This window comes from Burkholderia sp. BCC1999, assembly GCF_905339975.1.
Classification (GTDB): Bacteria; Pseudomonadota; Gammaproteobacteria; order Burkholderiales; family Burkholderiaceae; genus Burkholderia.
This window is the reverse complement of sequence record NZ_CAJPHP010000005.1, coordinates 112481-225464: the sequence shown is the minus strand read 5'-3', so window position 1 is coordinate 225464 and position 112984 is coordinate 112481. Positions and strand designations below refer to the sequence as shown.

At 65.5% G+C, this 112984-nt stretch carries 109 protein-coding genes and 1 tRNA gene (1 of these 110 only partly in view); 55 read left to right on the top strand and 55 right to left on the bottom strand.

From position 1 onward, the window contains the following. From U5809_RS09265 to U5809_RS09250, 4 genes are all read right to left on the bottom strand, one after another. Nucleotides 1–689, bottom strand: the 5' portion of a protein-coding gene (locus tag U5809_RS09265) for an iron ABC transporter substrate-binding protein (RefSeq protein ID WP_176049427.1). The gene continues 346 nt to the left of window position 1, outside the view; 689 of the gene's 1035 nt are visible here — the first part of the coding sequence; it begins with the start codon at nt 687–689; its stop codon lies off the left edge, out of view. Nucleotides 690–762: 73 nt separating this feature from the next. Next, nucleotides 763–2070 carry an iron uptake transporter deferrochelatase/peroxidase subunit gene (efeB, locus tag U5809_RS09260; protein ID WP_322086246.1) on the bottom strand — a complete coding sequence of 436 codons (1308 nt, stop codon included), beginning with the start codon at nt 2068–2070 and terminating at the stop codon, nt 763–765. Nucleotides 2071–2081: 11 nt separating this feature from the next. Then, a complete protein-coding gene (locus U5809_RS09255; protein ID WP_176049425.1) occupies nt 2082–3215 on the bottom strand; it encodes a hypothetical protein in 1134 nt (377 codons plus the stop codon). Between the two features lie 77 nt (nt 3216–3292). Beyond that, a complete protein-coding gene (locus U5809_RS09250; RefSeq protein ID WP_322086245.1) occupies nt 3293–4759 on the bottom strand; it encodes a carbohydrate porin in 1467 nt (488 codons plus the stop codon). Between the two features lie 680 nt (nt 4760–5439). Between U5809_RS09250 and U5809_RS09245 the strand changes: the two genes are divergently transcribed. Together U5809_RS09245 and groL are read left to right on the top strand one after the other, a co-directional pair. After that, the gene (locus tag U5809_RS09245; protein ID WP_026044985.1) at nt 5440–5733 is read left to right on the top strand and encodes a co-chaperone GroES; all 294 of its coding nucleotides are present in this window, start codon (nt 5440–5442) and stop codon (nt 5731–5733) included. A gap of 46 nt (nt 5734–5779) precedes the next feature. Then, the gene (gene groL / locus U5809_RS09240) at nt 5780–7420 is read left to right on the top strand and encodes a chaperonin GroEL (RefSeq protein WP_043181578.1); all 1641 of its coding nucleotides are present in this window, start codon (nt 5780–5782) and stop codon (nt 7418–7420) included. 186 nt (nt 7421–7606) lie between these two features. Here groL and U5809_RS09235 read toward each other — a convergent pair whose 3' ends face one another. Continuing rightward, on the bottom strand, nt 7607–8473 hold the full coding sequence (locus U5809_RS09235) for a hydroxymethylpyrimidine/phosphomethylpyrimidine kinase (protein WP_176049423.1): 867 nt from the start codon (nt 8471–8473) through the stop codon (nt 7607–7609). A gap of 253 nt (nt 8474–8726) precedes the next feature. On the opposite strand from U5809_RS09235, the gene U5809_RS09230 reads away from it, so the two are divergent. The 8 genes from U5809_RS09230 to U5809_RS09195 all read left to right on the top strand — a co-directional run bounded on the left by U5809_RS09230 (nt 8727) and on the right by U5809_RS09195 (nt 15321). Beyond that, nucleotides 8727–8897 carry a rubredoxin gene (locus U5809_RS09230; RefSeq protein WP_004186709.1) on the top strand — a complete coding sequence of 57 codons (171 nt, stop codon included), beginning with the start codon at nt 8727–8729 and terminating at the stop codon, nt 8895–8897. A 104-nt stretch (nt 8898–9001) separates the two neighbouring features. Then, entirely contained in the window at nt 9002–10303 is a 1302-nt protein-coding gene (locus U5809_RS09225) for a hypothetical protein (protein ID WP_322086244.1), read from the top strand. Between the two features lie 182 nt (nt 10304–10485). Next, nucleotides 10486–11064, top strand: a complete 579-nt coding sequence (locus U5809_RS09220; protein WP_175919008.1) for a YqgE/AlgH family protein — start codon at nt 10486–10488, stop codon at nt 11062–11064. Beyond that, nucleotides 11061–11510 carry a Holliday junction resolvase RuvX gene (gene ruvX, locus U5809_RS09215; RefSeq protein ID WP_322086243.1) on the top strand — a complete coding sequence of 150 codons (450 nt, stop codon included), beginning with the start codon at nt 11061–11063 and terminating at the stop codon, nt 11508–11510. Before U5809_RS09220 ends, ruvX begins: the two co-directional genes overlap by 4 nt. Continuing rightward, nucleotides 11497–12009 carry a bifunctional pyr operon transcriptional regulator/uracil phosphoribosyltransferase PyrR gene (gene pyrR, locus U5809_RS09210; protein ID WP_322086242.1) on the top strand — a complete coding sequence of 171 codons (513 nt, stop codon included), beginning with the start codon at nt 11497–11499 and terminating at the stop codon, nt 12007–12009. Before ruvX ends, pyrR begins: the two co-directional genes overlap by 14 nt. Nucleotides 12010–12082: 73 nt before the next feature. Then, complete coding sequence (locus U5809_RS09205; protein WP_282506852.1) at nt 12083–13114, top strand: aspartate carbamoyltransferase catalytic subunit; 1032 nt, start codon at nt 12083–12085, stop codon at nt 13112–13114. 52 nt (nt 13115–13166) lie between these two features. After that, nucleotides 13167–14444, top strand: coding sequence for a dihydroorotase (locus U5809_RS09200; protein WP_322086241.1), 1278 nt, complete (start codon nt 13167–13169; stop codon nt 14442–14444). 19 nt (nt 14445–14463) lie between these two features. Next, a complete protein-coding gene (locus U5809_RS09195; protein ID WP_322086240.1) occupies nt 14464–15321 on the top strand; it encodes a lysophospholipid acyltransferase family protein in 858 nt (285 codons plus the stop codon). A gap of 32 nt (nt 15322–15353) precedes the next feature. Here the strand turns inward: U5809_RS09195 and U5809_RS09190 are convergent, their stop codons facing one another. Next, on the bottom strand, nt 15354–16193 hold the full coding sequence (locus U5809_RS09190) for a symmetrical bis(5'-nucleosyl)-tetraphosphatase (RefSeq protein WP_322086239.1): 840 nt from the start codon (nt 16191–16193) through the stop codon (nt 15354–15356). Nucleotides 16194–16543: 350 nt separating this feature from the next. Between U5809_RS09190 and rfbB the strand changes: the two genes are divergently transcribed. The 7 genes from rfbB to U5809_RS09155 all read left to right on the top strand — a co-directional run bounded on the left by rfbB (nt 16544) and on the right by U5809_RS09155 (nt 23618). Further along, nucleotides 16544–17605, top strand: a complete 1062-nt coding sequence (gene rfbB / locus U5809_RS09185; protein WP_322086238.1) for a dTDP-glucose 4,6-dehydratase — start codon at nt 16544–16546, stop codon at nt 17603–17605. An 11-nt stretch (nt 17606–17616) separates the two neighbouring features. Continuing rightward, nucleotides 17617–18510 carry a glucose-1-phosphate thymidylyltransferase RfbA gene (rfbA, locus tag U5809_RS09180; RefSeq protein ID WP_322086237.1) on the top strand — a complete coding sequence of 298 codons (894 nt, stop codon included), beginning with the start codon at nt 17617–17619 and terminating at the stop codon, nt 18508–18510. Next, the gene (gene rfbC, locus U5809_RS09175) at nt 18495–19046 is read left to right on the top strand and encodes a dTDP-4-dehydrorhamnose 3,5-epimerase (RefSeq protein ID WP_011544743.1); all 552 of its coding nucleotides are present in this window, start codon (nt 18495–18497) and stop codon (nt 19044–19046) included. Before rfbA ends, rfbC begins: the two co-directional genes overlap by 16 nt. Beyond that, nucleotides 19039–19953 carry a dTDP-4-dehydrorhamnose reductase gene (gene rfbD / locus U5809_RS09170; protein ID WP_322086236.1) on the top strand — a complete coding sequence of 305 codons (915 nt, stop codon included), beginning with the start codon at nt 19039–19041 and terminating at the stop codon, nt 19951–19953. Before rfbC ends, rfbD begins: the two co-directional genes overlap by 8 nt. Before the next feature lie 131 nt (nt 19954–20084). Beyond that, entirely contained in the window at nt 20085–21503 is a 1419-nt protein-coding gene (locus U5809_RS09165; RefSeq protein WP_322086324.1) for a mannose-1-phosphate guanylyltransferase/mannose-6-phosphate isomerase, read from the top strand. 153 nt (nt 21504–21656) lie between these two features. After that, a complete protein-coding gene (locus U5809_RS09160) occupies nt 21657–22568 on the top strand; it encodes a glycosyltransferase family 2 protein (protein ID WP_322086235.1) in 912 nt (303 codons plus the stop codon). A gap of 234 nt (nt 22569–22802) precedes the next feature. Beyond that, nucleotides 22803–23618, top strand: a complete 816-nt coding sequence (locus U5809_RS09155) for a class I SAM-dependent methyltransferase (RefSeq protein WP_322086234.1) — start codon at nt 22803–22805, stop codon at nt 23616–23618. Between the two features lie 191 nt (nt 23619–23809). Here U5809_RS09155 and U5809_RS09150 read toward each other — a convergent pair whose 3' ends face one another. The 3 genes from U5809_RS09150 to U5809_RS09140 form a co-directional block, all read right to left on the bottom strand. Then, the gene (locus tag U5809_RS09150) at nt 23810–25708 is read right to left on the bottom strand and encodes a glycosyltransferase family 2 protein (RefSeq protein ID WP_322086323.1); all 1899 of its coding nucleotides are present in this window, start codon (nt 25706–25708) and stop codon (nt 23810–23812) included. 319 nt (nt 25709–26027) lie between these two features. Then, nucleotides 26028–27428: an ABC transporter ATP-binding protein gene (locus tag U5809_RS09145; protein WP_322086233.1), complete on the bottom strand. Its 1401-nt coding sequence runs from the start codon at nt 27426–27428 to the stop codon at nt 26028–26030. After that, nucleotides 27418–28242 carry an ABC transporter permease gene (locus U5809_RS09140; RefSeq protein ID WP_322086322.1) on the bottom strand — a complete coding sequence of 275 codons (825 nt, stop codon included), beginning with the start codon at nt 28240–28242 and terminating at the stop codon, nt 27418–27420. Before U5809_RS09140 ends, U5809_RS09145 begins: the two co-directional genes overlap by 11 nt. Before the next feature lie 501 nt (nt 28243–28743). Between U5809_RS09140 and U5809_RS09135 the strand changes: the two genes are divergently transcribed. The 5 genes from U5809_RS09135 (at nt 28744) to U5809_RS09115 (ending at nt 36513) form a co-directional block, all read left to right on the top strand. Next, the gene (locus tag U5809_RS09135; protein WP_322086232.1) at nt 28744–30117 is read left to right on the top strand and encodes an ABC transporter ATP-binding protein; all 1374 of its coding nucleotides are present in this window, start codon (nt 28744–28746) and stop codon (nt 30115–30117) included. A gap of 116 nt (nt 30118–30233) precedes the next feature. Next, the gene (locus tag U5809_RS09130; protein ID WP_322086231.1) at nt 30234–33629 is read left to right on the top strand and encodes a methyltransferase domain-containing protein; all 3396 of its coding nucleotides are present in this window, start codon (nt 30234–30236) and stop codon (nt 33627–33629) included. Between the two features lie 47 nt (nt 33630–33676). Then, nucleotides 33677–34894 (top strand): glycosyltransferase family 4 protein, encoded by a 1218-nt coding sequence (locus U5809_RS09125; protein WP_415877936.1) that lies wholly within the window; start codon nt 33677–33679, stop codon nt 34892–34894. Between the two features lie 14 nt (nt 34895–34908). Beyond that, nucleotides 34909–35487: an acyltransferase gene (locus tag U5809_RS09120; protein ID WP_322086229.1), complete on the top strand. Its 579-nt coding sequence runs from the start codon at nt 34909–34911 to the stop codon at nt 35485–35487. Between the two features lie 48 nt (nt 35488–35535). Further along, nucleotides 35536–36513: a glycosyltransferase gene (locus tag U5809_RS09115; protein ID WP_322086228.1), complete on the top strand. Its 978-nt coding sequence runs from the start codon at nt 35536–35538 to the stop codon at nt 36511–36513. A gap of 93 nt (nt 36514–36606) precedes the next feature. Here the strand turns inward: U5809_RS09115 and U5809_RS09110 are convergent, their stop codons facing one another. Then, nucleotides 36607–37422, bottom strand: coding sequence for a sulfotransferase (locus U5809_RS09110; protein WP_322086227.1), 816 nt, complete (start codon nt 37420–37422; stop codon nt 36607–36609). 176 nt (nt 37423–37598) lie between these two features. Here U5809_RS09110 and U5809_RS09105 point away from each other — a divergent pair, with 176 nt between their 5' ends. Genes U5809_RS09105 through U5809_RS09090 form a run of 4 tightly spaced genes read left to right on the top strand, consistent with a single transcriptional unit; the run spans nt 37599 to nt 42306 of the window. After that, nucleotides 37599–38426, top strand: a complete 828-nt coding sequence (locus U5809_RS09105) for a glycosyltransferase family 2 protein (RefSeq protein ID WP_322086226.1) — start codon at nt 37599–37601, stop codon at nt 38424–38426. After that, nucleotides 38423–39388 (top strand): SDR family oxidoreductase, encoded by a 966-nt coding sequence (locus tag U5809_RS09100; protein ID WP_322086225.1) that lies wholly within the window; start codon nt 38423–38425, stop codon nt 39386–39388. The genes U5809_RS09105 and U5809_RS09100 overlap by 4 nt, the downstream gene beginning before the upstream one ends. 5 nt (nt 39389–39393) lie before the next feature. Further along, nucleotides 39394–40410: a glycosyltransferase family 4 protein gene (locus tag U5809_RS09095; protein WP_322086224.1), complete on the top strand. Its 1017-nt coding sequence runs from the start codon at nt 39394–39396 to the stop codon at nt 40408–40410. A 12-nt stretch (nt 40411–40422) separates the two neighbouring features. After that, on the top strand, nt 40423–42306 hold the full coding sequence (locus U5809_RS09090; RefSeq protein WP_322086223.1) for a nucleoside-diphosphate sugar epimerase/dehydratase: 1884 nt from the start codon (nt 40423–40425) through the stop codon (nt 42304–42306). 91 nt (nt 42307–42397) lie between these two features. Here U5809_RS09090 and U5809_RS09085 read toward each other — a convergent pair whose 3' ends face one another. From U5809_RS09085 to U5809_RS09065, 5 genes are read right to left on the bottom strand one after another with little or no spacing between them, the layout of a single operon-like run. Then, entirely contained in the window at nt 42398–43504 is a 1107-nt protein-coding gene (locus U5809_RS09085) for a glycosyltransferase (protein WP_322086222.1), read from the bottom strand. 27 nt (nt 43505–43531) lie between these two features. Further along, on the bottom strand, nt 43532–44554 hold the full coding sequence (galE, locus tag U5809_RS09080; RefSeq protein ID WP_322086221.1) for a UDP-glucose 4-epimerase GalE: 1023 nt from the start codon (nt 44552–44554) through the stop codon (nt 43532–43534). 15 nt (nt 44555–44569) lie between these two features. Further along, nucleotides 44570–45706 carry a glycosyltransferase family 4 protein gene (locus U5809_RS09075; protein ID WP_322086220.1) on the bottom strand — a complete coding sequence of 379 codons (1137 nt, stop codon included), beginning with the start codon at nt 45704–45706 and terminating at the stop codon, nt 44570–44572. Between the two features lie 42 nt (nt 45707–45748). Beyond that, complete coding sequence (locus U5809_RS09070) at nt 45749–46573, bottom strand: glycosyltransferase (RefSeq protein ID WP_322086219.1); 825 nt, start codon at nt 46571–46573, stop codon at nt 45749–45751. Further along, the gene (locus U5809_RS09065) at nt 46570–47826 is read right to left on the bottom strand and encodes a lipopolysaccharide biosynthesis protein (RefSeq protein ID WP_322086218.1); all 1257 of its coding nucleotides are present in this window, start codon (nt 47824–47826) and stop codon (nt 46570–46572) included. The genes U5809_RS09070 and U5809_RS09065 overlap by 4 nt, the downstream gene beginning before the upstream one ends. A 255-nt stretch (nt 47827–48081) precedes the next feature. Here U5809_RS09065 and U5809_RS09060 point away from each other — a divergent pair, with 255 nt between their 5' ends. From U5809_RS09060 to waaA, 4 genes are all read left to right on the top strand, one after another. Beyond that, nucleotides 48082–49476, top strand: a complete 1395-nt coding sequence (locus U5809_RS09060; protein ID WP_176049396.1) for a phosphomannomutase/phosphoglucomutase — start codon at nt 48082–48084, stop codon at nt 49474–49476. A 175-nt stretch (nt 49477–49651) separates the two neighbouring features. Then, nucleotides 49652–50647, top strand: a complete 996-nt coding sequence (gene waaC, locus U5809_RS09055; RefSeq protein WP_322086217.1) for a lipopolysaccharide heptosyltransferase I — start codon at nt 49652–49654, stop codon at nt 50645–50647. 24 nt (nt 50648–50671) lie between these two features. Continuing rightward, complete coding sequence (locus U5809_RS09050; RefSeq protein WP_321787674.1) at nt 50672–51556, top strand: Kdo hydroxylase family protein; 885 nt, start codon at nt 50672–50674, stop codon at nt 51554–51556. A gap of 37 nt (nt 51557–51593) precedes the next feature. Continuing rightward, the gene (waaA, locus tag U5809_RS09045; RefSeq protein WP_322086216.1) at nt 51594–52955 is read left to right on the top strand and encodes a lipid IV(A) 3-deoxy-D-manno-octulosonic acid transferase; all 1362 of its coding nucleotides are present in this window, start codon (nt 51594–51596) and stop codon (nt 52953–52955) included. Between the two features lie 63 nt (nt 52956–53018). Here waaA and ureG read toward each other — a convergent pair whose 3' ends face one another. From ureG to hemN, 16 genes are all read right to left on the bottom strand, one after another. Beyond that, the gene (gene ureG, locus U5809_RS09040) at nt 53019–53666 is read right to left on the bottom strand and encodes an urease accessory protein UreG (RefSeq protein WP_124449119.1); all 648 of its coding nucleotides are present in this window, start codon (nt 53664–53666) and stop codon (nt 53019–53021) included. A gap of 17 nt (nt 53667–53683) precedes the next feature. Further along, entirely contained in the window at nt 53684–54364 is a 681-nt protein-coding gene (locus tag U5809_RS09035; RefSeq protein WP_322086215.1) for an urease accessory protein UreF, read from the bottom strand. Beyond that, nucleotides 54351–54956, bottom strand: coding sequence for an urease accessory protein UreE (gene ureE, locus U5809_RS09030; protein WP_322086214.1), 606 nt, complete (start codon nt 54954–54956; stop codon nt 54351–54353). The genes U5809_RS09035 and ureE overlap by 14 nt, the downstream gene beginning before the upstream one ends. Before the next feature lie 18 nt (nt 54957–54974). Next, nucleotides 54975–56681, bottom strand: a complete 1707-nt coding sequence (gene ureC / locus U5809_RS09025; RefSeq protein ID WP_322086213.1) for an urease subunit alpha — start codon at nt 56679–56681, stop codon at nt 54975–54977. A gap of 31 nt (nt 56682–56712) precedes the next feature. Further along, nucleotides 56713–57018, bottom strand: coding sequence for an urease subunit beta (locus U5809_RS09020; RefSeq protein WP_176049388.1), 306 nt, complete (start codon nt 57016–57018; stop codon nt 56713–56715). 8 nt (nt 57019–57026) lie between these two features. Continuing rightward, nucleotides 57027–57329 (bottom strand): urease subunit gamma, encoded by a 303-nt coding sequence (gene ureA / locus U5809_RS09015; protein ID WP_006406310.1) that lies wholly within the window; start codon nt 57327–57329, stop codon nt 57027–57029. Nucleotides 57330–57565: 236 nt separating this feature from the next. After that, on the bottom strand, nt 57566–58441 hold the full coding sequence (locus U5809_RS09010; RefSeq protein WP_322086212.1) for an urease accessory protein UreD: 876 nt from the start codon (nt 58439–58441) through the stop codon (nt 57566–57568). Between the two features lie 178 nt (nt 58442–58619). Next, on the bottom strand, nt 58620–59312 hold the full coding sequence (urtE, locus tag U5809_RS09005; protein ID WP_322086211.1) for an urea ABC transporter ATP-binding subunit UrtE: 693 nt from the start codon (nt 59310–59312) through the stop codon (nt 58620–58622). Nucleotides 59313–59316: 4 nt separating this feature from the next. Next, nucleotides 59317–60174 carry an urea ABC transporter ATP-binding protein UrtD gene (gene urtD, locus U5809_RS09000; RefSeq protein WP_282506887.1) on the bottom strand — a complete coding sequence of 286 codons (858 nt, stop codon included), beginning with the start codon at nt 60172–60174 and terminating at the stop codon, nt 59317–59319. Next, nucleotides 60171–61358: an urea ABC transporter permease subunit UrtC gene (gene urtC / locus U5809_RS08995; RefSeq protein ID WP_282506888.1), complete on the bottom strand. Its 1188-nt coding sequence runs from the start codon at nt 61356–61358 to the stop codon at nt 60171–60173. The genes urtD and urtC overlap by 4 nt, the downstream gene beginning before the upstream one ends. Nucleotide 61359: 1 nt before the next feature. After that, a complete protein-coding gene (gene urtB, locus U5809_RS08990; RefSeq protein ID WP_322086210.1) occupies nt 61360–62979 on the bottom strand; it encodes an urea ABC transporter permease subunit UrtB in 1620 nt (539 codons plus the stop codon). A gap of 113 nt (nt 62980–63092) precedes the next feature. Then, complete coding sequence (urtA, locus tag U5809_RS08985) at nt 63093–64400, bottom strand: urea ABC transporter substrate-binding protein (RefSeq protein WP_322086209.1); 1308 nt, start codon at nt 64398–64400, stop codon at nt 63093–63095. A 365-nt stretch (nt 64401–64765) separates the two neighbouring features. Continuing rightward, a complete protein-coding gene (locus U5809_RS08980) occupies nt 64766–65089 on the bottom strand; it encodes a rhodanese-like domain-containing protein (RefSeq protein WP_322086208.1) in 324 nt (107 codons plus the stop codon). 14 nt (nt 65090–65103) lie between these two features. Further along, nucleotides 65104–65760: a protein-L-isoaspartate O-methyltransferase gene (locus U5809_RS08975; protein ID WP_322086207.1), complete on the bottom strand. Its 657-nt coding sequence runs from the start codon at nt 65758–65760 to the stop codon at nt 65104–65106. A gap of 104 nt (nt 65761–65864) precedes the next feature. Continuing rightward, nucleotides 65865–66122 (bottom strand): hypothetical protein, encoded by a 258-nt coding sequence (locus U5809_RS08970; RefSeq protein ID WP_034182921.1) that lies wholly within the window; start codon nt 66120–66122, stop codon nt 65865–65867. Nucleotides 66123–66199: 77 nt separating this feature from the next. After that, nucleotides 66200–67591: an oxygen-independent coproporphyrinogen III oxidase gene (gene hemN / locus U5809_RS08965; protein WP_322086206.1), complete on the bottom strand. Its 1392-nt coding sequence runs from the start codon at nt 67589–67591 to the stop codon at nt 66200–66202. 159 nt (nt 67592–67750) lie between these two features. On the opposite strand from hemN, the gene U5809_RS08960 reads away from it, so the two are divergent. The 3 genes from U5809_RS08960 to U5809_RS08950 all read left to right on the top strand — a co-directional run bounded on the left by U5809_RS08960 (nt 67751) and on the right by U5809_RS08950 (nt 69571). Further along, complete coding sequence (locus tag U5809_RS08960) at nt 67751–68083, top strand: YkgJ family cysteine cluster protein (protein ID WP_282506894.1); 333 nt, start codon at nt 67751–67753, stop codon at nt 68081–68083. Beyond that, nucleotides 68080–68661, top strand: coding sequence for a DUF1439 domain-containing protein (locus U5809_RS08955; protein WP_322086205.1), 582 nt, complete (start codon nt 68080–68082; stop codon nt 68659–68661). The genes U5809_RS08960 and U5809_RS08955 overlap by 4 nt, the downstream gene beginning before the upstream one ends. Before the next feature lie 79 nt (nt 68662–68740). After that, nucleotides 68741–69571 (top strand): undecaprenyl-diphosphate phosphatase, encoded by an 831-nt coding sequence (locus U5809_RS08950; protein WP_282506896.1) that lies wholly within the window; start codon nt 68741–68743, stop codon nt 69569–69571. A gap of 93 nt (nt 69572–69664) precedes the next feature. Here the strand turns inward: U5809_RS08950 and trmB are convergent, their stop codons facing one another. From trmB to U5809_RS08935, 3 genes are all read right to left on the bottom strand, one after another. Beyond that, nucleotides 69665–70432 (bottom strand): tRNA (guanosine(46)-N7)-methyltransferase TrmB, encoded by a 768-nt coding sequence (trmB, locus tag U5809_RS08945; protein WP_322086204.1) that lies wholly within the window; start codon nt 70430–70432, stop codon nt 69665–69667. Between the two features lie 345 nt (nt 70433–70777). Then, nucleotides 70778–71305, bottom strand: a complete 528-nt coding sequence (gene uraD, locus U5809_RS08940) for a 2-oxo-4-hydroxy-4-carboxy-5-ureidoimidazoline decarboxylase (protein WP_176049374.1) — start codon at nt 71303–71305, stop codon at nt 70778–70780. 149 nt (nt 71306–71454) lie between these two features. Continuing rightward, nucleotides 71455–72393, bottom strand: coding sequence for a LysR substrate-binding domain-containing protein (locus U5809_RS08935; protein ID WP_282506898.1), 939 nt, complete (start codon nt 72391–72393; stop codon nt 71455–71457). A 378-nt stretch (nt 72394–72771) separates the two neighbouring features. On the opposite strand from U5809_RS08935, the gene U5809_RS08930 reads away from it, so the two are divergent. The 5 genes from U5809_RS08930 to U5809_RS08910 all read left to right on the top strand — a co-directional run bounded on the left by U5809_RS08930 (nt 72772) and on the right by U5809_RS08910 (nt 76229). Further along, entirely contained in the window at nt 72772–74112 is a 1341-nt protein-coding gene (locus U5809_RS08930) for an MFS transporter (protein ID WP_322086203.1), read from the top strand. Between the two features lie 2 nt (nt 74113–74114). Continuing rightward, nucleotides 74115–74636: a hydroxyisourate hydrolase gene (gene uraH / locus U5809_RS08925; RefSeq protein WP_322086202.1), complete on the top strand. Its 522-nt coding sequence runs from the start codon at nt 74115–74117 to the stop codon at nt 74634–74636. A 46-nt stretch (nt 74637–74682) separates the two neighbouring features. After that, a complete protein-coding gene (uraH, locus tag U5809_RS08920) occupies nt 74683–75018 on the top strand; it encodes a hydroxyisourate hydrolase (RefSeq protein WP_322086201.1) in 336 nt (111 codons plus the stop codon). A 23-nt stretch (nt 75019–75041) separates the two neighbouring features. Beyond that, a complete protein-coding gene (locus U5809_RS08915; RefSeq protein ID WP_322086200.1) occupies nt 75042–75509 on the top strand; it encodes a nucleoside deaminase in 468 nt (155 codons plus the stop codon). A 387-nt stretch (nt 75510–75896) separates the two neighbouring features. After that, nucleotides 75897–76229 carry a hypothetical protein gene (locus tag U5809_RS08910; protein WP_322086199.1) on the top strand — a complete coding sequence of 111 codons (333 nt, stop codon included), beginning with the start codon at nt 75897–75899 and terminating at the stop codon, nt 76227–76229. A 239-nt stretch (nt 76230–76468) separates the two neighbouring features. Here U5809_RS08910 and U5809_RS08905 read toward each other — a convergent pair. Further along, nucleotides 76469–76543, bottom strand: a tRNA-Gly gene (locus U5809_RS08905). 398 nt (nt 76544–76941) lie between these two features. Here U5809_RS08905 and U5809_RS08900 point away from each other — a divergent pair. From U5809_RS08900 to U5809_RS08880, 5 genes are all read left to right on the top strand, one after another. Further along, complete coding sequence (locus tag U5809_RS08900) at nt 76942–79713, top strand: type VI secretion system Vgr family protein (protein WP_322086198.1); 2772 nt, start codon at nt 76942–76944, stop codon at nt 79711–79713. Further along, nucleotides 79710–81182 (top strand): hypothetical protein, encoded by a 1473-nt coding sequence (locus U5809_RS08895; RefSeq protein ID WP_322086197.1) that lies wholly within the window; start codon nt 79710–79712, stop codon nt 81180–81182. Before U5809_RS08900 ends, U5809_RS08895 begins: the two co-directional genes overlap by 4 nt. Then, nucleotides 81179–82255 carry an Imm72 family immunity protein gene (locus U5809_RS08890; RefSeq protein WP_322086196.1) on the top strand — a complete coding sequence of 359 codons (1077 nt, stop codon included), beginning with the start codon at nt 81179–81181 and terminating at the stop codon, nt 82253–82255. Before U5809_RS08895 ends, U5809_RS08890 begins: the two co-directional genes overlap by 4 nt. 378 nt (nt 82256–82633) lie before the next feature. After that, complete coding sequence (locus U5809_RS08885; protein ID WP_176049364.1) at nt 82634–82978, top strand: cupin domain-containing protein; 345 nt, start codon at nt 82634–82636, stop codon at nt 82976–82978. Nucleotides 82979–83263: 285 nt separating this feature from the next. Then, nucleotides 83264–84430 (top strand): mandelate racemase/muconate lactonizing enzyme family protein, encoded by a 1167-nt coding sequence (locus U5809_RS08880; RefSeq protein ID WP_322086195.1) that lies wholly within the window; start codon nt 83264–83266, stop codon nt 84428–84430. A gap of 3 nt (nt 84431–84433) precedes the next feature. Here the strand turns inward: U5809_RS08880 and U5809_RS08875 are convergent, their stop codons facing one another. From U5809_RS08875 to U5809_RS08865, 3 genes are all read right to left on the bottom strand, one after another. After that, the gene (locus U5809_RS08875; protein ID WP_322086194.1) at nt 84434–85060 is read right to left on the bottom strand and encodes a LysE/ArgO family amino acid transporter; all 627 of its coding nucleotides are present in this window, start codon (nt 85058–85060) and stop codon (nt 84434–84436) included. Nucleotides 85061–85168: 108 nt separating this feature from the next. Then, nucleotides 85169–85510 carry a DMT family transporter gene (locus U5809_RS08870; RefSeq protein ID WP_322086193.1) on the bottom strand — a complete coding sequence of 114 codons (342 nt, stop codon included), beginning with the start codon at nt 85508–85510 and terminating at the stop codon, nt 85169–85171. Nucleotides 85511–85631: 121 nt separating this feature from the next. Continuing rightward, nucleotides 85632–86561: a LysR substrate-binding domain-containing protein gene (locus tag U5809_RS08865; RefSeq protein ID WP_322086192.1), complete on the bottom strand. Its 930-nt coding sequence runs from the start codon at nt 86559–86561 to the stop codon at nt 85632–85634. A gap of 170 nt (nt 86562–86731) precedes the next feature. On the opposite strand from U5809_RS08865, the gene U5809_RS08860 reads away from it, so the two are divergent. The 3 genes from U5809_RS08860 to scpB all read left to right on the top strand — a co-directional run bounded on the left by U5809_RS08860 (nt 86732) and on the right by scpB (nt 90145). Continuing rightward, entirely contained in the window at nt 86732–88054 is a 1323-nt protein-coding gene (locus U5809_RS08860; protein WP_176049359.1) for an MFS transporter, read from the top strand. Between the two features lie 61 nt (nt 88055–88115). Further along, nucleotides 88116–89339, top strand: a complete 1224-nt coding sequence (locus U5809_RS08855) for a CaiB/BaiF CoA-transferase family protein (RefSeq protein WP_322086191.1) — start codon at nt 88116–88118, stop codon at nt 89337–89339. Next, entirely contained in the window at nt 89336–90145 is an 810-nt protein-coding gene (gene scpB / locus U5809_RS08850) for a methylmalonyl-CoA decarboxylase (protein ID WP_322086190.1), read from the top strand. Before U5809_RS08855 ends, scpB begins: the two co-directional genes overlap by 4 nt. A 32-nt stretch (nt 90146–90177) precedes the next feature. On the opposite strand, the gene U5809_RS08845 is transcribed toward scpB, so the two are convergent. From U5809_RS08845 to U5809_RS08835, 3 genes are all read right to left on the bottom strand, one after another. Continuing rightward, entirely contained in the window at nt 90178–90720 is a 543-nt protein-coding gene (locus tag U5809_RS08845; protein ID WP_282506910.1) for a chromate transporter, read from the bottom strand. Beyond that, a complete protein-coding gene (locus tag U5809_RS08840) occupies nt 90717–91328 on the bottom strand; it encodes a chromate transporter (protein WP_322086189.1) in 612 nt (203 codons plus the stop codon). The genes U5809_RS08845 and U5809_RS08840 overlap by 4 nt, the downstream gene beginning before the upstream one ends. Before the next feature lie 114 nt (nt 91329–91442). Further along, a complete protein-coding gene (locus U5809_RS08835; RefSeq protein WP_322086188.1) occupies nt 91443–92198 on the bottom strand; it encodes a DeoR/GlpR family DNA-binding transcription regulator in 756 nt (251 codons plus the stop codon). Between the two features lie 90 nt (nt 92199–92288). Between U5809_RS08835 and U5809_RS08830 the strand changes: the two genes are divergently transcribed. The 3 genes from U5809_RS08830 to U5809_RS08820 all read left to right on the top strand — a co-directional run bounded on the left by U5809_RS08830 (nt 92289) and on the right by U5809_RS08820 (nt 94319). Then, entirely contained in the window at nt 92289–92888 is a 600-nt protein-coding gene (locus tag U5809_RS08830; RefSeq protein ID WP_322086321.1) for an NUDIX domain-containing protein, read from the top strand. Continuing rightward, a complete protein-coding gene (locus U5809_RS08825; RefSeq protein WP_322086187.1) occupies nt 92885–93265 on the top strand; it encodes a DUF4406 domain-containing protein in 381 nt (126 codons plus the stop codon). Before U5809_RS08830 ends, U5809_RS08825 begins: the two co-directional genes overlap by 4 nt. Nucleotides 93266–93449: 184 nt before the next feature. After that, the gene (locus U5809_RS08820) at nt 93450–94319 is read left to right on the top strand and encodes an SIR2 family NAD-dependent protein deacylase (RefSeq protein WP_322086186.1); all 870 of its coding nucleotides are present in this window, start codon (nt 93450–93452) and stop codon (nt 94317–94319) included. 37 nt (nt 94320–94356) lie between these two features. Here U5809_RS08820 and U5809_RS08815 read toward each other — a convergent pair whose 3' ends face one another. Then, on the bottom strand, nt 94357–95568 hold the full coding sequence (locus U5809_RS08815; RefSeq protein WP_322086185.1) for a S53 family peptidase: 1212 nt from the start codon (nt 95566–95568) through the stop codon (nt 94357–94359). Between the two features lie 414 nt (nt 95569–95982). Between U5809_RS08815 and crcB the strand changes: the two genes are divergently transcribed. Both crcB and U5809_RS08805 read left to right on the top strand, forming a co-directional pair. Then, nucleotides 95983–96369 (top strand): fluoride efflux transporter CrcB, encoded by a 387-nt coding sequence (crcB, locus tag U5809_RS08810; RefSeq protein WP_282506916.1) that lies wholly within the window; start codon nt 95983–95985, stop codon nt 96367–96369. 23 nt (nt 96370–96392) lie between these two features. After that, nucleotides 96393–96743, top strand: a complete 351-nt coding sequence (locus tag U5809_RS08805; RefSeq protein WP_322086184.1) for a DUF190 domain-containing protein — start codon at nt 96393–96395, stop codon at nt 96741–96743. A 14-nt stretch (nt 96744–96757) separates the two neighbouring features. Here U5809_RS08805 and U5809_RS08800 read toward each other — a convergent pair whose 3' ends face one another. Further along, nucleotides 96758–97321 (bottom strand): YggT family protein, encoded by a 564-nt coding sequence (locus tag U5809_RS08800; protein WP_282506918.1) that lies wholly within the window; start codon nt 97319–97321, stop codon nt 96758–96760. Between the two features lie 75 nt (nt 97322–97396). Continuing rightward, on the bottom strand, nt 97397–98326 hold the full coding sequence (locus U5809_RS08795) for a Rossmann-like and DUF2520 domain-containing protein (protein WP_322086183.1): 930 nt from the start codon (nt 98324–98326) through the stop codon (nt 97397–97399). 515 nt (nt 98327–98841) lie between these two features. Here U5809_RS08795 and U5809_RS08790 point away from each other — a divergent pair. Beyond that, nucleotides 98842–99147: a hypothetical protein gene (locus U5809_RS08790; RefSeq protein ID WP_027783774.1), complete on the top strand. Its 306-nt coding sequence runs from the start codon at nt 98842–98844 to the stop codon at nt 99145–99147. Nucleotides 99148–99264: 117 nt separating this feature from the next. Here the strand turns inward: U5809_RS08790 and U5809_RS08785 are convergent, their stop codons facing one another. Both U5809_RS08785 and U5809_RS08780 read right to left on the bottom strand, forming a co-directional pair. Next, the gene (locus U5809_RS08785; RefSeq protein WP_322086182.1) at nt 99265–99933 is read right to left on the bottom strand and encodes a LysE family translocator; all 669 of its coding nucleotides are present in this window, start codon (nt 99931–99933) and stop codon (nt 99265–99267) included. A gap of 58 nt (nt 99934–99991) precedes the next feature. Then, nucleotides 99992–101548, bottom strand: a complete 1557-nt coding sequence (locus tag U5809_RS08780) for a UbiD family decarboxylase (RefSeq protein WP_322086181.1) — start codon at nt 101546–101548, stop codon at nt 99992–99994. A gap of 596 nt (nt 101549–102144) precedes the next feature. Between U5809_RS08780 and U5809_RS08775 the strand changes: the two genes are divergently transcribed. Next, nucleotides 102145–103272 carry a transglycosylase SLT domain-containing protein gene (locus U5809_RS08775; protein ID WP_322086180.1) on the top strand — a complete coding sequence of 376 codons (1128 nt, stop codon included), beginning with the start codon at nt 102145–102147 and terminating at the stop codon, nt 103270–103272. Nucleotides 103273–103381: 109 nt separating this feature from the next. On the opposite strand, the gene U5809_RS08770 is transcribed toward U5809_RS08775, so the two are convergent. The 5 genes from U5809_RS08770 to U5809_RS08750 form a co-directional block, all read right to left on the bottom strand. Then, the gene (locus U5809_RS08770; RefSeq protein WP_322086179.1) at nt 103382–104578 is read right to left on the bottom strand and encodes a pyridoxal phosphate-dependent aminotransferase; all 1197 of its coding nucleotides are present in this window, start codon (nt 104576–104578) and stop codon (nt 103382–103384) included. Between the two features lie 70 nt (nt 104579–104648). After that, the gene (gene nusB, locus U5809_RS08765) at nt 104649–105086 is read right to left on the bottom strand and encodes a transcription antitermination factor NusB (protein ID WP_322086178.1); all 438 of its coding nucleotides are present in this window, start codon (nt 105084–105086) and stop codon (nt 104649–104651) included. Then, nucleotides 105083–105601: a 6,7-dimethyl-8-ribityllumazine synthase gene (gene ribH, locus U5809_RS08760; RefSeq protein ID WP_011351235.1), complete on the bottom strand. Its 519-nt coding sequence runs from the start codon at nt 105599–105601 to the stop codon at nt 105083–105085. Before ribH ends, nusB begins: the two co-directional genes overlap by 4 nt. A gap of 53 nt (nt 105602–105654) precedes the next feature. Continuing rightward, entirely contained in the window at nt 105655–106797 is a 1143-nt protein-coding gene (ribBA, locus tag U5809_RS08755; protein WP_282506924.1) for a bifunctional 3,4-dihydroxy-2-butanone-4-phosphate synthase/GTP cyclohydrolase II, read from the bottom strand. Between the two features lie 193 nt (nt 106798–106990). Next, entirely contained in the window at nt 106991–107509 is a 519-nt protein-coding gene (locus U5809_RS08750) for a DUF1993 domain-containing protein (RefSeq protein ID WP_322086177.1), read from the bottom strand. Nucleotides 107510–107774: 265 nt separating this feature from the next. Here U5809_RS08750 and U5809_RS08745 point away from each other — a divergent pair, with 265 nt between their 5' ends. Continuing rightward, a complete protein-coding gene (locus tag U5809_RS08745) occupies nt 107775–108377 on the top strand; it encodes an O-methyltransferase (RefSeq protein ID WP_322086176.1) in 603 nt (200 codons plus the stop codon). Continuing rightward, entirely contained in the window at nt 108374–109057 is a 684-nt protein-coding gene (locus tag U5809_RS08740) for a GntR family transcriptional regulator (RefSeq protein ID WP_322086175.1), read from the top strand. The genes U5809_RS08745 and U5809_RS08740 overlap by 4 nt, the downstream gene beginning before the upstream one ends. 109 nt (nt 109058–109166) lie before the next feature. On the opposite strand, the gene U5809_RS08735 is transcribed toward U5809_RS08740, so the two are convergent. The 4 genes from U5809_RS08735 to U5809_RS08720 form a co-directional block, all read right to left on the bottom strand. Further along, nucleotides 109167–109796 carry a riboflavin synthase gene (locus U5809_RS08735; protein WP_322086174.1) on the bottom strand — a complete coding sequence of 210 codons (630 nt, stop codon included), beginning with the start codon at nt 109794–109796 and terminating at the stop codon, nt 109167–109169. A 14-nt stretch (nt 109797–109810) separates the two neighbouring features. Then, nucleotides 109811–110932 carry a bifunctional diaminohydroxyphosphoribosylaminopyrimidine deaminase/5-amino-6-(5-phosphoribosylamino)uracil reductase RibD gene (gene ribD / locus U5809_RS08730; protein WP_322086173.1) on the bottom strand — a complete coding sequence of 374 codons (1122 nt, stop codon included), beginning with the start codon at nt 110930–110932 and terminating at the stop codon, nt 109811–109813. A 15-nt stretch (nt 110933–110947) separates the two neighbouring features. Continuing rightward, nucleotides 110948–112231, bottom strand: a complete 1284-nt coding sequence (gene hemL / locus U5809_RS08725) for a glutamate-1-semialdehyde 2,1-aminomutase (RefSeq protein WP_014897811.1) — start codon at nt 112229–112231, stop codon at nt 110948–110950. Between the two features lie 185 nt (nt 112232–112416). Next, entirely contained in the window at nt 112417–112869 is a 453-nt protein-coding gene (locus tag U5809_RS08720; RefSeq protein ID WP_282506929.1) for a hypothetical protein, read from the bottom strand. Between the last annotated feature and the right edge of the window lie 115 nt (nt 112870–112984).

Here is a 112984-nt window from a genome sequence, read left to right as displayed (position 1 = left end):
CAGTAGTAGTTGTTGATGATGCCGGTCAGCACGCCGCCGCGGTTGACGGCCGCGGTCACGCCTTCGTCGTCGTCGAAGATCTGCGCGTTGGCCTTCAGGCCCTTCAGCCATTGCAGCGTCGCGGCCTCGCCGTGCAGCGCGAGCACCGCGCTCACGAGCGGCAGGAAGTCCGCATCGCTCGGCGCGACGCCGACCTTGCCTTTCCATTCCGGCTTCGCGAGATCGAGCAGCGACGCGGGCAGTTGCTGCGGCTGGAGCTTCGCGGTGTTGTAGACGAGCACGTTCTCGCGCGCGAGCACGCCGACCCAGTTGCCGTCGGCCGGGTTGAAGCGCGCGGGCACCGCCTGCAGTGCGGCGCCGTCGGTCTTCGCGAGCAGGCCCTTGCGGTCGAGCAGCACGAGCTCCGGAGAGTTCTCGGTGAAGTACACGTCGGCCGGCGTGCGGTCGCCTTCCGCGACGATCTGCGCGGCGAGCGCGGGGCCTTCGCCCGAGCGCACCTTCACGGTGATGCCGCTCTGTGCTTCGAAGTCTTTGACGAGCTGGTTGACGACCTGCTCGTGCTGCGCGTTGTACAGCGTGAGCGTCGCGGCATGCGCGTGCGAGACGTGCAGCGCGCCGGTCAGCATGAGCGCGGCGGCAGCCGCGGAGATCAGGTGCCGCAGCGGGCGGCTAACGGGTGAAGTGTTCATGTCGTCGTCGTGAGTTTCATCCGGACGGGCCGGGGAAAAGGGGGGCGTTGCGTGTCGTTACGTCGTCGTGCCGTTACGCTTCGAACAGCGCAGCGCCGATGTACGAACCGGGTTGCGCGCCCGGCGGACACGCGAAGATCGCGCTGCCGACGTGCGTGGTGAACTGGTTCATGATGTCCAGCTTCGCGAGCTTCTCGTTGATAGGAATGAAGCCACGGCGCGGGTCGCGCTGGTGCGCGACGAACATCAGCCCCGCGTCGTACTCGGTCTGCTGGCGCCACGGCGGCCAGCGCTCGATGTAGAAGTTCGCGCTGTCGTTGTACGAGTACGCGCGTCGCAGGATCTGCGCGCCGTTGTTCACCTGCGGCGAGGCGAGACGCGCATGCGCGTTGTCGGGGATCACCGAATTGCCGTCCTTGTCGACCGCGTCGAGGTCGAGCGCCTCGAACTCCTGCTTGCCGCCGATCGGCGCGCCGCTGTACTTCTTGCGGCCGAACACCTGCTCCTGGAAACCGAGCTCGGTGTTGTCCCAGTGTTCGAGCGTGATGCGGATGCGGCGCACGACCGTGTAGGTGCCGCCGTTCATCCATGCCGGGCCTTCGTTGCCGGCCCACACGAATTCGTTCATCGCGGCCGGATCGTCGCGCGACGGGTTCATCGTGCCGTCCTTGAAGCCCATCAGGTTGCGCGGCGTCTCGCCCGGCTTGCCGGACGTGAAGCCGGCCTGGCCCCAGCGCATCTGCACGGCGTTGCCGCCGAGGCGCACGAGCTGACGCACCGCGTGGAACGCAACCTGTGCGTCGTTCGCGCACGCCTGGATGAACAGGTCGCCGCCGGTCTTCTCCGGAATCAGCTGGTCGCCGTTGAAGCGCGGCAGGTCGACGAGTGCGGCGGGGCGCTGCTTCGCGAGGCCGTAGCGGTCCTTGCCCGCAACCGCGAACAGGCCGGGCCCGAAGCCGAACGTGATCGTCAGCCGCGACGCACCGATGCCGAGCGCGTCGCCCGAGTCGGCCGGCGCGATGTCGTCACCGCCGGTCGCCGGCAATGGCTGCGCGGTGTCGCCGCGCGTGAGGCGCGCGGCCGCGTCGGTCCAGGTCTTCAGCAGCGCGATCACGTCCGCGCGTTTGGTCGTGGCGAGGTCGAGCGCCGCGAAATACGCGTTGCGCTGCTGCGGCGTCGTGATGCCGCCCTGGTGCTTGCCGTAGAACGGCTCGATGTCGTCGTCGTGTGCGTGCGCGCCGGGTGCGGCCGCGGGCGCCGCATCGGCCGCGCGGGCGGCCGGCATCGTGCCCGCTGCGAGGCCCGCGGCCACCGCGGCGCCGCCGGCCTTCAGAAAGCCGCGGCGCGCGGGGCGCGACGGCGGGTTCAGATCGTCTGCCATGGTCGGCTCCGTTACTTCGCGAGCATCAGCGTGTTGACGTCGTCCTGGACGTAATAGAAGCCGTCGCCGGCCGGCGTCATCGCGATCCCGAACAGGTCGCCGTTGCCGGGCGGCGATTGCGCCTTGTCGGTGTCGATCCAGCGCGCATAGAGCTGCTTGCCGGCGACCGGATCGATCTCGACGACCTGGCCGTTCAGTGCGTTGGTCGCGAGCAGATGGCCGTTCGGCGCGGTCGCGAGCGCGAGCGGGCGGCGCAGGAAGCCGTCGGCCGTGACCTGGCGGCCGACGCCCGCGCTCGTGTCGCGCGTGAGCGGATCGTCGATCTCGACGACGCGGTTGCCGATCGCATCCGATACGTACAGCTTCTTCTGGTCGCCCGACAGCGCGAGGCCGGTCGGGCCGACCAGGAACACGCCCTTGTCGGCCTGCGCGCCGAGGCCGCTCGCGACGACCGTTTCCTGCTTGATGACGGGCGGCTTGCCGGCCGGCACGTCGAGGTCGAGACGCAGCACGGTCGCCTGCTTGTAGACGGGCGGATTGCCGTCCGCGCCGCCGACACCGAAGCCGGCCATGCTGACGAACAGCGTCGCGCTGTCGCCGCGGTCGACTACGGCCATGTTGCCCCACGGGTCGTTGATGTTCGCGCTCGACCACGTCGATGCGATCTTGCCTTGCGGATCGAGCACGATCAGGCAGCCGGCGCCCTTGGTCGACGTCGTGCCGTCGTTGCTCGGCGTGCTGCCGACGATCACCCAGCCCGACTTGAGCATCGTCATCGCGGTCGACAGGCCGACACCGCCCGGGCACGCCTTCAGGTCGCGCGGGATCGTCGCGAACAGGCTCATCTGCTTGGTCGACGGCCGGTAGTTGACGATCGTGCTGCCGGTGCCCTGCAGGTTCGCCGCGTTGTTGAAATTGTCGACGAGCACGTCGCCTGCCTGGATCGCGCCGGCCGACACCGGCGCGACCGCGATCGCGTACGGGTTCTGGTCGCCGTTGTCGGGCACCGTGTTGACGAGCAGCGTATGGCGATGCAGCGTCTCGAGGAAGCCTTGCGGCTCGGCGAACGCGCCGGCGGCGGCCGTCAGCGCGGCGGCGGCCAGCGCGCCCGTCGCGAGGCGGCGAAGCGGGGCGGATTGAATCATCGGGATCTCCTGGGGAGCGCGCCGCGCCGGCGGCGCGCGAAAACGGGTGGCGTGGGCGGGTAGCGTGTACGCGGTGCTCAGAACGTGATCGTCGTGCGCGCGCCGAGCACGAACGTGTTGCGTAGCGGCTGGGTTGCGTCGCTCGGGTTCTGGCCCGCGCCGGCGTTGAACGTGTACTGCGCATCGGCCGCGATGACCCACCACGGGTTGATCTGGTACTGGTAGGTCGCCTCGACGGTCGTCTCGCGGGTGCGTACGCCGTACGGGCCGGCCGCGAACGTCCGCGCGGCCTGGTCGAGGTCGGTCACGTGGCTGCCGACCTGGATGTACGTGACGGCGAGGCCGACGCTGTCGTTGTCGCGGCCTTCGAACGGCGCCTTCAGCACGATGCCCGCGTTGGCCGCGAAGCTCACGAGGTTGCGGTCGCCCGGCGCGCCCATCACGCGTGCGAACACGCCGAGGCTCCTCGGGCCGGTCGGGTCGGGGCGCCAGATCATCTGGTCGGCCACCGCGTAGAAGCTGTAGTCGCCGTGATGCTGCTGCGCGTTGCCGTTCGACGCCGGATCGGCGAGCGACAGCCCGTCGGTGCCGGTGCTCTGGTCCGCGAAGCGGCCGTTGTGATACCAGACGCCGATCTTGTAGGTGCCCGGCAGCCCGTTCGAGTGCCCGGTATCCATTTCGCCGTCGGACGGCTGGTTCAGTGCGTATTGCAGCTCCCCGATATAGAGCGTGCCGTTGTGCAGGTTGAAGTTCGTGCCGCTCAGGTTGCTCGGGTTGTTGCCGAGCGGATCGCCGTCGAACACGCCCGCGAGCGCGGTGAGCTTCGGCGTGATCTGCGCGCGCACGCGCACGCCGAGGCCGGCGAGCGGATAGGCGGGGCCGCCGTTCGGCAGATCGTACGACGGCAGCGCGGGCCAGCCGAACATCGTGTTGACGAACGTGTTCGCATACGTGCTGACCATGAATTCCTGATCCAGGCTCTGCTGGCCGATCTTCACGTCGACGCGCTTGTCGAGGAACGACTGCTGGTACCAGAGCTCCCACAGGCGCGTCGTGTCCTGCGCCTCGATGCCGCTCGCGGTGTTGAGCGTGCCGAGGTTGCGCGCGCTCAGGTTGGTGCCGTGGATCTGCAGCGCGCTGACGTTGAACGTGCCGCCGGCCAAGCCGATCGCCTTCTGCGTGTCGACCGTCAACGTGGCCGTCGTCAGTCCGTCGTAGGCGCCGCCGCGGTTCAGGCCGCCGCGCAGGTTCGCGAGGTATTCGCTGGTTTCGGTGATCTGCAGCGTCGCACCGTACTTGCCGAGCCACGGGCGGATGCCGCCCATGTCGCCGAGCAGGCTCTGGCGCGTCCAGATGCCGGTCCACATGTCGGTCGGCTTCGCCTGGATCGTGAGGTCGGCCTCGGGCGCTTCGGGCTGCGCGTCGACCGGCGTGGCGGCGAACGCAGCGCCGCTCGCGAACGAGGCGCATGCGAGGACGGCCGCACAGGCGGCGGGGCGCATCCGGGCGCGGACGCGGTCTCCATGGAACGACGCAACCTTCATATCAAATCCCTGGTTCTAATTGGTTTGGAGTCCTGCTTGTCGGTCGCTGTCCCGACGCTCGGCACCGATCGGCCAGGGCATGAAGAAGAGCGCAACGCGGCGCATCGTAGGAGTCTCGAATGGGAATGTCAATGTAAACGAGAATGATTCGCATCTAAATTACTGAATGTAATGGGAGGGCTTACGGACGGGGCCCGGCGGGTGTTTTCATGGAATAAAAACGTAAATATCGGCGTAATGAAAATGAATGCTTCGATGCGGAGCGATGGATCGCTGGACAGGGGGCGCGACGGTCGCCGGGCAGGGTGAACGGCCGCGTTGCGGCGGACGGAATCGACGCCTGCGCGGGCTTTTCGATGCGATGTCGCCGGTCGCAGGAACTCCGTGCTTACCCGGTGTCCAAACGGGGCTGGATGCGATTCGCAGGTCGCGCGGGCCTGCCTGTCAGGCCGGGTGGCGTGGGTCAGGGTTTTGTTTTGAAAGGGTTTTTTGTGATTTTCGGGTGTTTTTCCTGCTGCCGGGCCGCGTTGAAAATTCGTCCGGCTCCCCTTCTTGAATTTGTCAAAACCCGTCCATATAATTAGCACTCGCTGCACGAGAGTGCTAACAATTCTCTGCCGGGCGATCCGCCGGGCAGATTCCCTAAGCGTTCTTCAATCTCAGTCAAGAGAGGAGTGAATATGAACCTTCGTCCTTTGCACGATCGCGTGATCGTCAAGCGCCTGGATCAGGAAACCAAGACCGCCTCGGGCATCGTGATCCCCGAAGCCGCTGCTGAAAAGCCGGATCAAGGCGAGATCCTCGCGGTCGGCCCGGGCAAGCGTGACGACAAGGGTGCACCGATCGCGCTCGACGTGAAGGTCGGCGATCGCGTCCTGTTCGGCAAGTACGCAGGCCAGACCGTCAAGGTCGACGGCCAGGAACTGCTGGTCATGCGCGAAGAAGACATCATGGCCGTGGTCAACGCTAACTAAGCGTCCACCGACGGTACATATTCCCAAGAATTCAAGGAGTTAGAAGATGGCAGCTAAAGACGTCGTATTCGGCGATTCCGCCCGTTCGAAGATGGTCGAAGGCGTGAACATTCTCGCCAACGCAGTCAAGGTCACGCTGGGTCCGAAGGGCCGCAACGTGGTGCTCGAGCGCAGCTTCGGCGGCCCGACGGTCACCAAGGACGGTGTGTCGGTCGCGAAGGAAATCGAGCTGAAGGACAAGCTCCAGAACATGGGCGCGCAAATGGTCAAGGAAGTTGCTTCCAAGACCAGCGACAACGCAGGCGACGGCACGACGACGGCAACCGTCCTCGCGCAATCGATCGTTCGCGAAGGCATGAAGTACGTCGCATCGGGCATGAACCCGATGGACCTGAAGCGCGGCATCGACAAGGCAGTCGCAGCGGCTGTCGAAGAGCTGAAGAAGATCAGCAAGCCGTGCACGACGAACAAGGAAATCGCACAGGTCGGCTCGATCTCGGCGAACAGCGACACGTCGATCGGCGATCGCATCGCTGAAGCGATGGACAAGGTCGGCAAGGAAGGCGTCATCACCGTCGAAGACGGCAAGTCGCTGGCCGACGAACTCGACGTCGTCGAAGGCATGCAATTCGACCGCGGCTACCTGTCGCCGTACTTCATCAACAACCCGGAAAAGCAAGTCGCCGTCCTCGACAACCCGTTCGTGCTGCTGCACGACAAGAAGGTGTCGAACATCCGTGATCTGCTGCCGGTACTCGAGCAAGTCGCGAAGGCTGGCCGTCCGCTGCTGATCATCGCTGAAGACATCGAAGGCGAAGCGCTCGCAACGCTGGTCGTGAACAACATCCGCGGCATCCTGAAGACCGTTGCGGTCAAGGCGCCTGGCTTCGGCGATCGTCGCAAGGCGATGCTGGAAGACATCGCGATCCTGACCGGCGGCCAAGTGATCGCCGAAGAAACCGGCCTGACGCTCGAGAAAGCAACGCTGGCAGAACTGGGCCAGGCGAAGCGCATCGAAGTGGGCAAGGAAAACACGACGATCATCGACGGCGCAGGCGAAGCCGTGAACATCGAAGCACGCGTGAAGCAAGTGCGCGCGCAAATCGAAGAAGCGACGTCGGACTACGACCGCGAAAAGCTGCAAGAGCGCGTGGCCAAGCTGGCCGGCGGTGTTGCAGTGATCAAGGTCGGCGCAGCGACCGAAGTCGAAATGAAGGAAAAGAAGGCACGTGTCGAAGACGCACTGCACGCAACGCGCGCAGCTGTTGAAGAAGGCATCGTGGCAGGTGGCGGCGTTGCGCTGATCCGCGCTCGCACCGCGATCGCAGGCCTGACCGGCGCGAACGCCGACCAGAACGCCGGCATCAAGATCGTGCTGCGCGCAATGGAAGAGCCGCTGCGCCAGATCGTCACGAACGGCGGCGAAGAAGCCAGCGTCGTGGTGGCGGCAGTTGCTGCAGGTACGGGCAACTACGGCTACAACGCAGCAACGGGCGAGTACGTCGACATGGTTGAAGCCGGCGTCGTCGACCCGACCAAGGTCACGCGTACCGCACTGCAGAACGCAGCTTCGGTTGCAGGCCTGCTGCTGACGACGGACGCAGCTGTCGCAGAACTGCCGAAGGAAGACGCACCGATGCCGGGCGGCATGCCGGGCGGCATGGGCGGCATGGGCATGGACATGTAATCGACTTCGGTCGATGATGTCCGGAGCGCGCAGCGATGCGCGTTCCAGCCAAAAGAAAAGACCCGCAGCGATGCGGGTCTTTTTTTATTGGCGCGAGGATTTTGATGCATGCACCGGGCGGCCGGAGGCGTCGCGCCCGAAGCGGCGCGGCAGGTACGACGGCGGGGCATGCCCGCCGTGCCTGCGTCAATGGCGGTGCGACGTCCTCGTTACCGGGTCGGCCTTCACGGCCGGCGGCGTGTCCGAGTCTTCATTGCTGCGCGCCCAGAAGAACCGGTCGGGCAGGTACGCGCCCATGCCGGGCCGGAACGCGTCGCGCACGGCCTGGTACAAGTATTCCTGCGCCTCGCGAACCGCTTCGGGCGGTTCCTGGCCGTTTGCAAGCAGCGCCGCGATCGCCGCGCCGAGCGTGTCGGTGATACCCATCAGCCGGTGCGGCGAGCGATCCCACATATCCTCGCGGAGCTGGCCTTCCTCGCCGTACAGCGTGTTGACGAGCCGGTGCGAGCCCGGCTCCGACGACAGGATGTATTCGCAGCCCTGCGACAGCAGGTGCGACACGGCCGCGTCGAGATTCGGCGCCTCGGCGTCGCCGTCCGGCTGCGCGAGCGCGATCAGCGTCGCGTAATCGGCGACCAGCAGCGTGGTTTGCGGCGCCAGCAGGTCGGCGATCGATTCGCGCAGGTCGTCGGCTGCGAGCACGTGTTCGTCGTCGAGCGTGAAGTCCGGCGCGAGCACGAGCGGCACGCCGTCGTAGTCGGCGACGACCTCGGCGATCGCGCTCACGACTTCCGCGCGCGTCGCCGCGCCGATCTTGAACGCGGCAACCGGCATGTCTTCGAGCAGCATGCGCGCCTGCGCGGCGACGACCTCGGGGTCGAGGCCGGTCACTTCGTCGCAGGCGGCCGAGTCGCGCACGGTGTAGCCCGTCAGGACGGATACGCCGTGACAGCCCATGCTCGCCAGGGTCATCAGATCGGCTTGGAGGCCGGAGCCGCCGGTGGGATCGGACAGGCCGAAGGTGAGGACGATCGGAGGGGCGTTGCTGGACATGTAAAAATGGGGCAAGAGAAAAACAGGGAAGCGACGGAGATGCGGACGGCGAGGCGAGTGGCCATTTTGGGCCCGGTGTTGCCCGGCAGGCCGCACTTTTCAACCATTATGCGGTGGAATCCGGCCCGCACGACGGATTTTTTAGCGCAGCGCAACGTAGTCGCTGTCCTCCAGCGCGATTGCTAGGCAGTCCGGCCCCGACACGGTACCATCATGGCTCCCGAATTTACCGACTTTTCCCGACGCGGCTAAGATGGAATACAAGAGCTGGATGTGCCTGATTTGTGGCTGGATTTACGACGAAGAAGCCGGGCTGCCCGAAGAGGGCATTGCCCCGGGCACGCGCTGGGAAGACGTCCCGATCAACTGGACGTGCCCCGAATGCGGCGCCCGCAAGGAAGACTTCGAGATGGTCCAGATCTGACCGGACCGCTGGCCCACGGACACCCCGCTCAGGCCTCGCATCGGCCCGGCGCTCGCGCGCCGCGGGTGGTGCGAGCGACTTGACGATGACAGGCGCGCGTGTCCATGACGTCCGATCCGGCGAACGTTCCCCACCCTGACGCATTGCCCAACCCGCGTGGCGGGGCCGTGCGTGCGGCCGACGCGTGGCTTGCGGCGGCCGCCGACGCCTTCGGGCGGCACGACGATGCGGCTGCGCCGCTGTCCGCCGCCGCGGCCGTGCTGGCGGAAGCCGGCTGGCTGCCGGCCGCGCGGTTCGCCGGGCAACTGGCGGCCGGCGTGCCGCTGGTCGCCGCCGAGCCGACTTCGGCCGGCTGGCGCGCCGCGCTGCGCGACTTCCGTGCGGCCGTCGGGCGTCACAACCTGCGCGAGCTCGCCTGCTCGCCCGTTCTCCTCGACCATTTCCGTGCATTGCGTGCGCAAAGCGCCGCCGACCTGCGCGCGAGCGCGCCGCTCGACGCGCTCGCGCTCGTCGGCCGCGCGGTGCCGCCGGCCACGCTGCGCGAGCTGCCAGACGCATTCGCGGCCCGGATCCGCGCCCGCTACGAGCAGGCGCTGCTCGGCGCGCTGCGCGCGGAGCACGGCGCGCCCGATGTGGCGCTGGACGAACTCGACGCGATGCAGGTCGCGCTGACCGACGACGGGCCGTACGATTTCTGGCGGCTCGCTAACGCGTGCCTGCGCGCGCTGCGCGCCAGCGGCGCGCCCGAGTTGAAGCGCTTTCTCGCGCGGACCAACCTGCTGCTCGGCGAGCATGCGCAGGGCCGGCGCAGCGCACCGCCCGAGTTCGTGCGCGAGACGGTGGCGCTGTTGTGGCGCGATTTCGCGCTGTTCGGCGCTGCGGCAGAAGACGTTGCGCTCGTCGACGTGCTGCACGACTACGGACTGACGGTCGACTGGCACGTCGCCGGCACGCCGGCGTCCGAGGCGCTGTGGGAGGCCGATGCTGCGCGGGCCGAGCACGAGGCGGTCGCCGTCGCGCCGACCCGCGCGCTCGGCGTCGTGACCGTCAACGCGCATGCCTATGAGGATTTCCTGCAGACGGCCGATGCGTCGATGGTCGACCTCGCGGCCGACCCGGCCCGGGCCGACGCAGGCGCTGCGTGGCACGCGTCCGGCGCCGCGTACCGGGTCGGCACGGCCGCGTGCGCGCTCGGCCTCGGCCACGCGGCACTGCTGGCCGATACGCTCGGCCTCGCATGGCGCCGTGCCGCCCACGGCGTGCCGCTCGCCGACGGCGGCCTCGACGCGCACCGTCACGCGTCGGACATGCTGCGCGCGGCGCTGCTGAAGATCGCGGCCGGCGTTGCGCCGCCGGACCTCACCGCGGCGTCCGAAGCGCTCGGCACGGCGCTCGGCCGGACCTGACGAACAAGGGGACGGACACCTGGCGGCGCCCCTTGTCGCGCGGGCCTGCAACACGCTGCCGACAGCGCCCGCGCGCGTGTTAGAGTGCCGTGTGATCCGCGCGCGCCGTTGCCAGCGTGGCGCGGCGTTGCTTGTTGATCGCGGCCCGGTCAGGTCGCGGCGTCTTTGCTAAAATTCAAACCATGTCAAAGCCTTCCGATCGCATCAATCTCACCAACCAGTTCCTGATCGCCATGCCTAACATGGCCGATCCGACGTTCTCGGGAACGGTGGTCTATCTTTGCGATCACAGCGAGCGCGGCGCGCTCGGCCTCGTCATCAATCGTCCGACCGACATCGATCTCGAATCGCTGTTCAACCGCATCGACCTGAAGCTCGACATCGAGCCGCTGCTGCACATTCCCGTGTACTTCGGCGGCCCGGTCCAGACCGAGCGCGGCTTCGTGCTGCACGAGCCGGTGGAGGGCGCGAGCTACAACTCGTCGATGTCCGTCGACGGCGGGCTGGAGATGACGACGTCGAAGGACGTGCTCGAGGCGGTCGCGACGGGCACCGGCCCGAAGCGCTTCCTGTTGACGCTCGGCCATGCCGGCTGGGGCGCAGGGCAGCTCGAGGAAGAAATTTCCCGCAACGGCTGGCTGACCGTGGCCGCCGATCCGCGCATCGTGTTCGACACCCCGGCCGAAGAGCGCTTCGAAGCGGCCCTCGGCCTGCTCGGCGTCAGCTCGGCGATGCTGTCCGGCGAAGCAGGGCACGCATGAGTGGCGCGAGCGCGCGTGATGCGACGCTCCTGGCGTTCGACTACGGCGAAAAACGTATCGGCGTCGCGGTCGGCAACGCGCTGACGCGCTCGGCCCGTGCGCTCGTCGTGATCCAGAACCTGAATCGCGAACACCGCTTCAAGGCGGTCGGCGACCTGCTGGCCGAATGGCGGCCGGACGCGCTCGTCGTCGGCCTGCCGATGCATCCGGACGGCACGCCGCACGACATGACGCAGCAGGCGAAGCGCTTCGGCAACCAGCTGAACGGCCGCTTCGGGCTGCCCGTCACGTGGGTCGACGAGCGCTATTCGTCGGTCGAGGCCGAGGCAGGGCTGCGCGAGCGCAACGCGCGCGGCCGTGCCCGAGCGGAGATGCTCGATGCCGAGGCCGCACGCGTCATCCTTCAACAGTATCTCGATCAATTGTCCGACCATGAGCACCATTGATGCCGAGGCGCTTTACCGCGTCCTGCTCGACCAGATCCGCACCGCGTACGGCACGGCGTTCGCCGAACCGGGCGGCCCGCGGCTCGCCGGCATTCACAGCGGCGGCGCATGGCTGGCCGAGCGCCTCGCACGCGATCTCGGCGCACCGGCGTTCGGCGTCGTGAACGTCGCGCTGCATCGCGACGATTACGCGAAGAAGGGACTGCACAGCCAGGCCAGCCCGACGTCGCTGCCGTTCGAGATCGACGGCGCGCGCATCGTGCTCGTCGACGACGTGCTGTATACCGGACGCACCGTGCGCGCGGCGCTCAACGAACTGTTCGACTACGGCCGTCCGGCCGCGGTCGAGCTCGCGGTGCTGGCCGATCGCGGCGGCCGCGAGCTGCCGGTCGCCGCACGCTTCGCGGGCGGCACACTCGACGTGCCGGCCGGCGCGACGCTCGTGCTCGCGCGCGACGACGCACAGTTCACGCTGCGCGTCGAATCGCCCGGCGCCTGAACGACACGCGAACCGTATCCCGGGCCGCTGGTTTGCACCGCGGCCCGTTTGCATAGTTGGAATCACGCACACCATGACCACCGACACCACTGGCCGCACCGGCAATCCCGCTGCGACCGCGAGCCCCGACCGGTTCCGCTACGGTTTCCTGAAGGGCAATCCGCAGCTCACGAAAAACGGCGAGCTGAAGCACCTGCTGTCGATCGAGGGCCTGCCGCGCTCGATCGTCAACCACATCCTCGATACGGCCGAGCAGTTCGTCAGCGTGACGGACCGCGAAGTGAAGAAGGTGCCGCTGCTGCGCGGCAAGTCCGTCTTCAACCTGTTCTTCGAGAACTCGACGCGCACGCGCACGACCTTCGAGATCGCCGCGACGCGCCTGTCGGCCGACGTGCTGAACCTGAACATCAATGCGTCGTCGACGAGCAAGGGCGAATCGCTGCTCGACACGATCAACAACCTGTCGGCGATGCATGCCGACCTGTTCGTCGTGCGCCACGCGTCGAGCGGCGCGCCGTACCTGATCGCCGAGCACTGCGCGCCGCACGTTCACGTGATCAACGCCGGCGACGGCCGCCATGCGCACCCGACGCAGGGCCTGCTCGACATGTACACGATCCGTCACTACAAGCGCGACTTCACGAAGCTGCGCGTGGCGATCGTCGGCGACATCCTGCATTCGCGCGTCGCGCGCTCCGACATCCATGCGCTCACCACGCTCGGCGTGCCGGAAGTGCGCGCGATCGGCCCGCGTACGCTGCTGCCGGGCGGTCTCGAGCAGATGGGCGTGAAGGTGTTCCACGACCTCGACGAAGGGCTGAAGGGCGTCGACGTGATCATCATGCTGCGCCTGCAGAACGAGCGGATGAGCGGCGCGCTGCTGCCGTCCGCGCAGGAGTACTTCAAGACGTGGGGCCTGACGCCCGAGCGCCTCGCGCTCGCCGCGCCCGACGCGATCGTGATGCACCCGGGCCCGATGAACCGTGGCGTCGAGATCGATTCGCAGGTCGCCGACGGCCCGCAGTCGGTGATCCTCAATCAGGTCACGTTCGGCATCGCCGTGCGGATGGCGGTGATGGGCATCGTCGCCGGCAACAGCGATTGAGCCCGCTTTCGCGCATCCTTATTCACGCAATCAACGCATTCACAGACAGCGCATGAAGATTCATATCAAAGGCGGCACGCTGATCGATCCGGTCGCCGGCACCGAGCGGCAGGCCGACGTATTCGTCGCGGCCGGCAAGATCGCCGCGATTGGCGCCGCACCGGCCGATTTCAACGCCGCGAAGACCATCGACGCGTCGGGACTGATCGTCGCGCCCGGCCTCGTCGACCTGTGCGCGCGACTGCGCGAGCCCGGCTACGAACACAAGGCGACGCTCGCGTCCGAGATGGCCGCGGCCGTCGCGGGCGGCGTCACGACGCTCGTGTGCCCGCCGGATACCGACCCCGTGCTCGACGAGCCGGGCCTCGTCGAGATGCTCAAGTTCCGCGCACGCAACCTGCACCAGGCGAACGTGCACCCGCTGGGCGCGCTGACGGTTGGCCTCAAGGGTGAAGTGATCACCGAGATGGTCGCGCTGACCGAGTCCGGCTGCGTCGGCTTCACGCAAGCGAACGTGCCGGTACGCGACACGCAGGTGCTGCTGCGCGCGCTGCAGTACGCGAGCACCTACGGCTACACGACGTGGCTGCGTCCGCTCGACGCGTTCATCGGCCGCGGCGGCGTGGCCGCGAGCGGCGCACTCGCGTCGCGGCTCGGGCTGTCCGGCGTGCCGGTCGCGGCCGAGACGATCGCGCTGCACACGATCTTCGAACTGATGCGCGTGACCGGCGCGCGCGTGCACCTTGCACGGTTGTCGTCCGCGGCCGGCCTGGCGCTCGTGCGCGAGGCGAAGGCCGAAGGGTTGCCCGTGACCTGCGACGTCGGCGCGAACCATCTGCATCTGATCGACGTCGACATCGGCTACTTCGATTCGCAGTTCCGGCTCGATCCGCCGCTGCGCAGCGAGCGCGACCGCGAAGCGATCCGCGTGGCGCTCGCCGACGGCACGATCGACGCGATCTGCTCCGACCACACGCCGGTCGACGACGACGAGAAGCTGCTGCCGTTCGGCGAAGCGACGCCCGGCGCGACGGGGCTCGAGTTGCTGCTGTCGCTGACGCTGAAGTGGGCGGACGAGACGCGTACGCCGCTCGCGCAGGCGCTGCGCCGCATCACGTCCGCGCCGGCCGACGTGCTGAAGCTGCCGGCAGGCCGCCTGTCCGAAGGCGGCGCGGCCGACCTGTGCGTGTTCGACCCGCGCGCGCACTGGCGCGTCGAGCCGCGCGCGCTGAAGAGCCAGGGCCACAACTCGCCGTTCCTCGGCTACGAACTGCCGGCCACCGTGCGCGCGACGCTCGTGGCAGGGCAGGTCGCGTTCGAGCGCCACTGAACCACGCCGGACCCTCGCCATGACCGCCCTTCGCAAGCTGCGTCTCGTCTTTCACCTGTTGCGCGGCATGGCGATCGTCGCGCTGCGTTTTTCGCATGTCACGCCCGCGCGCCGCGCCGAGATGACGCGCCGCTGGACGCTCAAGATGCTGCGGATCTGCGGGATGCGCCTCGTCATCCACAACGACGGCGCGCGCCTCGACGCGAGCGCGCTCGTGGTCGGCAACCACGTGTCGTGGCTCGACATCTACGCGGTCAACGCGTGGCGGCCGACGCCGTTCGTGTCGAAGGCCGAGGTGCGGCAGTGGCCGGTCGTCGGCTGGCTTGCCGAGAAGCTCGACACCGTGTTCCTGCAGCGCGAGAAGCGCACCGAGGCGATGCGGATCATGCACGAGATGGCCGAGCGCCTGCGCAACGGCGGGCTCATGTGCGTGTTTCCGGAAGGGACGACGTCAGACGGTCAGGAATTGCTGCCGTTCCATGCGAACCTGTTCCAGTCCGCGGTATCGGCCGGCTGCGCGGTGCAGCCGATCTGCCTGATGTACGAGGACGCGCAGCGGCGGCAGTCAGTCGCGCCGGCGTACACGGGCGAGCTGTCGCTCGGCAAGTCGCTCGACATGGTGCTGCGAGGCGGCCCGCTCGTCGTGCATCTGTACGTGTGCGATCCGATCGCGCCGGGCGGCGACCGGCGGGCGACGTCCGCCGCGGCGCGCGATGCGATCGCGGCTGCGCTGGCGACGTTGCAGGAGAAGGTCGGCAAGCCGTCGGCCGAATCGCTCGCGGAGTTGCAGAAACATGCGTATCCGGCGACCGAACTCGGTGGCGGTGCGGCGGGTGATGCGGCGGCCGATGAACCGGTGCCGGGGCGCGAGGGGTGACGCGCAGCCTCGTCACGTGAATCGGCGTGTCGTTACTCGCCGCCCGGTGAGCGGCACGCTTCGCACTGCACCTGCGTGACCGTGCGCTGCGCAGGGTCGGCCGTCAGCCGTACGGCTGATAACTGGTTCCCCCATACACATCCCGAATCCAGCGCGACGACGTTGTGGCGCAGCATCAGGCCAAGCGCGGCCCAATGCCCGAACACGACCGTCACGTCCTCCGTGCGGCGCCCCGGTACGTCGAACCACGGCAGGTAGCCGGGCGGCGCACTGTCGGGGCCGCCGTTCGCCTTGAATTCCATTGCGCCGTCGGGCGTGCAGAAGCGCACGCGCGTAAACGCGTTGAACGCGACGCGCATCCGGTCGCGCTTCTTCAGATCCGGGCTCCATTGATTCGGCTCGTTGCCGTACAGGCCTTGCAGCGTGTCGCGCCAGTCGGGCGCGCGCAGCGCGCGCTGCAGTTCGTCCGCGAGTTCGAGCACGAGTGCGGTGTCCCATTGCGGCAGCACACCCGCATGCACAAGCAGCATCCCGTCCTCTGCGTGCACGAACGGGCGGTGGCGGACCCAGTCGAGCAGGGCATCGGCATCCGGCGCGTCGAGGATCTCGCCGATCGTGTCGCCCGGGCGTTCGGTGCGCAGCCCGGCGGAGACCGCGAGCAGGTGAAGGTCGTGATTGCCGAGCACGACGGTCGCACGCGGGCCGAGGTCGACGAGCGCGCGCAGCGAGGCGAGGGAGTCCGGGCCGCGGTTGACGACGTCGCCGGCGATCCACAGCGGCGTGTCGGCGGGGGCTGAAAGCTTGTCGAACAGCGACTGGAAAGCAGAATGACAGCCTTGGATGTCGCCGATGGCGATGGGGGTGCGGGTCATGAGGAGGCGGATAGTGCGTGTTTCGGGTGCACGCGAAAGTTGGTCAGGTTTATCATTTTTTGCGCAATTTTTCTTGCGTTAAAAACGATGGCGCGGCATGAAATTTCACGCGTGAGAAGAGTTGAGGCCGCTGTATCAAGTTGTTAGCGGCATGGCTTTTGCACGCGACGGCTCCCTATAATTATCGTTCTCCCCAACAAAATTAGCATTTCATGACTTTGGAGGCCATGTCGACCGGTTAAAATTCCCGGTCTGACGTAGCGGTCACAAGTTACAAGCTACTAGCACTTGTGAATCTGATGCGGCGAGGGCCCGGAGGGCGCTCGCCGCGCATTACTTGAGGGAGCCTCATGATCCTGGTTACGGGCGGCGCGGGTTTTATCGGTGCCAATTTTGTACTCGACTGGCTGCGCGCATCCGACGAAGCCGTGCTCAACGTCGACAAGCTGACGTACGCAGGGAACCTGCGCACGCTGCAGTCGCTGGACGGGAATCCGAAGCATGTGTTTGCACGCATCGACATCTGCGACCGCGATGCTCTTGATGCGCTGTTTGCCGAACACAAGCCACGTGCCGTGCTGCACTTCGCTGCGGAAAGTCATGTCGATCGCTCGATCCATGGTCCTGCGGACTTTGTGCAGACCAACGTCGTCGGCACGTTCACGCTGCTCGAGGCTACCCGCCAGTACTGGAACGGCCTGAACGACGCCGACAAGGCGGCGTTCCGCTTCCTGCACGTGTCGACCGACGAGGTGTTCGGTTCGCTGTCGGCCACCGACCCGCAATTCTCCGAGACGACGCCGTACGCGCCGAACAGCCCGTATTCGGCGACGAAGGCGGGTTCCGACCACCTCGTGCGCGCATACCACCATACGTACGGCCTGCCGGTGCTGACGACGAACTGTTCGAACAACTACGGCCCGTACCAGTTCCCTGAAAAGCTGATTCCGCTGATGATCGCGAATGCGCTCGCGGGCAAGCCGCTGCCGGTGTACGGCGACGGCCAGAACGTGCGCGACTGGTTGTACGTCGGCGACCACTGCAGCGCGATCCGTGAAGTGCTCGCGCGCGGCGTACCCGGCGAGACGTACAACGTCGGCGGCTGGAACGAGAAAAAGAACCTCGAAGTCGTGCATACGCTGTGCGATCTGCTCGACAAGGCGCGCCCGAAGGCAGCGGGTTCGTACCGCGACCAGATCACCTACGTGACGGACCGGCCCGGCCACGATCGCCGCTACGCGATCGATGCGCGCAAGCTCGAACGTGAGCTTGGCTGGAAACCTGCGGAAACGTTCGAGACCGGTCTGGCCAAGACGGTCGACTGGTATCTCGACAACCAGGTCTGGGCCGATGAGGTTGCATCGGGCGAGTACCGCAAGTGGGTCGAAACGAACTACGCGCAACGCGCTTGAGGAGAGAAGCGATGGCACGTAAGGGCATCATTCTCGCCGGCGGATCCGGCACGCGGCTGTACCCGATCACGCACGTCGTATCGAAGCAGCTGCTGCCGGTGTACGACAAGCCGATGATCTACTACCCGCTGTCGACGCTGATGATCGCGGGCATTCGCGACGTGTTGATCATCTCGACACCGCAGGACACCCCGCGCTTCGAGTCGATGCTCGGTGACGGCAGCCAGTGGGGGATGAACATCCAGTATGCGGTGCAGCCGTCGCCCGACGGTCTCGCGCAGGCGTTCATCATCGGCAAGGAGTTCGTCGGCAACGATCCGTCGGCGCTGATCCTCGGCGACAACATCTTCTACGGCCACGATCTCGCGAAACAGCTCGAGCGCGCACACGCACAGGAAACCGGCGCGACCGTGTTTGCGTACCACGTGCACGATCCGGAGCGTTACGGCGTCGTCGAATTCGACAAGTCGTTCCGCGCGCTGTCGATCGAGGAGAAGCCGGCGAAACCGCGTTCGAACTACGCGGTGACGGGTCTGTACTTCTACGACAACCGAGTGTGCGACATCGCGGCCGACATCAAGCCGTCGCTGCGTGGCGAGCTGGAAATCACCGATGTCAATTCACGGTATCTCGCCAGCGGTGCGCTGAACGTCGAGATCATGGGGCGCGGGTACGCGTGGCTCGATACCGGCACGCACGATTCGCTGATCGAGGCGGCCAGCTTCATCGCGACGCTGCAGAAGCGGCAGGGCCTCGTAGTCGCGTGTCCGGAAGAAATCGCCTATCGCCGCAACTGGATCGACGCGGAGCAGGTGCTGAAGCTGGCACAGCCGCTCGCGAAGAACGCGTACGGTCAGTACCTCAAGAACATTCTCACGGATCAAGTCGCATGGCCATCCAAGTAACGGCGACGGCGCTGCCCGAAGTCAAGATCATCGAGCCGAAGGTGTTCGGCGACGCGCGTGGGTTCTTCTACGAAAGCTTCAACGGGAAGGAGTTCGCCGAGCAGGTCGCACCCGGCGTCGAATTCGTGCAGGACAACCATTCGCGCTCGTCGAAGGGCGTGCTGCGCGGCCTGCACTATCAGATCCAGCACGCGCAGGGAAAGCTCGTTCGCGTGGTCGAGGGCGAAGTGTTCGACGTCGCCGTCGACATTCGCAAGGATTCGCCGAACTTCGGCAAGTGGGTGGGAGTCGTCTTGTCGAACGACAACCATCGGCAGCTGTGGGTGCCGCCCGGTTTCGCACACGGTTTCGTCGTGCTGTCGGAGGCCGCGCAGTTCCTTTACAAGACGACCGACTACTGGTTCCCGGAGCACGAGCGCAGCATCGTGTGGAACGACCCGGAGATCGGGATCGAGTGGCCGATCGATTTCGAGCCGCTGCTGGCGGCGAAGGACGCGGCCGGCAAGCGTTTGAGCGAAGCCGAAGTTTATGCGTGAGGTGGGTGTGACTCCTGAACCGACGATCCTCGTGACGGGTGTGAATGGCCAGGTCGGGTTCGAACTGCTGCGCTCGCTGCAAGGCCTCGGCCGCGTGGTGGCGTGCGACCGCTCGATGCTCGACCTGTCCGATCTCGATCGCGTGCGCAGCGTCGTACGCGAGCTGAAGCCGTCGATCATCGTGAATCCGGCCGCGTACACGGCCGTCGACAAGGCAGAGACGGATGTCGACGCCGCGCGCCGGCTGAATGCCGAAGTGCCGCGCGTGCTGGCAGAAGAGGCGGCGCGTAGCGGTGCGGCACTGGTTCACTACTCGACCGATTATGTGTTCGACGGTGCGAAGCCGGGCGAGTATTGTGAGACCGATCTCCCGGATCCGCAAAATGTCTACGGCCTGACCAAGCTCGAAGGCGAAGCGGCGATCGCCTCGTCCGGATGCCGGCATCTCATTTTGCGCACCAGTTGGGTATATGGTGCGCGTGGGCATAATTTTCTGTTGACGATGCTTCGTTTGGGCGCCGAACGCCCCGAATTGAAAGTCGTTGCGGATCAAATGGGGGCGCCGACCTGGAGTCGTGCCATCGCGACGGCGACGTCGCACGTGCTTGCCCAGGCGCGCGGTGCCGCGGATACGGCGGAATGGTGGGGCGCACGCTCCGGAACGTACCATTTGACAGCTGGTGGCGACACGTCGTGGCACGGATTCGCGTCGGCGATTTTCGAGCTGGCGAACCTTCCGAAGCTGCCGGTCGTATTGCCGATTCCGGCTGCGGACTATCCGACGCCGGCGAAGCGGCCGTCGAATTCAAGGCTGTCCAACGCGAAGCTGGCGCAGGTTTTTGGTGTGGCCCTGCCGCACTGGCGGGAATCTCTCGGGCTTTGCCTGGCTGGTATGCAGAAGACGTGATCGTTTCTGTAGTGTGAGTGGTCGCATGCGCGTGTAGCGCGTTTCGTACCGAAGCGGGCGGATGCGGCTGATATCCGCGGCGTCGTGCGTCGACCGAAGAGCGTTGATCGTCAATGCAATACGAGGAACATGTGAGCTTGTTGCCGATTATTCTGTGCGGTGGTGCCGGGTCAAGACTTTGGCCCGTGTCTCGTGAATCGCATCCCAAACCGTTCATTCGGCTTGCCGACGGTGAAAGCCTGTTGCAAAAGGCCTTCCTGCGGGCGGCCGGTCTGGCGGGCGTCGATGAAGTGCTCACGGTCACCAATCGCGACCTGTTCTTCAAGACCGAGGATGAGTATCGGGAAGTCAATGTGAGCGGATTGGCGACCTCGTTCATTCTCGAGCCCTTTGGCAGAAACACGGCTGCCGCGATCGCCGCGGCGACCTTGTATGCTGCCGCGGCCCAGGGCGAACAAGTTGTGATGCTCGTACTCGCGGCGGATCATCTGATCAACGACACATCCGCGTTTGCCGACGCAGTGGAGAAGGCGTCGGTGCTGGCCAAGGGCGGGCGGGTCGTGACGTTTGGCATACAGCCCGACAGCCCGGAAACCGCATATGGATATATCGAGGCGGATGGAACCGACATCATGCGTTTCGTCGAGAAGCCCGATCTCGCCCATGCGCAGCAGTATCTCGAGTCCGGGCGATTTCTGTGGAATTCCGGGATGTTTTGTTTTACGGCCGGAACGATGCTGCGAGAGCTTGCCGAGCATTGCCCCGACATCCTCGATTCGGTGAAAGCCTGTATCGATGCGTCACCGTCGTCGACGAGTGCGGGCGGTGGGGCGCAGATTCGTCTCGAGCCGAACAGTTTCGGTGCGGTTCCCAACGTTTCCGTGGATTATGCAGTGATGGAGAAGTGCCGGCAGGGGTCGGTGGTACCGTGTTCGATCGGCTGGAGTGACGTCGGATCGTGGACGGCGCTGGGTGATCTTGCGACTCCGGACGAGCATGGCAATCGTGTGGAAGGCGAAGCCCTGCTTGTCGATGTCAGGAACAGTTATCTGCAGAGTTCCGAGCGTTTGATCGGCGCGGTCGGTGTCGAGAACCTGATCGTAATCGACACCCCCGACGCGTTGCTGATTGCGACGCGAAGTCGCGCGCAGGACGTGAAGCAGATCTATGCGGAGCTCAAGGCGACCGGTCACGAGGCATACAAGGTACATCGAACGGTGCATCGCCCGTGGGGAACGTACACGGTGCTTGAAGAGGGGCCTCGATTCAAGATCAAGCGCATTGTCGTGAAGCCTGGTGCAAGCCTCAGCCTTCAAATGCATCATCATCGCAGCGAGCACTGGATCGTCGTGTCCGGGATGGCCAGGGTCGTCAATGGCGATGAAGCGTTTTTCGTGTCGACCAACGAATCCACTTATATTCCTGCTGGCCACAAGCACCGGCTGGAGAATCCCGGGGTCGTCGATCTGGTCATGATCGAAGTTCAGAGTGGCGAGTATTTGGGCGAAGACGACATCGTCCGCTTCGAAGACAACTACGGGCGAACATGACGCGATGGCAGGCCGGGACGTGGCGGATTTTCGCGTCGCCAAGACGGCCCGGCATTACCGATTGCGGAGTAGTCGTGTCAAAGCGCATTGAAATCGCAGGATGGCGAACACGGCCATTTCGCACGATGCTGGTACCGTAGGCGTAGCAATCTTATGAGCAATACACAAAATCGATCGCCGAATACCGGAGCGGTTGTCGTTTTCTTTCATCCAGACGCGGCGTGTGTTGCGCGCGCGAATCGACTGGCCGAGTCGATGCATTGCGTGGTGGTCGACAATACGCCGGAAGTGCTTGATCGCGATGCGCTCGGGCTGACCGACTCGATCGAATACATTCCCAACGGATGGAATGCCGGAATTGCGATGGCGTTCAATCAGGGGGTCGGCGCCCTGATTCAGGCGGGTTGCGATGTCGCGTTGCTGTTTGATCAGGACAGCGAGCCGCCCCAGTCCTTGCTGACGGATTTGCCGAAACTGATCGTCCAGGCCCGGGAGTCGGGGAGCCGCGTTGCGCTGATCGGCCCAGCCTATGAGGACCGACGTCTGCGTGGTGTCGCGCCGTTTGTCCGGTTTGGATGGGGAAGGCTCCAGCGGATACCTCCGGTGGGTGACGTACCCATCGACGTGGATTTTCTCATTTCGTCCGGGTCCTGCATCAACCTTGAATGTTGGAAAGACGTCGGAGCAATGGACGAGTCGCTGTTCATCGATTTCGTCGATCTCGAATGGTGCATTCGCGCGAAGCAGCACGGCTATCAGGTCTGGGGGATTCCCTGGTTGCGGATGAGTCACGAACTGGGAGGCGAGCCTGTTCAGGTATTGGGGCGTCGTTATCCCATGCATGGGCCGATTCGCCACTATTATCAGTTCCGAAACGCAATCGCACTGATGAAGCGCGCATCGATGCCCTTGAAATGGAAATCGACGGAGCTCGTGAAGTTGCCATTTCGGGTCGTGATCTATTGTTTTTTCCCGGATCGACGGAGTGAGCATCTTGCGATGGTATGGCGCGGAATCCGAGATGGTTTGCGTGGGCGGCTCGGGCCTTACTCCGATAACGCTTGACGAAAATTTCGGAAGGGTGGTCAGGCTGCTTTGAAGTGCGGGGCAGTGAGGGCGAGGCAAAAAAAGTCGGACGGGTTAGATAGGGGGTGGTATTAACCCCACTTCCTTTCAAAATTATAGTTATATGTAATGACCTGTAAGGTCGTGGCGCTGGACTTCAGTCAGTAATATATCGATATTTGCCGCGGCTAAGGCAACAGAAGCCTACCCAAACTGTCTACCTGAGAGATGAGTATGGAGCCGACGCAAATTGCTCGCGGATATTGCCACGTCTGCGGATCGCGAGCCGTCTTCAAATCATACGAGCCGGTCGATTTTCCCTGTAAGCGTAATTCTTTCCTTTGTGAGCGCTGTGGATCCTCTGCAAGAAATCGACATCTTGCGAAGTCGATTCTTGATTTGTGGTTGAGTGGCGATTCCCGGGCATCGCTCGGAAAATTCGCAAGAAAATTCCGGGGAACGGTCTATATAGCGAGCACGACAGGTGCTATCGCTGAATCTCTGGCCCCGCTCGGAGAGCGCCTCGTTGCCAGTGAGTACATCGACGGCACTGCGTCGGGAGAGCGCCGTAACGGGGTGCTGTGCGAGGATATCCAGGCGACGTCGTTCGACGACAGCTCATTTGATCTGGTCATCACTGAAGACGTCCTGGAACATGTTCCATGTCCTGAAATGGCATTTTCCGAGATCCGGCGTATTTTGAAACCCGGCGGTTACCATGTTTCGACGATACCGGTTAAATGGCATCTTGCCAAAAGTGAGCCTCGAGCAATAATCGAGAACGGGACGATTCTTCATTTGCAGGAACCTGAATTTCATCTCGATCCGACCAGGTCGGAGGGAATATTGGCTTTTACCGACTACGGGCAGGATATTCTCACCCGATATTGCAGCATCATCGGCAAATCGGAGATGCTGGCTGCTCATGGCGATCTTGACATGGAGCGCGCATACGCAATTTATAACAATTGGGTCTTCTTGTCGCAGCGGCAAGGGGTATCGTCCCTGCCGGCATCTACCTGGACTCGATTTGTCAGTCGGTGGATATGAAGGTGACCAAAATCGAGTATCGAATTTAAAACGGCTGAACCGACGGTATTCGATGATACTCGTCGGCGTTGTCGTTCACGCGGTAGCCGGTGTTTTTTATCCGCCCCAGATGGCCTGGGGCGGAACAGGAGCCGGCAGCCGGCAGCCTGCTCTGCCGTGACTCGTGGCACTTGACGCGAGCAGGCTTTGGCCTAGTCGAGCGTTCCGATGCGTGGAGGATTGGCCAGTGTGAACGGCAATACGTCCACGGCGAGGGAAAGATTCGGGTTGTATGCGGGGTCGTGGTTCAGTGCGGCACCCCATCGTTCTTTCATTCGACGCACCTCGCCCACGAAGCGCTGGTACTTGTCCGCCGCCATGTCGGAACCGCGTGTTGCCGATTCGTAGTGGTACAACTCGGCGAACGGCGTCCATACGTTTCGGTAACCCGCGTCTCGCACCCGCAAGCAGAAGTCCACGTCGTTGAAGGCAACGGCAAAAGACTCATCCAGGCCGCGCACTTCATCATATATCCGCTTGCTGACAAGCAGGCAGGCAGCCGTGACGGCAGACATGTCCTGCACGGATACCGCGCGGTTGAAGTAGCCGAAATTCCCTCGCTTGAGCATGTGGTGCATATGGCCCGCGATACCGCCCAGCCCCAGCAGCACGCCGCCATGCTGAAGCGAATTGTCCGGGTACCACAGGGCTGCGCCGACTGCACCGATGCCCGGCTGCGACGCGATGCCAACCATTTCGTCGAGCCAGTCAGGCGAGATGACTTCGGTATCGTTGTTCAGCAAGCATACGAAACTACCTGTCGCTGCTGCTGCGGCGGTATTGTTCAACGCAGAAAAATTGAACGGCGAGTCGTCCCGGATGATCCTGACGTTCGGGCGAAGCGAGATTTCCTCGAAATAGGCGAGAGTCGCCTCGTCGGTACTGCCGTTGTCGACGACGATGATTTCGTAGTTCGGGTATACCGTTCGTCCGATAATGCTTTCGACGCACTGGCGGAGCAACGCGACGCCGTCTCGCGTCGGGATGATGATGGATACCTTGGGGGCAGGGGAGGGTATTGCATACCTTACCCGGAAAACCGGCAACTCGCCGAAAGGCTGTTCCACGGTTGCGGCGATGCCGGAGCGCGCGAGGTGACCTTCAATGGCGCGCCGCGCCGCTGTCGACGCATACGGCTTGGCGTGACTCGTTCCTGCGGTGCTGCTGGCCGTGATGCGCCAGTGATAGAGCACATGCGGAATGTGAACGACGCTGTCATCACCGGCAATTTCGACGCATCGAAGCGCGAGATCATAGTCCTGGCTTCCCTCGAAGCCGAGCCGAAAACCGCCCGCTTGCCTTACCAGCGCGGTTTCGATGACGCCAAGGTGAGAGAACAGATTCTGCGTACGGAACAACGCAGGATTCCAGTCGCATTTGAAGTACGGGGCCGTGCGCAGCCCGCGTTCGTTCAGCTTGTCCTCGTCGCTGTAGAACATGCGTGCGCGCGGGTAGCGATTGACGTATTGCGCAACGACGAACAGTGCGTGAGGCGGGAGGATGTCGTCGTGATCCAGCAGTGCGACGAATTCACCGGTTGCCAGCGCGAGGGCGCTATTACTGGCTTCGGAGATATGGCCATTCTCGGTACGAAACACCAGCCGAATTCGAGAATCCTGTGCCTGATGGCGCGTCAGGATTTCTCGCGTAGTCTCGTCCGGCGATGCGTCGTCAGCGATGCAGAGTTCCCAGAACGGGTAGATCTGCTCCTGCACGGAACGGATCATTGCTTCGAGGTGCGACGGATTGCTGTTATACGTCGGGACGACGATTGATATCAGCGGTTGACGTTCGAACGATTGCAGCGCGCGCTCGGCGGCCGCACGCTCCACGTTGCCGAACCGATCGAACTTGTCGATCCAGTCGTGATAGACCTCGTCGGGCGGCGGAGCGTCGGCGAATCCTCCGCCTTCACGGAGGCGCCTGGATCGAGCGAGGATTCCCTGGAGACCTTCCCGCTTGAGCATGGTCGCATAGTGCCCGAGCGCGCTTGGCAGGCTACCGCGGACGACCGCCTGGCGCCGGATCGTTGCCGCGACGATGCCGGCCATGCGGATTGCAGCGGTTACGCGTCGCAGTGGCGAAGTCAGGCGCCATGATAGCGACGCGTGGACATTTCGCAGTTCATCCTCGAGCCGGATTCGATCGGCTTCGGCATTCGCGCGCAGGATATTTTCCTTGCGCAGCCCCGCGAGTTCACGTTCCAGTTCAATAATGCGCTGCGCCAATGCGCTGCCCTCGACGTCGTCACGGGAAAGGGCATCGTGCTCTGTCGAATGGTGTGGGGCGCGGTGTTGGCCGGAAGTCATATGGGTAAATCAGGGCCCAGTCGGTGTGGGTTGATCGGGTCCTCGAACGGACTGATGCGTTTTACGCGGTTTCGCGCACAAAGAGCTCGATACGATTCATGGGAACACCGACGAGACCGGTCGCGACACGAGCAGACTCCGACTTCACGATGATCGCGTCGTGCACGCAGTCAAGTATGCGGATGCGATTGTCGGAAGGTGCCGCGACGAGCACGGTGAACGCGTAGTCGCCGGGCGGAAGAATCGGCATGTCGAAATGAAACTCTGCAACGACGTGGCTTCCTTCCGGTGACGGCGAATCGGCTTCCCGTAGCGCGAATACGCTGTCGTCGCCAAACAGCGGTTGCCCGAGTCGATCCTTGACGAAGAACGCAATGTGCGGCGTGCCGGACTCGGTCCGGCGAATGCGAATCCGAAGTGAAACCCGTTCGCCACCCGTGACCCAGGTAACAGGGGCCCCTTTCGTGTTGGTGAGGGTCGTGGATTCGATCAGCATCGACTCACGTTGCGCCGGGAGTTCGTGCGGGTCCAGATCGACGCTGGGCAGCGCCGGCAGCGTATCGACCGTGTTGCGCGGGAATCCGTTGCGCTGATCTGCGCGTGGCTCGTTGCCGATGGCGGTCGCGCCGAACTTCCTGGTGTCGGATTCAACGCGAGACACCCCGTCTTCGCCACTTTTACGATAAAACGCCTCGAAGTAGTTCATGCAGACGGTTTTCGCACTTCCCGACTCGCGCATCACACCGCGATCCAGCCAGATAACCCGGTCGCACAGGCTGCGGATGGCCGATGAATCATGGCTGACGAACAAAACCGTCCCGGTCTGTTGAAAGCGACGCAGGAAACGCATGCATTTTTGCGTAAAGAATGCGTCGCCCACGGCCAGCGCTTCGTCGATGACCAGGATGTCGGCATCGACGTGTGCGATGACCGCGAACGCGAGGCGGACGAACATGCCGCTCGAGTATGTTTTGACGGGCTGATCGATGAAGTGGCCGATATCGGCAAATGCAATGATCTCATCGACGCGCGAATCGATCTGCTCGCGGGTCAGGCCGTGCAACTGGCCGTTGATGTAGATGTTTTCCCGGCCGGAGTATTCGGCATCGAACCCGGAACCCAGTTCAAGCAACGCTGCAATGCGCCCTTGGGTTTCTACCGCGCCGCTCGTGGGCGCGAGTGTGCCGCAGATGATCTGCAGCAATGTGCTCTTGCCGGACCCGTTTCGGCCGATGATGCCAACTGTTTCTCCGCGCGTGATCTCGAAATCGACGTCTTTGAGCGCCCAGAACATCCGGGCGCACGCCTGTGCACGCTGGCGCAGCGATTCGCGCACGGTCGGGACCGGCGCGAGGCCGCTCAGCAAACTGAGGACACTGCGTTTCAGGCGGTCGGACGGTTTGCGATAGGACTCGAATCCCTTGGCAAGCGACGCGGCGCGGATGACAACATCAGATGACATCGGCGAAACCCCGGCGTGTCTTCTGGAACCATGCGAAGCCGATCCATGCAACGGCGACGGCCATGAGCGAATAGATCGACCACCGATTCCAGTCGATCATGTGCCCCCAGATGAGAACGTCACGACCCTGTTCGATTGGATAGGTCATCGGATTCAGATAGACGAAGCCGCGGAACTGTTCCGGCAGCGAAGACACTGGGAAGAACACGGGCGAGAGGAACATCATTGCGGTGATGACGATACCCACGGTTTGTCCGATGTCGCGGAGATAGACGCCGGTGGCGGACAGGATCCAGCTCACGCCCATGATGAATACGCAGAGCGGTGCAAGCACGATGGGGAACAAAAGGGCAGTCAACGGCACGCTGCCGACAACGATCCATTCGGCTACCAGCAGGATGCAGACGCTCACGCTGAGGTGAAACAGTGCAGACAACAGCGTTACGCAAGGCAGGATCTCGAGCGGGAAGACGATTTTCTTGACGAAGTTGGAGTGGGACAGGATTTGTCCCGGTGCCCTGTTCACGCATTCGGAAAACAGGTTGAACACGATCATCCCGGCGAACAGCACCACGGCGAACTCGCCCTTCGATGCTGCGTGCGACGCGTCGTTCCAGCGCGACTTGAACACTTCGCTGAACACGAATGTATAGACGCTCAGCATCATGAGGGGGGTGAGCAGCGACCAGAAGATGCCCAGAAAGGACCCCTTGTAACGTCCCACGGCGTCGCGGCGCGCGAGATCGAGCATCAGGCGGCGATTTTTCACCAGTGAAGCGGCGAGAGATCGCGGCGAAAGACTAAAGCTTTGCATAAGTTCGACGACAAGGTCAGCGGGTGTGGCACGGCACAAGGAGCCGGCGGGAAAGCGGATCCGTGCAGCCGCGATTCGATGATCGCTGGCGGGCTTCAGGCCAGCACAGCGCCTGCGGTCCAGTGCTTTGCTTGGCCCTGAGGCCATTCTGGTGCATGCGAATTATCGCATAGTGGTTCACCTGCGGATCGACGTCGCTTCGGTCGCGGCGTGTGTCGAAGTGTAAATGTCGCAAGCAATCCCGGATGCGTGTGCGAGGCAGCGGATCGCCACCGATCGTCGGCATTTCCCGCTAGTGAGCCGACTCCGAACGGATTTGCGGACCCGGAGAGCGCCGTGTCCGGGGCTTTCAGCATCGATTTCCCATATTGTGAAATGGTGCGTCGTGGTAGGATTCGTCGTTTACCATCAGCGACTGATGGCACATCACTGGATCGATCCATCCGATCGGAATCCATAGGTTGGCATCGTGTCCGGACGGGATGCGAAGAATGAATCCATATGTCTGACAATATCGCGATCGAATCTCACGGCATCAGCAAGGGTTTTGAGTCCTACGAGCGACCCGGCGACCGGTTGAAGAGAGGAGTGCTCGGTGCCATTGCGCGACTTGCGCAAGGCTCGGCGACGCGAGAGGCGACGCATCGGCAAGCTGAAGCGCAGTCGAACGTATTTTGGGCCCTTCACGACGTGAGTTTCTCCGTCGCAGCCGGAGAAACCGTCGGCATTGTGGGGCGCAACGGATCGGGCAAGAGCACCTTGCTCCAGATCGTTTGCGGCACGCTGGCTCCGACCCGCGGCGATATCGCGGTGCGCGGCAAGGTTGCCGCGCTGCTCGAACTCGGCTCCGGCTTCGACGTCGAGTACACCGGCCGCGAAAACATCTATCTGAATGCACAGCTGTACGGGCTGTCTCGTCAGCAGATCGACGATCGCTACGAGTCGATCGTCGATTTCGCAGACATCGGCGAGTTTATCGATCAGCCCGTCAAGACCTATTCGAGCGGCATGTTTGTCCGTCTCGCGTTCGCGGTCATCGCGCATGTCGATGCGGACATCCTGGTGATCGACGAAGCACTGGCGGTTGGCGACGCATTTTTCAATCAGAAGTGCTTTCGCTTCCTGCACGAATTCAAGCAACACGGAACCATCCTGTTCGTCAGTCACGATACGTCGACGATCAGAAAGCTTTGCTCACGCGTCATCTGGATCGACAGCGGACGGATCGTTGCACAGGGGAAGCCGGCGGACGTCTGTGCGGCGTATCTGGAGGCGCGCTACAGCACGGCCGGCGCAGCATCGGCCGCGGCGGTGCCCGTGGAGTTGGAGCTTCACGATAGCGCAGCCGATTTCCGTCGCGAACGCTTCAACGCGTCCTCGTTTCGCAACGACATCCAGGTGCTGGCGTTCAATCACGAGTCGCAGGCTTTTGGCGAGGGGGGCGCGAGGATCGTCGACGTTGCATTCTTTGACGATCAGGAGCGCAGGCTCGAGTGGATCGTCGGTGGCGAGACGATTACGTTGCGCGTGACAATTGAAATCGATGAGCCGCTCGTTTCCCCGATCGTCGGTTTCTATCTCAAGAACGAACGGGGCCAGGAACTGACGGGAGACAACACGTTCGCGACCTTTGCCGAACGGCCCGTTTCATGCGATGCGGGCGACGCGCTATGCGCGGAGTTCACCTTCATCATGCCGGTATTGCCGGTGGGTGCTTTCTCGATCAACGTCGCGATTGCGGAGGGCACGCAATACGACCACGTTCAGCATCACTGGATCCACGACGCGTTACCCCTTCGCGTGCACGCATCCCGCGTGAGTCACGCGCTCGTGGGCGTTCCGATGGTGCATGCCGGACTGTCCGAAGAGATGTAGCGCGGAACGGATTTGATCCGCAGGCATGAGCCCAGTCTCCCGGCGTGAAGTTGTCGTCACGTGTTCGGCGAGATTACTTACAAGATTTTTGCAAGTTTGCAGAGCAGGATTCTCAAATGACCAAGCAAGAGCGAATTTTTCGATTCAAGGCCTCGGAAGATGATCACTCGTTCACGGGTGAGCGATATCTTCCGGGCGTTGCGGGGCCGATTCAGTACGAGCACTACCATCGGTATCTTTTCTCGACGGCGATCTGCGCAGGCAAGGACGTGCTCGATATCGCTTCGGGGGAGGGCTATGGTTCTGCGTTGCTCGCGCAGGCGGCGCGCTCCGTGATCGGTGTCGATGTCGACCCGCAAGCTGTCGAAAATGCGAAGGGCCGCTATGGTGACGTACCGAACCTCCGGTTCGAGTGGGGTAGCGCCACGCAGATTCCTCTTGCAGACGCATCGGTCGACATCCTCAACTCCTACGAGACGCTGGAGCATTTTCGCGAGCATGAGACGTTCATGCGCGAGGCACGTCGGGTGCTGAAGCCGGGCGGGATCATGATCATTTCGACGCCGAACCGTCCGATCTATTCGCCGCCAGGATCGCCCCCCAACGAATACCATGTGCGCGAGCTCGATCGCGAGGAATTCGTCCAGTGGCTCAAGAGCGGCTTTCAGAATTTCGTCCTCTACGAACAGAAGCCGCTTGCCGGATCGCTGCTCCAGAAGGAGGGGCGCAGCGGTGAGCGCCGCATCAACTGCTGGGCCGAACACGAGATTGGCGAGTATCGCGAGACGGCGGGCGTCCTCGACCCCGTGTACTTCATTGCGATTGCGTCTGACGGCCCGATACCGGAAATGGATGACAACCTGCTCGATGGCGGCGTGTCGTTCACGCGTTACGATCAGGCGCGCAATGCGCATATCGGCGCCCAGGCGGCTGAAATTGTTCGTCTGACGACAGAAACCATGGCGCGCGGCGACGAAATCGGCCGCCTGACGTCCGAGGCCGTGCGGCTGACCGACGAAGTTCTCCGGCGCGACGACGAGATCGGCAAATTGACAGTCGAGACCGTGCGCTTGAACGACGTCATCATTGCGAACAATTCCGATATCGGCCGCCTGAATGCCGAAGTCGATCGGTTGACCCGGACCGTTTCCACGCTTTCCGAGGTTACCGAACGTCGCGACGAAGCGATGAAGACCTCACGCAAGGTGCTGGAATCTCTCGACGTGCAGAACAACACGTCGACGGTTCTCGCTGCTCGAGTCGACGAGTTGACCGACCAGTTGAAGCATGCGGAGGGCGTGCTCGGCGCGCAGGCTCAGGACAGCGACGGCGGGCGCGAGAGCGATCCGTCGACGGTTGCATTGCTGACCGAGAACGAGAGCCTTCGGCGGCAGTTGAAGCAGATCACGAACTCCACTTCCTGGCGCGTGACGAAACCGCTTCGTTATGCCGCCCGCCGTATCCGCGCAAACCAGCAGGCTGCCGGCACGGCACCGGCTGCGCGCCCAGGGGCGACGGCTGGGCAGTCCTCGTCGATCGCCGAGGTCGATGGATTGTCGTCGTTGACGCTTCGGCCGCTCGAGCAGGCGTCGGCGCCGCGAGCGACGATCGTCGTGCTGCAATCGCAGGGCGGCGCGGCGATGCGCGCATGTCTCGCGGCGTTGAGCCACCATACGACATCCGTCGCGTACCGGATATTCGCGGTCGGCGAGATCGATGCAAAGCTCGCGGCGGAGAGCGGCGTCCGTGTCATCGACGATCACCGCGCAACCCGGTCGATGGCCGCGTTGGCCGAGCATGTCGGCGATTTGTCCGGTAGCGAATTCGTCGTCCTGATGTCGGACGTATTGCTGGCGCGTCCGGGGTGGCTGGCAGCGATCGATGAAGCATTCGAACGCTTCACCGACGCGACTGCGGTCTCCGCGGTCATCCTGGAAAGGAACGGTACGGTGCATGCCGCTGGCGGTGTCATCGATGCTGGCGCACATCTGCGTGCCGCGCAATCGGGCGTCAGCAGCGACAACGTCAAAATCCAGAATGTGACCGAGATCAAGGCGCCGAGCCCCGGATTTATCGCGGTTCGAAACGACGCCTGGGGACGTGCGTCGCGCTTCGAGGAGGAGATGCCGGTCCTCACAACCGGATTCGTTGCCTTGGCACTCGATCTGTTTGCGCGGGGAGAGAAAACCTACCTTCAGCCGTTCGCCCGTTTCGTCATGTCGAATGCGGTGCAAGCGAGCCGGCCGACGAATGATGACAATTGGGATGACGCATATCAGCGTTGGCTCCTGCGGCAGCATCACGACACGTTGTTCCGTGTCGATCGCCCGTTTGGCGACGTGCTTGCATCGCCGCAGCGACCTAAGGTCGTGATCGTCGATGCATTCGTGCCAAAGCCCGATCAGGATTCCGGATCGGTCGATGTCTACTGGTACATGCGGATTTTCCGCGAGTTCGGCTATGACGTGAGCTTCATTGCGGCATTCGAACAGTCGCCTCCCGTCGCCTATATGGATGCGCTGCGGCGTTGGGGTGTGCGGGTTCAGTGTGCGAGCGATCTCGCGTCGCTCAACCAGTTGTTCATGGAGGAAGTCGCGGATGCACGCGTGGTCGTAGCGCAACGCATCATCGTCGCGCGTCATCTGGTCGAACCGCTTCGTCGCGGCGCGCCGCATGTCAAGCTGGTGTTTGGCACGGTGGATCTCCATTATCTCCGCGAAGAGCGTGCGGCGATTCACGACCGCTCCCCCGAAGCACTGGAAGAGGCGCTGATGCTGCGTCGCACGGAAATTCAGACCGTGCGCGAAGCCGATGCGACGATCGTGGTGAGCCGTCTCGAGGACGATGTGCTGAAAGAGCTGGCGCCGCAAGCGAACGTCCACCGCATTCCGATCCCGCGGATGCCAACACGTTCGGGGCGTACGTTTGACGAGCGGTCCGGCGTCGTATTTGTCGGCGGATTCGCGCATCGACCGAATATCGACGCAGTGCAATTCCTGGTCGAGGAGATTTGGCCGATCGTCAGGCGAAGCCAGCCCGCCGCGGAGTTGCGTATCGTTGGCAGCGGCGTGACCGACTACGTTCGATCGCTCGACAATCCGGCAATGGGCGTGAAGGTCGTCGGATTCGTGGAGAATCTGGGCGACGTGCTTGACGTGGCTCGCGTGTCGGTTGCGCCGCTTCGATTCGGTGCCGGCATCAAGGGCAAGGTCGTTTCAAGTCTGTTGCATGGCGTACCCAGCGTGCTGAGCAAGATCGCGAGCGAAGGGATGGGCCTTGTTGCAGGCGAGCAGGTGCTCGAGGGTGACAGTGCCGAAGACATCGCCGCGGCGATCGTCAAACTGCTCGAAGACCCGCAACTGTGGCAGCGCGTCGCCGATGCAGGGTTCGCGGCTGCGGTTGCAGAGTACTCGGTGGAAACCGTTGCAGCCAGGATGTCTACGCTTCTCGCATCGATCAATGTCCTCGATGGCGAGCGCGATTTGCGCCCTGGTGCATTCGACATTCACTGACCGTTCCACTCATATTGATCTTCGCCATGCTGCGTTCCCTGTTCTCATTGTTTCGTAAAGCACCGCCGCAACGTCGTCCCCGTACCGATGGGAAGCTCGGTGTCCTGATCGAATTGGCCTCGTTCGACAAGGGCGGTCTCGAGAAGGTCGTGCTTGACTCCGCGATCGCATTCGACCGGGCACGTTTCGACGTCACCATCGTGACTCCGGGCAAGGTCGGGCACCTTGGTACCGTCGCGCGCAATGCGGGCCTGCGGGTGGTCGGGCTGCCCGCAGCGAACACGCTCGCGGCTTACGAGAAGCTGCTGACCGAGTTGAGCGTCGATATCTCGATGTCTCACTTCTCGAATACCGGCTATCCGCTGTTCGATCGCCTCGGGATTCCGAACATCACGTTCATCCACAACGTGTATGCGTTCTTTTCGGACGAACAGGCTCGAGCGTTTGCCGACAATGATCGCTATGTCGATCGCTACGTTTCGGTTTCGAAGAACGCGACTCGCTTTGCCGTGACCAACCTTGGCGTGTCGGACGGCAAGGTCGTGACGGTGCCGAACGGTCTGATCTTGTCGGAACACGAGGCGAGGGAAAAGCAGCCTCCGAAGCTGACGCGTACCCAGCTTGGCCTGTCGGAATCCGATTACGTGTTCGCGAATGTCGCCTCGTACAATTTGCACAAGGGGCACTACGTGATGGCGGACGCGATGCGTCATTTGCTTGCGCGCCGGCGCGACGTCAAGATTCTCTGCGTCGGCAACGTGATCTATCCGCCTCACGTCGATGCGCTTCGTCACTATCTGGTCGAGCATGGCCTGGAGCAGCATATTCTGATGCCGGGCTATTTCCCGGATGTCGAAGACGTGCATCGTGTGGCGGACGCGTTCATCCTCCCGTCGTTCATCGAGGGCTGGAGCATTGCGATGAACGAGGCCATGTTCTATCGCAAGCCGATGATCCTTACCGACACGGGCGCTTCCGCAGAAGTCATCGACGGTGGCGACATCGGGATCCTGATCCCGAACGAGTATGGCGACACGCCGAATCTGAATTCGAAGCTGCTCGACGAACTTGCCTACGCACCGAGGGAATACAAGATTGCGCCCGTCCTCGCGGATGCGATGGACCAGATGGCATCGAACGCTGCTCAGTGGCGTGAAAGAGGGGCGCGGGGACGCGACAAGATCTACGCGAGCTACAACTTTGCCGATATCGTGACGCGCTACGAGTCGATCATCGAAGATGTGGTCAGGGCGCACAGCCGATAACGGAAGAGGCGGATATGGTGAGCTCACTCAAGTCGTTTTACCGCTTCGTCAGATGGCGCTTCAAACCCGCGGTTTGCTTCTACCTGGGCAATCACTTGTTCATGAATTACATGCCTTATCGGATAAGGCATTGGTTCCTTGGCAGGTTTTGTCAGGTGAGGATCGGACGCGATTCAAGCATCGCCATGGGGTGTTTTGTTACGGGATATCACATTTCGATTGGGGACAATACCGTCGTAAATCGATATACCTATATGGATGGCCGCGTTCCGTTGACGATCGGGAACAACGTCAATATTTCGCACTATACGTTGATCCAGACGTTGACTCACGATCCGCAGAATCCGGATTTTGTATGCTTGTGCAAACCGGTTGTCATTGAGGATCACGTCTGGATCGGTGCTCGCGCGATCATCAGTCCTGGTGTCCGTATCGGCGAAGGGGCTGTTGTGGGAGCAGGATCGGTCGTGACGCGTGATGTCGAGCCGTACACGATCGTTGCCGGAAATCCGGCGCGGTTCATCAAGGAGCGGACGCGGGATTTGCGCTATCGGTCACGCTACTTTCCGTTCTTTGATACCGATATCCAATGAGTTCGTGTTTGAGTGTTTTGTGGATGAAATCATTGCCCGGTCTTGAATATGTCAATCTTTAAATTCCGCAAGCCGTCTGCACCTGCGCCTGTTGCTCGGGCGAATGTCACCATTTCTGTGGTCATTCCTTTGTATAACCATGCACGGTATATCGAAGGTACGTTGCAGAGTGTGTTGTCGCAGTCCTCTCCCGCGGACGAAATCATATTGATCGATGATGGTTCGTCCGATGACGGGTTTGACGTCGCGTCGAGGCTTCTTGCAAACGTTCCGAATGCGAGCGCCTATCGACAGGAGAATGCGGGCGCCCACAATACGATCAATCGAGCGATCGGTCTCGCCCGCGGCGACTATGTCGCGGTCCTGAATTCGGATGATGTGTTTGCGTCGGAGAAGCTCGCTCGATGCCGGGAACTGATTCAGGAACGACCCGGCCTGGGGTTGATCGCGGGGCGCGCCGGCATCATGGACGACCATGGCGTTGAACAGCACGCTGGCGTCGCGATCGACTGGCTGGCGCGTGCGTACGGATTCCTCAGCGATACCGGATTGCCGCAACTGGCGTTGCTGAACGAGAATTTTGTCGCGACGACATCGAACATGGTTTTCAGTCGGGCGCTCTGGCAAGCCGCGGGCGGATTCCAGCCGCTTCGCTACTGCCATGATCTCGATTTCTTGATGTATGCGTTCGCCCACGACAGCGTGTACATCGACCGGGACGTACAGCATATCGTGTATCGCGTGCACGAAAGGAACACGATCAAGGAAGACTTGAGCAAAGTTCGGGTCGAGATCGCGGCCGTCATCGCACAGGCGCTCGCGATGTCGGGACCGAGAATGTTTTCTGCGCGATTGGACGGAAGCGATCTTGGTGCATTCAGGCGCTTCCTGCAGAACAAGGGGATGACGGAGATGCTGTGCTTTCTGCAGACTGTACTTCCGGCATTTCCGACTCGTTCGGCGTTCTATGAATATGCAGTCGATGCACGAAATGCCGATGCATTTCGCTTGGCCGTGGCGGGCTGACCTGTAGCGACGCCAACGAGCAGGATGATCAAGGTCGCGCACGCATGGGTGCGCGACCGTTCTCATGGCAGAGTCTGTGGGACTGCCGCCTGCTCAGATGTATCCGAATGCTTTCAGTCCTTCAGCCGCGGTAGCGCAACAGTGGGCGGTGATGTCCGGTGGCAGGTTCGTTTGCCAAGCTGTTGCGCGGTCGTTCAGGAACGGCCGCGACAGGTTGAGGTGACTCTGATCATTGCGCAGTACCGGAGCGCGCTTCGAGTTGTCCAGCATGGATTCTTCGAACGGCAGGCCGAGGAATTCCGTAGAGCGCGACAGGATATCCCGCGGATTCGTGACGAGGTCCTCGTAGCGCACGAGCAGATAGTTTGTGCGGCCCCGCATCGCGTTGTGCAAGTGGAGGTTGGTGTAATTCCACAGGCGAGGGAAATACTCTTCAATGCCTGACGGTGCCCACGTGACGTTCTTGAGCGACAGCATCGTACCGCGTACGTCGCGGACAATATGGAGGAACCGGATGTCGGAGTTCAGGAGTCCGACCTCTTCGAGCTTCCGGATCGAAAGGAGATCGTCAGGGGTCTTGTCCCCGCCGAGCTGCTTCCCCGCATTGGACGCAATGCGGCGATAGATCGATGTAAGGATGCCCGCCAAAGTCGGCTTTGCTTCGCTTAGCGCGTCATCAATTTCCGCCGCGGAAATATAGGGCTCGAGAACTTCGGCGAAGTCATCCGTCGACTTGATGATTTTGCCGATCAACGGACGTGCGACGGACCAGTCGCTGATGCAACCGATGACGTGAGCGATCGGGCTGATGAGCGTGGTTTGGTTCGGGATAAAGATGTCGCTATGAAGATTGAGCGACTCCTTGAACAGGGTCGTGCCAGATCGAGGCGAACCGAAAAGAATGAACATGCTGGGGGTATGGGGCGTGATGGGCGACAGCGTGGCTGCATCACCGACTGGGTGCGGCGGGCCAACGTGATTCTTCCACCACCGACTGAGTATGAACGAACCCGTACGACCCCCCGGATGCCTAAACGTTTCCGGGTCCGCCCGCGTCATGTTTACTTCGTAATATTAGACTTGAGATGAGTACTTCGAGAGCCACACTGACCGTATCGATCGTCGTCTATCGGCCTGACGTCGAGCGCTTTTTCCGGACACTCCACAGCCTGCGCGACGCCGTGTGTGCGGTGCAACGGCGCGATCCGAACTTCCATGCGGCAATCTGCGTGGTGGACAATGGCGGAACGCCTGATATCTGGAAGGATGTGGTCGGATCGAATGTGGTCGGATTCGAGTGTTCGTCGTTGGGCGGTCACGGGAACGTCGGTTACGGTCGCGGCCACAACCTTGCGATCACAGAGGCTGATAGCGATCATCATCTGATCCTGAATCCCGATATCGATCTTGACGAGGACGCCCTCGTGCATGCGTTGAGTTTCATGACCGGTCGTTCGGACGTCGGGCTGTTGACGCCGTATATTTCAGACGAGAAAGGCGGCATCCAGTATCTGTGCAGGCGTTCGCCTGCCATGTTCGACCTGCTCGTCCGCGGATTTTTTCCGGCGCGCTGGAAGGCGCGGTTCGCGAAGCGTCTCGCCCGCTACGAGATGCGTGACGTGATCAACGATCACGACATCGTCGAGGATCCCCCCATCGTCAGCGGCTGCTTCATGTTGTTCCGTACCGAAGTCCTGAAGCAACTTGGCGGCTTCGATCCGCGCTACTTCCTGTACTTCGAGGACTACGACCTGAGCCTGCGCGCGCACGAGGTCGCCCGCGTCGCGTATGTCCCGTCGGTGCGTGTGGTCCATCACGGCGGCGGCGCATCCCGCAAGGGTTTCGCGCACATCCGCATGTTCGCCGCATCGGCCTTCAAGTTCTACAACCGCTTCGGCTGGAGGCTCTGGTGACCCATCTCGTCGTCACCGGCGCGAACGGCTTCGTCGGTCGCGCAGTCTGTCGCCGCGCGCTGGAAGCCGGGCACACGGTTACCGCACTGGTCCGGCGTCCCGGCGGTTGCATCGACGGCGTGCGTGAATGGGTACACGACACCGCCGATTTCGACGGCCTCGACGAAGGCTGGCCCACCGACCTGGCCGCCGACTGCGTGATCCATCTCGCCGCGCGCGTGCATGTGATGCGCGACGAGTCGCCCGATCCCGATGCCGCATTCGACGCCACCAACGTCGCCGGTACGCTGCGTCTCGCCGAGGCAGCGCGCCATCACGGCGTACGCCGCATCGTGTTCGCGAGCAGCATCAAGGCGGTCGGGGAAGGCGACGGCGGGGTACCGCTGTCCGAGGCTTTCGAACCCGATCCGCAGGATGCATACGGCCGCTCGAAGCTGCGGGCGGAGCGGCAGCTCGCGCAGTTCGGCGCGTCGGCGGGGCTCGACGTCGTCGTCGTTCGTCCGCCGCTCGTCTACGGCCCGGCCGTTCGTGCCAACTTCCTGCGGATGATGGACGCGGTCGCGCGCGGGATGCCGTTGCCGCTCGGCGCGGTTTCAGCGCGCCGCAGCATCGTCTACGTCGACAACCTCGCCGATGCGCTGCTGCGTTGCGCGATCGACCCGCGCGCGGCCGGCGAATGCTTTCACGTTGCTGACGATGATGCGCCGTCGGTCGCGAGCCTGCTGCGCCTCGTCGGCGACGCGCTCGGCAAGCCGGCGCGGCTGCTTGCGGTTCCCCCGGCCCTGTTGCGCGTGGCCGGCAAGCTGACCGGCCGCAGCGCGGCCATCGATCGCCTGACCGGCAGCCTGCAGCTCGATACGGGCCGGATCCGGCGCGTGCTGGGCTGGCAGCCGCCCTATACGACCCGCCAGGGCCTCGAAGCGACCGCCGCATGGTATCGTTCGCGCGATACACAACAATAGTCGACATGCCTTTCACGATCTCCACATGGCCTGCCGCGGTCGTGGTGGCGCTGGTCGCCGCCATCGCATCGACGGCGATCCTGCGTGGGCTGCTTGCGACCGGCCTCGCATGGCGCCTCGCCACCGATATTCCAAACGACCGTTCGCTTCACACGCTGCCGACACCGCGCGTCGGCGGATGGGGCATCGTGCCGGTTTGCGTCGTTGCGCTGCTGGTGCTGGCGCCGCGACTCTGGTTGATCGCCATTGCCGCTGCGGGGCTGGCCGCGATGTCGCAGATCGACGACCGGCGCGGGCTGCCGGCCCGCGTGCGGTTCTCGGCGCACCTCGCGGCAGTTGTCGCGCTGATCGTCGTCTTTCCGGCCGATGCACCCTGGTGGCTGCTCGCCGGCGTGGGCTTCGCGATGGTCTGGCTGACGAACCTGTACAACTTCATGGACGGCGCCGACGGGCTCGCGGGCGGCATGGCACTGTTCGGCTTCGGCGGTTACGCGGTCGCGGCGCTTAACGGCGCTCAGGCATCGCCCGATCTCGTCGTGGCGGGCGCGGCAGTCGCCGGCGCGGCGTTGGGCTTCCTTCTGCTCAATTTCCACCCGGCGAGACTGTTCCTCGGTGATGCCGGCTCGATTCCGCTCGGATTCCTGGCCGGTGCGCTGGGCTACTGGGGCTGGCGTACCGATGTCTGGCCGATCTGGTTCCCTGCGATGGTATTCGCGCCCTTTATTGCTGATGCATCTGTAACACTTTTGAGACGCCTGTTACGCGGAGAAAAGTTCTGGCAGGCGCACCGCGAGCATTATTATCAGAGGATGGTCCGATCGGGCGTCAGCCACGGCCGGACCGCTCTTTATTGGTACCTCATCATGCTCGCGGGCATAATTGTCGCCGTGTGGGCAAAGGGCCGCCCCGAACTGCAGCAATGGCTGTCGTTCCTCGCGTGGTATGGCGTCCTGGCATGGTTCGGAAGGTTGATCGACATGCGTTGGCGCCGGTTTCAAGCGGCCGCCGAAAACAATTCTTGAGGTCTCCCGCCGATGTTGCGTTCCAAAGCATCTTGGCTGTCATTAAGTGCTTTCCTGTTCGACCTGACGGCGGTTGTCGCCGCATGGTTGTTCGCCTATCTCGTTCGTTTCAACGGCAGCGTTCCGCATGAGTTCCTGAGCGGCGCGCTGATGGCGATGACCTGGGTGCTGCCCATCTACGCGCTGATGTTCCACGGGTTCGGTCTGTATCGCGGGCTGTGGGTGTTCGCGAGCCTGCCCGACCTGATGCGCATCGCAAAGGCGGTGGTTGGCGGCGGCGTGATCGTGATGATCGGCGCCTTGATGTTCCAGCCGCAGCCGATCATTCCGCGCTCGGTGCTGCTCGTGTCGCCGCTGATGCTGTTCCTGGCGATGGGCGGTGCCCGCGCGCTGTATCGCGCGACGAAGGAGTACTACCTGTACGGCGGGCTCGTCGGCAAGGGCAAGCCGGTGCTGGTGCTCGGCGCCGGCACGGCCGGCGCGAGTCTCGCGCGCGAACTGTCGCGTTCCGGCGAATGGCGCCTCGTCGGCCTGCTCGACGACGACGTCACGAAGCAGGGCCGCGAAATCTACGGCTACAAGGTGCTGGGCTCGTTCAACGACCTCAAGCACTGGACCGATGCGATGAAGGTCGAGTACGCGATCATCGCGATTCCGTCGGCGTCGGTCGAGGCGCAACGTCGCGTCGCGACGCTGTGCGTGCGTGCCGGCGTGAAGGCGATGGTGCTGCCGTCGCTGACCGCGCTGATGCCGGGGCAGGGCTTCCTGTCGCAGGTGCGGAACATCGATCTCGAGGACCTGCTCGGCCGCGATGCCGTGACGATCGACACGCCGCACGTCGAGGCGCTGCTGCGCGGGCGTGTCGTGATGGTGACGGGCGCGGGCGGTTCGATCGGCTCCGAGCTGTGCCGGCAGATCCTGCGCTTCGCGCCGGCGCAACTGGTTGCATTCGACCTGTCCGAATACGCGATGTACCGGCTTACCGAGGAGCTGCGTGAACGGTTCCCAGACCTGCCCGTCCTGCCGATCATCGGCGATGCGAAGGATTCGCTGCTGCTCGACCAGGTGATGTCGCGCCATGCGCCGCACATCGTGTTCCATGCGGCCGCCTACAAGCATGTGCCGCTGATGGAAGAGCACAACGCCTGGCAGGCGCTGCGCAACAACGTGCTCGGCACGTATCGCGTGGCGCGCGCGGCGATCCGCCACGACGTACGTCACTTCGTGCTGATCTCGACCGACAAGGCCGTCAATCCGACCAACGTGATGGGCGCGAGCAAGCGCCTCGCCGAAATGGCGTGCCAGGCGTTGCAGCAGACGAGCGGGCGCACGCAGTTCGAGACGGTGCGCTTCGGCAACGTGCTCGGCAGTGCGGGCAGCGTGATTCCGAAGTTCCAGCAGCAGATCGCGAAGGGCGGCCCGGTGACGGTCACGCACCCCGAGATCACGCGCTTCTTCATGACGATTCCGGAAGCGTCGCAGCTCGTGCTGCAGGCGTCGAGCATGGGGCATGGCGGCGAGATCTTCATTCTCGACATGGGCGAACCGGTGAAGATCGTCGATCTCGCGTGCGACCTGATCCGCTTGTACGGGTTCTCGGAAGACCAGATCCGCATCGAGTTCACGGGGCTGCGGCCCGGCGAGAAGCTCTACGAGGAACTGCTCGCGGACGACGAGGCGACGACGCGCACGCCGCATCCGAAACTGCGGATCGCGCGGGCGCGCGAAGTGCCGGACAATTTCCTCGACGAACTGCTGCCGTGGCTGATGCAGCACCGCGTGCTGTCCGACGATGAAGTGCGGCGCGACCTGCGGCGCTGGGTGCCGGAATACCAGACGGCCGCTGCCCCGACCTTGCAGAGCGTACCGACGGTGCGCGTCGCGTCGAACGAGTGACGCGGCCGGGTCGAGACCCGAGGGGCTCGACGACGCATGAAAAAAGCGCCCCGCGGGGCGCTTTTTCTTTATCCGGCAGCCGATGCGACGCTCAGTGGCTGCGCCGGTGCTTGCGCACCACCATCCACCGCGGCGCACGGAACCGCACGATGCTGAGATAAAGCCACACATAGGTCAGCGCGAACAGCACGACGAACACGAACAGGTGCACCGTGTGCCGCCAGAACAGCGTCGCGGGGATCACCGCGACGAGGCACAGCAGCCACAGGTACGGCGACGTCAGCGAATTGCGGCGCGTCAGGTCGTGCGCGTGCTTCGTGCCGACGGCCCAGCGCATCAGCCGCTTGTACACGAGCATGTGCAGGTGCACGCCGTCCGGAATGCCGGGCGACATCCCGCGGATGAACTTCTTCCGGTAGATCGAGAAGCAGGTCTCGAAGATCGGATACATGAACAGTAGCACCGGGTACCACGCGGACACCTCGTGGTTGCGCATCACGAGCATGATCGCGAGTTCCGCGAGCATGAAGCCGATGAAATACGCGCCGCCGTCGCCGAGGAAGATCAGCCCGGCCGGAAAATTCCACAGAAAGAAGCCGAGCACGGCGCCCATCATGATGATCGACGCGGACATCACGACCGGGTCGTTGACATGGAACGCGACGTACGCGAGCGACGCGAACATCATGAAGCTGACCATCGACGCGAGGCCGTTGAAGCCGTCGATGATGTTGATCGCGTTCGCGAGCGCCGCGACCGCGAGCACGGTGATGAACGCCGAGATGGCCACGTAGCCGAGCAGGAAGTCGAGCGGCGGCACGCTGATGCGCTTGACCGCGATGCCCAGCAGCCAGAACGCCAGCGCGGCCGCGCCCATGGTGCAGAGCAGCCGCGCACGTGGCGACACGCGTTTGGTCAGGTCCTCGACGAGGCCGGACAGGAACGCCGGCAGCCCGCAGGCGGCGATGCCGAGAATGCTGCCCGCGATCGTCGGATAGCGCCGGGACAGGATCAGCGCGGCAACGACGACCCCGGCGAGGATCCCGATGCCCCCCACTCGCGGCACGGGCCGCACGTGGAATTTCTGCACGCCGGCCAGATCGCTGTCGACCGAGAATTTCTCGTGAAGGTGCGCGTAGCGCACGATGAACAGCGTGACGAGCAGGGAGACGATGAAGCCGGACGCGAAGCTGAGCATGGGATCGCTCGAAAAATGGACAGCGGATTATACAAAACCGCGCGGGTTCCCCTCCTGCCATCGCCAGTGGTCGGCACACATTTCTTCGATACCGAGCGTCGCGCGCCAGCCGATGATGTCGGCCGCGGCCTGCGGGTTCGCGTAGCACTCGGCGATGTCGCCCGGGCGGCGTGCGACGAGTTCGTACGGCACCGGGCGGCCCGACGCCTTCTCGAACGCGCGCACGACTTCCAGCACGCTGTAGCCCTGGCCGGTGCCGAGGTTCACGACGAAGCTCGCGTCGCGCTTCGCCAGCGCGTCGAGCGCGGCGATGTGCCCCTTCGCGAGATCGACGACGTGGATGTAGTCGCGCACGCCCGTGCCGTCCGGCGTCGCGTAGTCGGAACCGAACACGCGCAGCTTTTCCAGCTTGCCGACCGCGACCTGCGCGACATACGGCATCAGGTTGTTCGGGATGCCGGCCGGATCCTCGCCGATCAGCCCGCTCGCGTGCGCGCCGACCGGGTTGAAGTAGCGCAGCGTCGCGATGCGCCACGAAGGATCGGACACCTCGAGATCGCGCAGGATCTGCTCGGCGATCAGCTTCGACTGGCCGTACGGGTTCGTCGCCGACAGCGGGAACGACTCGTCGATCGGCGAGCGCTCGGGCACGCCGTACACGGTCGCGGACGAGCTGAACACGAACTGCTTCACGTTGCGCTCGCGCATGACCTTGAGCACGGCGAGCAGGCCGCCGATGTTGTTCTGGTAGTACTCGAGCGGCTTCGCGACCGATTCGCCGACGGCCTTGAGCGCCGCGAAATGGATGGTCCCGGTGATCGGGTGCGCGTCGAACACCTTCGCGAGCGCGGCTTCGTCGCACACGTCGACCTGATGGAACGCGGGTGTCTTGCCCGTGATCTGCTCGATGCGCCGGACGGACTCGGCCTTGCTGTTGACGAGGTTGTCGACGATCACGACATCGTAGCCGTTGTCGAGCAACTCGACGGCCGTGTGCGAGCCGATGTAGCCCGCGCCGCCGGTAACGAGAATGGTGCCTTTAGCGGTCATTGCTGATGCGCTCCTTCAGAGTGTGAATCCGGTTAACGAATGGATGGTCTGCCGGTAGCGTTCGACGACCTGCTGCTCGTCGAATTCCGCCGTGACCTTCTGCCGGCCGCGCGCGCCCATCGCGTCGCGTCCGGCCGTTCCGAGTTCGATCATGCGGAGCAGCTGCTCCGCGAGACTTGCGCTGTCGCGTACGCGGCACAGGAAGCCCGTTTCGCCGTCGGCGACGACATCGCGGCAGCCCGGCACATCGGTCGCGACGATCGGGCGGCTCATCGCCGATGCTTCCATCAGCGTGCGCGGCACGCCCTCGCGGTACGACGGCAGCACGACGCAGTCGGCCGCCGCGATATGCGGGCGGACATCGTGCGCCTCGCCGAGATATTCGATGATGCCTTCGCCGACCCATGCGTCGACGTCCGCGCGACCGATCGCGCTCGGGTTGTCGACGCCGAGCGGCCCGAGCAGCTGGAAGCGTGCGTTCGGGAAGCGGCCGCGCACGATGCGCGCGGCTTCCACGTATTCGCGCACACCCTTGTCCCACAGCAGCCGGCCGATCAGGATGAAGACGGGTGCGTCGCCGGCGGGCAGCGGCGCGGGCGCGAACTGTTCGAGATCGACGCCTTCGCCGTGCAGCAGCCGCGCGCGGTCGGGATGCGCGAGCAACCGCTCGTCGGTGAAGGTCGCGAGGTCGTCGCGGTTCAGGAACCACACTTCACGCGGGAAGCGGAACGCGAACCGGTACAGGCGCTTCGCGACGCTTGCCGCGCGGCTCTTCTGGATGAAGACGTAGCCGAGCCCCGTCGTCACCGCGATCGACGGCACGCGCGCGAGCCAGGCGGCGACCGACCCGTAGATGTTCGGCTTGATCGTGTAATGGAACACGAGATCGGGCCGCAGCGCGCGGTAGTGGCGTACGAGCGCCGCGAGCGTGCCGAGATCTTCGCGCGGGCTCGTGCCTTTGGACGCGACCGCGAGCGCCACGTAGCGGCAGCCCATCTGCTCGAGCAACGGCACCGTGCGGTCGTGCGGCGCGATCACGACGACCTCGGCGCCGCGCGCGACGAGCGCACGGATCAGCCCGTGGCGATACGTGTAGATCGCCCAGGCCGTGTTGCAGACGAGCGCGATGCGCAGCGGGGAGGTGGCGGACATGAAAAAAAGAAAAAATAAAGCGTCGTAAATGCCGGATCGGCGTCAGGCGGACGGCCGCGCGGCGAACAGCGTCTGCTTGATCCGCTGCAACGTACGGTACGGCGTCACGAAATGCAGCAGGTTCTTGGCGAGGCCGGCCCAGTCGTACGGGTTCAGCGCGTTGAAATGGCTCAGCAGCAGCGTGAGCGTCGACACCAGCTGGCGCCGGCGCTTGGTCGCACTGATCCCGCCCTCGTTCAATTCGTAATACAGGCCGAGTTCCGGCAGGTTCGCGCAATCGTAGCGTTGCATTAACCGCAAAAAAAGATCGAGATCCTCGGCCGCACGGTATTTCGCGCGATAGTTGCCCACCTCCCGCACGGCGTCGATGCGCAACATCACCGACGGATGCACGAGCGGCGAGCGCAGGAAGCGCGTGCGGCGCAGCGTGCGCGGATCGGCGGGCGGCGTCAGCATGAAGCGCGGTTCGCCGGCGCGCGACACGACCTGCGTCCACATGCCGACGCAGGCCACGCGCGGATGGGCGCCGAGATACGCGCGCTCCTTCGCGAGGCGCTGCGGCGCGGCCAGGTCACCCGCGTCGATGCGGGCCGCATAGCGGAAGCCGCGCGCCGCGAGCGCGTCGATGCCGGCCGCGAGCGCGCGCTCGATGCCGCCGTTCTGCGGCATGCGCAGCACCTCGATCGCGAGGCCCGGCAGGTCGGGCGCGACGATCGGCGGCGTGCTGCCGTCGTCGACGATCAGCACGTGCACGGGCGCCTCCTCGCGAAACGACGCGAGGGTCCGCACGACGTCGTCGTGCCCGTTGTAGGCCGGCAGCAGCACGGCCACGTCGTCGAGCGGGGGCGGGCAATCAGGGGACGTCATGTTCGCAGCTTGAAACGGATGTAATAAAAGTTGACGGCGGCCGCGACCAGGTAGCCGGCCGCCAGCCCGACGAGCGCGCCGTACAGGCCGAGCCGGGGGATCGCGAACAGGTTGACGACCGCGGCGATCGCCAGCGCGAGCAGCCATTTCGCCAGCAACACGAATTTTGCTTGATATTTGAGAACGATAAGATTGCCTATCGCCTCGATGCCGGCCGGCACGGACAGCCAGACGGCCCAGCGGAAGATGTCGACCGACGCCTCGTAGCCGTGGCCGAACACCTTGCCGACGATCAGCGGGGCGGCCGCGTCGAGCACGAGCGCGCCGGCCGTCATCAGCCCGGCCGTCATCGCGATCAGCCGGACGATGTTGCGGCGCAGCCGCGCGGCGTCCTGCACGCGGTAGACGAAGGCGGGCGCGATCGTCTGCGCGAGCATCAGCGCGAGCGTGATCCAGTTCTCGTTGAGCTGCTGCGCGGCCGAGTAGCGGCCGAGATCGGCGAACGACACGTGACGCTCGAGCATCAGGCGGTCGAGCTTCAGGAACAGGTACATGCAGATGAGCCCGAGCCAGAACACGGTGCCGGCCGTTGCAAAGTGCCTGAACAGCGGTTTATCGAACGTCCAGCCGAGGGTGCCGCCGTTACGATGCCGGTAGTACAGCAGCAGCGCGAAGCCGATCGCGGCGGCCTCGAGCGCCCACAGCCACGCGAAGCGGGCGGGGCCGGCGGCCGCGCGGACCAGCAGCCACACGAGCAGCGCCTTCGCGAGCGCCGTGACCATGCTGGTGACGAGCTGCGGCTTGCTGTAGGTCATGCTCTGCAGCCACGCGTTGATCACGCCGACGAACGGCTCGCGGAACACCATCGTGACGGCGAGGCCCGCGAGCATCGCGCCGACCAGCGGATCGAAGGCGCCCGCGGCGATCGCGATCCAGGTCGCGACGAGCGCGGCCACCGACACGGCGATGCGCAGCGCGAACGCGCTGCCGAGCACCGCGCCGAGCTGGGCGGGCGGACGCTGGACGATGGTCGGGACGAGGATTTCCGCGCCGCACACCCAGGTGAGCGGCGCCAGTACCAGGAGGAGCGTATTCGCATACTGCCATTTGCCGAACACATCTGGCCCGAAATAACGGGCCAGCAGGCCGCTGATCGCGATCGCGACGCCGATCTGCGTGAGCCGTTCGAGCCCCAGCCAGACGAGGTTCGCGACGGCTTTCGCGACGTCCGGGTTGCCGAAGCGCTTCAGCATGCGCAGCGGCGGCACGCGCACAGGGCGGCCGGCAGGGCGCCCGAAGGCTGCGGGTTGGCTGCGGCGGAGCGGCTAGGCATTAAAATGGGCGGCATGCGCGTCATCAAAACCCGCGATTATAAGTGGGATCGCGACCGCTCCAGCCGTTCCGTTCCTTGTTTTGCGGGGCCGCATGTATCATGCGCGGCACCGGCGCGAGGCGGCCAGCCAAGCCAGACAATTTTCCATGCACGCAACTGAGAGAGAAGAGAATCGATGATCTCCCAATCCATCTTCAAGGCATATGACATCCGTGGCGTGGTCGGCAAGACCCTCGACGTCGACACGGCGCGCGGGATCGGCCGCGCATTCGGCAGCGAAGTGCGTGCGCAGGGCGGCGACGCGGTCGTCGTCGCGCGCGACGGCCGCCTGTCCGGGCCGGAACTCGTCGGCGCACTCGCCGATGGCCTGCGTGCGGCCGGTGTCGACGTCGTCGACGTCGGCATGGTGCCGACGCCGGTCGGCTATTTCGCGGCGAACGTGCCGCTGGCGCTGAAGGGCGGCGAGCGCCGCGTCGATTCGTGCATCGTCGTCACGGGCAGCCACAACCCGCCCGACTACAACGGTTTCAAGATGGTGCTGCGCGGCGCCGCGATCTATGGCGAGCAGATCCAGGCGCTGTACCGCCGCATCGTCGACGAGCGCTTCGAGACGGGCAGCGGCACGTATGAAGAAATCGACGTCGCCGATCAGTACATTGCGCGCATCGTCGGCGACGTGAAGCTCGCGCGGCCGCTGAAGCTGGTCGTCGACGCCGGCAACGGCGTCGCGGGCCCGCTCGCGACGCGCCTGTTCAAGGCGCTCGGCTGCGAACTCGTCGAGCGCTTCACCGACATCGACGGCACGTTCCCGAACCACCACCCCGATCCCGCGCACCCGGAAAACCTGCAGGACGTGATCCAGGCGCTGAAGGACACCGATGCCGAACTCGGCTTCGCGTTCGACGGCGACGGCGACCGCCTCGGCGTCGTCACGAAGGACGGCCAGATCATCTATCCGGACCGTCAGCTGATGCTGTTCGCGGAAGAAGTGCTGTCGCGCAACCCGGGCGCGCAGATCATCTACGACGTGAAGTGCACGCGCCACCTCGCGAACTGGATCAAGTCGAAGGGCGGCGAGCCGCTGATGTGGAAGACGGGCCACTCGCTCGTGAAGGCGAAGCTGCGCGAGACGGGCGCACCGCTCGCCGGCGAAATGAGCGGCCACGTGTTCTTCAAGGATCGCTGGTACGGCTTCGACGACGGCCTTTACACGGGCGCGCGCCTGCTCGAGATCCTCACGAAGACGGCCGACCCGAGCGCGCTGCTCAACGGGCTGCCGGACGCGATGAGCACGCCCGAGCTGCAGCTGTGGCTCGACGAAGGCGAGAATTTCCGCCTGATCGACAAGCTGCAGAAAGAAGCGAAGTTCGACGGTGCCGAGGAAGTCGTGACGATCGACGGCCTGCGCGTCGAGTACCCGGACGGCTTCGGCCTCGCGCGTTCGTCGAACACGACGCCGGTCGTCGTGATGCGCTTCGAATCCGAGACGCAGGAAGGGCTCAAGCGCATCCAGGAGGACTTCCGCCGTGTGCTGACGGCCGCGAAGCCGGACGTCAAGCTGCCGTTCTGAGTGTCGGCGGCCCGCGGGCCGCCAACGGCGCGAGGGTCGATCCAGTCGTCGCGCCATCCCCGAAAAGCGGCGCACGCCAAAGGCGTGCGGCCGCTTTTTGTCTGTCCGGACCCCCGGGCGGGATAAAATCCCCCCTTTATGCTTGTCGCCGGCTGCCAGCCGGCGTTTTTTCAGCGTGCAAAAGATCCTGATCGTGCGCGTGTCGTCGCTGGGCGACGTCGTGCACAACATGCCGGTGATCGCCGATATCCGGCGCCGCCACCCCGATGCGCAGATCGACTGGCTCGTCGAGGAAAGCTTCGTCGACCTCGTGCGGCTCGTCGACGGCGTGCGCAACGTGCTGCCGTTCTCGCTGCGCCGCTGGCGCAAGAAGCCGTTCTCGGGCGCCACGTGGCGCGAGATCCGCGCATTCCGCAGGCGCCTCGCGGCCGAGCAGTACGATCTCGTGATCGACTGCCAGGGCCTGATCAAGACGGCCTGGGTCGCGAGCTGGGCGCGCGGCCCGCTCGTCGGGCTCGGCAACCGTACCGACGGCGCCGGCTATGAATGGCCGGTGCGCTTCTTCTATCGCAAGCGCGTGCCGATCGAGCCGCGCACGCACGTCGTCGAGCGTTCGCGGCAACTGGTCGCGGCCGCGCTGGACGACCCGGCGCCGACGCCGGCCGATCCGGTCGACTTCGGCCTCGACACGCGCGCGGCGGCGCTCGCGGTGGCCGCGCTCGGCCTGAACCTGCCGGTGCCGTACGTGGTGTTCGTCCATGCGACGTCGCGCGCCGACAAGCAGTGGCCGGACGCCGCGTGGATCGAGCTCGGCCAGGCGCTCGTGCGGCGCGGCGCATCGCTCGTGCTGCCGTGGGGCAACGACGCGGAGCGCGCGACCAGCGAGCGGCTCGCGAAGGAGTTCGGCGATGCGGCGATCGTGCCGCCGAAGCTGTCGCTGCCGGCCGTGGTCGGGCTGATCGACGGCGCGGCCGCGACCGTCGGGGTTGATACAGGTCTGGTTCACATCGCGGCCGCGCTGAAGCGTCCGACGGTCGAACTGTACAATTTCGCGACGGCCTGGCGGACCGGCGGCTACTGGTCGCCGAACGTCGTCAATCTCGGCACGGCGGGGCAGCCCCCGTCGATCGCGCAGGTGAAGTCGGCGCTCGCGGGCTTCGGTCTCCTGTAACGCTGTCACATACGCGAACCGATCATGAGCGAATCCCAGATCATCGAAGTCCCGTCCGCCGACTGGAGCGGACACAACCTGTCGGCGCCGCGCGAGCAGTTGCTGGCCGCCGTCGAGGAAGGCAAGGTGCTGTATTTCCCGCATCTGCGCTTCGCGATCGAAGGCGGCGAGGAAGCGCTGCTCGATCCGGCGCTCGCCGATCCGAAACGCAAGAACATCAGCCTCGCGCCGAACGGCGGCGCGCTCGCCGGCGTGCTCGGCGACAGTGTCACGCAGTCGGCCGTGCGCGCGCTCGTCGCGCGCTTCCAGCAGCAGGCCGGCACGCTCGTCGACGGCCTCTTTCCCGAATACCGCGGCAAGCTGCGCGTCGCGCCGACCAGCCTGCGGCTGATGCAGGTCGAGACGCGCCAGACATCCTGGCGCAAGGACGACAGCCGGCTGCACGTCGACGCGTTTCCTTCGCGGCCGAACTACGGCGAGCGCATCCTGCGCGTGTTCACGAACGTGAACCCGGCCGGCGTGCCGCGCGTCTGGCGCGTGGGCGAGCCGTTCGAGGACGTCGCGAAGCGCTTCCTGCCGTCGATCAAGCCGCAACTGCCGGGCGCCGCATGGCTGCTGAACCTGCTGCACGTGACGAAGTCGCCGCGCAGCGCGTACGACCACCTGATGCTGAACCTGCACGACAGCATGAAGGCCGATCTCGACTACCAGAAGACGAGCCCGCAGGAGACGATGCCGTTTCCGCCGGGTTGCGTGTGGATATGTTTCTCGGATCAGACTTCGCACGCTGTGATGTCCGGCCAGTTCATGCTCGAACAGACGTTCTTCCTGCCGGTCGACGCGATGGTCCGCCGCGAATGCGCGCCGCTCGGCATTCTGGAACGCCTGAAGGGCAGGGCGCTGGTTTGAGCGCGCACCTGCTTCGACGCAATACGGGGGCCGCCGCATGCTGAGGGTGATCTATCGCGCGCTGTGGTGGCTCGTCGCGCCTGCCGCGGTTATCCGGCTCTACGTGCGCTCGCGCAAGGAGCGCGGCTATCGCGAACATATCGGCGAACGCTTTGGCCATGTGACGGGCCGCTCGCGCGACGACCGCGCGCCACTGATCTGGGTGCACGCGGTGTCGGTCGGCGAGACGCGCGCCGCGCAGCCGCTGATCGACGCGCTGATGCATGCGCGCCCCGATGCACGCATCCTGCTCACGCACATGACGCCGAGCGGCCGCGCGACCGGCGAACAGATCTTCGGCGATCGCGTGCTGCGCTGCTACCTGCCGTACGACATGCCGGGCGCGGTGCGGCGCTTCCTGCACGCCTGGCGGCCGACGCTCGGCCTCGTGATGGAAACCGAGGTGTGGCCGACGCTGATCGACGAGTGCCGTCGCGCGGACGTGCCGCTCGTGCTGACCAATGCGCGGATGTCCGCGCGTTCGTTCCGGCGCGCGGCGAAGTTCGGCGCGGCGACGCGCGACGTGTTCGGCGGCTTCTCGCGCGTGCTTGCGCAGAGCCCGGCCGATGCGGAGCGGCTGACGTCGCTCGGCGCGCGCAACGTGAGCGTGCTCGGCAACCTGAAGTTCGACATGACGACGCCGCCGGAACTCGCGGCGCGTGGCCATGCGTGGCGCGATGCGATCGGCACGCGGCCCGTGTGGGTGGCCGCCAGCACGCGCGAGAACGAAGAAGCGCTGGTGCTGCAGGCGTTCGCGGAGATGCATACGCCCGACGCGCTGCTGGTGCTCGTGCCGCGTCATCCGCAGCGTTTCGCGGAGGTCGAGGCGCTCGTTGCGCGCAGCGGGCTCAAGTGCGTTCGCCGTTCCGTCTGGGCGGCCGACGCGGCTGCGCTCGCGGCCGGCCAGACGGCTGCCGAGCCGTTGCCGGGCGACGTGACGGTCCTGCTCGGTGATTCGATGGGCGAGCTCGGCGCGTATTACGCGGCCGCCGATATCGCGTTCATCGGTGGCAGCCTGCTGCCGCTCGGCGGCCAGAACCTGATCGAAGCGTGCGCGGTCGGCGTGCCGGTGCTGATCGGGCCGCACGTGTTCAATTTCACGCAGGCGACCGCCGATGCGGTCGCGGCCGGGGCGGCGATGCAGGTCGCGGATCCGCTCGATCTCGCGCACGTGCTCGATGCGCTGTTCGCCGACAAGGCGCGGCGTATCGCGATGGGTGCGGCCGGCGCGGCCTTCGCATCGCGTCACCGCGGCGCGACCGCGCGTACGGTCGACGTGCTCGCGGCGCTGCTGCCGCCCGCCGAACGCGGCGAGCGCATGCTGCAGGACGCGCAGGGCGCGGCGTCCGACGACGAATAGACGACGGGCGGCGCAAGGCCGCCCGGGTACGCGTTGCGGCGTCATGTGCCGCCGCAACGCCGCTCAGACCGTCAGCAATCCCTTCTTCTCGATGAATGCGATCACGTCCGCGACGCCTTCGAGCGCCTTCAGGTTCGTCATCACGTAAGGCCGTTCGCCGCGCATCTTCCGCGTGTCGGACGCCATCACGTCGAGGTTCGCGCCGACCAGCGGCGCGAGGTCGGTCTTGTTGATCACGAGCAGGTCGGACTTCGTGATGCCGGGGCCGCCCTTGCGCGGAATCTTCTCGCCACCCGCGACGTCGATCACGTAGATCGTCAGGTCCGACAACTCGGGGCTGAAGGTTGCCGCGAGATTGTCGCCGCCCGATTCGATGAACACGATGTCGGCGTCCGGAAAGCGCGACAGCATCCGGTCGACGGCCTCGAGGTTGATCGATGCATCTTCCCGAATCGCCGTGTGCGGGCAGCCGCCCGTCTCGACGCCCATGATGCGTTCCTCGGGCAGCGCGCCGGCCACCGTCAGCAGCCGCTGGTCTTCCTTCGTATAGATGTCGTTCGTGATCGCGACGAGGTCGTACCGGTCGCGCATCGCCTTGCACAGCATCTCGAGCAGCGTGGTCTTGCCGGAGCCGACAGGGCCGCCGATGCCGACGCGCAGCGGCGGCAGTTTCTTCGTGCGGCGGGCGGAGGAGGGGGCAGGTGCGTTCATGGCGGGTAGCGTCGGGTTCAGGAGCGGAACAACCGCGAGTATTGGGTTTCGTGCCGCGCGGAGAGGATGCCGAGCTGCGGCGCGAACGTGTTGATGGCGTCGGGCGGCGTCGCGAGCGCACGGCGCACGGCCGCGTCGATCGCGCCGCGCAGCGCGACGATGATGCGTTGCCCGGCGAGCTGGCCGAGCGGCACGGCCTTCAGCGCGGCGGACGTCTGGTTCTCGACCCAGCCGAATGCGTACGCGGCGAGCGTCGCGTCGGCGCCGGCGTCGTGCATCGCGGCCGCGTAGGCGAACGCGGTCGGCAGCGCGATCGGCGACAGCGACGCGAGCGTTGCGCGGCGCGCGGCATCGCCCCATTCGAGCGACGCGCACAGCTGCGCGAGCGACCAGCCCATCTGTTCGGTTTCGCGGCGCAGTTCCGCCGATTCGCGGCTCGCGACGAACCACGCGTTTTCGGCGGCAAGCGCGGGCGTGTCGTGCGCATGCCAGCGTGCAAGCTGATGCGCGAGAAACGGCAACTCGCCGTGCGCGAGCACGTCGGTCAGGCCGCTGGCGATCCAGTCACGCGCGGAATCGGCGTCGTGGATGAGGTTCGCGTCGAGCGCGGCTTCGAGGCCCTGCGAATAGCTGTACGCGCCGATCGGCAGCGCCGGCGACGCGAGGTGCAGCAGCGCGACGAGTTCAGTGGTGGTCATGGCCGTGGCCGTGCGTGCATCCGGGACCATGCTGATGATCGTGATCGTGATCGTGATCGTGCGAATGCGAGTGCCCGTGGTGTTCGCCGAATACCTGTTGCGCGAGGGCGTAATCCTCCGCGAACGTCGCATCGTGTCCATGCTTGTGGCCGCCACCGTACGCGCCGGCTTCCGGCTGGAACGGCGCGCTCGTTTCTTCGACCTGCGTGCCGAGCCGGCGCAGCATGTCGGCGAGTACCGGGTCGGCTTCGAGTTTCAGGTAACCGTCGCCGATCTCGACCGGCGTGTGACGGTTGCCGAGGTGATACGCGGCGCGCATCAGCGTGAGCGGGGCGGCCGCGCGCACGAGCAGCACGGTTTCGGGCGCCGCGGCGATGCGTACGAGCGCGCCATCGTCGGCGACGAGCACGTCGCCATCGCGCAGGATCGTGCCGCGCGGCAGCAGGACGGCGACGTCCTCGCCGGTGTCGAGCGTCGCCGCGAGGCGGCTCTTGCAGCGGGCGTCATAGGCGAGCGTGAGCGTCGGCGCGCGCGCGACGAGCGACGCGGCGAGTTTCACGTTCGGGGCAATACGTTTGTCGAGAGTACGCATGAAACGGGGAACCGGAAATCAGAACAGGAAATAGCGCTGCGCCATCGGCAGCACCGTCGCCGGCTCGCAGGTGAGCAACTGGCCGTCGGCGATCACGTCGTAGGTTTCGGGATCGACGCTGATCGACGGGCGCCACGCGTTGTGGATCATGTCGGCCTTCGTCACGTTGCGGCAGTTGCGCACGGGTACGATCTGCTTCGCGAGGCCGTAACGTTGAGCGATGCCCGCATCGGCCGCCATCTGCGACACGAAGGTCAGCGACGTGCGGGCGAGCGCACCGCCGCGCGTTGCGAACATCTCGCGATAGTGGACCGGCTGCGGCGTCGGGATCGACGCGTTCGGGTCGCCCATCTGCGCCATCGCGATCATGCCGCCCTTCAGGATCATCGACGGCTTGATCCCGAAGAACGCCGGTTCCCACAGTACGAGGTCGGCCCACTTGCCGGGTTCGATCGAGCCGACTTCGTGCGCGATGCCGTGCGTGATCGCCGGGTTGATCGTGTACTTCGCGACGTAGCGCTTCGCGCGGAAGTTGTCGTTGCGCGTGGTGTCTTCCGGTAGCGCGCCGCGCTGCACCTTCATCTTGTGCGCGGTCTGCCACGTACGGATGATCACTTCGCCGACGCGGCCCATCGCCTGCGAATCGGACGACAGCATCGACAGCGCGCCGAGATCGTGCAGGATGTCCTCGGCCGCGATCGTCTCGCGGCGGATCCGCGATTCGGCGAACGCGAGATCCTCGGCGATCGACGGATCGAGGTGATGGCACACCATCAGCATGTCGAGATGCTCGTCGAGCGTGTTGATCGTGTACGGGCGCGTCGGGTTGGTCGATGACGGCAGCACGTTCGACTCGCCGCACACCTTCAGGATGTCGGGCGCATGGCCGCCGCCCGCGCCTTCGGTGTGGTACGTGTGGATCGTGCGGCCCTTGAATGCGGCGACGGTCGATTCGACGAAGCCGCCTTCGTTCAGCGTATCGGTGTGGATCGCGACCTGCGTGTCGGTGTCGTCGGCGACCGACAGGCAGTTGTCGATCGCGGCGGGCGTCGTGCCCCAGTCCTCGTGCAGCTTCAGCCCGATCGCGCCGGCCGCGATCTGCTCGACGAGCGGTTCCGGCAGGCTTGCGTTGCCCTTGCCGAGGAAGCCGAGGTTGATCGGCCAGCCGTCGGCGGCCTGCAGCATCCGCTCCATGTGCCACGGGCCCGGCGTGCAGGTCGTCGCGTTGGTGCCGGTGGCCGGCCCGGTGCCGCCGCCGAGCATCGTCGTGACGCCCGACGCGAGCGCCTCGTCGATCTGCTGCGGGCTGATGAAGTGGATGTGCGTGTCGATGCCGCCGGCCGTCACGATCAGCCCTTCGCCGGCGATCACTTCGGTCGCGGCGCCGATCGCGATCGTCACACCGGGTTGAATGTCGGGGTTGCCGGCCTTGCCGATCGCGGCGATTCGGCCGTGCTTGATCGCGATGTCGGCCTTCACGATGCCCCAGTGATCGAGGATCACCGCGTTCGTGATGACCGTGTCGGGCACGTCGGCCGCCACGCGCTGCGACTGGCCCATCCCGTCGCGGATCACTTTCCCGCCGCCGAATTTCACTTCCTCGCCGTAGGTCGTGTAATCGCGTTCGATCTCGATCAGCAGTTCGGTATCGGCGAGCCGGACGCGGTCGCCCGTCGTCGGCCCGAACATTTCCGCGTACGCGCGGCGGCTCAAGCGTAGTGTCATGTCGTGCTGTTCCTGAAGAGCGGGGCGCGGCTTACAGCGGCCCCATCACCTTGCCCTGAAAACCGTAGACGGCGCGATCGCCCGCGAGTGCGACCAGTTCGACGGTGCGCGTCTGGCCCGGCTCGAAGCGCACGGCCGTGCCGGCCGCGATGTTGAGCCGGAAGCCGCGCGCGGCCGCACGGTCGAACGACAGTGCGTCGTTGACTTCGAAGAAGTGGTAGTGCGAGCCGACCTGCACCGGGCGGTCGCCGGTGTTCGCGACGACGAGCGCGAGCGTTTCGCGGCCCGCGTTCAATTCGTGTTCGCCGTCGTCGGTGAGGATTTCGCCGGGGATCATGCGGGGCCTCACGGAATCGGGTGATGGACGGTCACGAGCTTCGTGCCGTCGGGGAAGGTCGCCTCGACCTGGATGTCGGGAATCATTTCCGGCACGCCGTCCATCACGTCGTCGCGCGTAAGCAGCGTCGTGCCGTAGTGCATCACCTCGGCGACCGTCTTGCCGTCGCGCGCGGCTTCCATCAGCGCGGCGGTGATGAAGGCGACCGCCTCCGGATAGTTGAGCTTCAGGCCGCGCGCGCGACGGCGCTCGGCCAGCAGCGCCGCCGTGAAGATCAGCAGCTTGTCCTTCTCTCGGGGAGTCAGTTTCATGAAGGCAGACGTTCAGGAAAACGTAATTTGTATCGGTGCGCGCGCAACCGGGCGAACGCGCGGGTCATCGTAGCACCGCGCTGTTTTGCGTGCGTCGTGTATCGCTTATGTAAGGAGCAAGGCGCGTGCCATGCCTGCCGCATGGTGCGCGATGCGCGTTCGTGGTGCGCCGTGCATGGGTAACGTGCAGCGTTTGATGCAGCGCTGCGCCGAAACGGTGCGCGGCGCGAACGCGCTCAGGTTTGCCAGAGGCGCAGCGGTCGTGCGTCGACGCCGTGCACGATCGGGCGCAGATGCAGCCAGCAGTCGGTGAAGTGGCGCTGCAGCGCTTCCATCGATGTCGACAGTGCGCGCACGAGCACGACGCCCGGTGTCACGCAGGTCGCGCCCGCGCGCAGCGTGTCGTCGAACGGCATCCGCGTTGCGAGCGACTCGGCCAGCGCGGCGTCGCACGCGGCGCCGACGGCCCACAGCGTGCCGTATGCGGGAAAGCCGGCGAGGCCCTGCAGCGCACCGCGCAGCGGATCGTGTGCGTCGAGCAGCGCGCGTTCGGTCCAAAGCGGCCGGCCGTTGGCATCGACGAGCGCCGAGGTCGACGCGATGCGTCCTGCCGACCAGGTTTCGCCTGCTGCCTGCCGGCCGAGCTGCGTCGCGTCCCAGCCGATCGCGCTCGCGCCCGCGCCGAGCGTCACCGTGAAATCGAGCGATGCATGCGATGCGTCGAAGAACAGGTTGTTCTGCGGCAGCCAGTCGAGCTTCGCATCACGGCCGACCGTGATGCCGATGCGCTGCGTCGCATCGAGGCCGTTCGACTTGTACCACTTGGTCGCGCCGGGCGTCGTCAAAACCGCATGCGTGCCGTCGCCGAGCGCGATGTCGATGTCGAGCCGATCGCCGCCCGCGACGCCGCCCGGCGGATGGACGATCACCGCATGGCAGATCGCGTCGCCTTCCGGATACAGCGGCCGCTGCACGCGCAGCGGGCCGTCATGCAGCCGGTGCGCGAGTGTCGTGCGCGCGCCGTGCCGCTCGAAGCCGAGTTCGAGGCGGCCGCGCCACGACTTGGCGACGGCGGGGCGGGACAGCGGGGCGTGCGAATCGGGGGCGGACATCGGCGGCGAACGGGAAACGAGGGAAACGGGCGCGAGGAACGTGGATGCTACCGGAACAATAATGCAGATGCCGCGTTCGTTGGAAGCGCCGCGTGCGGGCGCGTCGCGAACCGGCCGCCGGTACCCGTTGCCGTGCCTGCCGCCGTGCCTACCGCGGTGCCTACCGCCGTGCCGCGCGTCACACCGCGATCAGTTCGCGCACGCCGTTCGTCTCCATGTCGCGCGCGTCGCCGCCCGCGACGATCTCGCCGCGGCTCATCACCCAGTAGCTGTCCGCGATCGATTGCGCGAAGTCGTAATACTGTTCGACGAGCAGCACGGTCATCCTCGATTCGTCGACGAGCTGGCGCAGCGTGCGGCCGATGTCCTGGATGATCGACGGCTGGATGCCTTCGGTCGGCTCGTCGAGGATCAGCAACTGCGGCTCGCTCATCAGCGCGCGGCCGATCGCGAGTTGCTGCTGCTGGCCGCCCGACAGGTCGCCGCCGCGCCGCGCGCGCATGTCCTTCAGCACCGGGAACAGGTCGTAGATGCGGTCGGGTACCTTCGACGGCGCCTTGCGGCTCGCCGCGCCGACGAGCAGGTTTTCCTCGACGGTCAGCCGCGGAAAGATGTCGCGACCCTGCGGCACGTACGCGAGCCCGGCCGCGACGCGCGCATACGGCGGCAGCGCACCGAGCGCGGTGCCGCGCCACGACACGCTGCCGCTTTTCGTGGCGACGACACCCATCAGGCAGCGCAGCAACGTGCTCTTGCCGACGCCGTTGCGGCCGAGCAGCACGGTGAGCTTGCCGTCGTCGGCGGCGAGGTTCACGTTGCGCAGGATGTGGCTGCCGCCGTAGTACTGGTTCAGTGCTTCGATCTTCAGCATCGCATCATCGTCCGAGATAAGACTCGATCACCGCGTCGTCGCGCTTGACCTGGTCGAGCGTGCCCTGCGCGAGCACCGCGCCTTCGGCCATCACCGTCACGCGGCCCGTGTCGCCCGCGAGCGCCGCGACGAATTCCATGTCGTGCTCGACGACCATCATCGAGCAGGTGCCGCGCAGCGTGTTCAGCAGTTCGGCAAGTTCCATCGTCTCGTGGTCGGTCATCCCGGCCGCCGGCTCGTCGAGCAACAGCAGGGCGGGGCGCTGCATCAGCAGCATGCCGATCTCGAGCCGCTGCTTCTGCCCGTGCGACAGTTCGCCGGCCGCACGGTATGCGTGACTTTCGAGGCCGATCAACGCGAGCGTCTCCTCGATCTTCGCCTGCGCCGAGCGGTCGAGCCGCGCGCGCAGCGATGCGAGCCAGCCCTTGTCGGTCTGCATCGCAAGTTCGAGGTTTTCCCACACCGGATGCTGTTCGAACACGGTCGGCTTCTGGAACTTGCGGCCGATGCCCGCGCGTGCGATCTCGGGCTCGCTCATCCGCGAGAGGTCGAGGGTCTGGCCGAGAAATACGCTGCCGGCGTCGGGTCGCGTCTTGCCGGTGACGACATCCATCATCGTCGTCTTGCCCGCGCCGTTCGGGCCGATCACGCAGCGCAGCTCGCCCGCGTCGATCGCGAGCGACAGCTTCTTCAGCGCACGAAAGCCGTCGAAGCTCACCTCGATATCCTCGAGGTAGAGGATCGTGCCGTGCGACGTGTCGATGCCTTGCGGCACGACGCGCCCCATCGACGCGGTGCCGCTGACGGCGAGCAGTTCGTCTTCGGGCGGCGGCGTGAACTGGTACAGGGCCGTTCCGTTCATGCGCGTTTCCCTTTCGCGATCAAGGTTTCGACGAGGCCCATGATCCCGCGCGGCAGCAGCAGCGGCACGAGCACGAAGATCAGGCCGAGGAAGAACAGCCAGTATTCGGCGAAGTAAGCGGTAAAGAAGCTCTTCGCGCCGTTCACGGCGAACGCGCCGACGATCGGCCCGATCAGCGTGCCGCGTCCGCCCACCGCGACCCAGATCGCCATTTCGATCGAGTTGCCGGGCGACATCTCGCCGGGATTGATGATGCCGACCTGCGGCACGTACAACGCCCCGGCGATGCCGCACAGCACGGCCGACACGGTCCACACGAACAGCTTGTACGCGAGCGGGCTGTAGCCGAGGAACATCAGCCGCGTCTCGCCGTCGCGCACCGCGGTGACGACGCGCCCGAGCTTGCTCGTGACGATCGCGCGCGCGGCGATGAACGACAGCACGAGTGTGGCGAACGTCAGCAGCAACAGCACCGTGCGCGTGCCGGGCGACGTGATCGCGAAGCCCGCGATGCGCTTGAAGTCGGTGAAGCCGTTGTTGCCGCCGAAGCCCGTCTCGTTGCGATAGAACAGCAGCATCGCGGCGAACGTCAGCGCCTGCGTGATGATCGACAGGTATACGCCCTTCACGCGGGAACGGAACGTGAAGAAGCCGAATACCCAGGCAAGCACGGCCGGCACGAGCACGACGAGCGCGAGCGCCCACGCGAGGTGCTGCGTGCCGCTCCAGTACCACGGCAACTGGTGCCAGTCGAGAAACACCATGAAGTCGGGCAGGTCGCTGCCGTACTTGCCGTCGCGGCCGATCTCGCGCATCAGGTACATGCCGATCGCATAGCCGCCGAGCGCGAAGAAAAGGCCATGGCCGAGGCTCAGGATTCCGCAGTAGCCCCACACGAGATCGAGCGCGAGCGCGGCGATCGCGTAGCACATCAGTTTGCCGGCGAGCGTCATCGCGTATGCGGACAGATGGAACGCGCTCGCCTCGGGCGCGACGAGCGCGGCGAGCGGCACGCCGATGCCGATCGCGATGCACAGCGCGACGAGCGCGAGCCATGCGCGGCGCGACAGCAGCGCCGGGCGCGGCGGCAGGCCGAGCGCGAAGCCGTCGGCCGCGCGGGCGGCGGCAGCGGGCTTGGGTGAGTCGGCGACCGGGTTCGACAGCGAATCGGTGAATGAAGTCACGTCAAGCCTCCGCGCTGCGGCCCTTCGGGGCGAACATGCCCTGCGGGCGTTTCTGGATGAACAGCACGATCATCACGAGCACCGCGATCTTCGCGAGCACGGCGCCCCAGAACGGCTCGATCGCCTTGCTCGCAAGGCCGAGCCCGAAGCCGCCGAGCACGGTGCCGGCGATCTGCCCGACACCGCCGAGCACAACCGCCATGAACGAATCGATGATGTAGTTCTGGCCGAGGTCGGGGCCCACGTTGCCGATCTGCGACAACGCGCAGCCGCCGAGGCCAGCGATGCCCGCGCCGAACGCGAACGCATACGCGTCGACGCGGGCGGTCTTCACGCCGACGCATGCGGCCATCCGGCGGTTCTGCGTGACCGCGCGCACGAACAGGCCGAGCCGCGTCTTCGTCAGTACAGCCCAGGCGACGAAGACCACCGCGAGCGCGAACGCGAGGATCGCGAGCCGGTTGTACGGCAGGATCAGGTTCTGCATCACCGTCACGCCGCCGCTCATCCACGACGGATTCACGACCTGTACGTTCTGCGCGCCGAACAGCATGCGCGTCGCCTGGATCAGGATCAGGCTCACGCCGAACGTCGCCAGCAGCGTTTCGAGCGGGCGGCCGTACAGGTGCCGCAGCACGAGACGTTCGAGCACGATGCCGACGAGTGCGGCCATGACGAACGACACGGGCACGGCGACGAGCGGATACCAGTCGAATGCGCCGGGCGCATAGCGCTGGATCAGCGTCTGCACGACATAGGTTGCGTATGCACCGATCATCAGGAATTCGCCGTGCGCCATGTTGATCACGCCGATCAGCCCGTAGGTGATCGCGAGGCCGAGCGCGGCGAGCAGCAGCACGCTGCCGAGCGACAGGCCCGCAAACAAGGTGCCGACGATCTCGCCGCGGCGCTGCAGCGTGTGCAGTGCGTCGAGTCCTTGCTGCGCGGCGTCGCGCACACGCGCGTCGGGTTCCGCGTAGCTGCCGTCGGCATTCTTCGCGACGAGCGGGCGCAGTTGTTCGATCATGTCGAGGTCGCGGCGCGCGGCCACCACCTGCACGGCTTCGAGGCGCTTCGCCGGATCGGCATCGTGCAGCGCGGCGATCGCCCACAGTGCGTCGAGGCGGCGCTTCAACGCGGGGTCGGTTTCCTTCGCGCGGGCGCGGTCGATCATCGGCTTGAGCGCGGGGTCGGGCGACTTCAGCAGCGCATCGATCGCGTCGCGTCGCGCGGCGACATCGGGCGACGCGAGCGCAAGGCCCGACAGCGCGCCCGCGATCTTCGTGCGCAGCAGGTTGTTCAGCATCACGGGCTGCGCATCGCCGGCCGGCGTCGCGGCCTGCGTGAGCGCGTCGTGTGCGGTGTCGCCGGTCTGGATCAGCAGGCGGCCGTCGCCGGTCGCGAGCGCGTCGCCGCTCGACAGTGCATTGAGCACCGCGACGGCGCGCGGATCGGCGTCGGCGGCGAGACGCTCGATCGCGGACGTCTTCGCGTCGAAGTCGTCGCCGGCGAGCGCGGCGGTATCGGCCGCCGTCAGCGCGAATGCGGCGTGCGGCAGCATGCCCGCAAGGGCGGCGCACGCGACGATCGCGACGGAGGCGCGGCGAAAGCGTGTAGGCATCGGGAGATCCTGTCGGCGTAGGGAGGCGGATTCATGCACCGATGTGCCGGCCGGCGCATCGGTGCATGCGTGCGGGCGGGGCATCGCGCCGGTGCGCGCGCCCCTGCATCGCGTCAGGCCAGCGCCGTGCGCTGCCGGCGCAGGAATGCCGGGATCGACGTGACGATGTCCGGCTTGCCCTGGTTGCCGGCAATGAACGGGCTCCATGGCTGTGCGCGCACCGCGGTCTTCGTTTTCCACACGACGTTGAACTGCCCGTCGCCGCGGATCTCGCCGATCATCACCGGCTTGTGCAGGTGGTGGTTGCCGTCCATCGCGAGCGTGAAACCCGACGGCGCGGCGACGGTCTGGCCGATCATCGCGACGCGCACCTTGTCGACGTCGGTGCTCTTCGCCTTCTCGACGGCCTGCTTCCACATGTGGATGCCGACGTAGGTCGCTTCCATCGGGTCGTTGGTCACGCGCTTCGCGCCGCCCGGCAGGTTGTTCGCCTTCACCCATGCAGCGAACTGGTCCTTGAACTTCGTGTTGGTCGGGTTCTTCACCGACATGAAGTAGTTCCACGCGGCGAGGTGGCCGACGAGCGGCTTCGTGTCGATCCCGCGCAGTTCTTCCTCGCCGACCGAGAACGCGACGACCGGCACGTCGGTCGCCTTGATCCCCTGGTTGCCGAGTTCCTTGTAGAACGGCACGTTCGAGTCGCCGTTGATCGTCGAGATCACGGTCGTCTTGCCGCCTTGCGAGAAATTCTTGATGTTCGCGACGATGGTCTGGTAATCGCTGTGGCCGAACGGCGTGTAGACCTCCTGAATATCGGCATCCTTCACGCCCTTCGATTTCAGGAATGCGCGCAGGATCTTGTTGGTCGTGCGCGGATACACGTAGTCGGTGCCGAGCAGGAAGAAGCGCTTCGCGCCGCCGCCTTCCGCGCCCATCAGGTACTCGACGGCCGGAATCGCCTGCTGGTTCGGCGCGGCGCCCGTGTAGAACACGTTGCGCGACATTTCCTCGCCCTCATACTGCACCGGGTAGTAGAGCAGCCCGTTCAGCTCCTCGAACACCGGCAGCACGGACTTGCGCGACACCGACGTCCAGCAGCCGAACACGCACGCAACCTTGTCCTGCGTGAGCAGCTGGCGCGCCTTCTCGGCGAACAGCGGCCAGTTCGACGCGGGATCGACCACCACGGGCTCGAGCTTGCGGCCCATCACGCCGCCGCTCTTGTTGATGTCGGCGATCGTCATCAGCGCGGTGTCCTTCAGCGACGTCTCCGAGATCGCCATCGTGCCCGACAGCGAATGCAGGATGCCGACCTTGATCGGGCCGGTGCCCGCATCGGCCGCGTGCGCGAACGGGCTCTTGCCCGCCAGCGCGAGCGCGCCGGCCATCGAACCGAACTTCAACAGACTGCGACGTTTCATCGGGATCCCCTTGTCGTGTTGGATGCGCGTGCGCCGTGGCGGCGCCTGCCATCGTGTAACGCAAGGCATGTGCCAGTCGCGCGGATGCACGCCGGGCGTGCCTGTGCGGGGTGTTCCGGAGCGTCGGGGTGGTGCGGATGATGCGTCGTGCAGCATCCGCGGTCCGTTGCGGTGCAGGCGCGCGGGCGCAAATGGTGCACGGTCGGGGGCGCGGCGCCATTGCGCGTCATCGGCGGCGTGCGGAGGGAGACGGAGCGGGGCGGAAAAGAGAAACGGGCACGCGATGCGTGCCCGTTCGGCGGATCAGTGCGGCCGGCGGCAGTATGCCGGGCGGCGGGGCGGCGCGCGATGCGCCGCCGGACAGGTCAGTAACGCGGCACGGACGGATCGACGTCGCGCGACCACGCGTCGATCCCGCCTTGCAGGTTGTACAGCTTCGTGAAGCCGCGCGATTCGAGGAACATCGCGACCTGTGCGCTGCGCATTCCGTGATGGCACACGCAGACGATTTCCGTTTCATCGTCGAGCTCTTCGCTGCGCGCGGGAATCTGCTGCATCGGGATCGACACGCTGCCGGCGATCTGCGCGGTCGCGATTTCCCACGGCTCACGCACGTCGAGCACGACCGGTGCCGGGCGCGTCGAATCGCCGAGCCATTCCGCGAGCATCGCGGGCGTCAGGATCTGCATGGAGGCTCCGCTGCTCAGAACTTGAAGCGCGACGGCTCGATCGCGTTGACGAGGTGGTCGATGTACGTTTCGAACACGTCGGCGACGCGGTACTGCTTGTCGTCGATGCGCGTGATGATCTGCGCCTTCATCACCGGACGGCCGCCGACGAATGCCGACAGGCGGCCGCCGACCTTCAGCTGTTCGAGCATTTCCTGCGGCACGACGGGCAGGCCGCCCGCGACGCAGATCACGTCGTACGGCGCCTTGCCGGCCCAGCCGCGCGAACCGTCGCCGAGGACGACTTCCGCGTTGGTCACGCCGTCGTTGCGCAGGTTGTCTTCCGCGAATTTCGCGTTGGTCGGATCGATTTCCACGGCCGTCACGTGCTGTGCACGGTGCGCGAACAGTGCGGCGAGGTAGCCCGAGCCGGCGCCGACGATGAGCACGTTCTCGTGCTTCTTGACCGTCAGCTCCTGCAGCACGCGCGCTTCGACGCGCGGGAACAGCATCTTGCTGTTGCCGCTGGGCAGCGGCAGTTCGAGGTCGGCGAACGCGAGATCGCGGTATGCGGCCGGAACGTAGTTTTCACGCTTGACGATCGACAGCAGGCCCAGGACGTCCAGATCCAGCACGTCCCACGGCCGGATCTGCTGTTCGATCATGTTGAAACGCGCGTTTTCGATATTCATGGTGTGGTCACGCAGCCTGGTCGGCCATCAGCGGGGATAGAGAAACTTCGTGATTGTACCAAACGGGGCGGCTGGGAAGCCTTCAGGCGGCCTGCAACAGACCTTTACCCTTTGCTCTTCTTGATCTGCGCCTCGAATGCGAGGTCGAGCTTGCTCGCCTTGCGCGGCTTTTTGGGGCCGAATTCGTCGACGAACTTGACGAACTCGTCGAGCGGCAGCGGCTCGCAGCGCTTCTCGGCGGTACCGCCGGAGCGGTCGACGAGATAGAACAGGCCGCCCGCCATCGCGACGGCCGCGAATTGCGGGTTGCCGGAGCGGGTCTTCAGGCGTTCGACCGCGTAGGTCGCTTTGGTGGTGCGCATCGTGCGGGTTCTGGCGGAACGTAAGCCCCACACTGTATCAAACCGGCCGCCTGCGCGCGGCCTTGGCCCGATCGGCCCTAGACCGTGCTCGAATAGCGCTGCTGCTGCGTCTGCCCGAGATACGCGTCGAATGCCATCGCGATGTTGCGCACGACCATCCGGCCGGCCGGATGGATCGTCAGGCGGTCGCGCGCGATCGTCAACAGCCCGTCGCGCTCGAATGGGCGCAGCGCGTCGAGCTCGCGCGCGAAATGATCGGCGAAGCGGATGCCGTGCGCGGCTTCGACGTGCGAGAACGGCAGGTCGAGGTTGCACATCAGTTGCGTGATCACGTCGCGGCGCAGCCGGTCGTCGGGCGTGAGCCGCACGCCGCGCGCGATCGGCAGCCGGCCCGCGTCGAGGGCGGCGCCATAGGCGGGCAGATCCTTCGCGTTCTGCGCGTAGACGTCGCCGACCTTGCCGATCGACGACACGCCGAAGCCGACGAGATCGGTATCCGCGCGCGTGCTGTAGCCCTGGAAATTGCGCTGCAGCGTGCCGTTGCGCTGCGCGCGCACGAGCTCGTCGGACGGCCGCGCGAAGTGGTCCATCCCGATGTACACGTAGCCGGCGGACGTCAGCATGTCGATCGCGAGGCCGAGCAGCGCGATGCGCGTTTCGGGCGGCGGCAGCGTCGCATCGTCGATCTGCCGCTGCATCTTGAACAGGTGCGGCATGTGCGCGTAGCCGAACACCGACAGGCGATCGGGCGCGAGCTCGATGATCGTCTCGAGCGTGCGCGCGAACACGGCGACGGTCTGGTGCGGCAGCCCGTAGATCAGGTCGACGCTCACCGAATGAAAGCCCGTCGTGCGCGCGGCGGAGAGCAGGTCGGCCGTCATCGCGAGCGGCTGGATGCGGTTGATCGCCTGCTGGACGGCCGGATCGAAATCCTGCACGCCGAGGCTCAGCCGGTTGAAGCCGATCGTGCGCAGGTGCACGAGTGTCGCGGGCGTGACCGTGCGCGGATCGATCTCGATCGAGAACTCGGCGTCGGCGTCCGGCGCGAGCGCGAAGTGCTCGCGGGTGGCGGCCATCAGCTCGGCCGTTTCGTCGTCGGACAGGAAGGTCGGCGTGCCACCGCCCCAGTGCAGCTGCGTGACGGGGCGGGACGGATCGAACAGCGCGGCCTGCAGCGCCATCTCGCGCTTGAGCTGGTCGAGATACGGGCGGGCGCGGCGGTGGTTGTTGGTCGCGATCTTGTTGCAGCCGCAGTAGAAGCACGCGGTGTTGCAGAACGGGATGTGGAAGTACAGCGACAGGTCGCTCGACGACGCACCGGGGTCGCTGGCCGCACGCACGTAGTCGGCCGGGTCGAAATCGTCGCGGAACTGCAGCGCGGTGGGATATGACGTATAGCGCGGCCCGTTCGCGCCGTATTTCGCGAGCAAATCGGGACGGAACATTGTGTCGGCAGAACCAGAACTCATGACGGTCTCGCGCTTTTTAGATGCTTTCGAGTATATAAACGCGCGATTCGGCTGCATTGTGTAATAACGTCGCAGCCGGCGATGGCACAATGCGGGGTGGGGCTGTCGGACGCCGCGTCCGGTTGCCGCACCGTTTTTGTTGTTTGTCGAGAGAGCCGAGTGTCCGTCGAATTGCCTGTCCGCCCGGCGCCCGCCGACGTCCCGCCGCCGCATGCGTGCCGCGAGGGCTGCGGTGCGTGCTGCATCGCGCCGTCGATTTCCAGCCCGATTCCGGGCATGCCCGGCGGCAAGCCGGCCGGCGTGCGCTGCGTACAGCTCGGCGACGACCTGCGCTGCATGATCTTCGGCCGGCCCGAGCGCCCCGCGTGCTGTTCCGGGTTGCAGCCGTCCGCCGACATGTGCGGCGCGTCGCGCGACGACGCGCTCGCGTGGCTCACGCGCCTCGAGGCCGCGACGCAGCCGTCGTCGCATACAGGAGAGAGTTCAGCATGACCGCACCTCGCGCGCCCGGCCGGCGCCGTTTCCTTGCCGCATCCATCGGCGCCGTCGGCGTGTGCATCTCGCTCGCTGCCTGCGCGTCGACGTTCCCGTTCATCCCCGATCACTACACGTTCTCGCGCGGCGACGTGCAGAAGGCCGTCGGGCGCAAGTTTCCGTACCAGAAGACGGTCGCGCAGGTCGTCGACGTGTCGCTCGCGAACCCGGCCGTCAACCTGCTGCCCGACCAGAACCGCGTCGCCGTGCAGCTCGACGCGCATTTCGCGAGCCCGTTCCTGCGCGCGCCCGTCAGCGGCAAGTTCACCGTGTCGGGCCAGCTCGCGTACGACGCGCCGAGCCGCTCGGTCGTGCTGAAGGCGCCGGCCGTCGACAGCCTCGTGCTCGACGGCGACGCGCAGATGTATGCGCAGCAGGTCGGCGCGGCCGCCGGCCTGCTCGCGACGCAGTTGCTGACCAACTATCCGATCTACACGTTCAAGCCCGAACAGCTGCAATTTGCCGGGGTGAACTACGAACCCGGTACAATTACGATTCTTACAAACGGCATACGCGTGGCGATCGTCGAAAAGTGACGACGGACCGCGCGTGGCCGGGCGGGCCGCGCGTGGAAGAGTGGCCCTTTCTTTCGACCATTTCGGAGTTGGGCCACGGATGGACTGGATCCTGATCTGCAAGGCATTGATCCTCGGCGTCGTCGAGGGGCTGACGGAATTCCTGCCGGTGTCGAGCACCGGTCACCTGATCGTCGCGGGCAGCTTCCTGAATTTCAACGATTCGCACGCGAAAACCTTCGACGTCGTGATCCAGTTCGGCGCGATTCTCGCGGTCTGCTGGGAATACCGGCAACGGATCGCGTCCATCGTGTCCGGGCTGCCGAGCCGGCCCGACGCGCGGCGCTTCACGCTGAACGTCGTGATCGCGACGATTCCCGCGATCGCGCTCGGCCTCCTGTTCGAGAAGAAGATCAAGGCCGTGCTGTTCTCGCCGGTGCCCGTTGCGTTCGCGCTCGTCGTGGGCGGGGCGATCATCCTGTGGGCCGAGGCGCGGCAACGCGAACGCAGCGAGCCGCCGCGTGTGATGTCGGTCGATGCGCTGACGCCGCTCGATGCGTTGAAGGTCGGCCTCGCACAGTGCTTCGCGCTGGTGCCCGGCATGTCGCGCTCGGGCTCGACGATCATCGGCGGGATGCTGTTCGGTCTCGACCGGCGTGTGGCCACCGAATTCTCGTTCTTTCTCGCGATCCCGATCATCTTCGGCGCGACGCTCTATGAAACCGTGAAGGACTGGCAGGCGTTCACCGTCGATTCGCTCGGCCTGTTCGCGCTTGGGCTCGTCGCGGCGTTCGTCAGCGCGTTCGTGTGCGTGCGCTGGCTGCTGCGCTACGTCGCGACGCACGATTTCACGGTGTTCGCGTGGTACCGGATCGCGTTCGGGCTGTTCGTGCTGCTGGTTGGTTACAGCGGCTGGCTCAACTGGGCGTGATGCCGATACGGCGGCCGGTGCGCCACCGATAAAAAAGGCCCGATCGGCAGATGCCGGTCGGGCCTTTTTCCATTCAGGGCAGGGGCGAGTCGCTCAGCCTGCGCGCTTGCGGAACACCAGGTCCCACACGCCGTGGCCGAGCCGCAGCCCGCGTCGCTCGAACTTCGTCACCGGGCGGTAGTCGGGGCGCGGTGCGTAGTCGGCGGCCGTGTTCTCGAGCGTCGGCTCCGCGCCGAGCACTTCCAGCATCTGTTCAGCGTAGTTCTGCCAGTCGGTCGCGCAGTGGATGTATGCGCCCGGCTTCAGGCGCGACGCGAGATGCGCGACGAGCGGCGGCTGGATCAGCCGGCGCTTGTGATGGCGCGCCTTGTGCCACGGATCGGGGAAGAAGATGTGCACGCCGTCGAGGCTTTCCGGCGCGAGCATGTGCTCGAGCACTTCGACCGCGTCGTGCTGGATGATGCGGATGTTCGGCAGGTCCTGCTCGCCGATCAGCTTCAGCAACGCGCCGACGCCCGGCTCGTGCACTTCGACGCCGAGGAAGTCGTCGCCCGGGCGGTGCGTGGCGATTTCCGCGGTCGACGCGCCCATGCCGAAACCGATCTCGAGGATGCGCGGCGCGCTGCGGCCGAACACGGCATCCCAGTCGGGCAGTGCCGGCGCATATGGGACGACGAAGCGCGGGCCGAGGTCGTCAAGCGCGCGGCGCTGGCCGGTCGACACGCGGCCGGCGCGGGTCACGAAGCTGCGGATGCGGCGGTGGTGCAGCGGGTTGACTGCGTCGGCGCCTTCGGCGGCTTCGTCGGGAATGGCGTCGTCGTGCGGCGTCAGGCCGGCTTCGTTCGGATCGTCGTGCATCATCGGTACTGAGAAAGGCTCGGTTGCGGGCGAGGGCATCGGGCGCGCGGGACGCGCCAGCGCGGTACAAAAAAGCCGCCTTCGACGAGGCGGCTGGCGCGCGGTTGCGGAACGTGGCGACGGGAGCGGCGATACGCCGTCAAGCCGTTGATCCTTAAGGATTTCCCGTTCAGCCAACCGGAAAGAGCCGGATTATGGACTGGTTTGATCCGACTGGCAAGGTTGCGGGGGCGGTGGCCGCGCTGCGGCTGGCCCGGCGTCGACATGCGTCGGGTTGGGGCCATATGGAAAAAGGGCCGAAGCGCATGCCGCTTCGGCCCTCGTTTCAGCGAACGGATTCGTTGCGCGTCACGCGACGCGCTGGTCGAGCCGTCGGCGCGTGATCGCCTTGATCTGGTTCAGCGCGTAATCGAGTTCGAATGCGGTCTCGCGCGACACGCGGCTTTCCAGTTCGAAGAAGATGCCGGCCTTCGTGTAATGGCGCACGCAGATGATGAACGGGAAGCCGTGCTGCTCGCGATACGCGCGGTTCATCCGCTGCAGGCGGATTTCCTCGTCGTCGGTCAGTGCGTCGAGGCCGGCGCTCGTCTGTTCGCTCACCGATGCATGCGTCAGCCCGCCGCCGCGCACGGCCTGTGCCGACAATTCGGGGTGACGATCGAAGAACGCCTTTTTCGCATCGATGCCGCGCGCGCGGATGCTGGCCATCATTGCGTCGTGCAGCGCGTCGACCGAAGCGAACGGGCGCGCGGCCCACGCGTCTTCGGCGACGTCCGGCGAGTGCTCGAAGATGTCGCCGAGGGCTTGAACGAACTGATCCTTCGCCATCGCGTTGATCGCGGCGAGCTTGGTGGTGTCGAGTGAAGTCGAGGACATCGTCTGGAGGAACCTTCGAGCGGGAATGGAGGTTCCGAGTATAGGAATCGCGCCGGTGCGACCAGAAGGGGGCAAGTCCTATTGGCCGTATACCAGTCGGGGCATCGGCCCCGCACGTCGGCGGTTCCGGGCCCGCTTCGGCGCGCGCTTCATGCGGCGCCGGCAATCGACGTCAGCCGCTCGCCGCTGTCCGACAACAGTCCGCGCAGCCATGCATGCGCCTTTGAGCGATGCTTGTTCGGATGCCAAAGCACATAGAAGCGCATCAGCGGAAAGTTGAACGGCGCCGGGCGGATCAGCAGCGGCAGGCGGCGTGCGTAGTAGGCCGCGAAATGCCGCGCGGTCGTCAGGATCAGGTCGGATTCGCTGACGAGGTAAGGCGCGAGACTGAAGTACGGGCAGGACATCTGCCGGCCGCGACTCAGGCGCAACGTCGCGAGCGAACTCTCCACGACACCGCGCTGCGAGCTCGAGTAGGGCAGCGGCACCAGGTGCGACGCATCGATATAGCTTTCCGCGGTCAACCTGCCGGGCTTCGCGAGCGGATTGTCCTTCGACATCAGGCACACGACTTCGTCCTCGAGCAGCACGTTCATGTGCAGGTGCTCGGGCGGCGTCGGCCAGTTGCCGATCACGACATCGACCTGTCCTTCGGCCAGCGCCTTCTCGTAGTCGTATTCGGCGCCCATCGGCAGCGTGACGAGCTTCGAATTCGGCGCGTGCTGGCGGAACCGCCGCGCCAGGTCCGCGAAGAACGGCGGCGCGAGGTAGTCGGGCATCGCGATCGTGAACGTGCGGTCGGAGCGCTGCGGATCGAATGCGTCGTCGGCGCTGAACATCTTGTCGAGTGCGTTGAGCGCGACGCGCGCGTCCTGCGTGAGCTGCAATGCGCGCTCGGTCGGCACCATCTCGTTCTTTTCGCGCGTGAGCAGCGGATCGTCGAACAGCTTGCGCAGGCGTTTCAGCGCGCTGCTGAGCGCGGGCTGCGACTGGTTCAGCCGGATCGCCGTGCGCGACACGCTGCGTTCCTCGACCAGCGTACACAGCACGCGAAGCAGGTAGGTGTCGAGCGGATCGTCGTTGCGCATGGTGAATTCGGGTTCGTTGACCGGCTCCACTTTGCCGTCGAGTGCCGAACGGCGTCAACGGTTCGAGGTACGTCACGGCGCGCCTGCCCGGCCATCGGGAGACGGGCGAGACCGGCGTCGATGCCGCTGAAACCGCCGCCACGCATGACGGACGACACCCTGCGAAGCGGTACGGGGCGGCCTGTAGCGCGGTTTGCTATGGGGCCTATAACAACCCGAACCTGTCTGCTGCCGGACCCCTGCGATATGGTCGGGCTTCACAACAAGATCACGGCCTTGCAAGCCGCCGAGGCCCGACCGGATCGCCGCGCAGTGCGGCGGCGAGACGGGCGGTCGCGTCGCCGGCCCAGGACGGCCGAGTCATTACAGGAGACACCTGTGTCTGTCACGGAACAGCATTCGTCAGTCTATTCGTCGGTCGAGCCGACGCTTGAAGAGCGCGTCTATCGCAAGGTGTCGTGGCGTCTTCTGCCGTTTCTCTGCGCCCTGTGGGTGCTCGCGTGGCTGGACCGCGTGAACATCGGTTTCGCGAAGCTGCAGATGCTCGATACGCTCAAGTTCAGCGAGGCCGTCTACGGGCTCGGCGCCGGCATCTTCTTTCTCGGCTACTTCTTCTTCGAGGTGCCGTCGAACGCGCTGCTGCAGAAGATCGGCGCGAAGAAGACCATCATGCGCATCACGATCGGCTGGGGGATCATCTGCATCCTGCAGTCGTTCGTGAAGACGCCGACGCAGTTCTATCTGCTGCGCTTCCTGCTCGGCGCGTTCGAAGCCGGCTTCTATCCCGGCATCATCCTGTACCTGACCTACTGGTATCCGAGTTCGCGGCGCGCGAAGGCGTTCGGCACGTTCATGTCGGCGTCGGCGATCGCCGGCGTGCTCGGCGGCCCGCTCGCCGGCAGCATCATGACGTCGCTCGACGGTTCGCACGGCTTCCACGGCTGGCAATGGCTGTTCGTCATCGAGGGCATCCCGTCGGTGCTGGCCGGGATCGTTGCGTACTTCTACATGACCGATCGGCCGGAGCAGGCGACGTGGCTGTCCGTTGCCGAGCAGCAGGTCGTGCGCAACGTGCTGGACGCGGACAAGCGCGAACTCGGCGAGCGCGGCCACGACTGGCGCACGCTGTTCCGCAATCCGAAGGTATGGCTGCTGATCGCGATCTTCTTTTGCCTGCTGTGCGCGAACTCCGCGCTGACGTTCTGGATTCCGACGATCATCCGCGACTCGGGCTTCGGCGCGACGGTGGTGATCGGCTGGATCGCCGCGCTCGCGTACGTGTTCGGTGCTGCCGGGATGATCCTGAACGGTGCGCGTTCCGACCGGAACAAGGAAGTGCGCTGGCACTTCGCGATCCCGGCCGGCTGCGGTGCGCTGGCGATGGCGGTGATGGCCGTGCTGCTCGGGATGCCGGGCGTGGCACCCGCGTTCACGATCGCCGCGATGATCGTCGCGCTCGCCGGCACGATGAGCGCGATTCCAGTGTTCTGGCAGTTGCCGAACCTGTATCTGGCCGGCAGCGCCGCTGCGATCGGCGTCGCGCTGATCAATTCGGTGTCGAACCTGGCCGGCTTCGGTGCGCCGTATGTGCTCGGGCTCGTCAAGAGCGCGACCGGCAGCCTCGCGCCGGGCCTTTACCTCGTCGCCACGATCGAGCTGATGGCGGCCGTGCTGGTCGTGACCGGCATCGTGCATGCACGCAAGTCGAAGGAGTCCTGATCATGAGCGAACTCATCAAGCGTGAGCGCCGGCAATTCGTGATGGCGTCGATGGCTGCGGCCGGCGGCATGCTGCTGGCTGGCCGTGCACCGGCCGCGACGCCGTCGGCGGCGCAGGGCGATGCGCTGAAGCCCGCGCAGGCGGCCGATCCGATCTCGCAGCATGGCGCGAGCCCGCGCCTGACCATTCACCTGCTCGATACCTATCACGGTGCGCCTGCGGCTGGCATGCACGTCGAGTTTTCGCGGATCGAGAAGGGCGAGGCCGTGCCGATCCGCAAGGCGGTCATCAACCGGAACGGGCGGACCGACGAGCCGCTGCTGATCGGCGAAACCTACGTCGCAGGCGACTACGAGCTGCTGATGCAGGTCGACGATTACTTCCGGATGAAGGGTGCGCGGCTGCCGTCGCCGTCGTTCCTGTCGCAGGTGCCGATCCGCTTCCGCGTCACCGATGCATCGGAACGGCTGCACCTGCCCGTGCAGTTCGGGCCGTGGAACTACACGTACTACCGCGGCAGCTGAGCGGCAGGTTCTTTCCGGATCCCTCGACCAGAATTGGAGCAAGCGAATGGCTGGCATCAGCACCCATGTTCTCGACCTGACGACCGGCAAGCCGATCGGCGGCGTACCGATCGAACTCTATGATCTCGGCGTCACGCCGCCCAGATTGCTGAACCGCACGGTCAGCAATGCAGACGGGCGAACCGACGCGCCGATGCTGCGCAGCGAAGCGGCGCGCGCCGGGCAGTTCGAGCTGCGCTTCTCGGTCGGTGCGCATTTCAAGGACGCGAGTGCGCTGTCCGACGTCGTGCCGGTTCGCTTCACCGTATTCGATCCGGCACAGCACTATCACGTGCCTTTGCTCTGCTCGCCGTGGTCGTTCTCGACGTACCGCGGCAGTTGATCTCACCTGAATGGAGAAGTGCTATGTCTCAAACCGATACCTACCTCGTCGATTCGATCCGCCTCGCGATGGAGAACGTACGAGAGCGCAAGACCTGGCCGTTCGGCGCCGTGCTCGTCCGCGACGGCAAGGTGCTCGCGCGTTCGGTCAATGAAGTGGAGGCGACGTGCGATCCGAGCGCGCATGCCGAGATGCAGGCCGTGCGTGCCGCGAGCAAGGCGCTCGGCAGCACGGACCTGAGTGGTTCGGTGATGTACGCGAGCGGTTATCCGTGTTCGATGTGCCTGTCGGCGATGTATCTGGCGGGCGTCAGCGAGGTGTATTACGCGTACTCGAACGAGGACGGCGAGCCGTACGACCTGTCGGCCGCGCGCGGGTATGTGGAGATCGCGCGTCCGCTGGAAGAGCGCGAGATGAAGCTTGTCCATCACCGTGCGCGCGATGAAGGGCAGGACCTGTATGAGGCCTGGCAAGCGGTGCATGGTAGCTGAGCAACGGGCTCGCACCACGCAGGGTTGATTGGTGCTGGCGCTTACGGCGCACTCCCCGGCACCGGTTTTTGGACATGCTTTCCTGATGAGGGAGGGGGTGTCCTTTTTTCTTTGGGCGGTTCGTGGTGGTTCGGACGATGGGCCGCTGCCGGGCGATTGAGTAGAATCGCTGACGCACAACCGGCATGACCGGATGCGCGAGACGCGTGCGCAACTTGATGAAAATGAACGGCGCGCGTTTCGTTTCGATTGCTCGCGGCCAGAACGACAAGAAGCGATGACGGCCGCCATGACGTGTCATGTTCCGCATGGGGTTGCCGTGGCAACGATGGTGAGAGATGACGGGTGGGCATGATCCACGACCGATGGCCTTTGGGGAGAAAAGCCATGAGTGAAGCAACTTCCGCGCGTCGCAAGATCGGTGGCGGCCCGGCGACGCTCGCGCTCGCCGAGTGCGCGATTGCCGGCATCGTTGGTATTTCGATCTTCAATAATCCGGAGGCCTTTGCTGGGGCGTCGGGATTCGGCGCGATCGGTACCGCGCTGGCTGTTGTCGTCCTGTGCGGGATTGTTTCGCTCGGTGGTCTCGTCTGGGCGATCGGTGCGTTACTGAATGCAAACCGCGATTCCGGAGCGAATGCGATGCCTGCTTATTGCGCGATCGTGCTTCATGGCCTGCTGTGCTTGCCTATCCTGATCGTGATGATGCGGGCGGTATGAGATGGGCGTTGCGTGCGTCGACCCGGCGTTCGCATGTGGTTGGGTGAGGGCGGCGGGAAGTGCGTTGCCGATGGCGCAAGCGCCGGACTTTACGTCGTGGGCGAGCTATCGGGAGATCTTGCGATGGGGAAGCGACGGACATGCGCCGTGGCACACATTCGAGCACTGATATTGCTGGAAGAGGGGCAGTGACTGCCGGAGAACCCTTCAGGCCATGTGCGGCAAGGGTTTGGAAGGACTGGAGCGGGCGATGGGAATCGAACCCACGTCATCAGCTTGGGAAGCTGAGGTAATGGCCATTATACGACGCCCGCAGAACGCGTAATTCTACAGGGGTTTCGGTGGGGATGGCAAGCGGGTGGTTTTGCGGCGGTGGCGGCGAAACTGGCATGACTGCTTGGGGCAGCGGTGGCATCGCTGGCGGTGTCGGGTGTGCCCCCGCTATTCACGGAATCTACCGTCCAAGCTGAAGGCTCATACCTTCTGCGCGCTGGAGCATCCGAGCCGAATTTCAACGGCCCAACGGATGTACCCCATACGCTTCTTGGGCGATTCGTGTTTAAGCACCCGGTTCGATATATGGCTGGCCTTAGCGGGCTACATTCTCATGACTTGTCGGCTCCGCTACAATTCGGGCGACATTACCGGGGAGCCGTCCCCGTGAGAGCGCGAGCCACCGTGGGCTTGCAACAAATAAGAAGATGGATAACGCATGAACATGACTGAATTAGCTCAGGCAATTCGTGGTGGCCTGATCCAACAAGATCGCTTGCTCAAGACAGACATCCTGTCGCTTCCGGACAATGCGCTCATACCGCGCCGGGTCGTGACCTATTCCGAACTCGGTCGCGACTTCAGCGTCACGCTCGACATGGTATCCCCGGCAGGCGACATCGAACTCAAGGCGTTGATCGCTCAACCGATGACGCTGTGGATTCAGCAGGCGAACAAATCTTATCTGCCAGTCAACGGTTATATCCACACGGCGCGCAGGCTTGGCTGTGACGGTAGTCTTTCCAGCTATCAACTTGTCGTCGCGTCGTGGATGTACTTCCTCAAATTCCGGCGCGATATGCGGTACTGGCAGGACAATAGTGCCGACCGCATCATCGCTGACGTATTCGATGTGCATCCGCAGGCTCGTGGACAGTATCAGTTTGCGTTGTCGAAGCCTTTGCCCTCGCGCTCGTACTGTCGTCAGAGCGAAACCGACTGGAATTTTATCCATCGGCTGATGGAGGAAGAGGGCCTATACGGCTTTTGGCGCCAAGGCAAGGACGGTAAGTCGCATACGCTGATCGTGACCGACGATATTCATGCGTTGGACGAGGTGTCGCCCAACCCGATCGGATTCAACAGGTCGGGCGCGGGCAGCAACACTGATGCGTTCACGCAGTGGGCGGGTTCGCGGACTTTGCAAAGCACCGTCCATACGACTCGCACGTTTGACTACAAGGCGCCGTCGTCCGCCGACAGTCCGAACGGAACGACGTTGCCGACGAAGGCCGGCCAGGGAAATCTGCCAGAGCAGGCTGAAGTCTACGAGTACACGGGCGCATATACCTATGGACGTCAGGACCGAGGTGAGCAGCTCTCGAAAATCCATCTGGAAGAATGGGAGTCGCGCGCCAAGCGATTCGTCGGGATGGGGGGAGTGCGAGGCATCGACGCTGGTCAGCGCTTCGGCTTGACGGGCCATCCGGAACACGATCGCGATTCGGCTGAGCAACGTGAGTTCGCTGCGATCAAGGTTCGACGCTACATCGAGAACAACCTGCCGCTATCGAATCACGAGACCAGCTTTCCCCATAGCATGCAATCCGACCTGGAGCGTGCGAAAGCGGGGTACGCGGGCGCGTCAGTCCACCACGATGACGGGTCGACCGGCTTTTATTTGATCGAAGTGGAGGCGCAACGCACTACGGTTCCGTATCGCAGCCCGTTCGAACACTTGAAGCCGGAGATGCATCTCGAGACGGCGATCGTCGTCGGGCCGCAGGGAGAAGAGGTCCATACCGACGAATTGAACCGTGTGAAGGTGATGTTCGTATGGGATCGGCAGAACCCGGGAGATGCCGGTGCCTCGTGCTGGATCAGGGTAGCGCAATCGGATACTGGCGGCAGCTACGGCGGTGTGCATATTCCGCGAGTCGGCGAGGAAGTCATCGTCGGTTACGTTGGCGGCGATTGTGATCGACCAATCGTGCTGCATCGCGTCTACAACGGTACGGTCGGTCCGCAATGGCATAGCAATGGGATCCTGTCGGGTCATCGCTCGAAAGAGTACGGCGGCAGCGGTTATAACCAGATGGTGATGGACGACGCGACAGGCCAGAACCGTGTGCAGTTGATGAGCAGCAGCGCAAATAGTTTGCTGCATCTGGGCTATCTCATCGAACAAAGCGGTAATACTCGCGGTGCTTATGTCGGATCGGGCTTCGATCTGCGGACGGATGCATACGGCGCTGTGCGTGCTTCGCAGGGGCTGTATGTTTCGACGTATCCGAAGTCGGCGAACAGTCAGCCGCTCGACGTTCGCGAAGCGCAACAGCAGCTCGTCAATGCCGAGAGCATGATCGAGGCCATGTCGCAGGTAAGCACGATGCATCAGGCGGAAAGCCTGGGAGAGGGGCATGACGCGCTGAAGACGTTTACCGATGCGACGCAAAGCAGCGTGCAAGGCTCGCAGGCGGGAGGGCGGACGGCGGGAGGCGGTACCGGGAGTGTGAACGCGTTCAAGACACCCGTCATGCTGGTGGCGAGTCCTTCCGGTATCGCGCTGTCGACGCAGGCATCCGTGCATGTGTCGAGCGATCAGCAAACGAATCTGGTGAGCGGCCAGACCACGTTTATCACCAGCGGGAAGTCGTTGGTCGCGAGTGTGGCGGAGAAGATCAGCCTGTTTGTGCAAAACGCCGGGATGAAGCTGTTTGCGGCCAAGGGAAAGGTGGAGGTTCAGGCGCATTCGGACAATATCGAAATAACGGCCCAGAAAACGGTCAAGGTCCTGTCGGCCACCGAGAATATCGAGGTGGCGGCGCAGCAGGAGATTCTACTTACGTCGGGTGGCGCCTATATCCGGCTCAAGGGCGGCAACATCGAGATTCACGCGCCTGGAATGATCGATGTGAAGGGGGCGCAGCATGCATTCAGCGGGCCGACGCGGATCGATTATCCGCTGTCGCCTGCGCCGACGTCCCGCGGTGCTGCAGCGCTGCAATACCATTACCACGACGACACCCCTGTGCAGGGCGCCAAGTTCACCATCCACTACGACAGCGGCGCTACCTTTTCCGGCACCGTCGATAGCAAAGGCATGGCTGATCTCACAGGTGCTCCGCAAGGACCGGGGCGCATCGAGTTGGGTGAGGACAGCCGACCCTACGAAATCAAGGCTACCGAGAAAAATCCCAGCTACAAGGCTCATTGGGACGAGTTCGACATGCAAGCCTCCCTGGACCGGATGCAAGGAGGTCGGGCATGAGCAGCAGTTGGGTCAGCCAGGCGGCATCCGAGGTCGGCGATTATCTGTGGAGCGGCGCCACTGCAGTCGGCGATACCGTCGTCGGCGCCGTCGCGGGGGAGTTCTCGCAAAAGCGCAATACGGGCGCCATCATCGTCGATGCCGTCATCAGCATGTTCCCTGTCGCCGGAGAAATTACGGCCGCGCGCGACGCGATCGCCATCGCGCTTCGCATGTGCGACGACCCGAAGGTTCGGGACGATGGGTGGGAGTGGGTGGCGCTCGTGCTTTGCCTTGTCGCGGTCGTTCCGGTGGTCGGAGGTTTGCTCAAGGGCATAGGTAAGTTGTTGATGCGAGCGGTCAGCAAATCCGAAGATCTGGTCAAGCTGTGCCAGGAAATCCTGGCCCTGATCCGCAAGGCGGGGTTTGGCAATGCAGTGGAGTGGCTCAGGCAACTGGACTTCAGCAAGTATCAGTTTGTCGTGCGCAACGCGTTCGGCATGCTGCTGGATCGTATCGGCAAAGCGCTGAATTTCATTCTGAACCGGCTCGGGTCTGTTATCCCGGCGCGGGTGGCGAGTTATATCCGGAAGCTGCTGCCGAGGCTGGAGGAGTTACGCAAGCTGGGGGACACGAAAATCGCGCTGGCCTTCAAGGATCTGATGCGCTTGCTGGAGCATGTGCGAGGCCATCTGGTGGAGGGCACCTGGGCGGATGTGAAGGTGGGGGGCGGGACCACTCGGACGATGACCGAGGAGGCGCGCCTGGCTCATCTGGCCGAGGAGACGAAGAGCCTGGGGCATAAGCCGATGACCATCAAGCAATACGTGCATAAAGAAGAGTGGCCCGACCTTCGCAACTGGGAAGTGGGGGAGGCCATAGGTACGTTCAGCGCCAAGGTGCCGCTTGAAGCGGTTATTCAGGCGCCGGGCCAGACGATGATTCGTGTGGTCGACACGCGTTACCTGAGCAGCCCACGGACAATTCCAGGCAAATTCTGGACCGATAGCCTTGCTCCCAATGGGCTTTGGTGGCGTATAAAAAGTGCGATCAAGCATGCTTGGAGCATGAATGGCAGCTATGTGAAGATAAATGTGCCGACGCGCGAGGCAATGGAAAAGCTCGGCATCGAAGTCCCGGCTGGATGGAACGGGATGCGCCTGTGGAAGGGGCGGATTGCTGAGCAATGGGACGACGAAAAAGAGGTTGCCACGATGCGTTTGCTGGTCGGGGGCGACCTTCAATTCTTCGTGGACTTTGAGAACAAGTTCAATGCACCGGTGAAAAAATGGATAGATGCGCAGCTTGCGAACGGACAGCTCAAGGCGCTTCGGACGCATTGGACTGACGTAAAGCTACCCGATCAAGCAACTGCACGAGCGCTCATGCTGGCCGAGCGCGAGCGATCGGCCAAGATCAGACAGGAAGGTTATGCGCGGAGAGCGCTAGCCGATGGCGGCAAACAATCGACGAACGAACAGGTTCAATGATGTTGAATATTTTGACCATGACCCCCGAGCAGGAACAGGATGCGCGAGCAAAGGCGTTTTATCTGCTCAAGAAATGGACGAGTCTCACGTTCCTGGAATACGCCGTTGGACTATATCGGGACTTTCTCGGCGCGTACGCAAAACAACTGGACACACCGAGCCCAAATCAGGTGGAGCTTGAGGAAGCCTACACACATGATTTCTTGGGGGCACTGGTGCACATGGATCTGGGCATCGATGCATTGCGCCGAGGTCTTGACAAACGAGCAGCATACGACGCGCTGGTTATAGGAAGCCAGCAAGGCGGCGACCTGTTGTTTGGACGGAGTGCGCTTGAAATCGGTCGTAAATACGATCCGTTTTTTCATTCACTGGGACTGAAGGACACCAACTTTTCGGACCCGGTGTATGCCACCGGGTTCGCGGAGGGAGTGTGGATCGAGAGATTGATCTGCTACGCGCTCAAGTGCACGGTCGGATTCGGTTATATCGGGATGCTTGCATACGGAACACGTGCGGATGGCGGGACCCGCGTATTTGAGCACTGGACCTATGAATCCATGTTCGAAAATGCGCCCCTTCCTGCTTGGCGGTATTGGCCACCCGGTCGCACCTATCCGGCATCGCTTCCTCCCTGTCCGCCGAAGAACGAATCCGCAAGCGGCGAGGTTTGCAGCGATCAGGAGATTCCTGTCGAGGGGATCTGGGAGCCATGGTTTCCTTCCGGGGAGGTGGGCTGTCCGAGCTACTTCCTCAAAGGCAGTGTTGCCCACAAGTACCTGTTGGAAGGGTCCAACGACGAACATGCGGTGCGCTGGCGGCTGCTGTGGGAAGACAAGCGTTACCGGGATGGCAGCATGCCGGCGGAGGAGGAAACTTACTTCCCCGAGCCTGTCGCGCATCCGAGGCTACGGGCCCTGCCCGGAGAGCCTTGTCCGCGCACCGGCTACTGGCAAAGCCCGGCTGTGAAAGATTCGGTTCATGTCGAAGCCGGAGCGCCAATGCCGGGACCGCAACGCACAGCGTGGGGGATGGTCATTTGGCATTATGGCGATCCTCAACCGGACAATTGAAGAACTGCTAAGCCCAGACGGTAACGGCGCTTCGCGACTTGGTCATGAAGCGTCTGATGATCTACGTCCTGCTCCATTCACCTCCACGAGTGTCTCCGTCCGTTGGCGGCGATCTGGCAAGTGAGGTCGTTTGGGTGGCTGGCAAACGGCTTTGCATTCGAGACGGTGGCCCGTCTCGACGCGCCAGCCGCGCGAGCGCGCCGACCGTAACGTGAGGCCCCACCGCGGCACCCAGGTAGAACGAAACGTACCGGCCGTACGCTTGCCCACAAGCCAATGTCGAAATTAGACGAGTCAGTGTCGGAAGCATACAAGCCCCGACAACGCTTTCGAACTAACGTGACAAGCCTCTTACACGATCGTTAGTCTGGAGCCGACATGTCCGATTTCATCACCGTTCTTCGCGAAACCTGCCCGACGCCGGTCCTTGATGCGACCAAGTGGAAGCGCATCGGCGGCGATCCGCACACCGTGAACCTCAACGCGTACCTCTCCAAGGACGGCAGCAAGATCATGGGTACCTGGATCTGCACGCCGGGCAAGTTCGAGGTGAACTACGAGAAATGGGAGTACTGCCACTTCCTCGATGGCTACTGCATCATCACGCCGGAAGGCGAGAAATCGGTGCACCTGAAAGCTGGCGACGTGTTCGTGATCGAACCCGGCATGAAAGGAACGTGGGAAGTGGTGGAGACGGTGCGCAAGTACTTCGTCTTCGCCTGAGCGGGCCGATAGATTCGAGCCACGCTTGTCTTGGTCGCCCGACACCCGCCCGGTTCACGGAGCAGGGAGGCAAGCAGGGGATTCCGGCTCGATAAAACCCGATCCGGTTCAAAAACGGCTCGCCGAGCGTGATTGCACGCTCGGCCGGCTTTACCACCCCGCGCGATCGCGTCGGGCGCCGGCAAGACATCGCGCAAGCGCCTATGATGCGACGATCAGCCAGTCGCGCCGGCCGCTGTGCGTGCATGGCCTGCGAAAACCGAACGTTTTCCCGGAACCCCGCCCATGCGCATCACCGCGATCCACGAGCAAGCGATTCCCGTGTCCCGCTATGCCGATCCGGCGATTCCATCCGGCGGCCTGACGACGAGTGTCGTTGCAGTCGTGACCGACGTCATGCGCGATGGCCACCCGGTGACCGGCTACGGCTACGCATCGATCGGTCGCTTCGCGCAGGGCGGCCTGATCCGCGAACGATTCGCGCCGCGCCTGCTGGCCGCGGCCGACACGCTCGCCGACGAAGCCGGCACGAACCTCGACCCGTTCCGCGCATGGCACGCGATGATGGCCGGCGAAAAGCCCGGCGGACACGGTGAACGCTGCGTCGCGGTCGGCACGCTCGACACGGCGATCTGGGACGCCGCCGCGAAAATCGCCGACCTGCCGCTCAATCGCTTTCTGGCCGACCGGCTTGGACGCACGGCAGCACCGCGCGTCCGCGTGTACGCGGGCGGCGGCTATCGCTATCCGCATGACGATTTGGCGCGCCTGTCCGACGAGATGCGCCGGATCGTCGATCTCGGCTACACGCACGCGAAGATCAAGATCGGCGGCGCGGATCTCGACCAGGATCGACGTCGCATCGAAGTCGCCGCCGCGCACCTTGCGGGTAGTTCACGTCTCGCGGTCGACGCGATGAATACGTATGACACGACGACGGTCGGCGCGGCCGCCGAGATGCTCGCACCGTTCGACCTCTGGTGGTTCGAGGACGTGTGCGACCCGCTTGACCTGCCGCTCCAGGCAGACCTCGCCACACGATACGCACCACCGATCGCGGCCGGCGAAGCCTTGTTCTCGCTCGCCGAAGCAAAGCTGCTCGAGCGTTACGGCGGGCTGCGCAACGACCGCGACGTGCTCGTATTCGATCCCGTGCATTGCTACGGACTGCCGGGCTATCTGCGGATCGTCGATCACTTCGTGTCGCGCGGCTGGCGGAGCGATGCGTTCTGGCCGCATGGCGGTCATCTGTTCTCGCTGCACGTCGTCGCGGCGCTCGGTCTCGGTGGCGCGGAAGTCAGTCCGTTCGCGTTCCGTCCGTTCAGCGGGTTGGCCGATGGCGAAACCGTCGACGCCGGATACGCGCGCGTGCCGCAGGCGCCGGGCATCGGCTTCGAACTGCATGCCACCGCGCACGAAGTATTTCGCGCAGTATCGGTATCGGGCCGTTGACGGCTAAAGCGCGTCGATCGCGAATCGAATCGCGAAGCCGAGCATCATCACGGCAACGAAGCCATCGAGCACACGCCATGCGAGCGTGCGAGCGAACCACGCACGGCACGCGCGTGCGCCATAGGCGAGCATCAGGAACCACGCGAGCGAAGCGGTCATCGCGCCGATCGCAAACGGCGTGCGTGCGGACGGCGTGTGGCTCACGATCACGGTGCCGAGCAGCAGCACGGTATCGATCCACGCATACGGATTGAGCAGCGAAACGGCGGCGGTCGCGAGTACCGTGCGTGCCCGCGTGGGCTCGCTGCCGGCGCGTGAACCGTCGACATGCCAGGGCTGCCGTCTGACGATCGCCGAGCGCAACGCGAGCAGGCCATAACCGGCGAGATAGGCGATACCGGCCCACAGCGCGGCCGATACCACACCGGGATGCCGCGACAGCAGCGCCGACAACCCCTGCGCGCCGAGCGCGATCAGCAACGCGTCGCTACCTGCGCAGACGAGGGCAATGGAGAGCAGATGAGGGCTCGAGATCGAGCGCTTGATGACGAAGGCGTCCTTGGGGCCGACCGACGTGAACAGGCCGGCGCCAAGCAGCAGGCCTTCGATGAAGGCAGAGGTGTCGAGCACGAGCGGGCCGACAACCTCTTAAGCTGAACCGGTGATGGTTACGATGTGAGCAACGTTAAGGGGTGCCGGGGGGCGTTGTCAATGCCCCGCCGGGTACCTGTGCGACGGTCACCGCGTTGCCGCATCGCCGAGGTTGAGCGCGACGAGCGCGCAGACGGTCAGCGCGATGCCGGCGAGCTTCATTGAGGATACCGATTCATCGAAGCAGACGATGCCGATCACGGCGGTGGCCGCGGTGCTGGCGGCGGCCCAGCTCGCGTATGCGAGCCCCATTTCGAGGTGCTTCGTCGCGAGCGCCATCAGCCACACGGCGCACGCATAGCAGACGACCGTGATTGCAGACGGCAGCGGGCGGGAAAAACCGGCCGAAAATTTCAGGCCGACGGAGCCGAGCACTTCGGCGAGAACACTGACGCCCAGCACAAGCCAGGCAGACTGGAACGGGGACACGGATGGCCTCCTTCCCCCGACGCTTATACCGAGCGGCGAGGAGAAGTGGAGGTGTCAGCGGTACCCAGTGAAAGGAGCTTAGTACGTGCGGTGGGGCAGCACAAGGCAAGTGCTCCGCGGGTCACGCGCGATCGTCATGGCCGGCTGCCCATTCGGGCCGCTGCCCGAGCGTGTCGAACAGCCGGACGATCTCGGCCTTCACCTTCTGCACCGCGTTGCTGACGAGCGCGGTGTCGTGCCAGCAGAGCGACAGGTCCCGTGCGAACAGCCGGTGCGCGACGGTCGCCAGCTTGAGCTTGCGTTCCTCGATCTCGACGTGCGCGGCCGTCCACGGCAGGATCGTTACGCCGAGCTGCGCCATCACGGCTGCGAACAGCAGCCCGGTCGAACTCGCCTCGAAGCTGATTTCGTACGACAGGCCGGCCTCGCGCATCGCCCAGTCGACGCGGTTGCGGATCGTGTTCGGCGCGCTCGGCAGCACGAGCGGCATGCGCGCGATCGCGTCGAGCGGCACGGGATCGTCCGGCACCGGGAATTCGGGCCACGTGATCAGGTACAGCGTTTCCGTCAGCAGCCGGTGGATCGCGATGCCGCGCGTGTCGACCGCATCGACGACGATCGCGAGATCGAGCCGCGCGCGTTCGAGCAGCGTGTCGAGATCGGCGCTCGGCGCCTCGATCAGCTCCAGCATGATGCCGGGATAGCGGTCGCGTACCGCGCGGGCGAGCGGAATGGCCAGCACGCGCGCGGTGCTCGACGGCATCCCGACCGTCACGCGGCCCTGGGGCGTATCGGCGTCGCGGCGCAGCAGCTCGCGCGTGCCGTCGGCCTGGCGCAGCAGTTCGAGCGCATGCTGGTACAGCGTGCGGCCGGCGGCGGTCGGCGCGACGCCGCGCACGCTCCGCTCGAGCAGCTGCATCCCGAGATCCTGTTCGAGATTGCGCATCTGCTGGCTCACCGCCGGCTGCGCGACATGCAGCGCCTCGCTCGCATGCGTGACGTTGCCGCATTCGACGACCTTCACGAAGTAGCGCAACTGTCTCAAGTCCATCGCCGCCGTCTCCCGATTCAAGCCATAAGCCAATCCGATCGAGCAAGATGAATATCATATTTTTCTGCGATCGATGGTGTTTCTATACTCGTCTCACAAAAGAGCCCGACTGCCGGCCATCCCGGACCGGACGCGGCGAACGTGCCGGCCCCGCCGGCAAGGAGACGAAGATGTTCAAGGCGATCGACGCGCCGGCGGCCGGCGCGAAGCCGCGGCGCACGCCGCTCACGCGCGAGCAGGTGAAGGGCTTCTGGGCCGTGTACGCGGGCTGGGTGCTCGACGGCGTGGATTCGGTGATCTACGCGCTCGTGCTGATTCCCGCACTGACCGAGTTGCTGCCGGCGTCCGGCATCGCGGCGACGCCCGCGAACCTCGGGATGTACGGCTCGATCCTGTTTGCGCTGTTCCTGATCGGCTGGGGGCTGTCGTTCATCTGGGGGCCGCTCGCCGACCGCTTCGGCCGCGTGCGCACGCTCGCCGCGAGCATCCTGATCTACTCGGTGTTCACCGGTGCGGCGGCGTTCGTGCACGACGTCTGGGCGCTGGCCGCGTGCCGGCTGATCGCCGGGATCGGCGTCGGCGGCGAGTGGGCGCTCGCGGGCACCTACGTCGCCGAGAGCTGGCCGGAAGACCGCCGCAAGATGGGCGCCGGCTACCTGCAGACGGGCTACTACTTCGGCTTCTTCATCGCCGCCTGCCTGAACTACACGATCGGCGCGACCTACGGCTGGCGCGCGATGTTCCTGTGCGGTCTTGCGCCCGCATTGCTCGCGGTGTTCACCGTGATGCGCGTGAAGGAGCCCGGGCAGTGGCGCCGGCACGACGCGCGCGACGGCGACGTGGCCGACGCGCGGCGCGCGCATCCGCTGCGCGAGATCTTCGCGCCGGCGTTCCTGCGCCGCACGCTGACGAGCGCGAGCCTCGTGGGCGTCGCGATCGTCGGGTTGTGGGCCGGTTCTGTTTACGAGGCGAGCGCGGTCAGTACGCTGGCGGCGCGCGCGGGCATCGATCACGTCGGCGCGCTGCGGCTTGCGTCCATCGGTGCGGCGATCCTGTCTTGCGCGACGATCGCGGGCTGCCTGGTCGCACCGTGGCTGTCGGAACGGCTCGGCCGGCGCACCGCGCTCGGCGTGTATTTCGCGGGGATGGCCGGCTCGATCGTGTTCGCGTTCGGCTGGGCGTTCTACCAGCCGAACGGGCTGGCGGCGTTCATGGTGTCGCTCGCGTTTCTCGGCTTCTTCGGCGGCAACTTCGCGATCTTCTCGTTGTGGCTGCCCGAGCAGTACCCGACGCGTGTACGCGCCACCGCGTTCGCGTTCAACGCGTCGGTCGGCCGCTTCATCGGCGCGGGCGTGAACTTCCTGCTCGGCGCTGCGATTCACGGCTACGGATCGCTCGGCGTGCCGGTCGCGTGGACCGCGGCCGTGTTCGGGCTCGGCATCCTGATCCTGCCGTTCGCGGTCGAAACGCGACACCAGACGTTGCCCGAATGAGCGGCACGCACCGCTCGTTCGCATCCACGCCACACCCAGTCATCAATATCAGGAGTCCGGAATGCAGGCATTGAAGGGAATCAAGGTCGTCGATCTGAGTCGCGCGCTGTCGGGGCCGTTCTGCTCGATGGTGCTCGCCGATCTCGGCGCCGACGTGATCAAGGTCGAGTCGGGGCCGCACGGCGACATGAGCCGCGCATGGGGGCCGTTCGATCGCGGCGTGAGCACGTACTACCTGTCCTGCAACCGCAACAAGCGCGGCATCTGCGTGGATTTCCGGCAGCCGGCCGGCCTTGACGTCGTGCGGCGGCTGATTGCGCAGGCCGACGTCGTGATCGAAAATTTCAAGGCCGGCACGATGGACGCGATGGGGCTCGGTTACGCCGCGCTGAGCGCGCATGATCCGCGGCTCGTGATGGGCAGCGTCACCGCGTTCGGCCCACGCGGCCCGCTGCGCGACTGGCCGGGCTTCGACCAGATCGCGCAGGGCTATGCGGGGTTGATGAGCCTCACCGGGTTCCCGGAAGGCGAGCCGACCCGCACGGGCACCGCGATCGGCGATCTCAGCTCCGGAATGTGGGTGGCGACCGGTGTGATGGCCGCGCTGTTCGAGCGCGAGCGGACCGGGCGCGGCCAGCATGTCGGCACGTCGCTGCTCGAAAGCCTCGTGTCGCTGCTGAGCGTGCACGGGCAACGCTACCTGAGCCTCGGCGACGTGCCGCGTCGCACCGGCAATGCGCACGCGGTGATCGCGCCGTACGGCGTGTTCGAGACGGCCGACGGCCCGCTCAACCTTGCGCCGATCACGACCGACATGTGGCTGCGGCTGTGCCAGCTGCTGGATCTGCCCGAACTGCCGAACGATCCGCGCTTCGCGACCAACGATGCGCGTGTCGCGCACCGTGACGAACTGAAAGCGCTGCTTGAAAGCCGGCTGCGCATGCGCGGCAAGCGCGAATGGACGCAGCGTTTCGTCGAAGCCGGGCTGCCGGCCGGCCCGATCAATACGCTCGACGAAGTGTTCGACGATCCGCAGCTCGCCCATTGCGGGCTGGTCGAGCCGGTCGCGCATCCGACGCTCGGCGCGCTGCGCCAGGTCGTCACGCCGCTCGGCGGGATGGGCGACGACGTGCCGGCGCCGCGCACGCGCCATGCGCCGCCGCTGCTCGGCGAGCATACGGTCGACGTGCTGCGCGAAGCCGGTTACGGCGACGACGCGATCGACGCGCTGCTGGCCGGGCGTACGATCTTCCAGGCGGAAGCCGTGGCGGAGGCCGTGCAATGACCGACCCGACGAAACACGACAGCGCGTCGACCGTGACGGTCGACCTGATCGGCGAGCGGATCGCACGCGTGCGGTTCGCGAATCCTGCGCGGCGCCATGCGCTCGACGCACCGTTGCTCGACGCACTGGTCGCGCGCCTCGATGCGCTCGCCGAACACCGTCCGCCGCCCGTCGTGATCCTGTCGAACGACGGCAGCGGCGACGTGTGGAGCGCGGGGCACGACCTGCGTGAACTGGCCGACGATCGCGATCCGCTCGCATACGGCAAGCCGCTCGAACGCGCGCTGCGGCGCGTGCGAACCTATCCGGGCGCGGTGATCGCGGCGGTGGCCGGTTCGGCGTGGGGCGGTGCGGTCGATCTCGTGATGAGCTGCGACCTCGTCGTCGCGGCACGCGACGCGCGTTTCGCGATGACGCCCGTAAACATCGGCCTGCCGTATTCGACGAGCGGCCTGCTGCGCTTCTACGACAACCTGCCGATCCATGTGCTGAAGGAGATGTTCTTCTGCGCGCAGCCGCTCGATGCGGAGCGCGCCGCGCATCACGGGCTCGTGAACCGGCTGGCCGAACCGGGCGGCGTCGACGACGCGGCGCTCGACGTCGCGCGCACGATTGCCGCGAAGGCGCCGCTTGCCGTGCACGCGGTGAAGGAGCAGTTGCGCGTGCTGCAGGACGCGCGGCCGCTGCCGGCCGACGCGTTCGAACGGATTGCCGAGTTGCGCCGGCAAGCGTGCGAAGGCGCAGATTTCGACGAAGGGTTGCGTGCGTTTGCGGAGCGCCGTACGCCGCGGTTTCGCGGCGCCTAGGCGCACCGGTCGCGTTGCGACGGCGGCGTGCGTTACACGCCGCCGAGCGCGTGCAGGCCGACGAGCAGCAGCGCGCCGATCGCGATCAGCAGCAGCGCATGAATGCGTGTGTAGATCACGCACAGCGTCGACGCGACCGCGATCGCGCGCGCGGCCCAGCCGCCGTCGAGCGCCTGCAGCAGCACCCAGACCGACGCGAGGATCATGCCGGCCGCGACCGGGCGCAGGCCGGCTTCGAGCGCAATCTGCCAGCGCTTGCCCTGGTGCCGCCGCCACAGATGCGCGACGCCGTAGATCAGGAAGGCGGTCGGACCGAACAGTGCGAGCGTCGCGATCACCGCACCCCAGAAGCCGGCCACCTGCCAGCCGATCAGCGTCGCCAGCAGCGAGCCGGGCCCCGGCGCCATTCGCGCGATCGCGAAGTCGTTCACGAATTGCGTGGCGGTCATCCAGTGATGGACGTCGACGACCTGGCGCTGGATGTCGGCGATGATCGCCTGCCCGCCGCCGATTGTCGCGATCGACAACGGCGCGAATACGCCGAACAGTGCCGCGTAACGTGCAGACGCGTTCATCGTGCGTCGCTCCTGACCGGTGTGGCGGCCGCGCGGCGGTATTCGAGCGCGACGCTCAGCGCGCCGCCGATCAGCACGGTCCACACGAGCGGCCAATGCAGCACCGCCACCGACACGAAGGTGAGCGCCGTCACCGCGAACGGTAGCGCGCGACGCGGCAGCCGCCGCACGGCGGTGATCGCCATCGAGATCGACAGCCCGATCGCCGCGGCTGCCGCGCCGGCGAGCGCGACATGCGTGAGCGGGAAGCGCGTGAGCGTCGAGAACGCGACGCCGATCAGCACGATCAGCACGGCCGGCGGCGCGATGATGCCGGTGAAGCCGGCCACCGCGCCGCGCCATCCGGCGAGGCGGTAGCCGATCCAGATCGCAAGGTTTTTCACGTTGACGCCCGGCAACGCTTGCGACAGCGCGAGGCCGTTGAGGAATGCTTCTTCATCGAGCCAGCGCCGTTCGTAGACGAAGTCGCGCATCATCCGCCCGCTCAGTCCGCCGCCGAAGCTGGTCAGGCCGATCTGCGTGAACGCGATGAACAGCGCGAGGATGCCCGGCGGCGGTGCGTCGCCTGCGGGCGGTGCCGGTGGAGTCGTGGCGGAAGGCGGGGGCATCGGGCGGGTAGCGCGTGGCGATCGGGTGATCGCCCATGTTAGCAAGCGGCGCCTGTCAGCACGCTGACATCGGCTTGGCGCTGGCGCGACGACATCCGCCGCCGATTCGACGCGCTATGCGCGCACCACCGTCACGCCCGCCGCCTCGATCGGCTCCGTCAGCGCGGCTTCGGTTTCCTTCTCGACGACGACCGTCTGCGCCAGCGTGATCTCGCCGATCACGAACTGCGACGCCGCGCGCAGTTTTGATTGCGACGCGAGCACGACCGTCTCGGCCGCGCGTTCGGCCAGCGCGCGCTTGATCGCCGCTTCCTCGAAATCGCCGGTGCTCAGCCCCGCCACCGGATGGACGCCCGTGACGCCCATGAAGTACAGGTCCGCATGGATGCGCGCTATGCCTTCCATCGCCGCCGCGCCGACCGCGACGATCGAGTGCTTGTAGAGCCGCCCGCCGATCAGGATCACGTCGATCGACGGATGCGCGGCCAACGCGACCGCGACGCTCGGGCTGTGCGTGACGATCGTCGCGCGCAGGTCGGCCGGCAGCTGGCTGACGAGCAGCGCGGAGGTCGTGCCGCCGTCGACGATCGCGACCTGGCCGGGCGCGATCATCTCCGCGGCCCGCCGCGCGATGCGCCGCTTTTCCGCCGTCTCGAGCGTTTCGCGCTGAGCGAACGGCGCGACGGCCGGCGACGCCGGCAGCGCGCCGCCATGCACGCGCTGCAGCAGGCCTTCGGCTGCGAGCTCGCGCAGGTCGCGGCGAACCGTGTCTTCGGACACGCCGAATTGCGCACTCAACTCGACCGCCAGTACCTGGCCGTCGCGCGCGAGTGCATCGAGGATCGTCTTCTTGCGTTGGGTCGTCAGCATCGTGTTTGCACGAAAATTCTTGAAATTGCACGAATCTGCACGTTACCATGGGCGCCGTCTTTTGTCGAACGGGAGGCTGCAATGGGTGCAATAGGTGCAACGCGTGACCGGGTCCGCATCGTCGATACGACGGTGCTGTCCGATGACTGGTATGTGCTGAAAAAGGTGACCTTCGATTTCCAGCGCCGCGACGGAACGTGGCAGCGCCTGAACCGCGAGACCTACGATCGCGGCAACGGCGCGACGATCCTGCTGCGCCGTGCCGGCACGGGCGACGTGCTGCTGACGCGGCAGTTCCGGATGCCGGCGTTCGTCAGCGGCCACGACGGCATGCTGCTCGAAGCGGCCGCCGGCCTGCTCGACGACGAGACGCCCGAAGCGCGCATCCGCGCGGAGGCCGAGGAGGAGACCGGCTACCGTGTGCGTGGCGTGCGCAAGGTATTCGAGGCGTTCATGAGCCCGGGCTCCGTGACGGAGAAGCTGCATTTCTTCGTCGGCGAATACGACGCGTCGCTGCGTACCGGCGACGGCGGCGGCGTCGCGGAAGAGGGCGAGGATCTCGAAGTCGTCGAGATGCCGCTGCAGGCGGCGCTGGACGCGGTCGAGCGCGGCGAGATCGTCGACGCGAAGACGATCATGCTGCTGCAATACGTCGCGCTGCGGGAAACCGCCGGCGCGCGCGCCGCATGACGCCGCATCTCGTGCTGGTCGCCGGCCCCTATCGCAGCGGCACCGACGGCGACCCCGCGCGCATCGCCGCGAACCTGCACCGGCTGGAAGCGGCGGCGCTTGCCGTATACCGGCGCGGGCATGTACCGATGATCGGCGAATGGGTGTCGCTGCCGCTTGCGGCCGCGGCCGGGTCGACACAGGTCGGCGACGCGATCAGCGAGACGTTCCTGTATCCGGCCGCGCACCGGTTGCTGCGGCGTTGCGATGCGGTCCTGCGGATCGATGGCGCGTCGCGCGGTGCGGACATGGACGTCGGTCTTGCGCGGGAGCTTGGCAAGCCGGTCTATTTCGCGGCCGACGAGATTCCGCTCGCACCGGACGATCCGGATCGCTGACCAGGAGGGGCGGCGCCGGGCCGACGGTTCACCGGCGGCCTCGCCGCAGCGGTCGATGCCTGCACGGCCGATGGCCGGACGAGCGTGGCGTCGCGCCGCTGCATCGCGCATGCGGCGCGACGCTCGAACGGGCGTATGATCGCGACGCCATTCGCGCAACGTTCGACGCTACCGCCTGCCCATCATGCCGTTCTCCGATCCCGCTGATTCCGCCGACTCCACCGCCGCGCAACTGCCCGCTGATCTCGTCGCGGCCGCCGTCGACGCGCTCGCACGCGCCGACGCATTGCTCGTAACGGCTGGCGCGGGTATCGGCGTCGATTCCGGGCTGCCCGATTTTCGCGGCACGGACGGGTTCTGGCGCGCGTATCCGGCGCTGCGCCACGAGCGTTTCGAATTCCACGAGATCGCGTCGCCGCACGCGTTCCGTGCGCGCGCGCCGCTCGCGTGGGGGTTCTACGGACACCGTCTCGCGCTCTATCGCGCGACGGTGCCGCATGCAGGCTTCGCGATCCTGCGCCGCTGGATCGACGCGATGCCGAACGGCGGCTTCGTGTTGACGAGCAACGTCGACGGCCAGTTCCAGAAAGCCGGCTTCGATCCGGCGCGCATCGTCGAGATCCACGGGTCGATTCATGCGATGCAGTGCCTGAGGCCATGCACGGACGCGACATGGGATGCGGCGCCGTTCGAGCCGGACGTCGACGAGGCCACGTGCCGCCTCGTTGGCGACATGCCGCGCTGCCCGCACTGCGGCGGCCTCGCGCGGCCGAACATCCTGATGTTCGGCGATACCGGCTGGCTCGGGGAGCGCTATGACGCGCAGGAGCGCGCGCTGGAAGAGTGGATCGCGCAGGCCGGGCGCATCGCCGTGGTCGAGATCGGTGCGGGCACCGCGATTCCGACCGTGCGTTTGCTGAGCGAACGACTCGGTGCGGACGTGATCCGTATCAACTCGCGCGAAGCGCATGCACGCCGCGCGGACGTGATCGGTCTGAAGGGCGGTGCGTTGGCGACGCTGAGCGTGCTCGATCGCGCGTGGCGCGGCGGTTGAGTACCGCGCCACGGGGCGACCGGCGCCGGCCGCGCCGTTACGGCCGGGCGACGAGCGCCTGCACGAGCGCCGGCGCGACGGGTGAACCGAGGCCGGTCACATAGTCGTAGCCGCCGGCTGCGTTGCAGATGCTGCCGCAACTGCCGTTGGACCCGGTCGTCACGTCGTGAAAGTCGCTGCCGTATCCGGTTTTTCCGACCGTATAAAGCGCGTCGTAGGTGCCGCTCAACGATTTCTTGCCGGCGGCCGTGCGCAGCGAATTCGCGATCGCGACGAGCGCCGACCATTGCGGCGCGCCCGCGCTCGTGCCGCCGACCTGGAACCAGCCTGTCTGCCCCTGATAGGTGACCGAGTCGTACACCGCGAAACCGCTGGACGGATTTGCGTCGTAGCTGACGTCGGGCACGCCGCGCTTGCCGGCCACCGGAATCGGCCATGCCGTCTGGCCGGCCGGTTCGGCCTCGGTCGTGCTCACGCCGCCGCCGCTGCCGCTCCACGCGGCTTCGCCGACGTAGTTGCCGGCCGTGTCGGACGACAGCGTCGTGCCGCCGACCGATACCACGTAAGGCGACGCGGCCGGGTATTCGGTCCCGGCGCCGCTGTCGCCGGACGACGCGACGAACGTAACGCCCGCGACGTTGAAGTGGCTGTCGAAGCCGGTCTCGGTGCTGAATTCGTTGCCGCCGAAACTCATCGACACGACCGATGCGCCGCGCTTGACCGCGACGTCGACCGCGGCGAGCAGGTCGTTGAAGCTGGCCGACGCCGCTTCGACCAGCACGATCTTCGCCTTCGGCGCGATCGCGTGTACCCATTCGACGTCGAGCGATATCTCGAGCGACCAGCCCGAATCGGTCTTCGGCCGTGCGCCGTGTGCGTACACCTTGGTGAAACAGCCGTTCGACGACGTGCAGGCCGGCAGCGAGAACGCGTTGCTGAACACGCCGAGGTCGGACTCGATCTTCGGGTCGTCGTACGCGTCGACGATCGCGACGGTCATCCCGTCGCCCTGGTTGGCGATCGAATCGAACCCGTACGCGTGGCGCGTGAGCGCGGGCGTGAGGCCCGCGATCGTGGCCGTGCTCGCACGCTGCTTCGTGTGGAACGGCGGGCGGGCGAATCCTTTGGGCGCCCGGTTGCCTTCGACGTAGGACGGCGGCCCGTTGCCGTCGGCGAGCGCGACACTCGATGCGAGCAGCGACGCGCACAGCGCGGGAATCAACATGGATGACAGGCGGATATTGTTCATTCTTCGAGTCTCCATGTCGATGGAGTGGAGTGGCGAAACAATTTTACGAAATGGACGACGTCAATTGAATCGAATGTCGACCCAATGCGGGAATGTCTGATAAGGGTAAGTACGCGAAAACCCTTTATAAGCCTGAATTTTCAGGGTTAACCTGCGGCCGGATTGAATCGCGTTTTCGCCTTTTAAAATCTGATAAATAATCGATCGATTCAAAACGAATTTGTAATGTCGGATGTAATCGCCTGGAAATTCAGATTAAATCGCGCTCGTGAAAACAATGAGAGACCTCGAGCGGTCGCGACGCGATCCGGTGCCCGTCTCCGCGGCCCGCCGGCATTGCCGCCGTCGCGCGATTCCGCATACAGTTCAGCGTAGGCCGTGTCCGCCGCACGGCGTCGTCAGTGAGGAGTGCCCTTGTTCTATTCGATGGTCGCGATCTTCGTCGGCGCCGGGCTCGGCGCGTTGCTGCGCTGGTTCCTGAGCCTTGCGCTCAACGCGTTCTTTCCGGCCGTGCCGCTCGGCACGCTCGCGTCGAACCTGATCGGCGGCTACGTGATCGGCGTGGCGGCCGTCATGTTCACGGCGCGCGTCGGGCTGCCGCCCGAGTGGCGGCTGTTCGTGATCACGGGCTTCCTCGGCGGCCTCACGACGTTCTCGACCTATTCGGTCGAAGTGATGACGCATGCGCTCGAGGGCGAATTCGGATGGGCGTTTGCGGTGGCTGCCCTACACTTGACTGGATCGTTCGCGCTCACGGCGCTCGGCATGTGGACCGCGCGTGCGTGGCTCGCGGCGGCCTGAGCGTGCCGCCATCGGAGGGTGCGATGGACAGGGTCTTCTTGCGCTTCTATGTGCACGAGCAGCACCGGCTGCACTGGAAGCCGCTGTGGGAATGGCTGCTGGAGGAGGCGAGCCGGATGGGCGTCGCGGGCGGGTCGGCATTTCGCGCGATGGCCGGCTTCGGCCAGCATCGCGTGCTGCACGAGGACCGCTTCTTCGAACTGCAGGGATCGCTCGCGATCGAGGTCGAATTCATCGTCACCGAGGACGAGGCGCAGCGGTTGCTCGAGCGGCTGTCACATGAGAATGTGCGCGTGTGTTACGCGATGATGCCGGCGCGCTTCGGCGTGATCGACACGCTGGCCGCACCGCCGGCCCAGGGGCCGGCGGCGTAGGGCGGTGCGCTGGATCAGATGCCGAACATCGTCAGCGAGACGGCCGCGCGCGTGACGATCATCAGCAGCACCTGCACGATCACGAACAGCAGGATCGGCGACAGGTCGATGCCGCCGAGGTTCGGGATCACGCGGCGCAGCGGGTTCAGGAACGGTGCGGTGAGCTGGAAGAGGATCGGCATCGCCGGCGAGCGCGGGTTGAGCCATGACAGCAGCGCCATCAGGATCGTCATCCAGATCACGAGATTGAGCGCCCACTTCACGACGGTGAGCAGCGCGACCACGACGAGCGTCGCGATCACCGCGGCCGGATCGAAGCCGGCCATCACGACCATCAGCACGACGTAGACGAGCGCGGTGAGGAGGGCTGCGACGACGCTGGCCCAGTCGATGCCGCGCACGCCGGCGATCACGCGGCGCAGCGGCAGCACGAGCCAGTTGGTCGCCTGCAGCACGGCCTGCGTGACAGGGTTGTACGGTGGCACGCGGACGGCCTGCATCCAGATGCGCAGGATCAGCGCGGCGCCGAACAGCGTGAAGACGGTATTGAGCAGAAAACGGGCGATCTCGCCGAACATCGTTGGCATCCTTTTTATACAGTCAGTAGCGCGCGGCCGCCAACGCCGGTTGGCGGCGCATCGGCCGACACATTATCACGCCTCGTCGCGCGACGGGGAGGGGTGCGCGGCCGTGCGCGCGAGCGACGTTTCGACCGCTTCGGCAAGCGCCGGCAGCGACGCTGGCGGTGCGGCGCGCTTCGCCGCGAGCGCGACCGCGCGGCGCGTCAGCAGCGCATACAGCGCCGCGTGATCGCCGCCGAGCGTTTCAAGCAGTGCCAACTGGCGTTCGACGATGCCCGTATCGCCGCGCGACACCGGGCCGGACAGCGCGTTCGCGAGCCCCTTGTCGCGCGCGGTCTCGATCGTGCCGGCGAGCATCGGCAACAGCGCACGCAGCGCGGCGTCCTCGTCGAAACCGAGGCCGCGCCACAGCTCGACCGCCTCCGACAACCCGCACAGCGCGAAGCTCGCCGCGTAGTGCGCGGCCGCGTGGTACAGCATTCGGCCGCCTGCCGGAATCGACAGCGGATGGCAGCCGAGTGCGGCAGCAAGTCGCAGCAGCGTCGCGTGCAGCGCACCGGCTGCTTCAATCGTGACCGAGCAGCCGTCGATGCGCGCGAGGTCGGCATCGGTGCCGCCGAACAGGTAGAGCGGATGGAAGCCGCCGGTGGCCACGCCCTGGTGCCTGGCCGGGTCGAGCAGCGCAACCGCCGACGCGCCGCTGCAGTGGACGACCGCCTGGCTGGCGGCGCGCGACGCGTCGAAGCGGAGGGCGGCCGCGGTCGGCGCGAGATGGTCGTCGGGCACTGTCACGAAGATCAGGTCGGCGGCCTCGGCAACCTGCTGCGGCGTGTCGACTGCGCGGCACCCGGCGATGCGCGCGGCGAGGTCGGCAGCCGATGCGGGTGTGCGGCTCGCGATCGCGACGACCGGGAAGCCTGCCTGCGCGAAGCGCTGCGCGACGCAGCGCGCGAGGCGGCCTGCACCGATGAAGCCGAGGCGGGGTGTGTCGGGAAGGGGCATGGCAGCGAGCGTAAGCAAAAGCGAAGCAACCGCCAGTATCGCAGGAATGTCGGTGGCGTCGCGCAAGGGCAGTTGTCGCGTCGCTGCGGGTATTCATTACCGACGCGCGCCCCGATCCTCTCGCGTATCGGTGCCCGTGGCGACGGTCGAATCACGATCGTGGAATCCGACCCCGAAACACATCGCGCGCACGTCCCGCTTGAAATGTCGGCATCTTGTCTCAAATTTGTAATCGTTCATTACGTGCGCGTGCCTGCTGCGCGCGCCGTATCCGGTAAGACTGACCGGCCAGTGTGTCGCGACCCGAGTCGTCGGACGGAATCGCGCGATCTGCAAGGGTCGCCTCCCGCTCCGGACGCCACACCGCAGGGCACCTCGAGCCGCGTGCAATTGCAATTTGCAACAAATGCACGATACGCGAGGGGCGGGTTTTCGCTACATTGCTTCCATGCGACGTGCATGCCCGCCGTTGCCGACAGGAGCGCACAAAATACCGCTCCAGCAGGAGAATCGAAGTGAAAAAGCTCATTCCGTTCATCGCCGCCGCCGCGCTGGGCCTGGGTGCCGCAAGCGCCGCGCAGGCTCACGTGTCGATCGGGGTCGGCATCGGTATCCCGGTCGCACCCGCGTACCCCGTCTATGCACCGCCGCCGCCCGTGTACTACGCGCCGCCGCCTCCGCCTGTCTATTACGCACCGGCGCCGGCCTACTATGCACCGCCGCCCGCCGTGGTCGTCGGCGGCTATGGTGGCTACTACGGTCGCCCGTACTGGCGCCATGGTTACGGCGGCTGGGGCCATCACGGCTACTGGCGTCGCTGATTCGTCCCGCGCGGCCTGACCGCGCGTGGCAAAACGGCGCATCGTCCCGCGAGGGGCGCTGCGCCGTTTTTCTTTGGGGCGGCCGCTTGACGTGCGGCCCGTGCGGGCCGGCTTCGCTTACACCGCGTGCACGATCAGGTCGCGGTAGCCGCCGACGATCACGCTGTACGAGAAATACGCGAACAGCAGCGCCGACGCGATATGGCACGCACGCATCAACCCGGCGCCCGCGCGCTTGCGGCCCTGGCTCGCGAGTGTGCACATGAAGAGCGTCCAGGCGAGGCCGCCGAGGAAGAAGCCCGACAGGAACACCGACGCGGTGGCCGGCGTCGTCGCGCCGGCCTTCGCGATCAGTGCGCCGCCGACCGCCGCGAACCACAGGATCGCGCTCGGCGACGACATTGCGAGCAGCATCCCGCGCAGGAAGCTGCGGCGTGCACTCGCGCGCGGCTGCGGGGCGTCGTCTGCATCGTCGTTGGCCGTGCCGGCCGGCGCCAGCGCTTCGCGCGCCATCTTCCACGTGAGAAACAGCAGCACCGCGCCGCCGCCGATCCACACGATCCAGCGCACGGGCTCGAACTGCAGCAGCACGGCCATCCCCGCGAGCGCGAGCGCCGCGTAGACGAGATCGCCGACGCACGAGCCGACACCGAGCCAGAAGCCCGGCCGGAAGCCGTGCGACAGCGTCAGCGACAGCATCGCGACGTTCACGAGGCCGATGTCGAGACAGAGCGACAGCGACAGGAAGAAACCGTCGGACAGCATGGAGGCGGGCGGAAAACTCATCTTCGTCGTTCTTGTGGCGATTGCGGTGCACGGGCCGGCGCGCGCCGGCCGCATGACTTCAGAGGCCGAGCTCCTGCCAGAGCCGGTCGACGCGCGCCTTCACGGCCGCATCCATCTCGATCGGGCGGCCCCATTCGCGATTCGTCTCGCCGGGCCACTTGTTGGTCGCGTCGAGCCCCATCTTCGAGCCGAGACCGGCCACCGGCGATGCGAAATCGAGATAGTCGATCGGCGTGCTGTCGACCATCACCGTGTCGCGCACGGGGTCGACGCGCGTCGTGATCGCCCAGATCACTTCCTTCCAGTCGCGGATGTTCACGTCCTCGTCGACGACCACGATGAACTTCGTATACATGAACTGCCGCAGGAAGCTCCACACGCCGAACATCACGCGCTTCGCGTGGCCCGCGTAGCTCTTCTTCATCTGGACGATCGCCATCCGGTAGCTGCAGCCTTCGGGCGGCAGGTAGAAGTCGGTGATCTCGGAGAACTGCTTCTGCAGCAGCGGCACGAACACCTCGTTGAGCGCGACGCCGAGCACCGCGGGTTCGTCGGGCGGCTTGCCCGTGTAGGTCGAGTGGTAGATCGCGTCGCGGCGCATCGTGATGCGCTCGACGGTGAACACGGGGAACCACTCCTGCTCGTTGTAATAGCCGGTGTGGTCGCCGTACGGACCTTCGAGCGCATGCTCGTACGCGGCCGACGCGTTGCCGGCCGGGCGCGGCGGTGCGCCGGCCGGCGCGGGGGCAGGGGCGCCTTCCTGCGGATAAATGAAACCTTCGAGCACGATCTCCGCGCGCGCGGGCACCTGCAGCGTGTCGACGCCGGGCGTGAGGCACTTCGCGAGCTCCGTGCGGCTGCCGCGCAGCAGGCCGGCGAACTGATACTCGGACAGCGAATCGGGCACGGGCGTCACCGCGCCGAGCGTCGTGGCCGGATCGGCGCCGAGCACGACCGCGACCGGATACGGCTTGCCGGGGTTCCGCAGCGCGAACTCGCGGAAGTCGAGCGCGCCGCCGCGATGCGCGAGCCAGCGCATGATCAGCTTGTTGCGGCCGATCAGCTGCTGGCGGTAGATGCCGAGATTCTGGCGCGACTTGTTCGGCCCGCGCGTGACCGTCAGGCCCCACGTGACGAGCGGCCCCGCATCGCCGGGCCAGCAGGTCTGGATCGGCAGCTTGTTCAGGTCGACGTCGTTGCCTTCCCAGACGATCTCCTGGCAGGGCGGCGACGACACCGATTTCGGCGCCATGTCCCACACGGCCTTCGCGAGCGACAGCAGCTTGCCGGCATCCTTCAGGCTCTTCGGCGGATCGGGCTCCTTCAGCGCGGACAGCAGGCGCCCGAGATCGCGCAGCGAATCGAGCGCGGCGTCGTCGCCCGCATCGACGCCCATTCCGAGCGCGACGCGGCGCGGCGTGCCGAACAGGTTGCCCAGCACCGGGAAATCGTAGCCGGTCGGCGCGTTGAACAGCAGCGCAGGGCCGCCGGCGCGCAGCACGCGGTCGCACAGCTCGGTCATTTCGAGCACGTGCGACACGGGTTGCGTGACGCGCCGCAGTTCGCCGAGCGCCTCGAGGCGCTGGATGAAATCTCGTAAGTCTTTGTATTTCATGAAGAAGGTCCGGGCCACCCGTATGACGGGCAGCGATGGGTGGGCGCAGCGGCCGACTGCAGCCCCGAATCGACCGACGATTTTACCCGCGCCGCCGCACGACCGCCCGGCGGAGAAAAAAGTCCACCGCGCGCAAACCCCCTACGGCACGGGATTTGCGATCTGAAGAGCGATCGTAAATTACTTTTTGTTATGATTTTGAGGTTTTATAGTGTTGACGATCTATAAAACCCTGCTAGAATCCGCTCACATTGGCTGCAGGGTAAAAGGCTTCGAGCCGCCAATCACCGATCTTTGACGCAGCGCGTCACCGTCCGCCGAATCCTGCACGGCGTATCCGACGGCTTTAGTAGTAGTCCCAGCCAGCGCTACCAGACGCTGGTTTTTTGCGTGGGTGCCACCGCGTATGCCCGCCTCGCCCAGTGTGCGAAGGCGCCGGCCCTCTTACACCGTGGCCCCGAACGGTACTTATACCGTTTCCCCGATGTTTGTACGTCCCAACCAAGGCGTGCGGCATCGTGATTCCGCGGCGCGTTTTCTGTCTCGCCATCGAGCTGAGCGAGCCGCACGAGTCATGTTCATGGGAGATGATCTGAATGAACGCTTGGTTATCGTGGCGTCCCAATGAGCAGCATGCGCAGATCGTGCGCAACATGCTGCGTCGCGGGACGCGTGTCAGTCACCATCTATTCAGCGTTGTCGGCTGTTTCGCTGTCGCAATTGCGCTTGCACTGTGGCTGCTGCCAACCGTCCGCGGCACGCTCGCCGCGAAGCTGATGCCGGTCGTATCCGCGGCCGTGCAGGCCGGGCCAGCCCGCTTGCTGTCCGGTCATCCGCTGCCGAACTTCGCGCCTGCCGGCGCGCAGCCGCAGCAGGAAGAGACGCCTGAAACGGACGCGCTCGCGGTCGGCCTCGATGTCGCACCGGAAGCCGCCGCACCGGGCGCCCAGGCCGATGCGTCCGATCCGGCCCGCAACGGCCCGTCGCCGGTCGCACTGGCCAAGCTGATCCCGACCCAGCGGGTCGCGGCCGATGCGCGCGACGACCGTGCACTCGCGTCGAACCGCGAACAGGCGCTCGTCGCGACCTACCTGTCGCGCCGTTACCGCGTCGCACAGGAGCCGCTCGGCCAGCTCGTCAAGGCTGCGTTCCAGACCGGCCGCGACGTCGGCCTCGATCCGCTGCTGCTGCTGTCCGTGATGGCGATCGAGTCGGGCTTCAACCCGTACGCCGAAAGCGGCGTCGGTGCGAAGGGCCTGATGCAGGTCATGTCGAAGGTCCATTCCGACAAGTTCGAATACTTCGGCGGCACCGATACGGCGCTGCAGCCGCTCGCGAACCTGCAGGTCGGCGCGCTGGTGCTGAAGGACTGTATTGCGCGCGGCGGCTCGCTCGCGACCGGCTTGCGCATGTACAACGGCTCGACGAACCCCGAAGACAACGGCTACGGTTCGAAGGTGATGGCCGAGCGTGGTCGCCTGCGCGACGTCGCACGCGGCCGCAGCGTGCCGGTCAACGCACCGCAGGCACCGGCCCAGCCGGCGAAGCCGATCGTCACGGCTGCCGTGACGGCGGCGGCAGGCGGCGCGAAGCGCGTGCACGCGACGCTCGACAGCGCGACGTCGGCGAAGGCGGCCGCGCCGAAGGAAGCGTCGCCTCAGGATGACGCGAGCGTCGACACCGCGAAGCAGTCGCACGGCGATCGTTCGGAGCTCGGCGCGTAACGTCACGCGTTCCGCCCGGTACCAGCCGGCAGGCAATGAAAAAGGCACCCGATCCGGGTGCCTTTTCTTTTTGCGGCGCGTGAAACGGCCAGGGTGCGGGCCGTAGCAGTCAGTGCTGCCCGAACAGCGTCGCGAGCCGGTCGACCGCCTCTTCGAGCCGCGAGTAGGCCGTCGCATACGACAGGCGGATATAGTCGCGCGGCGCATGTACGCCGAAGTCCATGCCGGGCACCAGCACGACGCCGGCGTCGTGCAGCATCGCCTGCGTGAGCGCGGCGCTGTCGCCGGCTGCCGGATGGGCGACGCCGCCGCAATGCGCATACACATAGAACGCACCGTCCGGCATCACGGGCACCGTGAAGCCGAGCCGTTCGAGTGCCGGCGCGATGAAATCGCGGCGGCGCTTGAATTCGAGCCGGCGCGCTTCGTAGAGGTCGAGTGTGGCCGGCTCGAAGCACGCGAGCGCTGCGTGCTGCGCGAGCGCGGACGGGCAGATGAACAGGTTCTGCGACAGTTTCTCGAACGTGCCGACCAGCGCGGGCGGCACGACGAGCCAGCCGAGCCGCCAGCCCGTCATGCTGAAATACTTCGAGAAGCTGTTCACGGTGATCACGTCGTCGCCGAACGACAGTGCCGACACGGGCGCCGCGTCGTAGCTGAGCCCCTGGTAGATCTCGTCGACGATCGTGAAGCCGCCGCGGGCGCGCACGGCTTCGGCGATCCGCTTCAGTTCGTCCGGTTCGAGCGACGTGCCGGTCGGGTTCGACGGCGACGCGAGCAGCACGCCGCGCGTGCGGTCGCCCCAGTGCGTGCGGACGTCGTCCTCGGTGAGCTGGAAGCGCGCGTCCGGGCCGCTCGGCACGAGCACCGCGCGGCCTTCGGCCGCCGCGACGAAATGCCGGTTGCACGGATATGACGGGTCGGGCATCAGCACTTCGTCGTCACGGCCGACGAGCGCGAGGCACGCGAGCAGCAGCGCGGCCGACGCGCCGGCCGTCACGACGATCCGCTCCGGGCTGATCGTGAGGCCGTACGCACGCGCATAGTGCGCGGCGATCGCCTCGCGTAGCGGCGCAATGCCGAGCGCGCTCGTGTACTGCGTGACGCCACGGCGCAGCGCGGCCGCGGCAGCTTCGACGACAGGCTCCGGTGCGGTGAAATCCGGCTCGCCGATGCCCATGTGGATAACATCGCGCCCGAGGGACTCGAGCCGCTGTGCCTCCTTCATCAATTCCATCACATGGAAGGGCTGGATCGCGTCGACGCGTGCGGCGAGCGTGACGAGCGAATCGGCGGTGGTATTCATCGGCGGGCAGGGCGGGGGAGAGGAAGAATGAAAAACGGGCGCTTGCGCGCCCGTGGACCGGCAAACGGCGTCAGCTGTTGCGGCGCGCCTGCGTTTCGGCGGGGCGCAGCTTCGCGGCGAGCTTGTCGAGCACGCCGTTCACGTACTTGTAGCCGTCGGAGCCGCCGAACGTCTTCGCGAGTTCGACCGCTTCGTTGATGATCACGCGGTACGGCGTTTCGACATGGTGCGTGAGCTCGAACGTCGCGATCAGCAGCACCGCGCGTTCGACCGGCGACAGCTGCTCGATCGGACGGTCCAGCGACGGCGTCAGCGCTTCGACGAGCGTGACGTGCTCGCGGATCACGCCGTGCAGGATCGCGTCGAGCAGCTCCTTGTCAGCCTTGTCGTAACCGAGCGCGCCGCGCAGTTGCGCGTCGATCTCACCGGAGGACGCGTTCGACAGCAGCCACTGATAGAGGCCTTGCGTCGCCAGCTCGCGCGATTGTCGGCGGGCGCTCTTCTTCATGCGCGCTCCTCTTCGTCGTCTTCGTCTTCCTCTTCGTCCTCGTCGTCATCGCCGAGCTGGTCGAGGGCCATCGTCAGGTTGGCCATTTCGACGGCGACGCGTGCGGCGTCACGACCCTTTTCGGTCATGCGCGCGACGGCCTGCTCGTCGTTTTCGGTCGTCAGGACCGCGTTCGCGATCGGCAGGTTGAAGTCGAGGCCGATGCGGGTGATGCCCGCGCCGCTCTCGTTCGACACGAGTTCAAAGTGGTAGGTCTCGCCGCGGATCACCGCGCCGAGTGCGATCAGCGCGTCGAACTGGCCGCTTTCCGCGAGCTTCTGCAGCGCGAGCGGGATTTCCAGCGCGCCGGGTACCGACACGAGCAGCACGTCTTCACCGGTGACGCCCAGGCGTTCCAGTTCTTCGACGCACGCGTCGGCGAGGCCGTTGCACACGGGCTCGTTGAAGCGCGATTGCACGATGCCGATACGCAGGCCGTCGCCTTCGAGATTCGGTTGGTATTGTCCGATTTCCATGATCTTGTCCGTGGTGTGGATGAACGGTTATAGGGCGAAAGCGTCGTGGCGGGTTACGCGTTGGACGCCGGGCAGGACTTGGCTTCGCCGCCGGGCATCGGAATGAAGCCCGTGACTTCGAGGCCGTAGCCGGACATGCTGCCCAGCTTGCGCGGATTCGACAGCACCTGCATCTTGCCGACGCCGACATCGCGCAGGATCTGCGCGCCGATGCCGAACGTCTTGAAATCGACCGGCCGGCGCTTGAGCGCAGCAGCCTTTTCTTCCTCGTCGAACGCCTTGAAGACGTCGATCAGGTGTTCCTTCGTGTCGCCGCAGTTGAGCAGCACGATCACGCCGAGGTCGCGCTCCGCGATCTCGCGCATGGCGGCGTCGAGCGTCCACGAGTGCGTCGACACACCCGTTTCGAGCAGGTCGAGCACCGACAGCGGCTCGTGCACGCGCACCGGCGTATCGAGGTCGGGCGACGGCGCGCCGCGCACCAGCGCGATGTGCGGCGAGCCGCTCGGCTGGTCGCGGTACAGCACCGCGCGGAACGTGCCGTGCGCGGTCTGCATCGAGCGCTCGGCGATCCGCTCGATGATCGATTCGGTGCGGCTGCGGTACTGGATCAGGTCGGCGATCGTGCCGATCTTCAGGTTGTGTTCCTTCGCGAATTCGATCAGATCCGGCAGGCGCGCCATCGTGCCGTCGTCCTTGATGATCTCGCAGATCACCGCGGCCGGCGTGAGGCCCGCGAGCGCGGTGAAGTCGCAGCCGGCTTCGGTGTGGCCCGCACGCACGAGCACGCCGCCCGGTTGCGCCATGATCGGGAACACGTGGCCCGGCTGCACGATGTGCTCGGGGCGCACGTCGTGCGCGACCGCCGTGGCGATCGTGTGCGCACGGTCGGCGGCCGAGATGCCGGTCGTCACGCCTTCGGCCGCTTCGATGCTGACCGTGAACGCGGTGCCGTACTGCGTGCCGTTGCGGTAGGTCATCAGCGGCAGGTGCAGCTGCTTGCAGCGTTCCTGCGTCAACGTCAGACAAACCAGGCCGCGGCCGTACTTGGCCATGAAGTTGATCGCTTCCGGCGTGACGAATTCGGCGGCGATCACGAGGTCGCCCTCGTTTTCGCGGTCTTCTTCGTCGACCAGGATCACCATCCGGCCGGCTTTCAGCTCGGCGATGATGTCGAGCGTGGAGGCGAGCGTCATAAGGGGGGCGAGAAAGAGGAAAGTGCGTATTTTACGCCAGCCGGACGGTGTTTCGGCCGGCATGGGCCGCGCGCGTCGGGCAAGCGCTCCGGAAAGCGTCGCGGACGGCCCGCGCGGCAGGCCCGACGGGCCGCCGCGCGTGGCCGGCACGCGGGTGCGGAAGGTTGTGGGCCGGGCCGAACCCGGCCGCGCATCAAGCTTGCTGGTCGCGCCCGCCGAGGTAGTCGAGCTTGCCGAGCTCGACGCCGCTGTGGCGCAGGATGTCGTAGGCGGTCGTCACGTGGAAGAAGAAATTGGGCAGCACGAAGTTCAGCAGGTACGACTGGCCGGTGAACTCGATCGGGCCGACACGCATCTTCAGCACGATCTGGCGCGCCTCGCTGCCGTCGATCTGTGCGGCGTCGAAGCCTTTCAGGTAGTCGATCGTCTTCTGGATGCGTGCGTGCAGTTCGTCGAAGGTCTGCTCGACGTCGGGAAAGCTCGGGATTTCGGCATCGGCGAGCCGCGCCGCGCAGCCCTTCGCCGTATCGGTCGCGATGTAGACCTGGCGCACGAGCGGCAGCATGTCCGGGTAGAGGCGTGCACCGGTGAACACCGACGGATCGATCTGTTTCTCGGCCGCGTGCGCCTGCGCCTTGCCGAGGATGTGCTGCAGGTTGGTCAGGCCGCGGATCAGGACAGGCAGCGAAGCCTGGTACATCGAGATGGACATGGGAACGACTCCTGTGGGAAGAGGGGCGGCCGGTGCGCGGCGCGTCGTGCGTGGCGGCGTTGAAACCGCTGTTGACGCATCTTAGCGCGACGGCATGACCCGTGCGCGTCGTTGGCCATTCGGCCGGGAATCGCCAGGGCAAACGACCGCCGGCCGCACCGGAGCGGTTTCAGTCACGCTGGAATGGCGGCCCTCACGGGCACCGGGCATCGATCCGAAAATCGTCGTATCATGAAACATGAAATATGAAATAACGGAGACCCGCATGATCGAACTCGACAGCGCCGCATCGGCCGTCCTTGCCCGGCTGGCGTCCTTCGGCCAGGAAAACGACGCGCAGATGGCCGAGCGCAACCGCAAGATGCTCAACCTCGAGCCGTCCACGGCCGAACTGCTGTACCTGCTCGTCACCGGCGCGCGGCGCCGGCGCGTGCTCGAGATCGGCACGTCCAACGGCTACAGTGCGATCTGGCTCGCGCATGCGCTACGCGAAACGGACGGGCAGCCGCTCGTCACCGTCGAGTATTCGCCGGAGAAAGCCGGGCAGGCGAGGGCCAACCTGCGCGCGGCGTCGCTGCAGGACTGGGCGCAGGTGATCGAAGGCGATGCGACGCAGGTCTGCGCGGCCGTGACGGGCCCGTTCGACTGCGTGTTCTTCGACGCCGATCGCGTGAGCGCGCCGCTGCAACTGGCGCACCTGCTGCCGAAGCTGACCGCCGACGCGTTGCTGGTCGCGGACAACGCGCTGTCCCATCCGGACGAGATCGCCGGCTATCTCGCCGCGGTCGACGTCACGCGCGCGTTCGACACGACGATCGTGCCGGTCGGCAAGGGGCTCCACATCGCACGTCGCCGGCGGCCGGCATGACGCGCGCCACGCTCGAACGCTCGACACTGGGGCGCGACGCCTACGGGGCGATCCGGGAGATGCTGGTCGACGAAGCGCGCTTCGCGGCGGGCGAGAAGATCAGCATCGAGGCGCTGTCGCGCGATCTCGGCATCAGCCGCTCGCCCGTGTGGGCGGCGGTTTCGCGTCTGGAGGCCGAGGGGCTGCTGCAGGTCGTCCCGCGCCAGGGCGTGTTCGTGATCGCGTTCGACCGCGCGCGGATCGTGGCCATCTTCGAGGCGCGGGAAGCGCTCGAGGGCATGGCCGCGCGCCTGGCGGTGCAGCGCATGACGCCCGAAGATCACGCCATGCTGGACGAAGCGCTGGTGCGGCAGGCGCATGCGGTCGACGTGCGCGACGGCGACGCATACCGCATCGCCAACCTCGATTTCCACCACGGGTTGCTCGCCACCGCGCGCAACGTGACGATCGAGACGTCGCTCAGGGCGCTGTACGCACAGGTGCAGACGATGTGTGCGGGCGGCGCGAGCCCGATGGACGACTGGGCGCGACTGGGCGGGAATGTCGCCGAACACCGGCAGGTGTTCGACATGATCGCGAAGCGCGATGCGGATGCCGCCGAGCGTGCGGCGCGCGAGCATGTGCGGCAACTGCTCGACACGATACTGGCGCGAGCGGGTGGGGAAGGCGCGGATGCCTGATTGCCGGCGGCATGCCGGTGGGTGATGCCGGGCAGGATGAAAAAAAGCGGCGGCTGTCGATACCCGGATATCGGGCCGTCAGCCGCCGCTTCGAGGATTGCCGCCGCGATCAGTCCTGATGCGCGCCCTGCGACGACGACAGCATCCGTTCGACATAGCGCGCGATCATGTCGACCTCGAGGTTGACCTTGTCACCGGCCTTCACATGGCGCAGCGTCGTGACCTCGACCGTATGCGGAATCAGGTTGATCGAGAATTCGCAGCCGTCCGCGCAATCGTCGATCGTGTTGACGGTCAGGCTCACGCCGTTGACCGTGATCGACCCCTTGTACGCGAGATAGCGGCCGAGCTCGCGCGGCGCGACGATGCGCAGTTCGTGCGATTCGCCGACCGGCGCGAAGCGCGACACGGTGCCGAGGCCGTCGACGTGGCCCGACACGATGTGCCCGCCAAGCCGGTCGTGCGCGCGCAGCGCCTTCTCGAGGTTCACTTCGCCGGGTTGGGCGAGGCCGACCGTACGGTTCAGGCTTTCGCGCGACACGTCGACATCGAACGCGGTGTCGCGCTTGTCGATCACCGTCATGCACGCGCCCTGGATCGCGATGCTGTCGCCCGGTGCGACATCGGCGAGATCGAGCCCGCCGGCCTGCACGGTCAGGCGCACGCCCGCGTCGGCCGACGCGCCGAGCGGATCGATCGATTCGATGCGGCCGACGGCCGCGACAATTCCGGTGAACATCGTGACGATTCCGTTCAGTGAGGCGTATCGGGCGGTGCGAAACGCGCGAGGATCCGCAGGTCGTCGCCGATCCGCTCGACCCCGTGGAACGACAGTCGCGTGCGGGCCTCGAGATTGGCCGGCGCGGCGAGGTCGAACATGCCGGCCGCATCGGCGCCCAGCAGGCTCGGCGCGAGATAGACGAGCAATTCGTCGACGCACTGTTCGCGCAGCAGCGAGCCGTTCAGCTTGTGGCCGGCCTCGACGTGCAATTCGTTGACGCCGCGCGCGCCGAGCGCCGCCAGCATCGCGGGCAGGTCGACCTTGCCGTGCGCATTCGCGAGCGGCACGATTTCCGCGCCGCGCGACTTCAGCACGTTCGCCCGCATTTCACCGCCGGCGTCGAGTCGTCCGCAGAAGATCAGCAGCGGGGCGCCCTCGAGCAGCCGCGCGTCGAGCGGCAGGTCGAGACGGCTGTCCACCAGGATGCGTTGCGGCTGGCGCGGCGTGTCGATGCCGCGCACGGTCAGCAGCGGATTGTCCTCGCGCACGGTGCCGATGCCGGTCAGGATCGCGCAGGCGCGCGCACGCCAGGCGTGCCCGTCGAGGCGCGCGGCCTCGCCGGTGATCCACTGGCTTTCGCCGGACGGCAGCGCGGTGCGGCCGTCGAGCGACGCGGCGGCCTTCATCCGCACCCACGGGCGGCCGCGCGTCATCCGCGACACGAAACCGATGTTCAGCTCACCGGCTTCATGCGCGAGCAGCCCGCAGCGCACGTCGATGCCCGCGTCGCGCAGCATCCCGAGGCCGCGCCCCGACACCTGCGGGTTCGGGTCTTCCATCGCGGCGACGACCTTCGCGACGCGCGCTTCGATCAGCGCGTTCGCGCACGGCGGCGTGCGGCCGAAATGGCTGCACGGTTCGAGCGTCACGTAGACGGTCGAACCCGCGACGTCGTAGCCGCGCGAGCGTGCATCCTTCAGCGCCTGCACTTCCGCGTGATCCTGGCCGGCCGGCTGCGTGAAGCCTTCGCCGATCACGTCGCCGTCCTTGACGATCACGCAGCCGACGCGCGGATTCGGCGCGGTCGTGTACATGCCGCGCGCGGCGAGCGCGAGCGCGCGTTGCATGTGGGCGAAATCGATATCCGAGAACATGCGCGCGGCCCCGGGTCAGGCAGCGAGTGCCGCGAAGGCGCGGCGTGCGGCCGCGAGCGTCGCGTCGATCACCGCGTCGTCGTGCGTGCTCGACACGAAACCGGCCTCGTAGGCCGACGGTGCGAAGTACACGCCTTCGTCGAGCATCAGGTGGAAGAAGCGGTTGAAGCGCTCGGTGTCGCTCTTCGTGACTTCCGCGAAGCTGGTCGGCACGCGCTCGGCGAAATACAGGCCGAACATCGCGCCGATCGAGTCGGCCGCGAACGGCACGCCGGCCGCGCGGGCTTCGGCCGCGAGGCCGTCGGCGAGCCGCTTCGTCTGCGCGGTGAGTGCGTCGTAGAAGCCCGGCGCCTGGATCAGTTGCAGCGTCTTCAGGCCGGCCGCGACCGCGATCGGGTTGCCCGACAGCGTGCCGGCCTGGTAGACGCCGCCGAGCGGCGCGAGGTGGGCCATGATGTCGCGGCGGCCGCCGAACGCGGCGGCCGGCATCCCGCCGCCGATCACCTTGCCGAGGCAGGTGAGGTCGGCCGTGATCCCGTAGTACGCCTGTGCGCCGCCGAGCGCGACGCGGAAACCGCACATCACCTCGTCGAAGATCAGCACGGCGCCGTGCTTCGTGCACAGCGCGCGCAGCGCGTTCAGGAATTCCGGCGTGCCGCGCACGAGGTTCATGTTGCCCGCGACGGGCTCGACGATCACCGCGGCGATCTCGTCGCCGAACGCGCCGAACGCTTCCTCGAGCGCTGCGACGTTGTTGTATTCGAGGACGGTCGTGTGCTTCGCGATGTCGGCGGGCACGCCGGCCGACGTGGGGTTGCCGAACGTCAGCAGGCCCGAGCCGGCCTTGACCAGCAGGCTGTCCGCGTGGCCGTGGTAGCAGCCCTCGAACTTGACGATGCGGCTGCGGCCCGTGAAGCCGCGCGCGAGGCGCAGCGCGCTCATCGTGGCCTCGGTGCCGCTCGACACCATTCGCACCTGCTCGATCGACGGCACGAGCTTGCAGATTTCCTCGGCGATCTCGATCTCGGCTTCGGTCGGCGCGCCGAACGAGAAGCCGTCGGCGAGCACGTTCTGCACGGCCGACAGGACTTCCGGATGAACGTGGCCGACGATCATCGGGCCCCACGAGCCGATGTAGTCGATGTACTGCTTGCCGTCGGCATCCCAGAAATACGGGCCTTGCGCGCGTGCGACGAAGCGCGGCGTGCCGCCGACCGAACGGAATGCGCGCACCGGCGAGTTGACGCCGCCGGGAATGGTCTTCTGGGCGCGTTCGAAGAGGATCTGATTGTTGGACATGAGCGAAACCTGCGAGAGAAGGGCGCGGGGGCCTGTGCACGGGCCGCGGCGCCTGGGCGGAACGATCGTCTGATTGTACCGGAGACGCGCACGGCGGGCCCGCCAGCGCTTGTGCGGCCTTTCGGCGCGCGGGGAGCGGCACGGGCCGGAAACGGGGGCCGGATTCGGTCCGGCACCCGGCCCGGCTAGCGCGGCGGCTTGCGCTTGCCGGTCAGTTCGGCCCAGCGTTTCTCGAGCGGACCTTCGACCATCGGCTTGATCGACGTGCCGGACGTCTGCGCGTCCCAGGTCTGCACCGAGTACGGGTGGACGCGCAGCGCGTCGCGCGCGATCACGACGTCCTGGTGCGCGTCGACCAGCCAGTCGTAGACGAAGTCGATGCACAACCGGTAGCCGCGCTTCGTCGACGGATCGGGCACCTCGTACGGCGCACGCGTCACGTAGCCGGAGCCGAACACGCCTTTCGGCTCCTTCGCGACGCGGTGCAGGAACACGCGGTCGCCCGGCAGGATGCCGCGTGCGAAGCCGCAGCCCCACACGTCATGCACGGCCTCGCCGGCCTTCACGCGCGCGGCGACCTCGGGCAGCTCGGGCCACGGCCATTTCTTGGGGCTCCAGATCAGCAGGAAAGCGGTCATCGGTTCGGTCGTGCGTTCAAATGATCAGACAAGAGCGGCAAGCTTAATCGAATCCGCGTGCGATCCCGCACACGGGGGCTTGCCGGCCCGCCATCGTACGCGGCCGACGGCACGC

Excerpts from the sequence above, each read along its gene's own strand:
- efeB (WP_322086246.1), bottom strand. The coding sequence starts at position 2,070 with ATGGCAGACGATCTGAACCCGCCGTCGCGCCCCGCGCGCCGCGGCTTT.
- U5809_RS09255 (WP_176049425.1), bottom strand. The coding sequence starts at position 3,215 with ATGATTCAATCCGCCCCGCTTCGCCGCCTCGCGACGGGCGCGCTGGCC.
- U5809_RS09250 (WP_322086245.1), bottom strand. The coding sequence starts at position 4,759 with ATGAAGGTTGCGTCGTTCCATGGAGACCGCGTCCGCGCCCGGATGCGC.
- U5809_RS09245 (WP_026044985.1), top strand. The coding sequence starts at position 5,440 with ATGAACCTTCGTCCTTTGCACGATCGCGTGATCGTCAAGCGCCTGGAT.
- groL (WP_043181578.1), top strand. The coding sequence starts at position 5,780 with ATGGCAGCTAAAGACGTCGTATTCGGCGATTCCGCCCGTTCGAAGATG.
- U5809_RS09235 (WP_176049423.1), bottom strand. The coding sequence starts at position 8,473 with ATGTCCAGCAACGCCCCTCCGATCGTCCTCACCTTCGGCCTGTCCGAT.
- U5809_RS09230 (WP_004186709.1), top strand. The coding sequence starts at position 8,727 with ATGGAATACAAGAGCTGGATGTGCCTGATTTGTGGCTGGATTTACGAC.
- U5809_RS09225 (WP_322086244.1), top strand. The coding sequence starts at position 9,002 with ATGACGTCCGATCCGGCGAACGTTCCCCACCCTGACGCATTGCCCAAC.
- U5809_RS09220 (WP_175919008.1), top strand. The coding sequence starts at position 10,486 with ATGTCAAAGCCTTCCGATCGCATCAATCTCACCAACCAGTTCCTGATC.
- ruvX (WP_322086243.1), top strand. The coding sequence starts at position 11,061 with ATGAGTGGCGCGAGCGCGCGTGATGCGACGCTCCTGGCGTTCGACTAC.
- pyrR (WP_322086242.1), top strand. The coding sequence starts at position 11,497 with ATGAGCACCATTGATGCCGAGGCGCTTTACCGCGTCCTGCTCGACCAG.
- U5809_RS09205 (WP_282506852.1), top strand. The coding sequence starts at position 12,083 with ATGACCACCGACACCACTGGCCGCACCGGCAATCCCGCTGCGACCGCG.
- U5809_RS09200 (WP_322086241.1), top strand. The coding sequence starts at position 13,167 with ATGAAGATTCATATCAAAGGCGGCACGCTGATCGATCCGGTCGCCGGC.
- U5809_RS09195 (WP_322086240.1), top strand. The coding sequence starts at position 14,464 with ATGACCGCCCTTCGCAAGCTGCGTCTCGTCTTTCACCTGTTGCGCGGC.
- U5809_RS09190 (WP_322086239.1), bottom strand. The coding sequence starts at position 16,193 with ATGACCCGCACCCCCATCGCCATCGGCGACATCCAAGGCTGTCATTCT.
- rfbB (WP_322086238.1), top strand. The coding sequence starts at position 16,544 with ATGATCCTGGTTACGGGCGGCGCGGGTTTTATCGGTGCCAATTTTGTA.
- rfbA (WP_322086237.1), top strand. The coding sequence starts at position 17,617 with ATGGCACGTAAGGGCATCATTCTCGCCGGCGGATCCGGCACGCGGCTG.
- rfbC (WP_011544743.1), top strand. The coding sequence starts at position 18,495 with ATGGCCATCCAAGTAACGGCGACGGCGCTGCCCGAAGTCAAGATCATC.
- rfbD (WP_322086236.1), top strand. The coding sequence starts at position 19,039 with ATGCGTGAGGTGGGTGTGACTCCTGAACCGACGATCCTCGTGACGGGT.
- U5809_RS09160 (WP_322086235.1), top strand. The coding sequence starts at position 21,657 with ATGAGCAATACACAAAATCGATCGCCGAATACCGGAGCGGTTGTCGTT.
- U5809_RS09155 (WP_322086234.1), top strand. The coding sequence starts at position 22,803 with ATGGAGCCGACGCAAATTGCTCGCGGATATTGCCACGTCTGCGGATCG.
- U5809_RS09150 (WP_322086323.1), bottom strand. The coding sequence starts at position 25,708 with ATGGCCGGCATCGTCGCGGCAACGATCCGGCGCCAGGCGGTCGTCCGC.
- U5809_RS09145 (WP_322086233.1), bottom strand. The coding sequence starts at position 27,428 with ATGTCATCTGATGTTGTCATCCGCGCCGCGTCGCTTGCCAAGGGATTC.
- U5809_RS09140 (WP_322086322.1), bottom strand. The coding sequence starts at position 28,242 with ATGCAAAGCTTTAGTCTTTCGCCGCGATCTCTCGCCGCTTCACTGGTG.
- U5809_RS09135 (WP_322086232.1), top strand. The coding sequence starts at position 28,744 with ATGTCTGACAATATCGCGATCGAATCTCACGGCATCAGCAAGGGTTTT.
- U5809_RS09130 (WP_322086231.1), top strand. The coding sequence starts at position 30,234 with ATGACCAAGCAAGAGCGAATTTTTCGATTCAAGGCCTCGGAAGATGAT.
- U5809_RS09120 (WP_322086229.1), top strand. The coding sequence starts at position 34,909 with ATGGTGAGCTCACTCAAGTCGTTTTACCGCTTCGTCAGATGGCGCTTC.
- U5809_RS09115 (WP_322086228.1), top strand. The coding sequence starts at position 35,536 with ATGTCAATCTTTAAATTCCGCAAGCCGTCTGCACCTGCGCCTGTTGCT.
- U5809_RS09110 (WP_322086227.1), bottom strand. The coding sequence starts at position 37,422 with ATGTTCATTCTTTTCGGTTCGCCTCGATCTGGCACGACCCTGTTCAAG.
- U5809_RS09105 (WP_322086226.1), top strand. The coding sequence starts at position 37,599 with ATGAGTACTTCGAGAGCCACACTGACCGTATCGATCGTCGTCTATCGG.
- U5809_RS09095 (WP_322086224.1), top strand. The coding sequence starts at position 39,394 with ATGCCTTTCACGATCTCCACATGGCCTGCCGCGGTCGTGGTGGCGCTG.
- U5809_RS09090 (WP_322086223.1), top strand. The coding sequence starts at position 40,423 with ATGTTGCGTTCCAAAGCATCTTGGCTGTCATTAAGTGCTTTCCTGTTC.
- U5809_RS09085 (WP_322086222.1), bottom strand. The coding sequence starts at position 43,504 with ATGCTCAGCTTCGCGTCCGGCTTCATCGTCTCCCTGCTCGTCACGCTG.
- galE (WP_322086221.1), bottom strand. The coding sequence starts at position 44,554 with ATGACCGCTAAAGGCACCATTCTCGTTACCGGCGGCGCGGGCTACATC.
- U5809_RS09075 (WP_322086220.1), bottom strand. The coding sequence starts at position 45,706 with ATGTCCGCCACCTCCCCGCTGCGCATCGCGCTCGTCTGCAACACGGCC.
- U5809_RS09070 (WP_322086219.1), bottom strand. The coding sequence starts at position 46,573 with ATGACGTCCCCTGATTGCCCGCCCCCGCTCGACGACGTGGCCGTGCTG.
- U5809_RS09065 (WP_322086218.1), bottom strand. The coding sequence starts at position 47,826 with ATGCTGAAGCGCTTCGGCAACCCGGACGTCGCGAAAGCCGTCGCGAAC.
- U5809_RS09060 (WP_176049396.1), top strand. The coding sequence starts at position 48,082 with ATGATCTCCCAATCCATCTTCAAGGCATATGACATCCGTGGCGTGGTC.
- U5809_RS09050 (WP_321787674.1), top strand. The coding sequence starts at position 50,672 with ATGAGCGAATCCCAGATCATCGAAGTCCCGTCCGCCGACTGGAGCGGA.
- waaA (WP_322086216.1), top strand. The coding sequence starts at position 51,594 with ATGCTGAGGGTGATCTATCGCGCGCTGTGGTGGCTCGTCGCGCCTGCC.
- ureG (WP_124449119.1), bottom strand. The coding sequence starts at position 53,666 with ATGAACGCACCTGCCCCCTCCTCCGCCCGCCGCACGAAGAAACTGCCG.
- U5809_RS09035 (WP_322086215.1), bottom strand. The coding sequence starts at position 54,364 with ATGACCACCACTGAACTCGTCGCGCTGCTGCACCTCGCGTCGCCGGCG.
- ureE (WP_322086214.1), bottom strand. The coding sequence starts at position 54,956 with ATGCGTACTCTCGACAAACGTATTGCCCCGAACGTGAAACTCGCCGCG.
- ureC (WP_322086213.1), bottom strand. The coding sequence starts at position 56,681 with ATGACACTACGCTTGAGCCGCCGCGCGTACGCGGAAATGTTCGGGCCG.
- U5809_RS09020 (WP_176049388.1), bottom strand. The coding sequence starts at position 57,018 with ATGATCCCCGGCGAAATCCTCACCGACGACGGCGAACACGAATTGAAC.
- ureA (WP_006406310.1), bottom strand. The coding sequence starts at position 57,329 with ATGAAACTGACTCCCCGAGAGAAGGACAAGCTGCTGATCTTCACGGCG.
- U5809_RS09010 (WP_322086212.1), bottom strand. The coding sequence starts at position 58,441 with ATGTCCGCCCCCGATTCGCACGCCCCGCTGTCCCGCCCCGCCGTCGCC.
- urtE (WP_322086211.1), bottom strand. The coding sequence starts at position 59,312 with ATGCTGAAGATCGAAGCACTGAACCAGTACTACGGCGGCAGCCACATC.
- urtD (WP_282506887.1), bottom strand. The coding sequence starts at position 60,174 with ATGAACGGAACGGCCCTGTACCAGTTCACGCCGCCGCCCGAAGACGAA.
- urtB (WP_322086210.1), bottom strand. The coding sequence starts at position 62,979 with ATGCCTACACGCTTTCGCCGCGCCTCCGTCGCGATCGTCGCGTGCGCC.
- urtA (WP_322086209.1), bottom strand. The coding sequence starts at position 64,400 with ATGAAACGTCGCAGTCTGTTGAAGTTCGGTTCGATGGCCGGCGCGCTC.
- U5809_RS08980 (WP_322086208.1), bottom strand. The coding sequence starts at position 65,089 with ATGCAGATCCTGACGCCCGCGATGCTCGCGGAATGGCTCGGCGATTCG.
- U5809_RS08975 (WP_322086207.1), bottom strand. The coding sequence starts at position 65,760 with ATGAATATCGAAAACGCGCGTTTCAACATGATCGAACAGCAGATCCGG.
- U5809_RS08970 (WP_034182921.1), bottom strand. The coding sequence starts at position 66,122 with ATGCGCACCACCAAAGCGACCTACGCGGTCGAACGCCTGAAGACCCGC.
- hemN (WP_322086206.1), bottom strand. The coding sequence starts at position 67,591 with ATGAGTTCTGGTTCTGCCGACACAATGTTCCGTCCCGATTTGCTCGCG.
- U5809_RS08955 (WP_322086205.1), top strand. The coding sequence starts at position 68,080 with ATGACCGCACCTCGCGCGCCCGGCCGGCGCCGTTTCCTTGCCGCATCC.
- U5809_RS08950 (WP_282506896.1), top strand. The coding sequence starts at position 68,741 with ATGGACTGGATCCTGATCTGCAAGGCATTGATCCTCGGCGTCGTCGAG.
- trmB (WP_322086204.1), bottom strand. The coding sequence starts at position 70,432 with ATGATGCACGACGATCCGAACGAAGCCGGCCTGACGCCGCACGACGAC.
- uraD (WP_176049374.1), bottom strand. The coding sequence starts at position 71,305 with ATGTCCTCGACTTCACTCGACACCACCAAGCTCGCCGCGATCAACGCG.
- U5809_RS08935 (WP_282506898.1), bottom strand. The coding sequence starts at position 72,393 with ATGCGCAACGACGATCCGCTCGACACCTACCTGCTTCGCGTGCTGTGT.
- uraH (WP_322086202.1), top strand. The coding sequence starts at position 74,115 with ATGAGCGAACTCATCAAGCGTGAGCGCCGGCAATTCGTGATGGCGTCG.
- uraH (WP_322086201.1), top strand. The coding sequence starts at position 74,683 with ATGGCTGGCATCAGCACCCATGTTCTCGACCTGACGACCGGCAAGCCG.
- U5809_RS08915 (WP_322086200.1), top strand. The coding sequence starts at position 75,042 with ATGTCTCAAACCGATACCTACCTCGTCGATTCGATCCGCCTCGCGATG.
- U5809_RS08910 (WP_322086199.1), top strand. The coding sequence starts at position 75,897 with ATGAGTGAAGCAACTTCCGCGCGTCGCAAGATCGGTGGCGGCCCGGCG.
- U5809_RS08900 (WP_322086198.1), top strand. The coding sequence starts at position 76,942 with ATGAACATGACTGAATTAGCTCAGGCAATTCGTGGTGGCCTGATCCAA.
- U5809_RS08895 (WP_322086197.1), top strand. The coding sequence starts at position 79,710 with ATGAGCAGCAGTTGGGTCAGCCAGGCGGCATCCGAGGTCGGCGATTAT.
- U5809_RS08890 (WP_322086196.1), top strand. The coding sequence starts at position 81,179 with ATGATGTTGAATATTTTGACCATGACCCCCGAGCAGGAACAGGATGCG.
- U5809_RS08885 (WP_176049364.1), top strand. The coding sequence starts at position 82,634 with ATGTCCGATTTCATCACCGTTCTTCGCGAAACCTGCCCGACGCCGGTC.
- U5809_RS08880 (WP_322086195.1), top strand. The coding sequence starts at position 83,264 with ATGCGCATCACCGCGATCCACGAGCAAGCGATTCCCGTGTCCCGCTAT.
- U5809_RS08865 (WP_322086192.1), bottom strand. The coding sequence starts at position 86,561 with ATGGACTTGAGACAGTTGCGCTACTTCGTGAAGGTCGTCGAATGCGGC.
- U5809_RS08860 (WP_176049359.1), top strand. The coding sequence starts at position 86,732 with ATGTTCAAGGCGATCGACGCGCCGGCGGCCGGCGCGAAGCCGCGGCGC.
- U5809_RS08855 (WP_322086191.1), top strand. The coding sequence starts at position 88,116 with ATGCAGGCATTGAAGGGAATCAAGGTCGTCGATCTGAGTCGCGCGCTG.
- scpB (WP_322086190.1), top strand. The coding sequence starts at position 89,336 with ATGACCGACCCGACGAAACACGACAGCGCGTCGACCGTGACGGTCGAC.
- U5809_RS08845 (WP_282506910.1), bottom strand. The coding sequence starts at position 90,720 with ATGAACGCGTCTGCACGTTACGCGGCACTGTTCGGCGTATTCGCGCCG.
- U5809_RS08840 (WP_322086189.1), bottom strand. The coding sequence starts at position 91,328 with ATGCCCCCGCCTTCCGCCACGACTCCACCGGCACCGCCCGCAGGCGAC.
- U5809_RS08835 (WP_322086188.1), bottom strand. The coding sequence starts at position 92,198 with ATGCTGACGACCCAACGCAAGAAGACGATCCTCGATGCACTCGCGCGC.
- U5809_RS08825 (WP_322086187.1), top strand. The coding sequence starts at position 92,885 with ATGACGCCGCATCTCGTGCTGGTCGCCGGCCCCTATCGCAGCGGCACC.
- U5809_RS08820 (WP_322086186.1), top strand. The coding sequence starts at position 93,450 with ATGCCGTTCTCCGATCCCGCTGATTCCGCCGACTCCACCGCCGCGCAA.
- U5809_RS08815 (WP_322086185.1), bottom strand. The coding sequence starts at position 95,568 with ATGAACAATATCCGCCTGTCATCCATGTTGATTCCCGCGCTGTGCGCG.
- U5809_RS08805 (WP_322086184.1), top strand. The coding sequence starts at position 96,393 with ATGGACAGGGTCTTCTTGCGCTTCTATGTGCACGAGCAGCACCGGCTG.
- U5809_RS08800 (WP_282506918.1), bottom strand. The coding sequence starts at position 97,321 with ATGTTCGGCGAGATCGCCCGTTTTCTGCTCAATACCGTCTTCACGCTG.
- U5809_RS08795 (WP_322086183.1), bottom strand. The coding sequence starts at position 98,326 with ATGCCCCTTCCCGACACACCCCGCCTCGGCTTCATCGGTGCAGGCCGC.
- U5809_RS08785 (WP_322086182.1), bottom strand. The coding sequence starts at position 99,933 with ATGAGTTTTCCGCCCGCCTCCATGCTGTCCGACGGTTTCTTCCTGTCG.
- U5809_RS08780 (WP_322086181.1), bottom strand. The coding sequence starts at position 101,548 with ATGAAATACAAAGACTTACGAGATTTCATCCAGCGCCTCGAGGCGCTC.
- U5809_RS08775 (WP_322086180.1), top strand. The coding sequence starts at position 102,145 with ATGAACGCTTGGTTATCGTGGCGTCCCAATGAGCAGCATGCGCAGATC.
- U5809_RS08770 (WP_322086179.1), bottom strand. The coding sequence starts at position 104,578 with ATGAATACCACCGCCGATTCGCTCGTCACGCTCGCCGCACGCGTCGAC.
- nusB (WP_322086178.1), bottom strand. The coding sequence starts at position 105,086 with ATGAAGAAGAGCGCCCGCCGACAATCGCGCGAGCTGGCGACGCAAGGC.
- ribH (WP_011351235.1), bottom strand. The coding sequence starts at position 105,601 with ATGGAAATCGGACAATACCAACCGAATCTCGAAGGCGACGGCCTGCGT.
- ribBA (WP_282506924.1), bottom strand. The coding sequence starts at position 106,797 with ATGACGCTCGCCTCCACGCTCGACATCATCGCCGAGCTGAAAGCCGGC.
- U5809_RS08750 (WP_322086177.1), bottom strand. The coding sequence starts at position 107,509 with ATGTCCATCTCGATGTACCAGGCTTCGCTGCCTGTCCTGATCCGCGGC.
- U5809_RS08745 (WP_322086176.1), top strand. The coding sequence starts at position 107,775 with ATGATCGAACTCGACAGCGCCGCATCGGCCGTCCTTGCCCGGCTGGCG.
- U5809_RS08740 (WP_322086175.1), top strand. The coding sequence starts at position 108,374 with ATGACGCGCGCCACGCTCGAACGCTCGACACTGGGGCGCGACGCCTAC.
- U5809_RS08735 (WP_322086174.1), bottom strand. The coding sequence starts at position 109,796 with ATGTTCACCGGAATTGTCGCGGCCGTCGGCCGCATCGAATCGATCGAT.
- ribD (WP_322086173.1), bottom strand. The coding sequence starts at position 110,932 with ATGTTCTCGGATATCGATTTCGCCCACATGCAACGCGCGCTCGCGCTC.
- hemL (WP_014897811.1), bottom strand. The coding sequence starts at position 112,231 with ATGTCCAACAATCAGATCCTCTTCGAACGCGCCCAGAAGACCATTCCC.
- U5809_RS08720 (WP_282506929.1), bottom strand. The coding sequence starts at position 112,869 with ATGACCGCTTTCCTGCTGATCTGGAGCCCCAAGAAATGGCCGTGGCCC.